The sequence below is a fragment of the Dyadobacter sp. 676 genome, assembly GCF_040448675.1.
Lineage (GTDB): Bacteria > Bacteroidota > Bacteroidia > Cytophagales > Spirosomataceae > Dyadobacter.
In genome coordinates this window covers 5,783,504-5,898,846 of the sequence record NZ_CP159289.1, presented here as the reverse complement: position 1 = coordinate 5,898,846, position 115,343 = coordinate 5,783,504, and the positions used below count along the sequence as shown (strand labels likewise).

Here is a 115,343-nt window from a genome sequence, read left to right as displayed (position 1 = left end):
CGGCCTTTGCCGCTGGCGTGCAGGAAATCGGGGTGGACGTAAATCGCCCAGCCTTCCACCTTATTTTCGACATCCGGTGTCAATACCTGGTTTGGCGCGGTAAACATCAATGTTCCTTCCGAAAAGTCATATTGCGTCCGCCCGTATTTGAATGACCCTTCTATTTTTTTGCAAGCAACGGAATACAGGTCCAGGCGGTAAGAGGCACCCGGTTTCCGGTGCGAACGATCGACCTTCGACAGGTCCACGACCGCGATCAACGGGTGTTGCGGTTTTCCGTAGCGGAAAAACGCAAGCAGTTCTGAAACGGATTTGATATCGATATAGTCCATAGCAGTCGGTTGAAATGCCCGAATTTATCAAAAACAATGGGAGCGACGCGACATATATCAGATCATAATGCCTCCGCCAACCTCGATACGCTGCGCATTTACAAACCGGCTGTCCTCGGAAAGCAGCGAAGCCACGAAACCGCCTACGTCGTCGGCTTCGCCAAGACGGCCCAGGGCGGTCATTGAGGCGATCTGTCTGCGGTGGTTTTCATTGCCCTTGCCACCGCCGAATTCGGTGTCGATCGCCCCCGGCGCCACGGTATTGACCCGGATCCTTCTGTCGGCATATTCCTTGGCAAAATAGCGTGTCAATGCCTCCACGGCCGCTTTGAGGGCCCCGTAAACCGCCACGCCCGGAAACGCGAAGCGCGCAAGTCCGGAGGAGATATTGATAACCTGTCCGCCGTCGACAATCATAGGCATTAATTTCTGTGTGAGGAAAAACACGCCCTTGAAGTTGACGTCGACAAGCTCGTCGAACATTTCCTCTCTCGTTTCGCAGATCAGCGCACGCTGGGCGATCCCGGCATTATTGACCAGGTAGTCGAAGTTTCCTCTGTCCCATTCGCTGCGCAATAGCTGCGCGACTTGTTCGGCGAAGCTGTCGAAGGAACCGGTTTGGGAGGTGTCCAGGTGCAATGCAACGGCCTTTCCCCCGCCGTTACCGATCGTATTTGCCACCGCATTCGCGCGGTCTGCATTCTTGTTGTAGGTCAGGATAACGTCAATACCGCGTTTTGCTGCATTCAGGGCGATGCTTTCGCCAATTCCCCGGCTGCCTCCGGTCACCAGGAGAATTTTCGCCGGCTCTTTTCTTGTGTCCATAATCGTTAAAATTTGATCTACACAAAATTGCATCATCTCGCGGAACACCAGTTTGATAAAAAAGGGAGATATTTATACATTCCACTGATATACGATGTGGCGCCTGTCGAATCCTGATTGTGCAAATGCAACAGGTCAACTATCCTCATGGCCCTGTTACCGGGTATACAATGACGGCCCCGTCAAAGTTTGCCATGTAAAGAGCTACCGGAAAATCGTTCGATTCCGAACAGGCGACTACATTCAAACCCTTGATTTTCAGCCTCCCGCAAAGTGGCATACATTTATTACGGTATCCGAACGGTGTATCCATCCTCCCGCCAGGAAGCGGGGCTAAATGCAAACCTATGTTCAAGAACTATCTCAAAATCGCGCTCCGGAACCTGACAAAGCACAAAGCGTTCAGTTTCATTAATATCGCGGGCGTATCGCTCGGGCTCACCTGCTTCCTGCTGCTCGCGCTGTACGTGAAAGACGAACTGGCTTACGACCGTTTTCATGAGCACGCCGACCGTATTTACAGACTCAACCGCACGTTTCTGGCCAACGACGGCACCGAATCGCTGCGCCTCGGACATGCGGCACCGCCTTTCGGGCCGCTGATCAGGCAGGATTTTCCGCAGATAGAACAGGTGGTGCGCATGCTGGAAACCGGGGCGCTCGTGAGATATGGCGATAAGCGGTTCGCGGAAGAACAGATGTTTGCGGCCGAAGCGAATATTTTTAAAGTGTTCAGTTTCAAAATCGACCGTGGAAACCCGGACAAGGCCCTGGAAAACCCGTTTTCGATCATGTTCTCGAAGCCTATGGCGGAGAAATATTTCGGGAAGGAAGACCCCGTCGGAAAAGTGGTTCGGCTGGACAACCAACTCGATTACACAGTAACGGGCGTTTTCGAACCGCTGCCCTCCCAATCGCATTTCCACCCCAATTTCCTCGTTTCGTTCTCGACGCTGAACGACGACCGCGTTTATGGGGCGGAGGGCCTTCGTACCAATTGGGGCAATAATTCTTTCTCGACATTCCTGCTCTTGCCCGAACACTACGATCCACAAAAACTTACCGCGGCATTTCCGGCATTCCAGAACAAACACATCGAGCAGAACGCTTCCAAATACTCGGTGCTGACGCTGACCAAACTTACCGACATTCACCTCCGTTCTCACCTCGACTCCGAAATAGAAGCAAACGGCGACATTCAATATGTTTACCTGTTTTCCGCGATAGCGGTTTTCATCCTCCTGATCGCCTGTATCAATTATATGAATCTGGCGACGGCCAGGTCGGCGACCCGCGCCAAAGAAGTGGGAATGCGCAAGGTAATCGGGGCTGTTCGTACGCAGCTCGTCAACCAGTTTCTGAGCGAATCGATACTACTGGTGCTGATTTCGGTTACAATCGCATTTGTGGCCGTCCTCTTATGCCTTCCGTTGTTCAACAACTTCACCCGGAAACAACTTTCCGTTTCGGCGCTGCTGGATCCGTCGTTCCTGGCAATCCTCCTGGGCATAACCGTCTTTACAGGACTGGTAGCGGGCAGCTACCCCGCCTTCTTCATGACCGGCTTTCAACCGATCGCGGTCCTGAAAGGGAAGATCGCTTCGGCGCTGAAAAACGGCAAGCTGCGCCAGGCGCTGGTTGTCGCGCAGTTCGCGATTGCGGTGGTGCTGATCATCAGCACGACGGTCGTCTACAACCAGATGCATTACATTCAGGATTACAAACTGGGATTTGCCAAAGACCAGGTCATCACATTCAGTATGCCCGACGATTCCACGATCGACATCGAAGCGATCCGTCAGCGTTTCAAGGAATACGCCGGCGTGCGGGAGGTTGGCCGTTCGTCGCGCATTCCGTCCGGCAGGTTGCTCGATTCGTGGGAAGCCTACGTCATGAAAGGCGACTCGATGGCGCCTACCGAAATCAATATCAAGTCGCTGTCCGTGGACGAGGACTTTATTCCCACGTACCAGATCTCGATGGCCGCAGGACGTAACTTTTCGCGCCAATACCCCACCGACCGCACCAGCGGCTTTATACTCAATCAAACCGCCGCGCGACTGCTCGGCTGGAAAAACCCGGCCGATGCCGTCGGGAACCGTTTCGGCTATGGTAATATCCGGGGGCAAATCATTGGTGTAACAAAAGATTACCATTTCGAATCGCTTCATCAGAAAGTAGCGCCTATTGTCATGTTCTACCAGCCGGGGCGCCTGGGGCGGGTATCGGTGCAAATAGCGGGCGGAAGCATTCAGCATGCCATCGGCCATATCGAATCGGTGTGGAAAGAGCGGTTTCCGGAGGTACCTTTCCAATACGAATTTCTCGATCAGCGCTTTGGAAAGCTCTACGCGCGTGAGCAGACGCAGCAGTTGCTGTTCGGGGTATTCGCCGGCATTGCCATCCTCATTTCCTGCATGGGCCTCCTGGGACTCTCCATGTTCATGGCCGAGCTGCGTACCAAGGAAATCGGCGTGAGAAAGGTCCTCGGTGCTTCGGTAACCAGCATTGTGCGCCTGCTTTCGACGGATTTCCTCAAACCGGTCCTGGTCGCCATCGTCATTGCCTCGCCTATTGCCTGGTATGGTATGAAAAACTGGTTGCAGGACTTTGCCTATCACACCGAAATCAAATGGTGGGTATTCCTGCTGGCCGGGGTATTGTCGGTCACGATCGCACTGTGTACGGTGAGTTTCCAAAGTATCCGTGCGGCGCTGACCAACCCGGTGAAAAGTTTAAGAAGCGAATAACTCAACGGACTATTTAAAACCGGCAAACATGAGCTACGTGATTTTGCATAAAAAGGTAATGGTAAACGGCGTGGAAATCTTCTACCGCGTGGCCGGAGAAAGCGACAGACCGGCGGTTGTGCTGTTGCACGGGTTTCCGAGTTCGTCGGTAATGTTCAGAAAGCTGATGACGGAGCTGGCCGGCAAGTACTACCTGATAGCGCCCGATTTTCCGGGGTTCGGTTTCAGCGGCTTTCCCGACGCCAGGCATTTCGATTATACGTTCGACCACATAGCGGCGTGTATGAAGGCCCTTCTCGACGAAATCGGGATCGGGAAATTTTTCATTTACCTCCACGATTACGGCTCGGCCGTAGGTCTTCGCCTGTGCGTGGCTGTCCCCGGGCGCGTTCTTGGCATCATTGTGCAGAACGGGAATGCATACCGGGAGGGATTAGGCCCTCAATGGGACGAAACCATCGATTACTGGCATCACCCTACGGAAGAAAAGAAACGGAAAATAATGTCGTTTCTGAGCGAAGAAGGCACCCGGATGCAGTATACGGCGGGGTTGCCCGACGAACTACTGGCAGGTCTCGGTCCCGAGCTCTGGACGCTGGACTGGGCTTTGATGAGCAGGCCCGGCAACATCGATATGCAGTTTATCCTCAACTGCGATTATCAGAGTAATTTGCAGAAATTTGAAACATTCCAGCACTATTTCAGACAGTACCAGCCTCCCGCATTGATTCTCTGGGGAAAATACGATGTGTTTTTCAGCATCGAAGAGGCTTTCTGCTACCAACGGGACTTGCCCAATGCCGAGCTGCATATCCTGGAAGGAGGACACATGGCGCTGGAAACCAACTTCGACGAGATAGTTTGCCGGATGGGCGATTTTCTCGGCCGCTATTGCTGAGGTTCCGCCATAAACGTGCCGATATCCACCTTCTGAAAATACACGTGCTCTTTTTCTTCGGCGGTTTTGCTGGCCGAATAGGCAATCAGCAATTTGTTACCGACCTGTTTGATCACCGGGAACGACGCAAACCCCTGGCTCGAAGCCAGGTGTGCGGTTTTGAGCCTTTCGCCTGCGGGCGACCGCATTTCCAGGCCGATTACGCTGCCCGTTTCGGTGTGCTCGTCCCACACGATCGCCTGATTGCCGTTTTTCAGAAGCTGGATTTGCGGATGCTTTCCGGCTGTGCTGTTGCCTACTGCGTTTTTTGCGGAAAAAGTCTTTCCGTTATCCTTCGACGAAGTGAAAAACACGCCCTTTCCACTGCCCATGGTATACCATACGAACGACAACGCGGAGTCGGTTTGCGCTATGGCCGGGCCGGTATGCGGACATGCCCGGATCACCCAGTTGTCGGGGCTGATACGCACAGGGGTTGAAAAGCTCCTGCCACTGTCGGCCGAAACGATGTGGACCATGTCCCTGATCGAATCGTTCAGGATTTTGCGGTACGCGACGTGCAAGCCACCTGCTTTGTCGACAAACAGGTCGGTCCGGCAGCATTGGCAAACCGTCCGGTCGATCGGCTTTTCGCCTTCGAATGCATTGTTTTTGCCGAACGTCGCGAAGTAGAGCGACGACCCCTCCACGGGCGTATCTTTCCGGCTGTCGAGCCACACGGCACCGACCGTTCCGCCGGGAAGTATTTCCAGGTCGAAGTAACGCTGGTCTATACTCTTTTCATCGGGGCTTAGCGGCGCGGGGTCCGTCCAGGTTTGACCGTCGTCGGCCGACGAACTGTAAAAAACCAATCCTGAATACTTGTTTTCCGGGTTCGGGTTGGCCACGCCCCATGCCGCAATGATGCGCCCGTCCGGTGCGAGGATTACCTTCGACAGGTTTTCACCATGCGGCCTTACATTACCGCTGCCCGGTACGGTCAGCGTTTTCCCGAAACCATTACCATCGGAAATTTTAAAACACAATACCGCCTCCGAATCGGAAACGGTACGCACCCAGCTGAAAACCGTCGTATCGCCGATGGCAAAAAGGAACGGGCATGTGCCCGCGTAGGAACTGTCGACCCGGCTTTCCGCCGTGCCGCCCGAGTCCTGCACCGGTTTTCTTTCCGCTGCACACGACACCATCAGAAGCAAGCCGGCGCCATATATCAAATGCTTCATCGGGTATTTTTTCGGTTTCCAGGCAATGCATCAGCGAACATCAGATATCGGCGGATTCTACGATGACCCCTTCCGGCGATTTTCTCAGCCCTTTATCTTTCAGCATCCGCCCTATCCGGCAAGCCATATCGATCGAAGCCTCGATTTCGGCCTTGCGAATGGCGACACTTTCGATATTGAAGCCAAACGGAATCGAGCGTTCCACACAAAATTCGATCAGCCCGGAGGCGATTTCCAGACAAATGTTCACCGATCTGCCCAGCATATCGTCTGCGGCTTTCAGGTCTTCTTTCAGCTGGTCGGGAATATGAATGCCCAGCCATTCCATAAAGTCCAGCGTTTTAGCCGACCCGCAGGCGGTAACCGTAAATATGATGGTCGGAGGGGCGATCTGCCTGCTTTTACAGCTGGCCGCCAGGTCCTCGATCACCTGCTTCGCATATTCCAGATTAAAGACGCATTGCGAGATAAAGTAAGACACACCGCTGCTCATCTTGTCGAGCATCCGCACGTCTTCATCCTGCAACACTTTGTGCCTCTCGGGGATGGTCACCGCTCCGACGACCGACGTATCCCGATGCTTTTCCCATAGCCTGTAAGCCTCGGGAAGGCTGGTTTTAACCGGGAAATCGGGGGCAGGTACGCCTACGAAAACGGGGTAGCATTTGTGCCTGTGCAGTTCGTCAAGCCAGTCGGAGAGCTCCTCCGCCGAAAATTTGCCGGCCGGGCGGTAGATAATCTTGGGGATATCCAGCTTGCCCAGATGTTCCGAAGAAAACGCAAAAGGGTCCAGCGCGTTTATGAACGGAAAGGGCCTTTCTTCCGTCGTACGGGCCGATTCGTCCTGCACGTCGTACACTACCAGGGCATCTATATCCAGGGAAGACAGTCGTTCGATTGTTTTTTCTGCGATTTCAGCGACCCTTTCAGGGGTTGTACCTGTTTTGGGCGGAGTGATCCCATAAAGCATCACACCTGATTCTCCGGATTTGATCTTTTTTAGAAACATGATAATATCTGAATTACGGCTTCGGACTCCTGGCGGTATTCCTTTTCAATTGCGAAATATACGTCAAAATGTTTTTAGTAAGCATTCCGCGTAATGTGATCAGAGAGAATATCAGGCTCCGCCGATGTTTAATTAAGGTTCAAACCCACCGTCAGGCCGATGTACGGCTTACCCTGATAGATCCAGTACTGCCTGTCGCTGCCAAACAGGTGGTCGACGCCCAATGCCAGGCCAAAATTGAGCTTTTCGACCGCCATCAACGCGCATATTGCCTTCGACCAGACGAAACCGTCGTATTCGACATTAATGTTGTTGCCTGTCACCCAGGGATTAACGGGTGTTACACCGATGCCGGTTGCCAGGCCCGCCGAGAAGCCGAGATGCGTAACCCTCTGGCTGACTTTACCGATCGGGTTGCTTTTGTAGGACAATTCGTAGGTATCGTTCCGGTACCCTACATACAACGCGCCGTTGAGATGGTTGCTCAGCTGGGGCTGGAACGAACTTGTCGACGGCCGGTATTTGAACGGGATTGTGAGCACGTCCAGGTCAAATGTATTTTTCCAATACCTGCTTTCAGTAATTTCGCTGCCTGCGCCGCTGCGCGGGTATATCTCCGGCTTTACCGGCCTGCCACCCGGTTTCAGCGCCTTCCAACCGGGCCTCAATGCGTATACCAGCACCGAGTCTTCCTTATTTTCGACATAAACCACCGTTTTACGTCCATCGGAAACGGTCTTGTAAACGCCGTCGGTGAGCTTGTACTTGGGACTGTCTTTGAGGGCGTGGCACGAAGCCAGCGCCAGGGAAACGAATGTGTACAGTATCGTTTTGTTCATATAGTTATCCGAATGCATGCATCACAAGGTAGCTGCGCGATAGTAATCAAGCCGTTAACAGTTTTCAAACTTTCCTTCCTGTTTCTGGCAACGGGGACTTCCGATCCGTCGGACAGCAAAAGGAAATCGCCGTATTCCCTTTTCCAGCTTTTTACAAATGCTTTGTTGACCAGATAAGACTGATGGCAACGTATAAAACCGTCAGGTCCGAGCAAATCGTCGTACAAGTAAATCGGCTTGCAAACAACCAGCGCTTCCCCATCCACGAAGTGGAAAGTCATGTAATTGTTGGCCGACTGGCACCAGATTATTTCGTCGGTCCTTACAAAACGGGTCTCCATCGCGGTTGGCAGCGCTATTTGCCGTCCGGTACGGCCGGGGCTTTCTTTCCAGTTTTCGATCAGATTCTTCCATAACCGGTCCTGCTCCCTTTGCCCGATCAGGCGGCCGGCCCTTTCGACCGCAATTTGCAATTCGTCGATAGAAATGGGTTTTAAAAGGTAATCGATCGCCGCAAGCCGCAATGCGCGGATCGCATATTGATCGAAAGCCGTCACAAAAATTACCCCGAACGAAATATCCGGCAAACTTTGCAACCATTCAAATCCGTTCTGGCCGGGCATTTGGATATCCAGAAAAACCAGATCGGGCCGGCAGCTATAAAGCAAGCCGGTTGCTTCCCGCGAATCCAGGGCAGTGCCACAGATTCTGACCCCGGGGCAGTACTTCCCGATCAGGATTTCGAGGTTATCGAGATTGTATCGCTCGTCGTCTACCAGGATTGCTTTCATCCGAACCATTGATTAAAAACAAGTTCAATTTGCGTGCCATTCGGAACGGCGCTACCGATAGTCATCGCGATATGCGATTCGGGATGGAGCTCATTTAACAGGCTGATACGATCCCTGGTGAGCTTCAAGCCGAGCCCCGACGCGGTGAATGGGCAATCAGGAACGTCAGAATCAGAAGAGTTGCTGTTTTCATATTGTTAATGTTATGAAAACAAAAGAATGGGGTTTCGGGAAAACGCTTTACCGGGAATGTGAATCGGAAAGGATTCGTTGTGAATTCGGACTGACCGGAATGTAAAAAAGCGGACTGTTCCGTAGCGTACGAAACAGCCCGGGAGAATTCAATGCACGCGATTACGCGGATGGAATGCAGTTCTACACATCCATCGCGTCGTAGACGATCACTTTATCCCACAAATGGCTGCAATCCTTGATGAACTGCTGGTGAATCGGGTGGGTCTGATAGCTGGCCTGCCCGGCGAGGTCCTCGAAGAACATCAGCTCGGATACTGCCCAACTGTTGTCGACCACATCGCGTTTTTCGGTGCTTGCTACCACACCGATGCGGAGCTCTTTAATGGCCTCGATTTTCCGGAGCGTTTTCAGGCCTTCGATGATCCGGTCACGGTCAGCGACCGAACCCGGGTTTTTGAGCCAGAAAAAGACATGATGAACTAGTGGGTATTTAACCTTTCCGGCATCGGCCGGAGCAGCCACCCCTGTGGCCGCGCTTGCCGCCAATGCCGCCGAGCCGGCGATGAATTTACGACGCGTATGATCCATGAGTTTAAGTATTTATTTCAAAAGGAATGGTACCATGCAGGTTGGCTGTCCGAAGGCATCGCTTTCACCAGCCGGCCGAAGTTAAGATTCTTTCGGCCCCGACACAAACCGGCGATGCCCCGGCAGCCGGGCCTCCCGTATCGGTACAAGGCCCACTGCATTCTCTAACAAGGAGTTATTATTTTACAAAGCTGAAAATATTCGCTGTCTTTCCGACAGGTACCGTTAAAAGACATTCCCCGGGGAAGCGTACGTGCATCAGACCAGCGGATTTCGTCCCGCATATTTGGTGCGGTATTCCAGCGGCGACAGTCCGGCGAGTTTCTTAAAAACCTCCCGGAACGCCTTATCGTCGGAGTAACCTACTTCGCTCATCACCTCGGCAATGGTTTTACGCCCTTTTTCCAGCATGTTTTTGGCGAGTTCTACCTTGATACGCTGAAGGTACTCGACCGGCGTGTTGCCCGTAGCTTTATAGAACCGCCGGTCGAAATTACGGCGGCTTACTGCCAGGTCGTAAGCCAGTTTTTCGAAGGAGATTTTCCCGGTGAGGTTTTCTTCCAGGTATGTCTGGGCGCGGCGGACGAGCTCGTCGCCATGGTTTTTCTGGCTCTGAAAAATCAGGAACGCGGATTGGGACGACCGTTCGATGTCGATCTGGAACACTTTCGCGCAAAGAACGGCCGTTTCGCGGTCAAAATACTTTTCGACCAGAAACAGAATGAGGTTCAAAAATGAATATGCGCCTCCATTGGTATAAATACCCGGCTCGACTGCGATCAGCTTGTCTACCCGCAAGTTGACATCCGGAAATAGCCGCCTGAAATCGTTGGCGGCATTCCAGTGCGTAGAGCACACGCGGTGTTCCAGCAGGCCGGTTGCCGCCAGCAGAAATGCACCGGTACAAATGCTGGCCACTTCGGCCCCGCCTTTGTATTGCGCGCGTATCCAGGCGATAAGCTCCCCGTTGTCCCGCAAAACCTGGTCGAAATCATAGGAAAGCGAAGGAATGATCACAAGGTCGGTCTTACCTAATTGACGGATGTCGGCCGGGGCGACGGAAAAATAGCCCGTGCCGAGTTTCAGATCGTCGACAAACCCGGCGATACGCACCTGCATAAACGGCCGGTGCCCTTTTCGTTGCCAGTACTGATCGGCGCGGGTGAGGATTTCGAAACTTCCGGTAATGCTGCTGAGATTGATATTTCCCTTCGGGACGACGATTGTAACTTGTTTCATAAGATCCGGCTTTTCACAAAGCTAGCGGTATTATTTGTCCATATCAACCCGCCGGAATGTCCATTTTACACCAGCTGGCAGGAGCCCCGGGACAGTATTTTTGCATTGTTTCAATCATTCACTAAAAACTAGGAAATTATGGGCACAGCATCGGATTTCACAATCACTTTTGCCGTAAACAGCACACCGGCGGAGGCATTCAAGGCGATTAACCAGGTAAACGGCTGGTGGTCGGAGGAAGTAAAGGGAAAAACGGACGAGGCCGGCAGCGTCTGGTACTACCATTTCCAGGACGTTCACCGCTGCACCATCGAGGTCGCCGAACTGATCCCCGGCAAAAAGGTCGTCTGGAACGTGCTCGACAATCATTTCAAATTTACCAACGACACAAACGAATGGATCGGTAACACGATCGTGTTTGACATTGCCGAACGGGACGGAAAAACCGAGATCACCTTCACGCAAAAAGGTCTGACGCCGGCTTACGAATGCTACGAGATTTGCGAAGGCGCCTGGACAAACTACCTCGCTGACAGCCTGAAAAAGTTTATCGAAACAGGCAAAGGCAGGCCCAACGCAGCGGGCAAACCCAGGACCGAATACGAGGAACAGGTAATGGCCAGGTAGCGGCCCCGAGATTCGTGAAACGCATTCCCGGATGCGGGAACCAGGCCACCGGTTACGGAAGAATATAGCGGGCCAGTATGTCGAAGGCCTGCTTGGCCCGCCTGCTTCCGTAATTGCCCTGGGTAAAAGCGATGACTTCGTTCAGGCCGGGAAGCAGAATAATATATTGTCCCCCGTTTCCGGAAGCGAAAATTGCGGGACCTGTCGTCCAGCGGTAGTTTTCAATACCCAGCGGCGTGAAAAGATACTGTTTCGCAAACTGCATTACCGGCATGCGGGCGGCCCGCCCGATAATCCCTCCGACGATCATCGGAGCGCAGAAGATGTAGGCCCATTCCGTGCAGGGAATCCGGCCCGTAGCCATTGAAATATCGTTCATAAACCACCTTGCCGTTCCGCGAAATGAGCACGCTGTGCACATTGGGATAGTCGCCGGCATTAATTGCCTTCTCCATCGTCGCCAGCCTGTCCTGTGCAGGCAGACCGAGCGGCAGCAGCACCAGCAATGCCTGACCGAGTACTTTCCCCGGGATACCGGTCCGGCCGGCCACCGAATTACCGGAGTATTTCTTCCGAATACCAAAACCAAACTTCGCGGGCATATTTCACATAGCGGTTACGACCGGTTGCATGCACCTGATATCGAGCGTCCTGAAAAAACCGGGCGTCGGTTGCCGGTGCATTTTAATTCTAATTTAAGGCCATTTTAACCGCATTTAAATCTGCACGGGCCTTTTTTGGACTATATTTTTTAAAAATATTAAAATCCCCCTCACCCTGCAAAAGTCTCATCCGACGCCTGCTTCACAGCACGGGCGATGGCGTCGTCGTGGCTGGACTCTGTGAAAAACCGGAATTATTACCAAACCTTTTTTTAATCATGAATAAAATCCGCTCTCCCGTCTGTCATACGGACATGCTCCATTGGACTCATTGAAGAAATGCTTAACAAATACTAACTAATCCCTTTATGAAAAGTAATGTACAACGACCCGTCGTCCGGTCGGGAAGGATTATGAGAATAGTCCTGCTTAACCTGTTGCTCCTGGTTTCCCTAAGCTCGAACGCCGAAGGCCCGTTCTTCGCCGCGGACAAGAAAATTACCGGTAAAGTACTGGATTCCAAAGACTCCTCCCCCCTTCCGGGCGTAAATGTACTCATCAAAGGATCGGGCGTGGGCACCTCTACGGACGCCTCCGGAAATTACGAAATTACCGTACCCGACGAATCCAGTGTGCTGGTATTCAGCTTTGTAGGATTTACAAGCCAGGAAATCACAGTCGGTAGCCGGTCGGTGATCGACGTAGGCCTCGTATCCGACACAAAAGCGCTCAACGAAGTTGTTGTGATCGGCTACGGCACCGTCCGCAAATCGGACCTTACCGGCGCTGTCGCGACCATTAAAGGCGAGCAACTTGTCGACAAGCCGGTGCCCAACGTATCGCAGGCATTGCAGGGAAAGATCGCGGGTGTGGAGGTAAGTGTAAACAGCAATGCGCCTGGCGCGGCGGCCAAAGTACGCGTGCGGGGGATCGGCTCCATCAATTCCAATATCGATCCGCTTTATGTAGTCGACGGCGTGATCGGCGTGGACGGCAACTCCATTAACCCGAACGACATTGCTTCGCTGGAAGTGCTCAAAGATGCTTCTTCCACGGCCATTTACGGTGCCAGGGGAGCAAACGGCGTGATTATGATCACCACCAAGCGCGGGCGCGCGGGCGGCATGAAAGTTTCCTATGACGGCAATGTGAACGTGAGCGAGCTTTACCGCCATGTCAGAACACTCAATTCGGAGGAATTTATCAAGGTCTACAACGAAGCCTATGCCAACGGTACCAAGTTCGACCCGGCCGGCGGTGTCTGGACACCCCCGGCGCCTCTTAACCACGCCAACTTCCCGTTGCTGTTCGACGCCAACGACAAACCCCTATACAATACGAATTGGGAGAAGGAAGTTTACAAACCCGCTTTTTCCACTAACCACCAGCTCAATTTCCAGGGCGGGAACGACAAGACCCTGTTCAGTTTGTCGCTAGGTTATCTGGACCAGAACGGTTTGATGACCACCTCGGCTTTCAAGCGTTATAATGCCCGGTTTACGGTGGATACCGATGTGAACCGGTGGCTGAAAGTAGGCGGGAGCATGTCGCTCATCAACAGCCGGCAGCGACTGGTATCCGACGGCAACGGCGGCCTGAACGTCCCGCGTATGGTTTCGGAGGAAGTGCCGATCCTTCCGGTAAAATACCCCGACGGCACCTGGGCCGGCAACAACGATATCGCCGGACTGGAGGGAGGGCCGAACCCCGTGAACATCGCCAACAACCGGTATACCATTAACAACACGCTCCAGTCGCTGGGCAATACCTATTTGCTTTTCCATATTGCCAAAGACCTCGACTTCAAGACCGATTTCGGATTTAATCTTCAATCGCAGAAGAACAACTACTTTTCTTCCCAAAACCTGGCGCATATGTCGGCCGATCAGGGCGGGGTGGCCAACATTCGCGGTTATCTGAATACCTATTGGCAGTCGGAAAACTACCTTACCTGGAACAAGACGATCAACCAGCGCCACCGGTTCACGGCGTTGCTGGGGGCGTCGTGGCAGCAGTACAACCAGGAAACCGATTTCGTCGAAACCCAGAACTTCATCGACGATATTTTCCAGTGGCACACGCTCGGTTCGGGATCGGTGAGAAGCTCCTCTACTTCTGCTGACTACAAATGGGCGATGAATTCCTATTTTGCGCGGGCTACTTACAACCTGGACGAAAAGTATCTGTTCACGGCAACCGGTCGCTACGACGGTTCGTCCAAATTCGGCGCCAATAACAAATACGCATTCTTCCCTTCGGTAGGTGCTGCCTGGCGGGTATCGGAGGAAGGCTTCCTGAAAGGCAACAAAACGATTACGAACCTGAAACTACGCGCCAGCTACGGGCTTTCCGGTAACCAGGAGATCGGTCAGTACCAATCCATTGCGCAGATCCAGCCAGGCACGACCAATGCCACCAGCACCGTGCTGAACGGCGCCTTGCAGTCGACGCTGCTGCCCAGCTACCTCGGCAACCCCAATCTGAAATGGGAGAAATCGCTGCAATTCGACGCCGGGGTCGAATTGGGTATCCGTGAGAATATCGATCTGACAGTCGACTATTACAATCGCGTCACCAAAGACCTGCTGCTGCAAGCGCCCATTCCGTGGTCGGCCGGGGAGGTGAATGCGAATGTGTATCAAAACGTGGGGTCGGTAAGGAACTCCGGTTTCGAGGTAAGCCTGAATACGACAAACATCGAAACACGCAATTTCACATGGAGCACCAATTTTATCTTCGCCTCCAATGTCAACAAAATCCTGAAACTGAACCGCGGGAATGCCGACATTTTCCCCGGACCGAACTTCCTCGGCCAAACCAACATCCTGCGCGTGGGCGAGCCGATCGGTTCGCTCTACGGAATGACAAGGCTGGGCACTTACAGCACCGACGAAGCTGCCCTGGCGGCCGAACATAATCTGAAACCGGGCGACAGAAAGTACATCTACAATGCCGACGGAAGCAACTATTACAGCATTATCGGCCGCACCACCCCCAAATGGACGGGGAGCTTCAACAGTACGATGAAGTACAAAGGCTGGGACTTATCGTTCAACATCCGCTTCGTGGAAGGCCTGAATACGGCGGCGACATTCAAGCATTCGGTGGAAGACAGGCAGACTATTGCGAATAGCCTGGCCACGGTACTCGACGCGTGGACGCCCGACCATCAGAACACGATGATTTCGCAGGTGCGCAACTACAAATTCGCACAGGATTCGCATTTCGATACCTGGTGGGTGGAGAACGGCTCCTTCATCCGCGGGCAGAACTTCATGCTCGGCTATTCCTTCGATCAGCCGGTTCTGGATAAACTGAAAATGGACCGGTTGCGCATTTATGCAAGTGTTCAAAACCTGTTTGTGATCACCAAATATACCGGCTACGACCCCGAGGTGGATACATTCAATTCAAGCTACGGTTCCAATACCGCGTTCTCGCAGAACCTGGATTTCTTTTCCAATCCCCGGCCGCGCGTCTGGAACCTGGGCCTGACACTTACATTCTAAACCGCAACTACAAGAGATTATGAAAGCGATTAAAAATATATTACTGGCGGCTTCGCTGCTGGCGCTGGGATCCTGTTCCGACTTTCTGGAAGAAAACCCGACGGGATTCCTGACACCCGGATCGGAAGTATCAAGCAGCAAAGTGGCCCGGGCCTACGCGAATGCGGCCTACGTCAATTTGCAGGGGCTTCTGGCCGGCCAGCCGTCGTCGTATGGCGGAAACACCTACAATCTGCTCGAATTCATGACAGGGAAAGCGAACAGCGACCTCGGCCAGACCGGCTTCATAAATTACGCCAACCTCAGTTACACCAATACTTCCTTTTACTTCGATACCTGGTGGCAACAGATGTATCTCGGCGTCGGGGCCTGTAACCTTGCCCTTCAGAGCATTCCGGGCATCAATGCGGCAGGACTTACCGACGAGCAGAAGAACAATATGCTCGCCGAAGTCCGCACGCTGCGCGCGCTGTACTATTTTTACCTGGTAAGAATGTATGGCGCCGTGCCCGCAGTAACGGCCGTACCAACCAACCTGGACCTGAACCTCCCGCGCACGCCTGCGAAGGAGATTTACGACAAGATCATCATCCCCGACCTGCTTGCGGCCGAGGCATCCACCCTGCCATGGTCGAACACGAACGGAATGGTATCCATGTCGGCTGTGGAATCGATACTGGCGGACGTGTACCTGACCTACGCGGGCGCGGCGATCAACGGCGGCCAGCAGTATTATGCCGAATCGGCGAAACGGTCGTTGAACGTGATCCAGAAGGGCGGTTATTCGCTGTTCAGGAATTACACCGATATGATCAATCCGGCGAACAAAAACCTGAGGGAGTTCATTTTCCAGGTGCAATATGCGGCCAGCGTTCCGTTGACCAACCCGCTTACACCGCTTACTATCCCCAACTATTCGGGCATTTCGAAGTATGCGGACGAATACGGGTCGGTGTACCCTACGCCGGAATTCATCAAATCATTTCCGGCGGGCGACAAACGGGTGGAGGAAAAGCAGTTTTTTTATACCACCGCGCCCAGTATCAAAACGGGCCAGCCTGTGAAATTCAAAAACACGTATATCTATAAGTGGTTCGATGCGAATGCGGTCACGAACTCGATCAAATCCGATTTGAACTACACATTGTACCGGCTCGCGGACGTGTACCTCATGTATGCGGAGGCGTCCAACCGCGCGGAAGGTGCACCGAATGCCAAAGCCGTCGAACTGGTGAACGCCATCCGGGCACGGGCCAACCTGGCGCCCGTTTCGGGTTTAAGCCAAACCGCATTCGAGCATGAAGTGTGGCTGCAACGTTATTTCGAACTTTGTTTCGAGAACAAAATGTGGTTCGACATGGTCAGGACCCGCAAAGTGCATAATGACGTAACGGGCAACTGGGACGATTTCGTGGGCCACAAGACCGTTTTCGGTGCCACTTTCAGCGAAAAACAGCTGCTGTTCCCCGTACCCAGACAGGAATCGGACGTCAACCCGAACCTGCTGCCGAACAATCCCGGATTTTAACCAGGAACAGCTTCACACAGGGCATATTATAATACTCTATTCAGGTAATAAATCGAAACAGCCGGCCGATGGGCCGGCTGTTTTTTGTTGCGCAGCGTGCCGGCCTCGACGGGTGTCTGAAAGGCAGAGTGCGACTTCGCGCAACCGACCGCCTTACGGGAAATAATTATATTTTGTTAAAAAATAGTTATATTTATGTCATAAGTTCCTGCACATCAACCTCTCGCACCCATTACCATGAAAAACATTACCAAGCTCCCACCCGTCGTAGCCTGCTGCGTTGTAATCGCAACTGTGCTATGGCTTCCTGAAAGTGCCAGTTTATACGCCCAGCAGTCCACTGCCGCCGCCTGTTTAACAACCAGCCGACACCAGCTTTCGAAATCCGGGAAACAGATTTTCGATATCGCTCAAAAAAGATTGAATGCTTATCTGGCCTCCACCAAAACCAACCGTACCAATGCGCCCGACGAGCCGGTTCATACCATCCCCGTCGTGGTGCACATTCTGGAACCCGAGGGGCGTTCCCTTCTGACTGACTTTCAGGTCCATGAGGGAATTGCCGAACTGAACAAGGCCTTCCGCAATCAGCTCCCCGAATCGGACGGAGTAGACACCGGCATTCAGTTTCAGCTGGCAGTCAGGACGCCCGACTGTTCAGCCACTACCGGGATCAACCGCGTTTACCCAAACAATCCCAACTACACGTTGTACGGCGTGACATCGGCCGGCGGCCCGGGATTACCATACGACCAGGTTTACCCGATGAGCTATTGGAATAACCTCGAATATTACAACATATGGGTAGTGAACTTTATGGACCAGGGCGCGGCACTCGCGGCTTACCCGACAGGTGCCTATTCACCCTTTGACGGCACTATGATTACGGCTTCCTACTTTACCACGAAGATCCTTCCCCACGAGCTGGGACATGCCCTGTTTCTGGGGCACACATTCGCCAGAGCGATTGGCGGAGGCGATCTCGACCTGATAGAATGTCCTCAGAACAGCAATTGTGCCGAACAAGGCGACTATATCTGCGATACGGAGCCGGTCAATCAAAGTTCAAATTACATCTGCTTTTCAAATGCGAATCCGCCGAATCCCTGCAACAACAACGCGCCTTACGGCACCGTCCTCAAAAATTACATGGGTTATAACACTTTCGGCTGCCAGACGCAGTTCACAAATGACCAGCGCACCCGGATGCGGGGAGCATTGGAATCGCTGAGGACCGGACTGATCAACAGCAAAGGGCTCGACCCGGTGGTTACCGGGCAGACGATTCCGCAAGGGATCAGCGCAACGCTTACGGCTACCGGATGCAGCGGGCAGATACAATGGTACGACGCTCCGGCCGACGGCAATCATCTGGGAAGCGGCAACAGCCTCACTACCCCCGTTTTATATGAGTCGACCACCTATTATGCCTCGTGCCTCCGCGCCGATTGCCCCAGCGACGCCCGGGTAGCGGGGCTTGTGACGGTGGGTCCCGGGTTGCCGGTGCATCTGGTCCGGTTTGGGGCGCAGGTTACCGAACCCAACACGGTCACATTAAACTGGGCCACCTCGTTTGAAACCATGCATGATTACTTCGACGTGGAATCGGCGCGCGACGCCAAAACGTTTGGGAAAGCGGGGCGGGTTTCCGCGCCGTTCCGGGTAACCTCCGGGATTTCGGAATACCGGTTTGCGGACACGCCTGAGCCTCCCGCGGACATCATCTACTACCGTCTCAAACAGGTCGATACCGACGGCAGCTATTCGTATTCCAAAATGGTGTCCGTCCGCATGCAGGAAATGCAGAAAATCACGATAGGCCCCAACCCGGCCGGCAACAGCATCAGCATCGCGGGCGTATCCCGAAACTGGGATATCGAGGTGATCGACGCACGAGGTATGATCGTACAACGGCTGAAAAACCGGTTTCAAATCGATTCGGAACGTCTTCCTGCCGGGCTGTACGTGATCCGGGTCAATATGGAAAACGGTCATACGGTAGCCCGGAAGATTATCAAAAGCCAGTAAGGCCTTCGGTGGTCCCTGTGATTAATATGCAAGGGGTGGCAACCTTCGCCGGGAATGCCTACCCCTTCTTCAGTATACCTTTGTCGACACTTTCGTCGATCAGTTGCCGGGCGTAATCCCAGAGCGTCTCCGAGCCGTGTTTTATTGCGGACTTTTTCTCGTAGACCTTTTCATAACCCACACCGAACTCGCTCCATGTGCCTCCTTCGTTCGACGTGTTCTGAAGTAGTGGTTCGAGGCGGTCCATGGCACGGGCGAATTTGGCCTCGCTGGAAACGCCCGCTTCGAATTCTTCCCAAACGGCGATCAGCTCGTCGGCCTGGGACTCGGGCAGGAGCCCGAAGATCCGCCGGGCCGCCATTCGTTCCTCGTCGGTATTGGAATGGTTTTTCTGCGAATCATAAATAAATGTGTCCCCGGCGTCGATCTCCACGATGTCGTGGATCAAAACCATTTTTATCACTTTTAGAATATCGATCGGTGCATTCGAATGTTCTGCCAGCACGAGGGCCATCAACGCGAGATGCCAGCTGTGTTCGGCGTCGTTCTCATGCCGCTGACTGTTAAACAGCCTCGTTTTTCTCTGAATATACTTGACCTTGTCGATCTCTTTGATGAATTCGATCTGCTTTAAAAGATTCATGGATGGTGTCCGATGTTGGTATTCGGACGGCAAGTTACCGGATATCGCCGAACAAATAATATTGCGAACGCCAATCGCCGGGCCAGGCGCATAGTTTTAAAACGAAACCCTGGACGCCGAAGGTTAGAGCCTATCCCTCGTCCGATGGTCCGACAGACGCAGCATGCCAGCCGATGTCGGTAAAATGTCAAAAAACACATTCTTTTAACGAAAAGAATAGAAATATTACTACAATTGCACTTTATTTTGCGGTAAGCCATCTTTTCATTTCGTTTAATGAATATACTGATCATCGAAGACCATTTCCTTGTTCGGATGAGCATGAGGATTCTGCTGCAAGATCTTTACAGCGAGGCGTATGTAGACGAAGTCGAGGGCTTCGATCACGCTATGGAACGCATTCAAAGCCTCCCTTATGATCTGATCCTGCTCGACATAGATATACCAGGCGGGCTGGGAACTGCGATGGTGGGGCGTATCCGGAAACAGCAGAGCGATGTACCTATTCTCGTTTGCTCGGCAGCCGACGAACAACTCAATGCGCTGGATTTCATTTCGGCGGGCGCGAACGGGTTTCTTCCCAAAAGCGCTGAAAAAGCGGAAACAATCAGGGCTATCTCGACCGTGGTCAAAAGAAACCGGTATATAAGCCAGGCCGTGCAAGACAGGCTGCTCAGTTCGGTAGTATACAACAAGCAAAGCCGCAAGCGCCCGACCGGCGCAAAAAGCCTTTCGGGCCGGGAGAGGGAGATCTCCGAGCTTCTGATTGCCGGCAAGTGGGTCAAGGAAATTGCGGCTTACCTGGATATTCAATCCAACACGGTAAGCACTTACAAAGCCAGGATATTCGAAAAACTGGGAGTTAGCAATGTCGTCGATCTCGCACGGAAAATCAGGGAGCCTGAGCGCTCGTGAACGCTTCGCTGCCCGCCGTGACCCACCGCCTCCGGAAAACAATCACGACACGTGTTCCGGGGACCAGGCGTTCTATCCGGATGCTCTCGGCAATCGCCGGCGCCAGCTCCTTCACCATCACCAAACCGATGCCCCCGTGTGTGCCCGGCTTTCCGAAAGAGCCTTTCTTTTCAAACCAGGCGATGAGTTCTTCGGGAATTCCACAGCCCGAATCCTCGATAATCAGTTCGAGCGTGTCGCTTGCAACCGAAATGTAAGCCTTTATTTCTCCGTTGCTGGTAAACTTATTGGCATTGTCGATCAGGTTATGGACGACAATCTTCATCAGCGGCGGGTGCGTCATCACGCGGGTGTCCGCGGGCACCAGGTTTAGAAAGGTATTGGCGTTGATCCGGGTATTTTTCCCGTAGAGCTGCATATTCTCTTCGACCAGCTTGTGCAGATCGACCATTTCATTTTTAGGCTCATGCTTGTAAACCTGAACTTTCACGTAGGCGAGCATGTCTTCCAAAGAGCCTTTTACCCTGCGCATCGAATCCTCGATGTTCCTGCCTACCAGCGAAGCCATGTCATACTCCCCCCTTTCGATCATTTTTTGCAATTCCGCAGCTACGATGATGGCCGCCCCCAAAGGCGACCGTACGTCGTGGGCAATCGAAGCCATCAGCCTCGACTGCAAATGCATTTGGCTAAGTACTTCCTGCTGCGAATTTTCGAGGTCGCGCAATGCGGACCGCAACTGGCCTGTCCGTTCGTTGATCTGCCGCTCGAGCATCAGGTTGGCCCTGCGCACCCTGAGGGTCCTGTATTTTACATACTGGGCCACGGCGATGCCCAGTGAAATCGCCAGCAATGCATAGAACCACCAGGTCTGGTACCAGAAGGGAGGTACGTCGATCCCGATCGTTTTATAGGCGAAGTTATCTATCCCAAAACCGTTTTTCTTCCTGATGAACAGCGTGTACCGTCCGTCGCTCAGGGTGGATATATTGATAGTCGCTTTGTTTACCGCCACGGCGTCCGCACTGAGCCAATCGGATTCGGCGGGAATGGAGCCTTTTTCTTGCAGCGCATACGAGAATCCTACATTCTGATGGTTACCGAAAAACGGGGTCACCAGCTCGAATGTCAGCACTTTTTGGGTCTGGGAAAATGTCACCGCATCCTGCCCTACCGGCATCGCTTTGCGGTCGATTTCGATGCGGTTGACGATTATTTTGCGGTCGGGAAGCTCAGGCGCTATGCTTTCCGGTTCAAACCAGACCAAACCATTCATGGAAGGCAGCGAAACCTCCCCCGACGACATCCGTACCGCACAAGGCTGGCAGCCTCCGTTGAATTCATTGCTTTTGAAACCGTCCGCTTTAGAATACTGATGGTAATATATTTCACCCGGCTGCTCCGCATAACGTAAAAGGTCCTCTTTCAGCACCTGGAACAGGCCATGGTTGGTCGGTATCCAGAAGTAGCCTTTGCGGTCTTCGATAATGCAATGGGTGTTGGCGAGGTATCCCTTCCGGTCGGGCGGAAATCGGGTTAGCTTGCCGTCTTTTAAAAGGAAAAAGCCGTCTTTATACGTCGCTATCCAGGTTTCCGGGCCATTGATATGAAGACTTCGTATATAAATGTCCCTCAAACCCGGAACTTCTGTTACCCTTTGCGTCGTGCGGTCGATCCGGAAAAGCCCGCGCCGGGTACCTACCCAGATAAAGCCTTCTGATTCGTCGATCCAGGAGATATAGATTAAAGGCGCTTTTCGGTACAATGCGGGAACTGCCCGGTCCGTAAAAGGTTTCTTCAGGTAAAAAAGCCCTTCTTTGTGGGTCCCGATCCAGATCGTATTGTCGGCCCCGCGGTAAAGCTGGGTGATTTCGGACGGCAACGTCCACGACCGCCTGATTTTCGATGCGTCCGGCTCGATACACATCAGCTTCGCCTGTTTTTTGCACCAGATATATCCTTCCGGATCAACGAGAATGCTGGATTTGTCCCAATCGACGCTTTTCGTGATCAGGGGTAACTGTGCCGCATGTGTCCCTCCGCCGAAAGTGTCATGATGATAGGCGATGCCCTGGCCCGTGAGCACGCCATCCGGCATTAGTCCGGCTTGCCCGTAATAAACCTGATCCGTACCGGGAAAACTGCTTGCCTGCACTGTGAATTTATCCCTGGTCAACACAAACAATCCGTTCAGGTGGCTCCCCAGGAAAATCCGCCAGGCTTTCTGATCGAAATACATCCCTTTGATTTTCTCTCGTGGGAAATCGAAACCTTGCAGGATCAGCCTTGAATCCAGATTCCCCTGCGCGTCGGCGGTAACGAAGTACAGGGATTTGTCGAGTATGATGAACACCTGGCGGGTCGCATTGTTCCAGAAGACGATGCCAGGCTTCCCTTGCCTGAACGCGGGATCGTGCGGCAGTTCGCCCTTAAAGTCTGCGGGCCCGCTTACGAGTGACGCCGGACCGGCCGTAAACCTCGCCAGACGGCCGTTTTCGAGGTGGTAAAGATTGTTACCCAGACAAAAAAAATCCCACCTTCTCTTCGACGGAAACGCCACTTCGGCTACTTTTTTCTTCCGCTCGTAATAGGTTAATGCCCGGGTATCGTATACGAAAAAGCAATCGTTTCCCGTGGGCAATACGAACGAGTCGGGGTACGGGTTCCCGTCGAACAAGCCGGGCGTCCGCACCAGCAGATGCGTATGGTCCCCGACCGGGTACGGAAACGGTTGTTTTTTCAGCTCGTTGCGCAGAATCGTATCGATTGCCGCCGCTCCTCCGCGAATATGGATAAAGCCATTTTCGATATTCACCGCAAAGAAACCTTCCGGGCGAACGCGCGGGTCGATATGGACCGAACCGATGCTGCCCGATGAATAGGTTTTGCCAAAATTATCGAAAACCCTGAAATCCTTTCCGTCGAAACGCACCAGGCCCCGCTCCGTTACAAGCCAGACGAAGCCCAGCTCGTCGGATACGATCGAATAGATGCTGTTTTGCGGAAGCCCGTTTTCGTCGGTAAAATGCTCGGCATGGAAACGCGATATATCGTTCCGGTTAATGGATTGGGAACTGACGTACAACGGCTTTGCACAACCTATTAGCAGCAGTATCAGTATGCAAAAGGTATTTTTAGCCACAAACAACGAGCATATGCTATTCGACGGAACGTGAATTTAGAAATTATTCTATAAAAAACCGACTGAAAGTCTGTCAGACTATTCGCATCGGGGATAACGGGCCGGAATATTTCCGGGTCGAAACCAGATTTTGGTGAATCCCGCGGGGAAGGCCGGTACAGCGGCCAAACGCATTCGTCCGGCGATCATTTGCCGCAACTATTTGGCGTTACGGCTTTTTTGTCTGAATTTAACCAGAAATAAAACACACAGCCAATGGACTCAACCACTTTACTTTTTTTGATCGTCAGCCTCGCCGTCGGTGGATTCGCGGGTGCCTCCGTCCGCTCGTTTTTCGATAAACGGACTTCGGCCAAAGCGGTGTCCGGTCACGAAGCGTCCGTATTACTGGAGCGCATCGAAAAGGTCTTTAAAGTTGTAATGGCGGAAGGGTATTTTACGGAAATTTATAACTACGAAAACGACCGGAAAGTCTGGCATATGATCAACGATAAGAAAAAGGCGCTGATCATCGCGAAGGCGAAAGTACTGGTGGGATACGATTTCACGAAAATGAAGTTCCATTACGACAACCAGGACCGGCGGCTCGTAATCGATTTTTTCCCATCCCCCGAAATCCTTTCTATCGACACCGATTATAAGTTCTATGATATCGAGCAAGGATGGTTGAACAGGTTTCAGACCGAAGATTACACCTCTATCCTCAACCAGGCCAAGCAAATCATGAATGAGAAAGCAATGCAGAGCGATCTTCCCCGGATTGCGGGAAACCAGGTACAGCTCATGATTTTTCAGCTTGCGAATTCGATGAACTGGAAAGTGGAGCTCAGGTTACCGGACGGAAATCTGGCCACGCTCGGGGAGTATAATCGCTACCACGGGGTAGCGGCGGAAATTAAAACACTGAATTGACGCCGCATTCCCGGCTAACGCTAACTTCCCGCCTTCTTGTATTTGAATTTCAAGACCAGCATGGCCACATTCAGGCCTATCGTAAAAAGGTTGGTAGCGATAATGGGAATGTCGCTTTTATTGAAGCCATAAAACACCCACAAGGCGTTGCCCGTCAGCAATACGATGAACATCGCCATGGAAACATCGCTGGCCTTCTTTTTCCGGATCGTCGTTACCAGCTGCGGTATCACAGCGGAAGACGTGCAAATGCCGGCAACCAGGCCGACGACTTCGATTATGTCCACTTTGTTATCGATTCGATTAGATTCTATAGAAATTTGCGTGAATATCCTTATGGATATCATCTGGTCCGGCCTCCTTTCAATAAAACCATACCTGCGCTAGCTTCCCCGGTCATTTTCACGGCTTCGTTGTTCAGCGACTGCTTCGTGCGGGCGCGCGTCCGTCGTGCTGCCGGCGAAAATCCGGGCGGTTTAATGCGGGTGTTCGTTAACTTTGTATCAAACCGGGCCGCCCGATGTTCTCCCTTTCGGACCCCGGCCGGAAATCGGTCATAACTTGCAATCGAATCTATGGAAAGAAGAAACTTCGTTAAAAATCTGGCTTGTCTGGGCGTCGCGTCCGCGGTGCCCTTTCACAGAATACTCGGCCGGACCGTCTTTTCGTCGGCGCAATACGAAATCGAGCAGTTCGAGGTGAAAGGGCTTGCGCACTTTTCCTACGCCGTCAGGGCCGGTGCCAGGGTCATCGTCATCGATCCGCAGCGAAATCCGGCTGTTTACTATGACTATGCCAGAAAGAAATACGCCGAAATTACCGGCATTATCGAAACACACCCGCACGCCGACTTTGTGAGCGCCCACCAGGAAATGCAAAAGAAACTGAACGTGCCGGTATACGCCAGCAGTCTCACACAGGCAAAGTACCGCAAGACGGCCTTCGACGACGGGAATGCCATCAAGTTGTCGGACAACGTCACGCTGCGGTCGTTGTACACGCCCGGGCATGCACCCGACCATATTTCCGTGGTACTCGCCGAAGACGGTCGGGACAAAGTGGTTTTCTCCGGCGACGCGCTTTTTATCGGTGATGTCGGCCGCCCCGACCTGCGCGAATTTTCGAAAAAAACGGAAGCCCAGCGCCAGCGGCTCGCCGAGATGATGTATGATACCGTCCACAACAAATTTGCCAAACTGGCCGATGACGTGGTCGTGTACCCGGCGCACGGAGCGGGATCGCTTTGCGGTAAGTCCATTCGGAAGGCGCTTAGCTCGACGATCGGCGAAGAAAAACAAAGCAATTATGCATTCGAAACGCGGCCTAAGGAGGAGTTTGTCAAACTGCTGCTGAGCGACCAGCCATTCATACCGGCCTATTTCAAATATGACGTCGAACTGAACATGGCCGGTGCGCCCGAGTTGAAATCGGGTCTGGCGGCAGTGAGGCGATTGGCCCGGAACTATCGCCCGGAAGCGAACGCCACGGTGATCGACGCCCGGCCGGCGAATCTGTTCAAGGCTTCCTACATTCCCGACGCTGTAAATATCCAGGGCGACGGCGCGGGGTTTGTGACCTGGCTCGGTACCATCGTTCATCCCGACACCACGTTTTACCTCGTTGCCCAGGATGAACAAGCGCTGCAAACCGCCCTCGAAAAGACGGCCCTGATCGGATATGAATCGAAAGTGAAAGGGGCTTTTACATATGACGCCAAAGACGGCGAACAATTCGCGGCCTTCGACCGGGCCGGATTCGACCCGAAAGCCAATCGGTATACGTATGTGGATGTGCGGACAACCAGAGAAGCGCAGCAAACACCGCTTTTCGAAAATGCGCTCAATATCCCCCTTCAGGACCTCGAAAAACGGTTGTCTGAAATTCCCACAGACAAGCCCATTCTCGTAAGCTGTGCTTCGGGATATCGTTCGGCAACCGCCAGCAGCCTGCTCAGGAAGCGCCTGCCCGATGCGAAAGTTTACGACCTGGGTCCGGACGTGGCCGAGTATTTGAAATAATAACTTCTGTCGATAATCCCACGGTCCGGTCGGCCGATGACGGCTATACGTTCATCGGCTGACCGGGCAGCGGTGGTTTTGAGGCGCGACTCAAACACTCATCGGATCGAATCCCGCAACATTTGCGACATTTCCAGATGGTGCTGCAAAGCGGGTATCTTGTCGGCCGCCCACGATTTCAACTCGCCGTCGTTCCCGCTCGCCGCCTGCGTCTGGAAGAGCTGTACCGTTTCCTGGTGCGAGGAAACCATCATCTTCGCGTACATGGCATTGAATGCCGCTCCATTCGCCGCCGACAGGCTATCCAGCTTCTGTTGTTTGGCGGCACTGAGCGAACCCGGTACCGAAGCGCCTTTTCGCTCAGCCAGATTTTTGAGCTCCTCGTTCACTTTCGAATGATCGGTAACCATCATTCTTCCGAACGACTTCACACTGAGCGAATCGCCGTGCATAAAGCCCATGGAGGTAGAATCGCCCTTTGCAACGGCCAGTTCCCCGGCCTTCACTTCGAACATCCCGCCATCGGCAGCATTGGTCACGAATATTTTGTCGGCGTTCGACAGGCTGTTGCCCGGATCGTTCTGATCGTCGTCATCGTCGCATGCAACGGCTATCAACATGGCTGCGAAAAGCAGCAAACGCATTTTTTTCATAACAGAAAGATTTGATGAACAGATAAAGATTTGATGAACAGATTTTTAGTCGCGCGCCGTTTTAAAGAATCGTGCCAGAAGCGAGGCAGCCCGACGGCTATCGATCGGCCAGCGTGGCCGATCGATAGCCGTCGGGCTGAACGTGCTGGTTTCCCCACAGGATTTTATTGTAAAGCACCTTCCAGCGGGCCTACCCACTTGTGTGGAACCGATCGGGCGCCGCAGTTTCACTTCCACACAAGTGTCGCTACCGCATTGGGGTCGATCGTGTAGCTAAATTGATTTTCGCCGAATGAAACGGTGAACTTTCTGTTGTCGGCGCTCTGGTTTAGTATTACCAGTACTTTGGAACCGTCCGTGTTGAGGAACGCCACATGTTCGAGGCCAGTCGACGCGCCCAGCCTGTCCGACTGCACATGGAATGCGCCCGGGCGAACGAATTTCGACATATGGGCAATCGCATAATATTCCACGTTTTTCGTCACGCTGCCGTTGGAGGCGATAGTCACCACGCCACGGCAGTTATCGCAGCCCTTATTTTTCGGGCCATCGTTTTCATCCAGCGCCAGGTTCCACAAGAGCGCATTCTTCGACCAGTTGTTGGCAGTTCCGATGAAAATATTCGACATATTCCATTTCAGGTTGTCGGCAAAATTGGTGGCCCAGCGGCCGCCGGATATTTCAGTGAAATACAACCCTTTGTCGGGAAACCGGTCATGGACCTGACTCATCGCCGACACGTTCCCGCCATACGCATGAAACGCCGAACCGGCGACATATTGGTTGGCCTTCGGATCACCCAAAATCGACAGCGGATAACCGGGCCTGTCCCAGTTGTGGTCGTACAACAGGATCTTCGTGCCGATCGCTTTCGTCCGGAAAAGCGGCCCTAAGTGGTTTTTGATAAAATTGCACTGCGCTACCGAATCCATGCCCATCGACGGGTACGCAGCCTCATGCAAAGGCTCGTTCTGCACCGAAATCGCGTCGATAGCGATGCCTTCTTTTCGGTAGGCATCGAGGTATTTCACAAAATAGTTGGAATAAGTCTCGTACCACTCCGGTTTAAGGCTCCCTCCGGCCAGTTTGCCATTCGTTTTCATCCACGCGGGCGCCGACCACGGGGTGGCCATAATTTTGATCGCCGGCTGCAACACGACTACGGATTTCAGAACGGGCAACAGGTCCGCCTGATCTTTCGAAATGGAAAATTGTTTTAACCCGGGATCCGTTTGCCCTGCGGGCAGATCGTTATAGGTGAAATCTTCCAGCGAGAAATCCGATGCGCCCATTGTAACGCGCAGGTAGCTTATACCGATTCCCGTCTGCGGATCAAAAAGGTCTTTAAGCAGGGCCTCACGCTGCGATACGTTGAGTTTCCGGTTGATCAGGTAGGCCGAAGAACCCGTAAGCGCGGCCCCAAAGCCATCCATTTCTTGCAGTTTGGTCGAAAAGTCGATCCCGATCAGGTGGGCCGATGGTGCGACTGCGCCCACCTTGCCGATCGTGACAGGGTTTTCGTTTTTTAGTAATTTGCTTTGCTGGCCGTTGGTAACCCACACGGCTACTTTGCCGGAAGAAGTGGTATCAACCGGGCCGGGACTGTCAGTCGCCGGCGTTCCGGCCGAACAACCGTTCAGCGCAACGGCCAGACTCACGGCCGTCGCTATCAGATTTGCTTTCATGGATTTGATAAAAAAAGAAAGCCATGCCGGAACAGGTGCCCCGAAAGCATCCGTCGCCCGGCATGACTCAGCTAATTCCTAATAGCCCTTGTTCTGGGTCAGATTGGCATTCTTGTCGATCTCGCCCTGCGGAATCGGCCACAGGAGTTTCGTATCGGTAAGTTTGTAGTTCAAACTGTTGCCCGAGCCGTCCTTCACCGCCTCCATTACCGGCACCACCCTGCCCGTCCGTACCAGATCGTACCAGCGCTGCCCCTCGAACGCGAGCTCCAGCCGGCGCTCCTTCTCGATCGCAAGGCGCATTGTCGCCTGGTCCGCCGCCTGTGTTGCCGGCAGCTTCGCGCGCGTCCGCACCTGGTTAACCAGCGCGCGGGCGCCTGCCAGATCGCCGGTTTCGTTCAATGCCTCCGCCTTTAGAAGCAGTACATCGGCCAGGCGGTACATGATGATATTTTGCGAGGCGTCGGTGTTGCGCATTTTATAGGCAAACGGGAACTTTGTCAACGGCCAGTATTTGTCCGACCATTTGCCTGTCACATTGGCCGTATAAATCGTCGATGCTTTGCGTACCACGTCCTTCTCGTCGTCATAAGCCTTTACAAGGTCATTGGAAGGGGTATTGAATTTTTTCCAGTCGGTGCCGAAAAACATGGAAGAACCCCAGTTTCCACCGGTCGACCAGTCTTCGAAATTCAGCTCAAAAATGGCTTCTGCGCTGTTTTCGTGCTTGCCATCCCACAAATCCTCGAAATTGGGCAGCAGCGTATAACCCAATGCAATCACCTTGTCGGCATGCTCTTTCACTTTCGCCCAGTCCTTGCGAGTTGCGTACACCTTTGCCAGCAACGTATGCACCGCTCCCGGTGTCACCGTCATTTTGTTCGGTCCCGATTTCGGCACAGTAGTGGCAGCCTCGTCCAGATCCTTAACAATTTGGGCATATACCTCCTCTGCCGTACTTCTGGCAGGATAAAGCTGGCCGTAAATTTCGTCCACATTTTCGGAAGTAATGGTCGGCAACTCGTCCACCACCAACGGCACATCCCCATAGATCCTCACCAGATCAAAATAGGCCCTTGCCCTGATAAATTTCGCTTCCCCGACTATCTGCGCCTTACGATCGGCCGGCAGCGAGGCGTCGGTTACCTTGGGTACATTGGCGATAATAGAGTTGGCGCTCGCCACGTGATTGTACAAATATTGCCAATCCCTGGCTGCAACCGCATTGGTCGAGAGCATCCTGAATTCATCCACTTCAAACCAGGCTGCATTGTCGGCGCCCGCATAGGAGTTATCCGATTGCCCGTCGCCCAGAATGAAGTAATCCATCACATAATATTCCGCGGAGCTGTTCTTGAAAATCGCGTAGCACCCTGCCAGGGCGGCCTCGGCGCTCGCGACGTCCCTGATGGCCGAGCCGGCGGTGCCGCTACCGCTTTCGCCCACCACGGTTTGGGAAACAGGCTGTAAATCGAGTTGGTCCTGGCACGACGGAAGCAGTATGGATAATCCCAGGACAATCGCTATATAATTGATCTTTTTCATAAAATTCCTGAATTAAAACTGAACATTGAGACCCGCCACAAATGCCCGCGATACCGGGTAGGTTCCGTAGTCGATACCCAGGGTGGCTCCGCTCGACGTGAACGCATTCACCTCGGGGTCGAACCCTTTGTATTTGGTGATCGTGAAAAGGTTTTGGGCAGTCAGGTAAACAGTCGCCCGGCCCAGTTTAAGTTTGTCGGCGAACTCTTTACCGAGCGCATACGAGATCGTGGCGCTTTTCATCCGCAGGAAGGAGGCGTTTTCGACAAAGCGCGACGAAATCAGCGAGTTGTTGACGTTGCCGTCGGTTGCCCTCGGAATATCGGTAATGTCCCCCGCCTTTTGCCAGCGCCGCAGCACCTCGGTCGACTGGTTTTTGCTGTCATACATTCCCTCCGTTTCCAGCCTCGACGCATTGAACGCCTTGTTTCCCTGCGAGCCCTGGAAAAGGAACGACAGGCTGAAATTCTTGTAGGTCAGGTTGTTGTTCATCCCGTAAGTAAATTTCGGCTGTGCCGAGCCCAGGACCGTCCGGTCGGAAGGAGAGAAAACGCCGTCGCCGTTAATATCGCGGTAGATCATGTCGCCGGTTTCCGGATTTACGCCATCGGCGATGTAACCGTAAAACGTTCCCAGGGAAGCCCCTTCCTGCAAAATGATGATCTGGTCGCTCCGGCCTTCCACCTCGGCGTAGCGATAAATTTTGCTCAGTTGCAGTTCGGTGATTTTGTTGCGGTTGAATGCAATGTTGAAATCGGTCGTCCACTGGAAATCCGACTTATCAAAATTGACGCTCGACAAAACGAATTCCAGCCCCTTGTTTTCCAGCTTACCGGAATTTCGGGGTATGTAGGTGTAGCCGCTTGTGTTTGGCAACGGCACATTCAGCAGCAGGTCGTGAGTCTTTTTCAAATAGGCGTCGGCAGTGAAAGTGAGGCGGCCCTGCAACATACTCAGGTCGATACCGAAGTTGGTCTGCGTGGTCGTCTCCCATCGCAGGTCGGGGTTAGGCGCGTACGTGGGAGGCGTAACGGCCGGGCCCGAAGGCGGCGTGGTAGGCGTGCGGCGCGTGTAGCTGTTCAAACCATAGGATGCGTAATTGGCCAGCCCTTCCTGGTTACCGTTTTGTCCCCAGCCGCCACGCAGCTTCCAGGTCGGTGATGAACTTGACATCCTCCATGAACGGCTCCGCCGAAATGCGCCAGCCGGCCGACACCGACGGGAAAAAGCCCCACTGGTTTCCCTTGGCGAGCTTGGATGACCCGTCCGCCCGGAAGTTGGCCGTAATCAGGTATTTGCTGTCGAAGTTGTACATCAACCGCCCCAGATAGGAATTCAGAAACCATTCCGATTGCTCGGTGTAGGCTTCGGTGATCTCATTGGCCGCGTTCATCGTTTTCACAACGCCGTCCGAAGGGAAGTCCCGGCCCGCGATATAGGAATTGTTCCAGTTGTTTTTCTGAACGGTCGTACCCGCCAGCGCCGAGAATTCATGCTTCTCCCATTTCTTTTCGTAGTTAAGCGTATTTTCCCAGAGGTAGGTAAAGGAGTTGGAACGCGTCGCATTGCCGAGTCCGTGCGTGCTGCCGTTGGCTCCCCAGCCCTCGGTTGTGCGGTATGGGTCCAGGTAATAGTCATTGGCATGGTTCATAAAGTCGATCCCGAAATTGGAACGGAACACCAGCCCCTTGGCCAGCGTGAAATCACCGGCCACATTGCCGAAAATCCGGTTGTCCCTGGCCGACTGGTCAGGCCCGAACATGGCCGCCAGCGGATTGTCCCAGCCTGCTTTAAGGGGATTTGTCGAGAAAATCGTTCCCCTTACCGAATCCTGGGAATATACGCCCATGGTCGGCGGAGCACCCAGCGCACCCAATACCACCGCATTGCGGCCCGCGTTGTTGTTGTCCTTCACATCGCGGATCCTGGCATTGGAATAGCTGACGTTCGTCGTCAGTTTGAACCAGTTTTTGATCTGATTATCGAGGTTCATGCGGAACGAATACCGCCGGTAGCTGGCCGGCTTGATAATCCCCTGATCCTTGGTGATCGCGCCCGATACAAAATACCTGTTCTTGTCGTTACCGCCCGAAAATGAAAGCTGGTAGTTCTGGTTATGTCCGGTGGTGAAAACTTCCTTGTTCCAGTCGGTCGTTTCGCTGCCCACCGTGATGTTATGCCCCATTTCATTCATCAGGTCGGCATATTGCTGCGGATTCAGCACGTCGATCTTTTTGGCAATGTTCGAAAAGCCGTAATAGGCCGAGAAATTAACCTGCGACTGGTTGGCCTTACCCCTTTTGGTAGTGACGATCACTACGCCATTCGAGGCCCTCGCGCCGTAAATAGCCGCCGAAGATGCATCCTTCAATACCTGGATACTTTCGATATCGTTCACGTTCAGGTCGCGGGTGTCCATGGTTGGCACTCCGTCGACCACGTACAGGGGTTCGTTACCCGCCTGTACGGACGTCGCCCCGCGTACACGGATAGACAACGCGCTGCCCGGTTTTCCGGAAGGCTGCGTGACCTGTACGCCCGCTGCTTTTCCCTGTAAGGCTTGCGCCGCCTGTAAAATCGGCCGTTCTTCGATGTCTTTCGTGTCGACCGACGCTATTGAAGTCGTCACATCGCCTCGTTTCTGCGTACCATAACCGATCACTACCACCTCGTTCAGCGTTTTCAGGTCCGCTCCGAGCGTTACGTCGATCTTCGTTTGGGAACCTACCGTCACTTCCTGTGTTTCGTAACCGATAAATGAGACCACCAGCACCGCCTGTTCATTGGGCACGGTGATCGAATAATTTCCGTCTACGTCTGTTACAGTACCTGATTGCGTTCCCTTCACCAGCACACTTGCGCCGGGCAATGACTGATTTTGCTGATCCCTGACCACCCCCTTCACGACGATCTCCTGCGCGTTCGCGAGGCTTACCGCCGCCAGAATCATGGCAATGAACACCGTAATTCTCTTTCCCATAGATTGTTAAATGAATTATTGGTAATTAATCGGATAATTTCTTGGACAATTCCATGGGGCAAATTTAGGCATAGTTTGAGAAAATCAATAGCAGAAAATATTTATAAACACCTGTATAATAGATACTTACATCAATATTGATACGGTTCGGAACCGTTGGCCACGACGGTCGATTTGCCTGATTTACAGCCGGTGACAGCGGCCTGGACGCACACGCGGCCCCGAACGTTGATACGGCTGCAAACCGTCGATTTTTGCCAAAAAAAGTGCGTAAATTTCCACCAAGCGGAAAAGCGGGTTATCCGGCGGGGTACGTTTTGGGAGCGGGTATCTCAGGCTGTTTCGAAAGAATGGTCGAGCACGAGCAGGCTCCATCCCTCGCCCGATCTGGAAGCGGCAATCTCCTTGCGCCGGTCCTGCATTACTTTTTTGATCCTGCTGGCATATGCCCAGCAGGTGCCTTGCCGGATGGAAAGGATTTCCGACAACTTGTGAGAAGAAATTTTCCCCTTTGTGGTATACATCAAAAAGACCATATAAAATGCCTTGTTGATCGGAATACGGGTATTCTGGAAAATCGTATGGGCGATCACCGATTCGTCGTAATCGCATTTGGCGCACCGGCGGCTGTGGGGCGAATGCCCGTGAAAATAATGGTTGTGGCCGCATTTCCGGCATTCGTAATGGTCGCCGGCTGCATCGCTTCCCCATTTCATCGCCGCCAGAAACCTGAAACAGCTGTCGTTGTCCGGGTAAATCCTGCTGAACTCCTCGAAATCCACCTCCGCCGACATCACCCGTGCCTGGGTCACTTTCACCACATTGGTATGCAGCACTTCGTTATCCTTTTCCAGCAGCCGGTTCATTTGCAGGATTTCCTCTTTCTGTTTCTGTAAAAGCGCATTGACTTCCGTCAGCTCCTGGTTCTGCGCTTCGATAATCGCCGACTTTTCCAGCACTTCCCTCGTCCGCTCTTCTACCTGCGCTTCCAGCCTGCTGTTCAGTGAGTCCTTCAACTTTTCATTCAGCCTCATCTGGTGAATGATTTGTTTTTGCGCCTTATCCTTTTTGGTTTTCAGCACCCGCACCTTGTCGCCGATCGCGAACGAGAGAAAAATCATTTCCAGCACAAAACAGATGCTCAGGCTGTAATAGGTGACGACGCCAAAATTCAGGCCGTCGACGTGCAACATTAGCAACAACTTGTGTATGAAGCCGATAGAAAGAAAGGTGTATCCCAAAACAAAGAAACGTGCGGGATGGTAACCTTTCCGGTAAATGTATATGCCTGTGTAAAACGCTACCGCGAGCGGGACCAGCTCCACGAACTTGTAACTGAACCAGTCGGTGTCGATGAAGAGGCAAACGGCAAAAAACAGGGTCCGCAAAACCATTATCCCCAGAATGATACGGTCCAGTACAGGGGCTTTTTTATGCGTGTAGAGCAATGTCCTCGTAAACTGCAGTGCGAAAATACTGATACCGTACAGGGCTATGCCATAGGCGTACTGGTTCCAGTGCGGCGCATCGGGCCATAGATACTGATAGGCTATGCCGTCGATACACATCTCAAAAAGGCCCACACTGAGGTTATACAGAACGTAATACAGATATTGCACCTGCCGCACCGCGAGGTACATCATCAGGTTGTAGAAGCTGAAAACCAGCACCATTCCGTAAAATATGCCGAAGATGAAATATTCATCCAGTGCGTACTGAATGAAACGGTTCACCGAGCGCAGCACGATAATGGCGTCCGCCGTCTGGTGGGATTTCACCCGGAAATAATAGGCGCCGTCGTACGCGGTTGTGTTCGGAATATTAAGTTCGAAATTTTTGTGGGCGTATTCCCGGTTTCGGAATGGCAGCTGGTCACCCATCCGGCGCATCACGTATCCGCCGTGCCCGTCCGGCGAATAGGCCGTAATATCGTCGATCGTTTGATCGAAAAATTCCAGCACCCAATTCTTGCCGCTTTCCGGGTTATGCCGGATCCTGATCCTGTACCAATAGGTGGATTTCAGGTTGTAATTCTGGGGCGTGTTGGTCCGGCTGTTCACAAAACGGCCGTTCAATGCGGGCGACAAAATTTCCGCAAGTGTGTATCCGCCGGTGGTATCTTCCAGATATTGAATTTCATCCCCGATGAACATGTGCTGATCCTGCGAATCGGCTATCTCCACGGTGCGTTGGGGAAATGCGTGCCCGAACACGCCGATCACAAATAATGCGATTAGCAAAATGGGCTTGCGGCAACCGGGAATGGAAAAGTATGGCATGCGATGCATAACGCTCGGATGGATGTCTCACACATAACCGGTTTCCGGCGGCGCCGGGTTCCTCCGGTGTGCCGCCGTTTATCAGGCGGCCGGTCGGGAAAGAAAACCCGCGCGACCGGTCGCTGGCGTCCGGGCTGCCGCGAATAGCCGGAAACCCGCAAAACAGCCCCGCTTCGACCGTACGCTAAGAAGAACACAACATACTCATTCACAGTCAGATATTCCGTTATATTTACTGTTACCGTATAGGCATGCACGGCATTCTGTAAACACGATCTCTCACCTAACTTCCAGGTTTATGAAACCCGTCCAGCGTTACCTCCCATTGATCCTTCTTGTACTTTCGGCCTGTTTCAAGAAGCAGGAAAAAAAGGAAGGAAACCAGCCCTCCGATAGCACATCGCGCATTGCAGTGTGTTACAATCCCAAAACCACCGATATCGATTGGTATGGTTCGCAAAAGAAAGCGCCCCGGCTGAATGGGCTACAAGGCGTCGATTTCAAAATTTCGACTTCCAACCCGGAAGCACAGGCATATTTCAACCAGGGACTGATGCTGGCGTACGGCTTCAACCACGCCGAGGCCGCCCGTTCGTTCTTCGAAGCCATCCGGCTCGATTCGACCTGTGCGATGGCTTACTGGGGCTTCGCGTATGTGCTGGGGCCCAATTACAATGGGGGAATGGAGCCCGACAATCTGCGGCGCGCCTGGGAAGCGGTTACCAAGGCGCAAAAGCTGGCGGCAGGCTGCACCCCGAAGGAAAATGCGCTGATAGGAGCACTGGCCACCCGTTATACCAAAGAGTCGCCCGCTGACCGGGCGCCCCTGGACGTCGCTTATGCCGGCGCGATGGAGAAAGTATACAACCAATACCCCTCTGATCCCGACATCGGGGCCTTATATGCCGAGGCGCGGATGGACCTGCATCCCTGGGACCTGTATGAAAAGAAAACAAAGGTGCCCAAACCGTGGACGCCGGCACTGCTGACCACGCTGGAAAATCTGTTGAAAAAGAACCCGAAACACCCGGGCGCACACCACTTCTATATCCACGCGCTGGAATCCTCGGCAACGCCGGAAAAAGCCATGGCATCGGCCGTGCTGCTCGATTCCCTGGTTCCGGGCGCCGGCCACCTCCTGCACATGCCGTCACATATTTACATCAACACGGGCGACTATCATCTGGGCTCACTTTCCAATATCCGCGCCGTGAAGGCCGACAGCAGCTACACCACCACCTGCCACGCCCAGGGCGCTTACCCGCTTGCCTACTTTCCGCATAATTACCATTTCCTGGCCGCCACTGCAACGCTGGAAGGGAACTGGGAGCTGGCCTGGATGGCTGCACGGAAAGTTCAGGAGCATACCGCGCGTGAAGTAATGCGTATGCCGGGATGGGGCACGCTTCAACATTATTATACGATACCTTATTATATCGCCGCAAAGTTTTCGATGTGGGATTCCATTCTCTCCCTCCCCCGCCCAGCCGACGACCTGGTCTACCCGCGTGCGATCTGGCATTACGCGAGGGGTATGGCCTTTTTGGGTAAACACGACCTTGCCCGCGCGCAGGAAGAAATGAACTCGCTCGCCCCACTCGCAGCCGATACCAGCCTGGTTCACCTGACCGTGTGGAATATCAACACTACCAGCGAACTGGCCCGGATAGCTTCCAAAGTGCTGGCGGCAGGGCTGGCTGCGCAGCACAAACAGCTGGATAAATCCGCAGCCCTGCTCAGAGAGGCCGTTGCCCTTGAAGATAACCTCAATTATAACGAACCGCCGGACTGGTTCTTTTCGATCCGGCATCACCTGGGTGCGGTATTGCTCAAAGCGGGAAAAAACGCAGAAGCGGAAAGCATTTACCGGCAGGATTTGCAGACCTGGAAGAAAAACGGATGGGCGTTGGCAGGTCTTTACAATTCCCTGATGGGACAAAAAAACACCCGCGAAGCGCAGGCAGTCAAATCCGCATTCGATCAGTCGTGGCGGTATGCGGACGTGAAAATCACCAAATCGTCCGGGATAGCGGATTAACATGGCCCCTTCCGTTTTCGCGAAGGGGCCCGACTGGTAACATTCCTGAAAAACCTTGAAACAAATCTGAAAACCGCGCGTCAGTGCGAGATCACAAATAACTAATAATCAGCATTATAATATTAAAAAAAGGGAGTTTAGAATTTAAAAACTTTTGGTACGGAATCTAAAATAGTTTGCCCGGAGAGCCGGTAGCTTCGTCAGAAATCAATTACAAAATCATGACAAGCAAAAAGGTAATCTTCTGGGCATTCACAGTGGCACTGGGCGGTTTTTTATTCGGATTTGACACAGCCGTAATATCGGGCGCCGAAAAATCGATCCAGCAACTGTGGGGCCTTACCACGGTACAACACGGTTTCACGGTTTCCATCGCGTTGATAGGCACAGTCCTCGGATCCCTCACGGGCGCGATTCCTTCCGAGCGCTATGGCCGCAAATACACGCTTTTTGCCATCGCGGTCCTGTATTTGCTTTCTTCGATCGGTTCCGCGCTGGCGTCCGACTGGGTTTCTTTTCTCATTTTCCGCTTTCTCGGCGGAATCGGCGTCGGAATTTCATCCGTTACCGCGCCGCTTTACATATCCGAAATATCCCCCGCCAACGCACGGGGGCGGCTGGTGGCAATGTTCCAGTTCAATGTGGTGCTGGGCATTCTGGTTGCCTACCTTTCCAATTATCTGCTCGTTGGCATGGGCGACAACGACTGGCGATGGATGCTCGGCGTGCAGGCTTTTCCGTCGCTGCTCTTCCTGGTCGCGGTACTGTTTGTCCCTGAAAGCCCCCGCTGGCTGATTGTAAAACGCGGCAAAATCGAGGAGGCACGGCGGATACTCACCGTCGCCAATAGCGGGATCGACGTCAGCGGGATCGTTGCCGATATCAGGAATTCCGCCCATGCAGGCAAGCAGGACGGTGCTGCCGTTTCCATTTTTTCTTCCCAATACAAACTGCCCGTATTGCTGGCTTTGCTCTTTGCCTTTTTCAACCAGGTTTCGGGCATCAATGCCATCATTTACTACGCGCCGCGCATTTTCGAGATGGCCGGCCTGGGCAAAAGTTCGGCATTGCTCTCGTCGGCGGGTGTAGGGCTGGTCAACTTTTGCTTCACCTTCATCGCCATCAACCTCATCGACCGCTTCGGCCGCCGCACGCTGATGTTCATAGGCTCTTTCGGGTTAATAGCAACGCTCGGGCTTGTGGCGCAGGCATTTTACAGCGGCAATCTCGGCGGCTACGCGGTGCCGGTTTACCTTTTCATTTACATAGCCTTCTTCGCACTATCGCAGGGCGCGGTGATCTGGGTTTTCATTTCCGAGATATTTCCCAACCAGGTCCGGGCGGCCGGTCAGTCTATGGGCAGCTTCATGCACTGGCTGCTGGCGGCGGTGATCGCCTTTACATTTCCCTACATCGCCGAAACCCTGGGTGGCGGCAACACTTTCATGATCTTCTGCGGGATGATGGTACTCCAGCTCATCTTCGTGTGGAAACTCATGCCCGAAACCAAAGGCACTTCGCTGGAACAGATCGAAAAGACATTGATACTCCACTAATCACCCGTTAACGCATACGACATGACACCAAAACTGACCGTTTTTGGGGAAGTACTCTGGGACGTACTTCCCGACGCCCGGCTCGCCGGCGGCGCACCGATGAACGTCGCGGTACATTTGCAGCGCTATGGCATGGACGTTTCCTTTATCAGCCGCGTCGGCCGTGACGAACTGGGCGCTGAGCTGCTCGCATTTATGGCTGAGCAAGGCCTTTCGACCAGGTGGGTACAAACAGGGGAAACCCACCTTACCGGCATTGCCAAGGCCAACGTGTCGGACAGCACCGAGGTTACCTACAAAATCCTGCACCCGGTAGCCTGGGACTACATCCGGTTCGACCATGCAGCCGCCCAATGCGTCGCTGCCAGCGATTTCTTCGTTTACGGCACCCTCGCCTCCCGCGACCGCACTTCGCGCGATACATTGCTGCGCTACCTCGCCAGCACGCGTGTGCCTCACGGATGCGTGCCGATATTCGATGTGAACCTTCGGCCTCCGCATTATACCCGCGAACAGGTGACAGAACTCCTCGCCTTCGCACGCATCGTGAAGATGAATGAGCACGAGCTCCGGGAAGTAAGCGGCTGGCTCGCACCGTTTGAAAACGAACGGCAAGCCATGGCCGTGCTCGTAGACCGGTTCGGGCTCGACATGCTTGTGCTCACCTGCGGGGCGGAAGGTGCCATGGTGCTCACCGCCGGGGGCGAATACCACCGGCACAGCGGATTCACCGTAGACGTTTCCGACACGATCGGCAGCGGCGACGCGTTCCTCGGCGCATTCCTTTACCGGTTCGCTACCGGACATCCGCTGCCCGCCTCGCTCGAATTTGCCTGTGCGGCAGGGGCATCGGTTGCCAGCAAAAAAGGCGCATTGCCCGCATTTACCGAAACCGACATCCACGCCCTGATCCATATGCGGCAACAAGTCGTTGCCCACTGATTTTTCATCTTACCCTAATTTTAATCAATACCCTTATGCGAAAAATTTTACTGCTGGTGGCCTTTGCGGTCGCCTGTGTGGTGAACATGCCCGCCCACGCGCAAAACAGGGCACAAGTGAAGGGCGTCGTCAGGAGTGCCGACGGCGAGCCGCTTCCCGGTGTAAATGTTCTTGAAAAAGGGACTTCGAACGGTGCCGTTACCGACGTTTCGGGAGCATATGCCATTACGCCCGTCGCAGGGGCCACATTGGTGTTTTCCTACATCGGCATGCAGACGAAAGAAGTGGCGATAGGCGACCGGACCGCTATCGACATTACGCTGGATTACGACCAGAAAAGCCTCAACGAGGTCGTGGTGGTCGGGTATACCTCTTCCAAAAAGGAAGATCTTACCGGTGCCATCGCCGTGGTGGACATGGCTCCTTTGAAAAATATCAGCTCGGGGAATCCCATGCAGGCATTGCAGGGCCGCGTGCCGGGATTGTACATCGAGAAAACCGGCTCGCCGAACGGCACCAACTCCCGGATCCTGATCCGCGGCGCCAACACCCTCGGCAACACCGACCCGCTTTACATTATTGACGGCGTGCCTACCAAGCGCCCGGAGGTTTTTCAGGGACTCAATCCCAACTCCATCGAATCGATACAGGTTCTGAAAGACGCGTCGGCCTCGTCGATCTACGGCTCGCGGGCCTCCAACGGGGTGATCATCGTCACGACAAAAAACGGCTCGAACGCCAACGGAAAGATCAATATCGATTTCAATACGAGCATTTCGGCCCAATCCGAGAAATACGCGCGGTTCAAAATGCTGAATGCCGTCGACAGGGGCCGTGCATTGTGGCAGGCTTCTGTGAACGATAAGGTGAATCCGGAAGACGGCTACGGGGCCCTGTACCAGTTCGACTGGAACAGGGATTTCAGCAACCCGGTCCTGAATAGCGTGAAAGTACAGCCTTTCGTGGGCGGTAACCCCAGTATGCCCGCCGGCGATACCGACTGGCAGAAGGTGATGTACAAAACCGGCATCGTCACGAACAATGAGCTCACCATTTCAGGCGGAAACGGCGCCTCATCGCTTCAAATTAATTTGGGATATTACAAAAACACCGGCATGCTCCGTTACACCGATTACGACAAACTCAGCGGCCGCATCAACGGGCTGACCAGCGCATTCGACGGCAAACTTAAAATCGGGGCCAACATGCAGCTCGCTTCCTCAAACGAAACCCTGGCCTCGACCGACATCGGCGGGGCGGCCACGCCGGGCCTGGCGGTTACGCTGGCGCCTACCATTCCGGTATATGCCAAAGACGGTTCGTGGGGCGGCGCTATCGGTTCGGGCTATTCCGACCGTAACAATCCGCTGCACATGCAGGAGATCAACAAATGGGACAACGCGCACCGGCTGACGCTGTTCGGAAATGTGTTCGTGGAAATCCAGCCTTTTAAAAATTTCTTTCTCAAAACCAGCCTCGGAGCCGACAATGCGGCCTACCGTTTCAAAAACATCGAACAGTCTTTCGAAGAAGGCTCGTTCGGCCGCGCGAACAACAGCCTGACGATCGACCAGAACCGTTTTCTCAGCATTACCTGGTCGAACACCGCCCGCTACAACCTCGACCTCGGCAACAATCATTTCAAGTTCCTGGCGGGTATCGAGGCTATTAAAAACGACTCCGATTTTGAAATAGCGAGGAAAGAAGGTTTCGCGGTGCAAACGAAGGAATATTTTGTGCTCAACGCGGGTACGGGCAATACCAATGTGACCGGTTCCGGCTCGGGCAGCAGGCTGTTGTCGCAGTTCGCCCGGATCGATTACGGCTTTTCGGACCGCTACCTGGCCGCGATCACCATCCGTCGCGACGGCTCCTCCCGCTTCGGGTCCGAGAATGCCTATGGTATTTTCCCCGCGGCCTCTGTGGGCTGGCGCATCGATAAAGAGAGTTTTTTCAAAGGCATTACCAGGATCAGCAATCTGAAACTGCGGGCCGGGGTCGGCAGGGTTGGAAACCAGGAGATCGGGGACCTCGCCCGCTTCGGATTGTATGATACGCGGTACGGCGCCCGCCAGTCGCAATTTCCGAACGGCCATAACAGCTTTTTCGACCAGTTCTATAATATCGGCACGGCCTATGACCTCAATGGGGCCAACACAGGCAACCTGCCCTCGGGCTTCGTGTCGATCCAGGGCGCTAATCCCAACCTGAAATGGGAAACCACCGACGAGGCCAATTTCGGGCTCGACTTCGGGCTTTTCGACGGGATGATCCAGGGGTCGTTCGACTACTTTACGCGCAAAACCAGCGATATCCTTATCACCCCGCCGGTGGCTTCCGCGGTAGGCGAAGGGCAATTGCGCGTGCTGAACGGCGCGGCGAAGTCCAACAGGGGCTTCGAGTTCTCGGCGGGATACTACGCGCGGCCAAAGGGCGATTTTACCTACAATATCATGGCGGGCGTGAGCCGTTTCCGCGATAAAATCACATCCCTGCCCGAAGAAGTGCGCGCCGCCTACCCCGGTAACGCGATCCAGACGATCCTCGGCCATTCGCAGTTCGATTTGTTTGGTTACAAAACCAATGGCCTCTTCCAGAACCAGGCCGAAGTGGACGCCGCTCCCGCGCAGGTGGGCGCAGGCCCGGGCCGCATCCGTTACGTGGATACCAATGGCGATAACCGTATCGACGACCTCGACCGGGTGTTTTTCGGCACAACCCTGCCTGCCTTTGAGTACAATCTGAAAGTGGAGGCATTCTATAAGTCGTTCGATCTCGCCGTTTTCGGCTCGGGCATCGCAGGCCGGAAGGGATTCGATATTTATACCTTCTACAACAACTTCATCCGCGGCCGCGAGAATGTAGGCCCGGGCGTGTTCGATGCCTGGTCGCCAACCAATACCGGTTCCAAAATCCCCGCATTGTCGTTGTCGGATGCCAATAACGAGACGCGTTCTTCAGATTATTTCAATGTCAATACTTCCTATTTCAAACTGCGCAACATTCAGCTGGGTTACGCGCTGAACCAGGAGTTGGTGCAGAAGATCAGGCTGCAACGCGTGCGGATGTACCTGATGGCCGAAAACCTCTTCCTGATCAAATCGAAGCAGTTCAGCGGCCCGGACCCCGAGCGGACGGACATCAACGCCATCCCGATCCCAAGGACATTCACATTTGGTTTGAACATTTCTTTCTAACTCCCGGAAAAGCACATTGTATGAAAAGCAAATACATATTCGGCCTGATTGTCAGTGGGACAATGCTGGTCAATACCTCCTGCAACGACTTCCTAGATTACCAGCCGGAAGGGCTGCTGTCGTCGGAAAACCTCAAATCCGCGTCCGCGGCCGAATCGCTTTGCACCGCGGCTTACGCGGGCATCGGCAACGACGATATGATCGGCCCCATGACCAGCATGTGGGTTTACGGCAGCGTCCGCTCCGACGACGCCTACAAGGGCGGAGGCGGCGTATCGGACGTGGCGGAAGTCGACTTTTACGAGCACTACAATCTTACTCGCCCCGATTTCGGGATGATGCATCCATTCACCTGGGAAAATTTTTACAAAGCGATTTCGAGGGCCAACGCCGCCCTCAACAGCCTCGACGCGTTAACCGAGGCGGAATTCCCGCTGCGCACTACCCGCATTGCCGAAATGCGTTTCCTGCGCGGACATTCACACTTTATGCTTAAAATGCTGTTCAAGAATATTCCCTACATCGATGAAAAGCTGTCGAGCGACGATATTCTGAAAGAGTCCAACGTGCGGTATTCCAACGACGAGCTCTGGAACAAGATCGGCGAGGACTTCCGGTTCGCGGTCGACAACCTGCCGCAGAAGCAAAGCCAGATCGGCCGGGCCAATAAGCTGTCGGCAGCCGCATACCTCGCCAAACTGCGGCTTTTCCAGGCATATGAGCAGGACGCAAACCACAAGGTGACGGCGATCAACAAAAACCGTTTGCAGGAAGTCGTAACGCTCACCCAGCAGGTGATCGGCTCCGGCCAGTACAGTCTGCAACCCGATTTCGCCGAAAACTTCATTGCCGAGACTGAAAACGGCCCCGAATCCATTTTCGCGATCCAGTATTCCATCAACGACGGCACAGCGGTAGGTCGCCTCAGCTATGTAACCGGCCTCAATTATCCGCACGGCGCGCCGCAATACGGCTGCTGCGGCTTCCACCAGCCCAGCCAGAACCTCGCCAATGCTTACCGGACCGACGCCGACGGCTTGCCGCTCTTCGAGACGTTCAATGATAAAAACGTCGATTTTGCTACCGAGACGGTCGACCCGCGCGTGGACCATACCATCGGCATCGATGGCCATCCTTACAAATACGATGCAACCAAGCCGTTCAGCAACAGCTGGGTGCGCGACCCGGGGGTATATGGGTTTTTCCATACGATGAAAGAACAGCAGTTGGCCACGAGCCCGTCGTACCACAAGGAAGGGCCGTTCATCGGCAGCTCCAAAAACATCGACATTATCCGTTACGACGACGTGCTGCTCATGCAGGCCGAGGCGTACATCGAGCTCGGACAGCACGCATTGGCATTGCCGCTCATCAACCAGATCCGCAGACGTGCCGCCGCGAGTACCGCGCGGCTGAAAAAGACGGATGGCAGTTCCCCTTCGAAGTATCATATCAGGGAATATCCCGCTTCGGGCTGGACGCAGGATTACGCCAGAAAGGCGCTGCGCTGGGAAAGAAGGCTCGAATTCGCGACGGAAAGCCCGCGTTTCTTCGATCTGGTGCGCTGGGGTATCGCGGAGCAGACGTTGAATGCGTATCTTGAAAAGGAAAAAGTAAGAAGGCCTTTCCTGGCGACTGCCAAATTCACTGCGGGGCGGGATGAATATCTGCCTATCCCGCAGCGGGAGATCAGCTTTACGAAGGGGCTATATGTTCAGAATCCTGGATACTAAGTTTAATTTGCCACGAAGACACGAATTAAACACGAATACGTTTCGTGAATTTTCGTGCCTTCGTGGCACAAAAAATAAAACATGAGAAAAACGATCACTTCGATACTCGTCGCCGCGCTACTTGCGTCATCCGCAAACGCCCAGGACACCCCTGAAAAATACCGTCCCCAGTTCCACTTCTCGCCGAAAGCCCACTGGATGAACGATCCGAACGGGATGGTGTTCCACAATGGCACTTACCATTTGTTTTACCAATACTACCCGGAGGCCAAAGTGTGGGGCCCCATGCACTGGGGCCATGCCACGAGCAAGGATATGCTGTACTGGAAAGAACAGCCCATTGCCCTTTATCCTGACAGCCTGGGTTACATTTTCTCGGGCAGTGCCGTGGTGGATGTGAACAATACTTCCGGCTTCGGAAAGGACGGCAAAGTGCCTCTGGTAGCCATTTTCACGCATCATAACCCTGTTTTGGAAAAGCAGAAAACCGGCCGCCACGAATACCAGAGCATCGCATACAGCCTCGACGAAGGTAAAACCTGGACCAAGTACAGCGGCAACCCGGTGTTACCTAACCCCGGCATTTCCGATTTCCGCGACCCGAAAGTGCGGTGGTACGAACCGCAAAAAAAGTGGATAATGACCCTCGCCACGAAGGACCGTATTACTTTTTATTCCTCCCCGGATCTCAAAAAATGGTCGAAGGAAAGCGAGTTCGGTGCCGATGCGGGCGCGCATGGCGGGGTGTGGGAATGCCCGGACCTGTTCCCGCTCACGCACGAAGGCAGGCAGGTGTGGGTATTGATCGTGAATATCAACCCCGGCGGTCCGAACAAGGGCTCGGCAGGCCAGTACTTCGTCGGCGATTTCGATGGCAGGACATTTACCCCTTATTCCAAAGAAATCAAATGGCTCGACTGGGGCGCCGACAACTATGCTGCCGTCACTTTCTCGAACACCGGCAACCGCACGCTGCTGATGGGCTGGATGAGCAATTGGCAATATGCCAACCAGGTACCGACCGACCCATGGCGCAGCGCCAACACGATTTCCCGCGAGCTGGGCCTGAAAGCGGCGGGCAAGGAATTGTACCTCACGTCTATCCCGGCGAAGGAACTGGAAGCCATTGAAGGTGAGGTCGTTTCGAAAAGCGAAATTGCCGTGAAAGCACCCGTACAGCTGTCGCCGAAAGGCGGAAATGCTTCCGGCCTGTTCCGCATGGATTTCAAAACCGCCACTGCCGACGATTTCGAACTGGTACTTTCCAATAAATCGGGCAACGAGCTGTTGATCGGGTACGACAAGGCCTCCAACCAATATTACATCGACCGTTCCAGATCGGGCAAGACGGACTTCGAAGCGGGTTTCGGGCAAAAGCACACCGCCCCGAGACTATCGAAGGACTCGGGGATTGCATTGACGCTCGTGGCAGATGTGGCCTCGGTGGAGCTTTTTGCGGACGGCGGCCTTACCGTCATGACGGATATCTTCTTCCCGGATACCCCGATGTCGGACTTGACGATCAAATCGTCAAAGGGCATACGGCTAAGGGATTTGCGGTACACGGCGCTTAAACCCTCGATGGAATAGCCGGGGATGCGCCTTTATTTTGTATTTTCATGCCCATGAGATTCGTGCTGATCGCTTTCCTGCTGCTGACGTTGTTTGCGGGCTGTGCCGAAAAACAGCGGGAAAACTACGTCATCGGCTTTTCGCAATGCACCGGCGACGACGAATGGAGGCGTGCCATGCTCGACGGCATGGAGCGCGAACTGGCATTTCACAACAATACGAAACTGATTTTCAAGGACGCCCACGCCAACAGCGCCGTTCAGGTGAAGCAGATCGAGGAATTGTTGCAAAGCGGCATTCACCTGCTGATCGTGTCGCCCAACGAATCGGACCCGCTCACGCCTGTGATCGAAAAGGTGTTCAGGAAAGGGATTCCGGTGGTGGTGGTCGACAGGCGCACTTCCTCTCCCTATTACACCGCATATGTGGGCGGAGATAATTACCAGGTAGGCAAAACCGTGGGCGAGTACATCGTCACGCTGCTGCGGGGCGAGGGCAAGATCATCGAAATCACCGGGCTGCCACGCTCCTCGCCCGCCTCCGACCGCCACCGCGGCCTCGTGGATGCCCTCGCGGGCCAGCCGGGTATCCGGCGCATGGCTACGCTGAATGGTCAGTGGGAGAAGGAGATCGCCAAAAAACAACTGCGCGAGACATTACCGCGCTTCCCGGACCTCGACCTGATCTTCGCCCAGAACGAGGTCATGGCGATGGGCGCCCGGGAGGTTTGTAATGAAGTTTTTCCCGACCGCAAGATCCGTGTGATCGGCGTCGACGGCCTGCCGGGGCAATTCGGGGATATTCAGATGGTGTACGATGGCCACATTACCGCCACGGCCCTATATCCGACAGGCGGCGAAGAAGCGGCACGGATAGCGATGAACATCCTGCAAAAGCAGCCTTATCAGAAAGAAAACCTGCTGCAAACCGCCATCATCGACTCGTCGAATGTGCGGATGATCAAAATGCAGACCGACAAGATGATCTCGCAGCAAAACGATATCGAACGCCAGCAAGCCCGGATCGACGAGCAGCTGGAAATTTACCAGACCCAGCGCGGGCTGCTGTACGTGATGACGGGGCTTTTTATCGTATCCATCATCCTGGGCTCCGTCGCCTTGTATTCGCTGATCGAAAATAAGAAGATCAACCGGGAGCTGAACTCGAAAAACCAGGAAATCCTGGTTCAGCGCAACCGCATTCAGGACATTGCCGAAAAAGCACAGGAAGCGACCGAGTCCAAATTCAGGTTCTTTACCAATATTTCCCATGAATTCAGGACGCCGCTGACACTCATCCTCGGGCCGGTGGAAGAGCTTTTAAAACAAAAAAATGAAAACCCGGCCGCGAGAAAGAATCTTTCACTGGTGCAAAAGAATGCGAAGCGGCTGCTATGGCTCGTGAACCAACTGATGGATTTCCGCAAGATCGAAAGCGGGAAGATCCGCGTGCAGGCTTCGGGCAGCGATATCGTCGCTTTCATTCGCGAACTTATGCTGCCGTTCGATCAGGTGGCCCGGAAACGCCGGATCGATTTTCGCCTCATTACCACATTGCCCAGCCTGGAAGTGTGGTTCGACCGCGATATGATGGACAAGGTGTTTTTCAACCTGCTTTCCAATGCATTCAAGTTCACCTCCGACTGGGGACGCATTCATATCCACCTGTCCAGGATCAGCGACCATGTGGTTATCAAGGTGCAGGACAATGGCTCCGGGCTGAGCGAAACGGACATTGCCGGCGCATTCGAGATGTTTTACCAGGGGAAAAACTCGATCAAGGGTACGGGACTCGGGTTACCGTTATCGCGCGAGTTCGTGGAGCTGCACCAGGGAACGATCATAGCCGACGGGAAAAAGGACGAAGGCGCTACTTTTACCGTTACTTTGCCGCTGGGTACGGCACATTTGCGGCCCGAAGACATAGCCGACCCGGTTGCAGACCCCGTCGACCGCTCCGTTGACTGGACGATCGCCGAAACGGAAGAACGGCCCGCTACGGCTGTACAAAAGGACCAGCCCGCGGTATTGCTCATCGAAGACAACGAGGATCTGCTCGGGTTCATGGCAGGACTTTTGCAAAATCACTATCAGGTCTCGACCGCCACCGACGGCCTTGCCGGCCTGGACCAATGCTTCGAAACCGTACCCGACCTGATCGTTTGCGACGTAATGCTACCGGGAATGGACGGCCTGCAAATAACTTCCACATTGAAAGCGGATTTGCGCACGTCGCACATTCCGGTGATCCTGCTTACCGCCAGAAACACCCCCGAACAACAGGTGGAGGGCATGCAGGCGCGGGCGGACATGTACCTTACGAAACCATTCAGCCCGCAATTCCTGCAAGAAAGCATCCGGAGCCTGCTGGCCAACCGGCAATTGCTGCGCAGCGCACAAATCGGCCGGGGTATGCCCGACGCCGAAGCCGGGCTCTCGCGGCTCGATAAAAAATTCCTGAACGAACTCCGCGCGCTGATCGTCTCCCGGCTGGACGACCCGGGCCTGACGGTAGAATCCCTGGGCAAAGAGTTGGGCCTGTCGCGCGTGCAGCTTTTCCGAAAAACGAAAGCGCTCCTGGGTGGTGGTGCCAACGACCTCATTCTGAATCTCCGCCTGGAAAAAGCATGCTCGTTGCTTCTGAACCCGGACCTGACCATGGCCGAGATCGCCGATCAAACCGGGTTTACCTCGCAAAGCTATTTTTCGACTGTTTTCAAAAACCGCTTCGGGGTATCGCCCAAGGATTGGCGGTTTGTGAAAAGCTGAGTCGGATCGGTGTTTATCTGCCGCGAACCGCATCACCTGGTTTTAATGCCGGTAAACAACCGGTAGGACGCGCGTTTTAACGCAAGTTACGGGCCGATGGAATGCCGGCACGTACGAATGGAATGAGAAGTCAGACCGACGCTTTTAACCCGTGCCGTAGATTATCCCCTCGCGGCCCTTTTGGGTAGGTTAGGAAATTTATTTTATAACCAAAGAACGATGGCTGACTACCAAAACCCCGGCGACCGCGCCTACACCGAGACACTGATTAACGCCGCCAAAAAGGAAGCGGCAGCTTTTTTTGAACCTGAAATATACCGCGGAACGTGCCGACGGCGTAATCCCGGTCAAATACCGCGAACTGATGTCGGTAGCGGTGGCCCTGACGACCCAATGCGCCTATTGCATCGAATCTCATATCGAAAATGCGGTTAAAGCCGGAGCCAGCCGGGAGGAAATCGCCGAAACGGTATTTATCGCCGCGGCTCTCCGGGCAGGAGGCGCGGTCGGAAACGGGCTGTTCGCGATGCGTCTTTTCGAGCAGAAAAGTGAAACCGGCCAATAGCTCTTCCCGCCGGGAATCGCTTCCCCATTATGTTCCCCGCATTCCCCGCCGCGCCGCTCAAACGGAGCAGCCGCGGCGGAAACGTGCGGGGTACGCTTATTGACAACGACGCCGGCTATCAGGTGTATTTGTTTCAACATTTAAACTGAAAGTGCCATGTCGGTTGTAATGGCCAGTTCCACAGAGAGCTGGGAGGATGCCGCGCAGACAGCCGGTTCCGGCATCACTATCACTATTCCTGGCTAAATATTATGAGACGCATGTTTTCCAAGCCCTTGTTGTGGGGGTTACTATTGCTGGCCGGTTGCGGCGGACGGAACACCGAATCCAATGTGGATGTCCCCGGCGATCAAAAGCCTGTTAAAGATCGCCTGCTGACCACCGGGGCCGATTTATTGCAAAGCAAAGGGCCGCTCCGCTACTTCGACGCGTATCTGGATGGTTTTCACTTTTACAACGGGAACATCCGGGCACAAATGGAAGCCCACCATTATGTTCAGCAGCTCAACCAGGATGTTTACCAGGCGGTTATCTTCGATGGAAACGAGCGCGATGCCAAGCTGATGGGCGTGGAATATATCATTACCGAAAAACTGTTCAGGACGCTTTCCGAGGAAGAACGGAAGCTTTGGCATTCCCACGCCTATGAGGTTAAATCGGGTACGCTTATAGCGCCCGGAATCCCTCTTATTGCCGAGCACGAGCTGATGAAAAAACTCGTTTCAACCTATGGCAAAACCATCCATACCTGGCACACCGACCAGCAAAGGGACCTGCCGTTGGGCTCGCCTATGCTGATGATGGGTTTCACCCGCGACGGGCAACTCCGGAAAGAGCTCGTTGAAGCGCGCGATAAGCGTTTCAATGTGTCCACCGCGAAAACGCGGATGAACCGGCAGGACATCCGGCAACCAACGCCGGTGGCGGGGGCAAATGCGTGGGAACAGGGCGCTGTGCGGCAATTCGTAATCAGCAGCAGTGCCGACAGCGCCATTCACAAACACCAGGGAGCCCCGCAAAATAAAGCCGAAGACTGAATATGAATGCTTGGGCATAGCCTTGATCCGCATATCAGCGAAATAGAAAGCTATGTTCCCTGACAAACTGTTTGAAAGTGACCGCATTCTGCCCCGTAACGCGCTGCACGGTGTCGTACACCGGCTGCGCCTCGCCCCGCGCATAATGTGCGTAGTCTTCGATCAGCCCTCCTACCTGCCATTCGGGAAAACCTGCGGCCTGTAAAGCCGCTTCCATTTGTGCAGGCGTTACGTCTACAAACGTAACGGGTTTGCCCAGCACCGTGGAAAATGTCCCGGCCATTTCGTAATGGCTGAGCGATTGCGGCCCCGTGATGTCGTAAACCTTGTTTCGGTGCCCGTCCTGCGTCAGGGCAGCTGCCGCAACCGCCGCGATGTCCCTCACATCGACAGCGCTTACCCTCGCCTTGCCGATAGCCGCAAAAAAACGGCCGCTATCCCTTATGTGTGTTTTAAACGCCAGCAGGCCCTGCATGTACAGGTTGGGACGAAGGAAAGTGTAGGCGAACCCCAGGTCTCTGATCCTCTTTTCCACCCTCGCGTGATACCGTAGAAACCGGACAGGCGAAGACTCGTCTGCGGCGAACTGGGAAAGCTTGACAATGTGCTTAACCCCCGCCTCATACGCGGCCTGAACGAAATTCATTTGCAAAGACTCGGCTTTTTCCGATGAATTCGTTAAAAGAAAAGCCGTTTCGACGCCCCTGAGCGCATGCTCAAAACTGGCGGGATTATCGAGATTCCCTTCCGTGACCTCGGCGAGGGGTAAATTTTTTAAAACTCCGGCATTGGAACCGCTGCGCACCAATGCTTTGAAAGGTACCTGCATGGAGGCCAGCCGTTGAACCAATTGCGCTCCCACGGTACCGGTAGCGCCTGTCAGAAAGATGTTTGCCTGTTTCATAATTTCCGTTTTTTAATGAACAGCACAAAATTCGTCCGCCGGGAGCAGCAAAAATTGTAAGAAAACGAAACGTCCCGTACGCTAGGAGGCTGTCTGGCAGATCCCGGCCTGAAATTTCAGGTATTGTCCGGGACTAACGTTCATAAAATGCCGGAAGTCGTGGATCAGCTGGCTTTGGTCGTAATATCCGCTCGCTTCGGCGATCTGGTGCCAATCCGCCTTGCCGCTAATCCCTTGCGACATGCGCAGGGCATTCAGAAACTTTTGATACCGGCTTCTTTCCTTCGCTGTGTAACCCAGGTATTTTTTGTGGTTTAGCTGCACGTTGCGTTCGCTTTGTCCCGTCTCCTGTGCAATGGTCCTGATTGCGTTCATCCGGACATAGTCGGGCCGGGCTTCCGTTATGCATTCGAACGCGGCGTCCCTCGGGCGAAGGTACGGCCTGCAAAAATCCAGGATCAGCCCTGGCCGCCTGTGAGGGGATTCGTTTTTAAGCCGCAGCCAAAGCTCCGAAAAGCAGCTTTTTTCCAGGAGTTCGTCGGGATGCCGGGCAATCATTTCCGAAAACATAACCGGTCCGAAAAAACGATAAAAGGCGTCGTCCCTGAAATTAACGACCAGCAAATGGGTATCCGGCGGCAAAATATATTCAATGGGCCGTTTGAGCGGCCCCAGGACAATGCACTGCTCTACCCAAAGCGCATTATCCCCGAACCGTACCCTGGCGGGCGATCCGAAGTTGAACGCGATGATGGTCTGAAAACTGGGTATCAGTGTTTTGTGAACAGGGTGTGCGCTGTCGTTCCGGGCTGTGTAGAAATAGGAAAAAACGTTGGCAAACTCATCTGGAACAGCGATCCGCTCCTCCGCATAAATTCCTTTACTATCCTCCATTCGGGTTATCGGCCTGTTGTTCAATTCATCCATTTAAAACCGCTACCGGCCCTCCATCGAAACGTTTATAAATTTGCCTTCTCGGGAGGCGATTTCATTACCCCATCCAAGGATGGCATCCAGTACAGGCCGGCACGACTTGCCAAAATCCGTCAGGCTGTAAACCACCCTGACAGGCGGCTTTTCCCCATAGACCTGCCTGGCGACAAGGCCATCTTCCTCCAACTGCTTTAATTGCAGGCTTAATGTCCTTTCGGTTACCCCCGGCATTTCTTTTCTAAGTTCGCTGTACCGTTTGGGGGCATCCTTCAAATGATACAGGATAACCACCTTCCACTTCCCCCCTACCAGGTCCATAGCCAGGCTTACCGTACACGGGTACAACTTGCTGTTGACTTCTACAAAATCACCCCGACATTCTATTTCCATAACGATCCGTTTGAGCACCTATCCAAATGGATAGTTATTGCAAAGCTATTAAGCTATAAATAGTTTTGCAACTATATTTTTTATAGTATAAATTTTTGAAACAATAGAGCATGAGATCTGAATCGAAAGTACACGGTATCGCGGATAGCGAATACAAACCACTTATCACCATCACAGGCATTTCGGGCAAGCAGGGGCGCAGTGTTGCCCATACCTTGCTGGCAAGCGGGCGGTATCGCGTCCGCGGCATTACCCGGCGGACCGATTCTCCCGAGGCGCTCCGTTTGGCGGCGCAGGGAGCCCAATTGATCGGTCTTCCCCTTGCTCCCGGATACGAAAAGGAATATCAAGAAGCATTCCTCGGCTCGGACGGTGTTTTCCTGCTAACCCCAAACATCGTACCGCCGGCAAGTTACGAGCTGGAACTGGGCAAGCAGCTGGCCGATGCGGCTGTTCGTGCCGGCGTGCGGCATATCGTTTTCAGCAGCCTGGAAGACGTCGACAAAATCAGTGGAGGGAAAATATTTGCGCCCCACTTTACGGACAAAGCCAGGATCGAGGCGTACATCAGGACGTTACCGGTCGTAAGCTCTTTCATTTACATGGCTTTCTTTTATACGAACCTGATGGAATTTTATACGCCCGTTATGAAAGGGGATACGCTCATATTCCCGATATACCTGCCCGAAAACTTCCCCGCCCCGTTCGTCGACCCTCTTACCGCCACCGGCCCTGCCGTTCTGGAAATTTTCTCGAATCCCGACCAGTATGCCGGTAAATCGTTGCCGGTCATCGGCGACATCATTTCACCCCGTGAAATGGTCGATACCTTTGCGCGGGTCACCGGCAAAAAGGCTGAGTACAGTTCCGCGTTCTCGCAGGAAGAACTACTCCGTCACTTCCCCGAATTCGGTTCCAACGAGACGCTGGTCCGCGAGATTTCGGGAATGGTAACCTATGCCGTCGAATACGGCTATTTCGGAAAAGATCGTGACCTGCTTTGGTACAAACAAATCAACCCGGACGTGCTCGATTGGGAACAGTTCCTGCGAACCACGAGCTGGAAGGGACAAATAATTTCCTGTTGAAATCCGCTTCGGAGCCATTTCCGGCACAACCGCGGTGCGGTTCCGTAATTTTAGCCCGCGGGCAGGGTTAGGGAATGATCCAACAGGCATAAAGCGGCAAATACCCGTGACGGCAGGGACGCTGCCACCGGGGCTCGTCATTAGTATTTGCCGGCTTTTTCCTTTTGAGAAACGGGTTGCAAAAAAGATATCCGCGCTCCGTTGACCTTCCGGCTGAAAATCGGGTCACGGTCTTGAAGAGTATTCGCGCAATTCCGCTTTATTGCACCTTCAACGTTATATTAGGCAGCCAAAATGCATCCATTTTACAAGGCCCCTTTTCTATTGGTTCTTTGCTTATTTACCCTCCCTCATATTTCAGCCGGCCAAAAAGCGCCGAACCAGCAAGCCTCCGTTCCGGGTTACGATGTCAGGCATTTCACGGACGAAAATGGCCTGCCGCAAAACAGCGTCAAATCGATTGCCCGGGACGAGCGCGGGAACGTCTGGCTGGCTACGGAAAGGGGCCTGGTGCGTTTCGACGGAAACCGTTTTGTCAGTTTCGACAAGCTGGGCGACTCTTATGCCGCCCGAAGTATCTCCGGTTTCTACCTCGATCCGGAAAACGGTCGGGACGATCTGCTTGCGATGACCAACAACGAGGTCTGGGTCCGGGTGGTCGGAGGCAAAGCGGCTATCGACACTTCCCTGAAAGGTTATCCCCTGCGCAGGTCGGCCAATATTCCAAAAATCCGCAAGCTGCATCTGATCGAAGCACTGCCGGACCTTAACGAGGATGCGTTGACGCACTATCGCCACGAAATTGCGGCGTTATACCCGGCGCCCGGAGCAAGGCATTTCGCGTATGACGAGCAAGACGTCGGCTACTATGTGAACAATAAAATGACGAAGCTCTTTCATTTTCCCGGCATGAGCTTTTTCCGCTTTTTCCGTTTGGGCGACGACCTGTATTACCTGCACGAAAATTTAAGCCTGACCCGTTTTCCGGGTCCGGGAGGCGGCTCGCGTCCGCGGGAATCAATACTTTCCGGTGCCATTTCGGAAGATTTGAAATTAACATCCGGACATCGGATTTTCTGGAATAACTGCTCCAACCAGGCCTTCGTATCCGCAGGCAGGCGTCTGTACGAGCTGCAACCCGCCGGGGACGGATCGCTTCGGAGCACCCTGATCCTCGACGGATTCGACTTTCAGGCCGCAGGCATTAAAACCATTCACCTGAACAGGGAGACCGGCCGGTTGTTCCTCGGAAGCCAGCTCCATGGTCTCTATGTTCTCAGCAAAAAGCAGTTTCGAACGATAAGTGCCCCGCGTGCAAGTCTGGACAACGTGTATTATGGTCAGGCGCTTCTCGACAATAACAAAATTATCACCGTTAACGGCACCGTTTTCTCACTCGATGAAAACGGTTCGGTGACTTCGCATTTGAAATTAATGGAAAAATCCGTCGACTGGGACAAGTACAGCATCCTGAAAGACCGTGCGGGAACGATATGGTGTAAACGACGGGAAACGTTGTTCAGGTTCGACGGCGATGGGGAACATATCATTTCCACCTGGAAGATCCCCGACGAGATAAAGCAACTCTACGAAGGACGGGACGGCAGGATCTGGATCGGCACCAATGCGACCGGCCTCTACTACATCGATCCTTCGCAACCCGGCGTGCAACCGCGCTACTTTGCGGGAAAGCACCTGTCCAACATTTCCTGGATTCAACATCAAACCGCAGAAATCCTGTGGATCGGAACCGGGAAGGGGCTTTATAAAATCCATTTGCGTACGAAACGGATAACCTGCATTACCGGCCTTGCCAGTTTTTATATCCGGAGCCTCTATATTCCCGACGGTCGGGACGAAATATGGATTACCACCTACGCCAATGGCCTATTTCTTTTGAAGGGCAATAAACTGACGCAGTTCCCGGTGGACAAGGAGCAGTACCTCGCCAGCGCCCACTGCATGACAGAGGATAAGAACGGTTTCTTTTGGATAACGACCAATAAAGGGTTGTTCCAAATCAAAAGGAGTGACCTCCTGGCCTACGCACGTAAGCCCTTCGACTTGTATTATCACTATTACTCCAAAACCGCGGGCTTCAATACCAATGAATTCAATGGAGGTTGCCAGCCGTGCGCGCTAAGGGCGCCCGGGGGGCATCGTGTCTCTCCCGTCGATCGACGGCCTCGTGTGGTTCGTGCCGGAACAGACGCGACCGGAGCTCCCCGACGAGCAGATTTTCATCGACAGTTCGGGCGGCGACGATAGCACCTTGACATTCGATGGCAATAGGGTGTCGGTCGGGGCCGGGGTGCCGCAAATCGTTTTGAAGGTAACCACCCCCTATTTCGGGGATCCATACAATCTGAGAATGTCGTACCGGATCTTTAAAGGCGACGAACCCCTGACGGAATGGAAAGCCCTGGAAGAAAACAGGGCCATAGCCATTCCCCTGCACGGAGGAGGCAATTATACGCTGCGCGTGCGCAAGGCTAACGGCTTCGGGAAGAACAATTACAGTGAGATGCAGGTAACTATTGCCGTCGGGAGACGGTGGCATGAAACATGGTGGTTCCGGGGCATCGCCGTCGCGGCGGTCCTGCTGCTGTTCTACGGGATATTGAGGCAGCGCATCAAAGCGATCAAAAAACAAAACCTCCTATTGGAAGCCAAGGTCAGGGAGCGGACGGAGCATCTGGAAAAAACACTCGGCGTGCTGAGCGATTCTGAAAAACACCTCGAACAGCAAGTCAGGTTGCATATTCATATGATCGCGTCCATCTCGCACGACATTCGCACTCCGGTGAAGCATATGTCGTATGCACTGGATTACAGTCAGTCCCTGATCGAAGCAAACAACCTCGACAGCGCCATCAGCTTCATGAAACAGTTAAAGCTGGCCGTCGAAAACATGTATCATATGGTTGACAACCTGGTCAATTTCATCAAACCCGAGCTGCGCGGCGGGTACAATACGCTGTCGGAGGTCGGGCTGCGTGACCTGATCGAAGAAAAGGTTTCGCTTTTCAGACCGATCGCCAATGCAAGCAATGGTGCTATCCAGGTGGACGTGGCCCCCGGTGAAACCGTATTGACCGACCCTAAACTTTTGGGCATCATCGTCCATAATCTGATCGATAACGCCATCAAAATCCGGGAGGGAAACAGGGTCAAAATTTACACCAGGCATGAAGAAGCCGGAATGCACCTCATTTTTGAAGATATCGGCCCCGGCATGCCTTCCGAGCTGCTGACCTGGCTCAACGCGGTGGACCCTGACGAACATACCAATCTTCCCGTAGGCTACGAAGGCCTCGGCCTGCTCCTGCTGAAACAGATATCCAAGTTCCTGCGTTTGGAACTGTACGTTAAAAACAATCCGGGCGCATGCATCCACCTGTTTTTCGGGAAAGACAACGCGACCGAAACAACTCATAGATGATCCGCGGTACTTTCTTCCAGGTACCAGAATTTTTTGGCGAGATCTACGATGTTATCGACTTTCAGTTTCTTGAAAATCCGGTTCTTTTGCGTTCCCACCGTAGAAATCTTGACATTCAGCTCGTCGGCGATCGATTTGAGCCATTTGCCCGTGAGCAGCAACCCGAGGACCTCCCGTTCGCGCGGAGTGAGCTGAGCGGCCGGGTCCGACGGCATCGGCTTTCCCTCGATCAGGTTGCTGAGCATAGCCTCTTTTAGCTTCGGACTGATATACTTTTTATTTTCCAGCACCGTTCGGATCGCCCTCGCCGCTTCCGAATCGAAGCTGTTTTTATGCAGGAAACCGTTGGCGCCCCTGTCGAGGTAAACGGGGGCATTCCTCAATTCATCCCTGCCCGAAAATACCAGAATCTTCAAATCCGGCTGCGCATCCCTGTACACGCTGATCATCTCCGGCCCGCGGGTCCCCGGAATGGCAAGGTCCAGGATCATAAGGTCCACATGCTTTCGGGCAAGGGCATCGAGTCCTTCCTGAAACGTGTACCCGAAAGTAATTGTGGAATTCTCGACTACTGTCTTTACGATGGCTTGTATCCCGATGGATACCATGGGATGGTCGTCGATAATGAGGATGTGATACATGTTGGGGTGCTGAGAGAACGATTTACAATTCAAGGTAAAGGTAGCAGACGATTTTCACAAACTGAATAATTCGTAACAGTTAGTAGTAATATTTCGATTTCCGTTGTTGATACTCCCCTATATGTTTACACCGTCCATCTGTCGATGACAGAAATCCGGGACGTGATTTTACCCCATTTTACACATGAATAACCCTACCCGATCATGACGATATCAGTCGTTACAGATAATCCCCTGTTTTCAATCGCAATACGCGCAATTATCGAAAGTCAGTATCCCGAAAGTCCCATCGTCGTAACGGATACCGTCCGAAAAGCCATCGAGTTGTCCGGGACTTCAAAATTTCAGGTAATGATTCTGGATATAGGTGCCTCCGACGCCAAGGATACGATCTTGATAGAGGATTTCAAAACGATAAACCCACAGGCGGCAATCCTGGTCAATCTCGGCGACCAGACCCAGTTTATGTACAAATTTATCCGGGCGGGCGTAACGGCGTTGTTTTCGAACAAGTCCTTGCCCGAAGAGATCAGCGAGGGCCTCCGGCACGCCGAAAATAATACCAGGTACATCAGCTCCGATGTCCAGCAACAGCTGCTGTTTCATATCGTCGATAAGCCCATTAACCGGACGCTGACGAAAAGGGAAGAGTTTATGGCTGATTTACTGCTGGCCAATAAGTCGCATCAACAGGTCGCCAACATTACCGGCACCACCTCCAAAAGTGTGGGATACTACAAACGCAGAATCTTCCGGAAGTTGGAGGTAGACAACTTAGTCGACCTCGCCGTCAAACTCAACAAGGTGCTGGTCAACAAGGAAAGCGGCAACTAACCGATTCAACCACATTATTCACCAAATCCCATGCCTATGAAACAGAAAAAGATCTGAGAACCACCCCGCTATGTTTATTCATTCATTTAACTGTCAGTTATGCAAAAACGATTTCTACTGTTTCTGGCCTTATGGGGCTGGACAACTTATGCGGCGACGGCCCAGGCCCCCGCAGTACCCCCGCCTCCCCAGCGACCCGCTGAACAGGTGAGCAAAGACAAGATGTCGCAATGGCTGAAAGATGCCGCAGGCGCGGGCTTTACCGAAAACAGGGGACAGCTCGTTAACCAGGCAGGTAAGCCCAACAAGGCTGTGAAATACCTGTTGAGCATGCCCGGACTCAAAGTCCAATTGCGTCAGACGGGTTTCAGTTACGACACCTACACGACGAAAAACAAGTTCCACCGTGTCGATATCGAGCTGCTCGGGGCTAACCCGGCGGCGGCGATGACCACCGGTCCGGCCGTTTCCGAGCCGGTGAACGTGGTCAACGGGAACGGAGAATTCTATGGCATCCACAAGTTTCAGACTGTGACCTACCGTGACGTGTATCCCGGCATCGACCTCGAATTCGTCGCGCGCAAAGGCACCGACAAGCCGGTTGAATACAACTTCATTGTACGTCCCGGCGCCGATGCATCGCAAATTAGGCTCAAATACAAGGGCGCCAACCAGACTGTCCTTAAGAATGGCCGCGTCGTGATGGCCCTCAACCATGGAGCACTTAACGAACACATTCCGGCCAGCTGGATTGACCAAACAGGTCAAAAAGTAAGTGTTCGGTACAAAGCCACGGGAGCCGATGTTTATGCCTTCCATGTCCCGTCTTATGACAGAACCAAAACGCTGGTCATCGACCCTACCCCGCAACTGGAATGGGCAACCTATTACGGTGGAACAGCCGTGGACCAGATCGCGGCTGTGGCAACGGATGCCAGCGGCAACATTTACGTAACTGGTAATACGGCCAGTAGTTTCGGTATTGCCACTGCCGGAGCCTACGACGGAAGTTATGGCGGCGGCGTAACGGGAACAACTCCGAACGAAGACGCGTTTCTGGCCAAATTCAACAGCGCGGGGCAGCGTATCTGGGCCACTTATTACGGAGGAGCGGGAAGGGATCTAGCTTCCGCTCTTGCCGTCCATGGCAATGTGCTGTACATCGGTGGTACGACTACCAGCACCGGTATGGCAACCGCCGGCGCGCATCAGACCGCCCAGACTGCGGCGAACCAGAACACCGGCTTTCTGGCCCGGTTCGACGCAACCACGGGCCAGCGCACGTGGGGAAGCTATTTCGGGGGAAGTATGCCGTTTTTTCCTTCCCGGATCGTTGTCGACAACCAGAACAATTTTTATGCGTATGGAAGCATTATTACCGGCACTCAAACGCCAACCGGCGTCGATATCGCCACGCCGGGAACGTTCCGACCTAACCTACCCGCTACCATCGTTATCAACCAGATCCAGTCGGCACTGGTCAAATTCAATGATGCAGGGGTAAGGCAATGGGGTACCTACGTTGATTTCAGTCAAGTTTTTGCAGGACCTCCGCTAACTTCCACCATTTCCTATCTCGGCGCCATGGACCTCGATGCCGATGGCCAGGTATACGTTTCCGGAGCAACGACGAATACCGATCTGGCCGCGAATGCCCCCCCAAGGACAAACCAAGTCCGGATCCACGGATGCTTTTCTTCTGAAAATCGATAAAACGAATGGGCAACGGGTCTGGGGACGTTATTTTGGCGGTTCCAATGCAGATTACATGCATGACATCCACATCGACAGAGCAGGTCAGACTATCTACACGGTTGGTCAGACCAAGAGTGCTTCGGGAATCAGTACTCCCGGTACTTTTATCGAAACTGTGCCTGCTGCTCTTGAGACGTCGGCAATTACAGTGAGGAGCACCTTCTTTGCCAGCTTCGATCTAAGCGGTACCCAAAAAATGGGTACGTACCTGACCACTTCGATTGCAGCGATGACGATTGCTATCAGCGTAACGCAGGACAATGCGGGCAACCTGAATATCATGGGTCAGTCAAACGACGCGGGCGCCGCTCTGGCCACCAATTGTACCTACAAGCCCAGCCCGATGGGAAGCACGGATGTATTTGTGAACCAGTTTACCCCCCCAGGGACAACGCGTTTGGGGGACTTATCTGGGAACGACAGGGGTTGATGGCCCTTATGGGATGGGAAGTATAGCTGATGCGAGAGGTAAAAGTATCTCAATGGATCCCCAAGGCAATATCGTGGTTGTTTATAACACCACAGGTGCCAACGCTGCCACACCGGGCGCCTACCAGGAGACCTACGGCGGGGGGACCAATGACGGCGTCATTGCCAAATTCAACGACGGCTCGCTGCCGGATAACTTCGCAGTTTCAGCCACTACCCTGGCCCCCATGACGCAGACCGCCTGTGTCCTGGGCATTCCGGCGGTAATCGAAGGTAATGCGGTGGGTGTCACCTCGCCGGCAAGCTATACGGGAAAAGTCTTTTACCAATGGCAAAAAGCGGATAGCCCGAGCGGCCCGTGGCAGGACATGCCCGGAGAGGTTTTCAAAGACCTGCAACCGCTGGCCTCCCAGACGACGCTTTATTACCGTCGGCTGATCAAGGTCAATGCCGAACTTTGCTCGCAGGCGACAGTCGATAGCTCGCAGGTAGCCTCCGTGGTAATCAGCAGCAACGTTTCTCCCATTGCCAATGCCGACGGACCGCAATGGTACGTTTGCGGGCCCGGCGCCAACACCGTTACATTGAACGGCAGCGCCAGCGGCGGCTCGGGCTCGTACAGCTCCTACCAATGGTATTCGGGTTCTACAAGCACCGGCACTCCGGTCGCTTCGACGGCCTCGTTCACCACCCCGGCCATCACGCAGGCAACGACCTATACATTGAAAATCACCGATACAGCCGGTTGCGTGGACATCGATCAGGTGACCGTGGTCCCGGCCGTGGCAAATGCCGGTACGAGCCAGTCGATATGCCAGGGCAGCGGAGGAGTACAAATCGGCACGCCTCCTGTCGCGAGCCCTTCGGTAAGCTATGCATGGACGAGTATTTCGGGCGATCCGGTCAGCAGCCTGAGTTGCACCACCTGCGCACAGCCCGTGGCTAATCCGACTTCGGCAACCACCTATCGCCTGACTGTAACGGTCACCCAGAAAAGTGGTGCAACATGCAACACTACCAGCGACGTGACCGTGACCCCGGTGACAGCCCCCAATAACACGCTGGCCTTTGCAGGTGCGGATCAGACGATCTGTAAAAACACCTCCACTACCTTGGGCGGTACTGCCGATAATACTTTTGCGTATACTTGGACACCCGGACAATACCTCTCTTCTTCTCAGGTAGCCAATCCCGTTTTCAATGCAGGAACGGCTGCCGTCACGGGCGGAGCGATCAATTATACGGTTACCGCTACCAAGAATGGCTGTGCGTTCACAGACCAGGTGCAGGTTTCGGTGATCAGCAACCGTATTACCGACCAGGATGAAACCATTTGCGGTCCTGCCTGGGTTTCCCATCTCGATGAGAATAACGCCCCCGGTGCTACTTACACATGGAGCGTGGTGAGCGGGGACGGTGCTGTTCTGCAAACCCGCAATGGCGGTAAAGATGCCTATCTGAAAAGCAATAGCGGTGTTACGCGCTTCCGTCGCACGGTAACTTTGAATGGCGTTACGTGTACGGCCGATGTGCTGATTCAGCCTTGCACCGGACCGGGAGCGACTTGCGACTTCGAAATCCTGACTTTGTCGGAACAGGGATGTCCCAAAGTATTTGGCAGTACGGCATTGCGCCTGGGTAGTTCTCTAGGCAATCCCGCCGACTATAACTTCTCATGGAGCCCTGCCAACCTGGTCGACAATGCAAGTGCGCAGACGGTTAATATCACCTCTACGGCACAGGCTACGATCACTTTAACGGTGACCAACAAATACGATGCTTCGATCGTATGTCAGAAGTCGATTGTGATCAACCCTCCGGGCTGGTCACTGCCTGTATTCCCGACACAGGACAAATATACCTGTCCGAACGTGCCGGTACAGATCGGTAATACGCCGGTAGCCGGTTTCACGTACGCATGGACACCGGCGCTGGGCCTGAGCGATCCGGCCATCGCCAACCCGACAGCGACTGTTGCCAACAGCCAGACTTTCGCGGTGGTCGTTACCGAAACGGCCTCAGGTTGTAAGACCAAAGCAGAAGTTGTCGTGAACTCGTCCGCACCTGTTGCCAATGCGGGCAAGGACCGCGCGGTGTGTAACGGCGCAACGGTAACACTCGGTACTGCTGCACCCGCCGGCACCAACTGGACCTATTCGTGGGAACCGGCCAACACAGCCTGGACCAATGGCACCGATGCCAACGACGCGCAACCTCAGGTACAGTTTGCATTCGCAACACCTCAAAGCTATATCCTTACCGTAACCGACCCGCTTTCGGGCTGTGTGGCTAAGGATACCGTTGTACTCAGCAACACCGTCGCTACCGGCGAATACGCCGGCGCAGCGGTCAGCACCTGCCAGGGTGCCGCCGTGCAACTGGGCCGCGATGCGGAGCCATTTGCGCAATACGAATGGTTTATGGCTGACGGCGTGACACCAGCTACCGGGCTGAGCTGCACCACCTGCGCCACCCCGACCGTCACCAACCCGACCGCCACTACGACTTACACAGTGAAAGTGAGCTATCCGGGCTGTAATACCCCGTTGAGCGATCAGGTGACTGTTACTGTCAATCCGGTCAATGGCCTTGAACTGGTAGACAAGACTGTCTGTCCTGCGGGCCCGATCGCCATCGGTTACGGCGCTGCCGGCAACCCGGCCGCTCCTGCGGGCGCTACCTACGCATGGGCACCCGCAACCGGGCTGAGCGCGACCAACGTCGCCAACCCGACTGCCACCGTCACCAGCGAGATGACCTACACCGTCACAGTGACCCTGTCCAGCGGATGTGTTTTCACCGATCAGGTGAAAGTCAGCCCGTCGGCCAATGCAGGTTCTGATGCCGTGCTTTGCCCTGGTGAATCCACTGTCATCGGTACGCCGGCCGTCGCAGGCGCTACCTACTCGTGGACAGGAGCGGGCATCGTAGGCGCGGCCAACGTCGCCCAGCCGACCGTTAAGCCTACCACAACGACGACCTACACCGTTAGCGTGACCCTGAATGGCTGTACCACCACCGACCAGGTAGTGGTGACTGTCAACACGCCTGCCGATTTTGCGATCACCGGTAACACTGCCATTTGCGAAGGTGGCGTAGCGACGCTCTCACTGGCTGGCACCGCTCCTGCCAATACTACCTGGCAATGGAGCCCGTTGACTGGCGTTTCAGCGCCGAACAGCACCAGTACCACTGTTGCTGCGACGTCCACCCAGACTTACCGGCTGACGCAGACCAACCTGACAACCGGTTGCAGCAATTACAAGGAAGTGGTAGTGGTAGTTAATCCAAATACCATTGCCGCGACTGTGGACAATGTAGCACTTTGCGAAGGTACTTCGGCGGCATTGCCTTTGAATGTGACCTCTTCGGGTAACTACTCCTACGTGTGGAGTCCGTCGGTAGGTCTTTCCAATGCATTCATTGCCAATCCTACTGTAACGACCGGTTCGCCAAGAACCTATACCGTTACGGTAACAGACAATGCAAGCCAGTGCCAGTTGGTTAAACAGGTTAATGTGGCTATCAATGCGCCCGAGGCATGTTTTGCTCCGGTAACTTTGACCGGTAATGTATTCCACGATGCCAACGCATTGAAGGATGTGACTGTTAACAGCACGGCTACCGACCCGTCGATCCCGACCGGCCTTTATGTAACGCTGGTGGATTCGACCGGTGCGGCCGTAAAAACTGTCCCTGTCAATGCAGACGGCACTTACGATTTCGGGGTGACCGCTCCGGGTGATTACAGCATCGTATTGCACCAGACTTCTACCGGTTCTACCACACCGAGCCTTCCGGCGGGATGGGTGAACACCGGCGAGAACCTGGGCGCGGGTGTGGGTAGCGACGCGGGCGTGAATGGCATATTGACCGGCGTAACTGTCGCGGGGGAAAACGTGACCAATGCCAACTTCGGTATCCAGTTGCCTCCGGTAACCACCGGCGGTACAGAACCCACGCAACCGAATCCTGGTGGAAACACTACGGTGGATCTCACCTCGCATTTCGGATTGACTGATAGCGATGGAACAGTGGCGTCGATCACTTTTACGGAATTCCCTGAAAATGTCGAAACCATCACGATCAATGGCACTACCTATGTAGCGCCGGGCACTACACCGGGTGCCGGACAGCAGGTATGGCCGGCAGGAAACCTGACAGTCCCCGCAACGGGCCTGTCGGTGCTGGTTGACCCTGTAGATGGAGATGTTTCTACTTCGATTCCGTTCTTTGTGACCGACAACGGCGGCCTGGAAAGTAACGTCAGCACGGTAACCGCTGATTTCACCACGCCGGTTGTAAGCCTGTCGGGTAACGTCTTCCACGACGCCAATGCATTGACCGACAGCACCGTCAATACGACCGGTTCGGTAACCACCATTCCGTCGGGCTTGTATGTTTCGCTGATCGACAGCACAGGGGCAGTTGTTGCCACTGTTCCGGTCAATGCCGATGGCTCTTACGATTTCGGTAATGTAACACCAGGCACTTACAGCGTCGTGCTGCACCAGACAGCCGCCGGATCGGCGACGCCAAGCCTGCCAACCGGTTGGAATAACACCGGCGAGCACCTGGGCGCCAATGCCGGAAGCGATGGAACGGTGAATGGTATTCTGCCAAACATCGTGGTAACCACTACCGATGTGACCAATGCCAACTTCGGCGTGCAGCAGCCGCCGCTGACGACCGACGAGAACCTACCGTCTTCGCCAAACCCTGGTGGAACAGTGACTGTCGATATTTCAAACGATTTCAACTTCACTGATCCCGATGGCACCGTCGAATCCATCACATTTACCCAGTTCCCTGAGAATGTGACGACTGTAACGATCAACGGCACCACCTACGTCGCCCCGGGCACTACCCCGGGAGCCGGACAACAGGTGTTCCCCGACTCGGGCGTGACCGTGCCGGTAACAGGCTTGCAAGTGCTCGTCGACCCAATCGATGGCAATCCGACCGTAGACGTGCCATTCACTGTAACCGACAACGGCGGTTTGGAAAGTAACGAAAGCTCGGTGACCAAGCCGTTTACTACGCCGGTCGTGAGCTTGTCGGGTAACGTCTTCCATGATGCCAATGCATTGACCGACAGCACCGTCAATACAACCGGTTCGGTAACGACCATTCCGTCGGGCTTGTATGTTTCGCTGATCGACAGCACAGGGGCAGTCGTTGCCACTGTTCCGGTCAATGCCGATGGCTCTTACGATTTCGGTAATGTTCAGCCAGACACGTACAGCGTCGTACTGCACCAGACAGCAGCCGGATCGGCGACACCTAGCCTGCCAACCGGTTGGAATAATACCGGCGAGCATCTGGGCGCCAACGCAGGAAGCGACGGAACCGTCAATGGTATTTTGCCTAACATCGTGGTGACTACTACCGATGTGACCAATGCCAATTTCGGCGTGCAGCAGCCGCCGGTGACGACCGACGAGAACCTGCCTTCCTCGCCAAACCCTGGCGGAACTGTGACCGTGGATATTTCCGGGGATTTCAATTTCTCTGATCCGGACGGTACTGTCGAATCCATCACATTTACCCAGTTCCCTGAGAATGTGACGACTGTAACGATCAACGGGACAACCTACGTCGCCCCGGGCACTACCCCGGGAGCCGGACAGCAGGTGTTCCCCGACTCGGGCGTGACCGTGCCGGTAACAGGCTTGCAAGTGCTCGTCGACCCAATCGATGGCAATCCGACCGTAGACGTGCCATTCACTGTAACCGACAACGGCGGTTTGGAAAGTAACGAAAGCTCGGTGACCAAGCCGTTTACTACGCCGGTCGTGAGCTTGTCGGGTAACGTCTTCCATGATGCCAATGCATTGACCGACAGCACCGTCAATACAACCGGTTCGGTAACGACCATTCCGTCGGGCTTGTATGTTTCGCTGATCGACAGCACAGGGGCAGTCGTTGCCACTGTTCCGGTCAATGCCGATGGCTCTTACGATTTCGGTAATGTTCAGCCAGACACGTACAGCGTCGTGCTGCACCAGACAGCCGCCGGATCGGCGACACCTAGCCTGCCGACCGGTTGGAACAACACCGGCGAGCACCTGGGCGCCAATGCCGGAAGCGACGGAACGGTGAATGGTATTTTGCCAAATATCGTGGTAACCACTACCGATGTGACCAATGCCAACTTCGGCGTGCAGCAGCCGCCGCTGGCAGAGCCAAAGGATTACCTGATCGACCAGCCTACGCCAGACCAGGTCATCACCCTCAACGGTACGCACACGAGCACAGGTGCAGGCACGACTTCACCTGACCAGCTTACCGGCACCGACCCTGAGGATGGTACGCTGAACGGTTCGGGTAAAGACCGCACCGTGGTGATCACAACCCTGCCCGACCATGGCGAGTTGTATTACAATGGCACGCTGGTAACGGCCGGACAAGTAATCCCGAACTACGACCCGGCACTGATGACCATCAAGCTGACCGGCACCGGTTACACCAGCACTACTTTCGAGTACGCGTATTTGGATGAGGCTGGCGAGCAGTCGCCACCTGCCCCTTACACGATCCGCTGGGAGAAACCGCTTCCGGTAACGCTCGTGTCCTTCACGGCCACCGCGCGTGAAAATACAGCGGAATTGAACTGGGTAACCTCGGAAGAAACCAACTCGGATCACTTCGAAATCCAGCGCAGCACCGACGGCAAAGCATGGAAGCAGGTTGGTATCGTGGAAGCGCAAGGTGATAGCAAGGTGAAAAAATCCTACACTTTCGCCGATCGCAAGCCGGAAGCCGGTGAAAACCTGTACCGGTTGAAAATGGTGGACCTCGATGGTACGTTTGCTTTCAGCGCTATCCGGAGCGTCCGCTTCGAGCGCAAACTGGAAAGCAGCATCTATCCGAACCCGGTTAACCGCGAGCTGACGCTCAAAGTGACCAGCTGGAAACAGGTGAAAGCCATCCGGATCGACAACCTGGCAGGTTTGCAGGTTTACAGCTCCGGACCGGTCGACTCCGGTAAACTGGATGTAAGCAAGCTCGACGCCGGGGTGTACATCCTTCGCATCACACACACTGACGGATCTGTTCATACACACAAATTCGTCCACGTTAAATAAATGCCTCGGGCGGCCCGGTTTGCCGGGCCGCCTTTTTTTAATGCTAAATACGACCATCCGGCCGAAACCTGCATTCATTTAAATCCGGATTAACGATGTCTGCCCATGATCCGGCTGCAAGACCTGAAAGCTACGACCAACGGACCGATAGGCGGATTGTGAACCTGGTACCCCGCCCCGGACTGCTTTCGATTTTCAAATTGCCCCCCATCAACTCGCACAGTCCCTTCACTAATAGACAGTCGCCCAGGTGCTGCAGTTCAGCAGCCGGTTCGGTAAGGGCATAATGTCTCGGCCAGCGGTCAAGCCCGCGATTTACTTGCCTGTTTCAGCGTTAGGTGCATCTACGGGCTTGGATTCGGGCGAACCCTTCTGGCGGAGGAAAATTGTCAGTATAACGATGCTGGCCACCGAAAGGAATTCGCTTTGCCAATTCTGAAAGGTTTCGAACCAGAAATTCGCTTCCGTCAGATACTCCCCCGGACTGACCGCCGGCTCGCCATTGAGCGCTTTCTCCTGATTCTGGTCCAGCCAGCTTCCATAAAAATGCAGGGACCAGCATATCAGAAATAGTAAAACAAACGCAATGGAAAGTGAATGCTCATAAATTTTGAGGATCAGGCCGCCTTTCCTGACCGGCCAGGGTGCGTCGGCACTCGGTTTAGGTTCGCGGTCAACTTCTTCGGGCTGATCGAGAGACTTGGACTCCGCCGAGCCCTTTTGCCGGAGACCAACGGTTAGAACCACATACAAGGCCATTTGAAGAAATTCGCTTTCGAAATTTTCAAAGGTGGCGGAGATGAAGTGGCCACTCTGCAGGTACATCGCAAAACCGATGGCCGGGGCATTTTCCTGCCTGAGTTCCTCGTTGTGCTCGTGCCATCCGGTAATCGCCTGGGCAAGTAGTGTGGCAATGAAAAGTGTTATAAAAACAATACTCAGGCTATTTTCATAAAAAAAGCCCTTTTTCGGGGTAGATGCTTTCATACGGGTGATAAAGGTTGAATTAAAAAACCAACTAACGGACGCCCGTCATGCAAAACCCGTGCCCGGCATTTCTTCGTACAAGCCGTTCACCAGACGGCATACGCAAAGAAATTCCCCGCATTTCCGCAATATCCGTTGTTCCCGTATGATTTCCGCTCCTCACTTTGGGTATGAAGCGCCCCTGCCTGCGGGCAGACCAGCGGAAGGTGTAGTTTTAAGGAATTATCACCGATTGAAGAAGCCCCGAAAGGTCATCCACATTTCCCTGTTTCACCAAAATCCTGCTTATCCCGAGCTGCGACTGCTGCTCTGCCGTCAAAAACGGGGCCGATCCGGACAGGATAAAAAATCGGGTGGCGGCCATACCGGGGATTCTGCGTAGTTCGGCGATACATTCTTCGGCCTGCATCGCGGGCATAACCCAATCCATGAAAAGGTAGTCGGGCGGGGGTATCAGGCCGGTCGCCAGCCGCTCGATGGCTTCGAGGCAATTATTGGCAAAATAGCAGGTCGCCGCGGGGAATGTATCTGTAAGGGCAAAGAGAAAAAAGGCTTGGTCATCCGTGTCGTCATCAATCACCAGACAGGCAAAGTTCTTATTCATCGTCGCTCGATTTGTATCACAATATGAGCCACGTCCTGCCAAAAAAATTATGCCTTCCGCGCTGTCGGCGTGCGATTCCGGCCCCTCACGACGTTCGTCGCGACCGCGTCGCGAAGGTCATTACCGGCAAATAATGCCGGCAAGCACAAGCCGGGTTACCGGGCCCGATGTCCTCCCAGCCTTTTGGGGGAAGCGTTTATGATCCAGTTGGTGATTTCGTTGTTGCAATATCTTCGCCCCTTCTGAATCCAGTGGATACAGTCTTTTAATTCCCCGAGATCGGTCTTTTTCAGAAATCCGTGAGCCCCGATTTTCAGGAATGGCAGAATCATGGCCCGCTGATCGTACAGAACGATAATCCGGCTGCCGGGGCGGTTTGCCAGTATCCGGTTCAAAGGCGACAAGTCCGCTTCGTAAACAGTTCCGCTAACGTGGACAATTACGATATCGGCTTTAAGGCCGTCATTATCCACCACGTCGGCGAAGGTCTCCATAGACGCAAAGGTAACGATGTCGATGTCTTCGAAAGACTCATTCAAAACCTGTGTTAATTTTTCCGAGGAGACCGGGTGTGTGTCTATTATTGCTGCATTCATAGCTGCATTGCATACCAGAAGTAGTACATATACAAGAAGGCCGCTTGCAATCAAAATCGCGTACCTGCTCCCCGCAGTTTTACATTTCCCGAGGCTTTGCCGGCAGGCATGGCGATTCCGCCGTAGGTAACAGCTCGTCAGCGGTAACATCGTAAGCCGGGAACCCGGGTGGCAGGCGCCGACCGTCGATTGGGTATGGCTACGCAGTAACGCAATGGCGATTTTTCAGAATGAAGAATTGAAAAGTGAAGCTAAAAACGATTTTTGGAGGTTTTACGGGAGAAAATTTCGGGAGCGGGTGAAAACCCTTTCCTTCCGGAAGAATTTCCACCCTTGTCCCGATATGAATCAATAAACGTTATTTCTGGATCACGGTTTTAAGGCGATGGGTCAAACCACTCTCCTCGGTAACTTCAATCACATACATACCCGACGCCCATTTGCTTACCTGGATACCGGCGGACGGGAAGTTTTTCGATGAGTAAACCACAGTGCCGCCGCTGTTGACAACCGACACCCGGCTGATTTTCCGTCCCGCCAGGCTGGTCAGGAAAAGACGGTCGGAAACCGGGTTGGGAGCGACGGTCAGCATACTGTTGCCTTCCGCTTCCACGTTCCGGATGCTGCTGTACTGATAAGTCAGGTCCTTATCCACCATTTTAAGGCGGTAATAGTTCATTCCCGCCACCATCGTTTTGTGGACGAAGGTATAACGCCGGAGCGTGTTGCTCTCGCCGTAAGATTCCACTTTACCGATCGGTGACCAGTGTCTGGCGTCCTGGCTGTGCTGTACCTCGAAATAGTCGCTGTTGGTTTCCCAGCTGGTCGACCACGACAGCAGTGCCTGGTTGCCTTCCCGCACGGCCCGGAATTCCTCCAATGTTACCGGTAATGCGCCCGGCGCTACCGAAATATACAACGTCGCATTCGCGGTTGCTCCCTGCGAGTCTGTCGTTGTGTATGCGAACATGGTGGAACCCGAGATGGTCGGTTCAGGCATAAACGTGTAGCTTCCATCACTTTGCAGTGTCAAGGTACCTTTGCCTGGAACGGAGGTGGTTTGGGTTGTTACTGTCTGCGCATCTCCCTGTGGGTCCGTGTCATTGGCTTTCACACCGCGGGCCGCGTCGACGGTCAGCTCCGAAATGGCTGTCAGCAGCACATAGTCGTCAGCCGCCTGAGTGCTGTTGCCTGTACCTTGCAACATTACGGTAACGATCTGGTAAGCCGATGCGCTCAATGGTATCGCCTGATTGTCGGTAACGGTATAGCGGATGGTGTCCTTGCCCGCAAATCCGGCAGGAGGCGTATAGGTAATAGCCCCTATGGCCGAATTGACTACCGCATTTCCTCCTCTGGCAGTGTTACCGGGGTTGCCACCGTTCAAATCCGTCACGACTACCGATGCGGGTACCAGCTGGACGTCTTTGTTGCCCGGCGAGTCGTTGGCCAGGGTATTGATCGTCACCGGCGTTCCCGCCAGCGTGGAAGCTACATCCAGGTTAGCCACCGGCGGGTTGGAAGTCGGGCCGTTAACCGTAATCACCAGCAACTCGACGGGACAGTTACCCGGAGAACTGGCAGGACACACGGGAACCAGGAACTGGTATACTCCAGCGGCACTAGCCGTAAAGGTATAGCTTCCGTCCGCACCGATTGCCGGAGAGTCGCCGCTGGGATTGTTGTACCCTGGCACAGGGGCTGCCGCACCGTAGGTAGTTCCGGCAAGCACTTTGTCGTTGGTCGATACGTTTCCGTCGATAGCCACATCGATAACCGCCACATTCACATCGGGGTTGGTTTGGTTACAGGCCAGCCCGATAGCCGTCCGTGTATCGACGATCGCACCATATATGTCCACATACTGATCTACCGCTTGCACGAGCGAACCGATGGAAATCTTGATTTCGTCAAACGGTACGGTCGTGTAGAAGCCGGGGTTGTAAAAATCTGCCGGAGTACCAAACCATTGCGTCAGGACCGACAGGTCGAACAATGCCGCGTCGGCTTTCGATTCCTGCTCAACCCCGTTCAGGTAAGTGGTGATCGTAATGCCGGTGAACAAACCCGCCGAAAGCAGGAACGGGTTCTTTTTGATGGTGAACCCGGCGAAAGTACCGGCAGGGAACGAGGTAGCGGGAACTGCTACGGCCAGGGAGTTGGTTTGCACACCGCTGGCCAGGTTGTGAATCCGGGCGAAGTCGGTGGTGGAAGCGGAAACCGCATTCCACGGGGCCTGTACTTCGCAACCCGCGCAGGCAATGCCCCTGGTTCCGGTTTGTTCCCCGTCGATCACCGCTCCGTGGTTCTGATCGCTCAGCGTTACATTAAAGTTACAGTCGACGGTGATCGCGCAGCTCCTTTGCATATAGGCGCGGTATATCTGAATGGTGCCCAGATCCACGCCCAGCAGGTTTGTGATTTCCAGCTGTACTTCGTCGAAGGGAACTTTGCTGATGATACCGACAATTTGCCTGTTGCTGCCGCCTGTCACAAGCGAAGTGCTTACCCCGGCCATCAGCGAATTTCCGGTGCCGCTTTGCACCAGCGTACCATCGTTATACAAATGGATCGTCATACCGCCCAGCGCGTTTGCTGAAAGCAGGGCCCCGGATTCGATGTCAAAACCGGCGAAGGATTCGGCGGGATAAGTCTCGATCGCATTCGCCACCGCAACCGTGGCCGAAGAGCCTGCACTGGCACCCATTACGAGCGTCGCCGGAACGGTTACCGAGCCGTTGACGATGTTTTCCGAATTGTTCAGCTGACAAGCCGCGCAGCCGACCGCGTCGATCGAAGTCCGGACGCCGTTTACATATACCGGGTGGGTCGGGTTGGAAACCGCCGTCAGCGTATTACAAGCCAGCTCATTGGCACAGAATGATTTGAATACCGCATTGTAAATGCGCGTCGTACCGATATTGGCATTAACAACCGAGCTGACGGTGATTTTTACACCGCTGAAAGGCTGGGTTGCCAGAAAGCCGATGGTTTGCCTGCCCGCGCCGTTGAGCACCGAGCTTTTTGCGGATATCAACCCGCTGTTACCCGAAAACGACTCGATGACGAGGCCGTACTGATCCGTGGTAGAGATGGTAATCCCCGAAAGCGCGCTGGCACCGATCAGGTTCGGGTTGTCGATGTCGAAACCGGCGAAGGTATTGGCCGGATAAATTTTCGCCCCGTCGGTGACACCGTATGCGGCGGTTGTACCAATGTTGGCGGGGATCACGAGTTCGGTATAGTTATCGGGGTCCGCGTCAATCGCATTACCTGATTCAACGATGTTACACTGAATACACGCAACGGCGTCGATCCCTGTATTACGACTGTCGACAATGACGGGATAATTGGGTTTCACCAGTTTGGTATTGGTATTACATGCCAACGCCGGGCCTTCGCAAAAGCGTTCGATCACCGCCCCGTACACCCGCGTAGGCGCGGCCTGTACAGATCCCAGGTTGCTGACACTGAACTGGATTTCATCAAATGCGAATTTGGTTTTAAAACCTGTAATTACGCGTCCGGAAGAGGTGAAAACACCCGCGCTGCCCAATGCGCCCCCGTCCGATACCTGCTCCTGCTGTACGCCGTTGAGGTAGGTTGTTACGGTATGGCCGGCCGCAAACGCAATTCCGATCGTCCGCTGGTCGGCTATCTCAAATCCTGCGAAGGTACCTGCCGGGTAGATAGTCCTGGTGTTTTTGATCGAAACGGATCCGGTTGCACCGAGCGAGGCCACGAGGTCGATCTCCGCGTAATCCGTCGTATCCTGGTTAATCAGATTTACGGTATTTCGCACCGCGCAGTTCGCGCAGGCCAGATCGCTGATACCGGTCCGGTCGGTGTTCACATATACCGGGAAGGTCGGGTTATGCCAGTGTTCGACGACGTTACATGCGCGAGGCGTCGATTCGGCACAGAATTTGGTCGCCACGGCGTTGAAAATCTGCGTCGTACCCAGGTTAACACTCAGAGACAAAGCCTGATCGATCTGTATCCTGTTGAAGTTCTTCGTCGTCACGAAGCCGACCGTCGTTCTGCCGCTGCTGCTGACGATATTCGCCGCGAGCAAGCCGCTGGCACCGGTGAATTCCTCCTGCATCGTACCGTTCAGAAAGGTACGGACCGTGAGCGAGCCCAGCAATGTGGCCCCGATAATGCCCGTGTTCTGGATCTCGAAGCCGGCGAAAAAGCCCGCCGGATAATAACCGTTGTCGCTTTGAACGGTCAACCGCATGCCTCCGCTGGCCGAAAGCACCGCAAGGAAGGTGGCTGCATCGCTCGTACTCGCGCTGATCGCATTGGCGGAGTTGCTCACCACCGCGCCCGCCAGGCCGTAAGTACCCGTCCACACTGTTCCCAACGGCACACTGGGGACGATACTCATGTGATAGATCGGCAGATTCAGTGCGGTTGGTGTGTTACAGGGCAATAAACTCGTGTCTGGTGAAACAACCTGCCCGCTGGACAAGAAAGGTATCAAAGCAAATACCCAGAAAAGAACAGTTTTTCTTGATGCGTAAACCGAGCCGATTTGTCGAACAGCTCTAAGCAGAGGCCGACTAGGTAGTAATTTTTCCATACGTTGATATTGATGAATGTTGACCTGCGCGGGACGAAACCTTGTCTTGTGCGCTTTTCGCCTGTTTCAGGCAGTTAAATCCTACACGTTGGATCCGTTTGCCAATTAGTAACGGATATACATAAACGTCATGAGCATACCACTCCCGTGACCTCAAAAGAGCCGCTTTCCGGGTACGCCGAATTTGTCGGATACCATGGTGCAGCGCCTTTGCGATTGAAGGCGGGCAACGAAGCACCGGTCCCCGTTGGTATAGGCACCGGGTAAGCTAAATGGAAAGCATCTGGATACCGTTTCTACGATGCTCCGTTGAAACGTGAAACATCATTTCGGGGGCGACCTTTCGCCCTCGTAACTGGTAAGACTGTAACAACAGTCATGCGGAAGTTGCGTAGAAATCGTCATAGTGTCAGTTCGAATAGTTTAACAATTTCAAAAACCGGCCCCGGCCGTGGGCACTCGCACGCGTTACGATATTTTGTAGAGATTTTTTGTGGTGCAGGTTTTCTATCCACAACTGATGATAGAAAATTTTTCAACGGAAAGCTACAACCGACGATTCAATTATACAATAAAATAAATTCTACAAAAAATATTTTTTATAGAACAAATACTACATTTTAGTGTCCTAATTTCTACGTTTTTAAAATCTTCGTCCAATTTTTGTAACCCTATTGCGTCAAAACGCATATTTTTCTATTTTCCTGAAAACCTGCCGGGTATTATTTGTAGCGAATTTACTACAAAAAAAATTGAGATTTTTTGCATTTTAACTGCACAGCCCCTCGCCCCGGCTATGATCAATTTCGCGTTGGCGTAAGATCCGACCGGTTGCCCATATAGTGACCGAACGGAAAGCGGCCGGCCTTTGACCAGGATAAAGGCCTGGTATGAGCGGAGGTCCGTTTCGCGGGCATAATCACAGGTTCCGACAAATTGCGAATCATCTGTTTGGGTATTTCGGGGGGCCTTCTTGTAGGCAGAGAACGACCACACAACCGCGAAAGCGGCCAGATAGGCAAACTTCATGGCAAATAGCTGTTTAAGAGTTTCGACGGTACAAATTTGCGCGGTCGGATTTTTGAAATATTTGGTAAAAACCAACATTTTAAAATTGAAGCTCCGGCTCTCTTTCGTCCATCGTTTTACCGATGTAAACCGCCATCCGGAAATACGCCGACGCCCACAGGCCGTTAGCCAGGAACTGAACGATTACGCCGGGGACCGGAATCAGGGCAAAGCCTAGGAAAGCCAGCCAACCGGTCCACCATGGCAATTTTCCGCTCTTTTGAACGGCTATTGCCATGCAGAACAACCCCGCCAGGGTACTCAACAGGGAAACCCCGAAAAAGCCCGCCAGCGGCCCTTGCATGGTCACATACGACATCACATCCGGCACCCCCGCCCGGAACAGGTGCCCCGCGGCGGGAAACATAAAATAAGCTATCGCAAAAACACCCATTCCCATCATTTGATGCGTAAGCGTAAGCAAGAGCCCCGCAAATGCCCATCGTTCCGCCACTGTCTTTTGCAGATAGAGGTACAACTCGACGGTCCCGACCATTTCGAGGAATACTCCCAGAAATCCCCGCCCCGCCCACCACAGATAGGAGGTGGAAGTGGTCAGTTCCGCAAAATTCACAGGCTCCCGCGCGGCTTTAAAAATCACATTCTCCTGGTCTATCAAAAGATCCCCGAAGGCAAAAACAAGTCCTGCTATCCCCAGGCAATGCAGGGATACTACTATTCTTCTTTTCATTTACGTATGGGTTGATTAATGTATGGGCAAATACCAGTTGATTAATAAATTGTCGGGATTCGTGTGGTCGGGCATGGCGCCGAACCTGAAATACGACACGCGTAACGGTGCTGTATATTCGTCTGCTGCGCCAGTGTGTGGTTCACTTCCGCGCTGACCGCCTCATAGTCCCTCACCTGGCAGCAGAAGTCGTACCTGATGTACCTGCCATCGAAGACAGCGGTTTGGCAGAAAGGATCTTCGGGAAGCTCAAATCCTATCGGCACGATAGCGGCGTCGTAACGGCAGTCCCTGCTGCCGGTAAGATGCGGGCATTCGTGCAGGATCGCATAATGATTGAAATCTTCGGGCGTTTTGCCGATGGACCTGATATAAGCCGCGACCTCCTTCCATATTCCGTAAATGCCCTCGGAGAAATAATCGCCCCTTGACGCAAAAACGCGCGCGGTTCTGGGCGCCTCGTTGTAAATCATGCCTTTTGCGGAAATGTACCGGAATGTCCGCAGCGGGAAAGCTTGCCGGTGCTTTTTCGATTTGCGGTATTGCAGCGGCGGCACACCGTACAGCTTTTTAAATGCCCTTCCGAAAGAACTGTCGTCTTCAAAACCGACCAGGTATTTTATTTCATTGACCGGCACGCGCGTCAAAGCCAGAAAATAGGCCGCGGTATGCAAGCGCTGCTCCTGGATATACCTGCCGAGACTTTTACCCAATTCGGCGCTCAGCTTCTTCTGAAGATGAAAGGGTGAGTAGCCGGTCAGGCCGGACAAGGTGTCCAGGGTAATTTTGCTGTCCAGATGGCTATTGATATATAACAGAACTTCACTGGCCATGTTTTTCAATGTTTACGATGCAAATGTACGCCGTCGGGTTTACAAAAAATGTGCAGTTCTTGCGCCGGGAAGGGGCAAAATGCCGCGACGCATCTTACCCGGTTTGTCAAATTAAGTGCGACGTGGTTTGGAAATTGGTATTCCGGCTGTAAATTTACAATTGTAAAAACAGTTGCTATGACTTATTTGAGCGCGATACCGCAAACAGCCACATCCTGGGAGGAGATTTGCTATCCGGTCGACTCCGTTTTGCTGGCCGATATGCTGCCCGAATACGACATCATCGCCACCGACCGGCAGCAACTGATCGTAGGTAAGCCGTACGGGCACAGGAAAACGGTTTTCGGCATACAAAGCGCGGGATACACCGTGATACCGAATGCCATGATCCGGCAGGCGGTGGATAACCTGTTTGAACGTTACGAACTTCAGATCAAGCATACGATCACCGGCGAGTTCAGCATCAGCATTATCCTTCCCGAAGAACTGGCCATCGGTGGCGAGCACCTCAAACGCAGCGTTATCGTAACAAACGGCTATAACGGCAAAACGCCTTTCAGTGTGCAGGGACGGACGCTCGCGGACGGCGGCCTGTTTACAGGCAGCATGTACAGGGCTATATGCCAGAACGGACTGATGGGCTGGGCCGACTCTTTCTCGGAACTTGCCCACTACCAGGACTGGCTGCGGGGCCATCCGGCTTCCAAAAGTCACCGGCGGGCGGGCAGCTCCTCCGGCGAACCGCTGCCGCAATTGCGTAAGCAGAAGGGAAACCGCAAGATAGACCTCGGAATGCTTCCAGAAGCAATTAACCGACCTGCTGAGCGCGGTTACCCGACAGGAACCGACGCTGACAACCCGGGTGTATGAGTATTTCCAGGAAAAATCCATGACACGAAAAGACGAAAACCTGCTTCGACACCTGCCGATTCCGGTCCAGCTGGCCAGGCAGGCCCTTGAACGGCTACGGATCGAGCAGCGGCTGCTGGGGGCGGCGCCCTCCTACTGGCTTATGTATAATGCGGTTAATTACGCCCTTTTCAACGCCCGTAGCAGCCTTACCCTAAACGATCGCTATAAGTTGGACGAAAAGGTCTTCCATCAATTCGCAGCGCTTGCCCTCAATTGATCGCACGGGCACAGCGCAGGCAATCAGTTAGTATCAATCGAATTTGGACTGTATGGATAAAATGAGAATATCACCGGCTCTGGAAAAAGTGCAGCAACTTTTCAGAACGCACGGGCAGCTCCGCCCGCAGGAAACCGGGGCGGCCGGTCAAAAGCCCGACATGTCGGTCATTACCCATTTCATTTGTGAGAATGCCGTTATACTGGACGAGACAGGCACCGGGCAGGCCCAGGCGAAGAATTGGACCGCAAACTCCTACGAGACGGCAACAAACCGGTTTCTCAGGATTCTGGCCCGCCTTGCGAGAGCAAATGAGGGACTGTCGCGGCAGGAAAGAATTTTCGTTTACCAGTACTGGTCGAACCTCCAAAACACTTTTCAAGCAGAATAGCGGCATCGGCTATTCCTAAACCCAATGATCCCAAGGCAACGTTGCCGACGATCAACAAACCCAAAAAATACCATGAGCAATAACACGAGCCCCGTCATACTCGGAAAAAATGATTTCCGGCTACTCAGGCAATTTGCCAACAATTTCCCCGGAAGCCCCGGCGCAAACGAAATGTCGCTTGCCTACGAGTTAAACCGCGCCATTGTGGTCGAGGAAGACGAACTTCCTGAAGGCAGCATCCGGCTGAATTCACGCGTAAAAGTTTTGGAACTGACCACCGGCAAGGAAATGGAATTCAGCATCGTCATGCCCAATCTGGCGGATATCACCCGACAAAAAATATCCATACTCACGCCTATGGGCGCGGCCATGATCGGCCTCTGCCAAGGCGAAACGGTCGAATGGAAAATGCCCGCCGGAATCAGAAAATTCAAAATCCTGGAAGTGCATTACGATCAGGTGTGAGCTTGACGTACCGTTTACGGATCGTCCGCGGTTCGGAACAATAGCGCGGCATTCAATTCTCACTAGGACGCTTGTTACAATTGTCCTCGTGAGAATTTTTCGTATTACAGGCCTCCTCCGGCAGACAGGGTAACCCTGTTCTTCACTAACATTCGTCAAATTCTCCCCGGCGAAAGGTTTACGCCCGGCAATGTCGGGCGTGGTGACCGCGTATCGGCGCTTCGACTGGCGTCCTCGGCCAGCTTGTAGTAAAAATTCAATGATGTAGGGCATTATCTACGACTTCAAATTACCAATATCTACAAAAATAATTCGTCAGGCATCCTATGTTTGTTCATGCCGAGACAAGGGACGCCTTGTCGAGGCCTGATCAAATATCCAAACTTCGAAGCCCGGATCATTTGTCGCGTGTCGCGATAAATCATTTCATTCAATCAATTAACTGAATTAATAATCACATGAACACAATTCGACTTATCCCAGCACTGACGTTTGGCTTTTTGCTGACAGCAGCGACTATCTCGTCCGCACAAGTGAAAATCGGGTCCAATCCCACGACCATTGATCCGAACAACAACCTGGAAGTGGAAAGCACGAATCCCGCCAACAAAATCAGTATTAACAAAAACACGGGCAAGCTGACCATCGCGGACGGCTCGCAGGGAACGGGCTATGTGCTGACCTCCGATGCGAACGGCACAGCGACCTGGCAGCCGCTGGCTACGGCGAAAATTCCACAAACGGTCTTCAACGGGGCGATTACCAGCCCGGCGGTTGTCCCGACCTTCGCTTTCCATGACGATCCTGCGCAGCGGCTTCCGCTGGTTCCGACAATCGGCGCCGAAAATTGGGTGACGGGACAAAACAGGTATTACATTCCTGCGGACGGATCTTATTCAGTGCAGGTGGGCTTGTCGTGTAATAGTACCACAGGGGCCGGAGTGGTCCTTTGGACGCGGATCTGGGTGGTGTCTGAAAATGGCGGCCCGCTGTTTAAGGGGACTTCGCCGCTGGGAGGTACTGCTGGAGACTGGCAATCTGTCGTATACACAGGAAAATTATCTACCGGAGATGCTATTTCGCTGGAAGGCTACACCATGCAAACCGACGGTAACCCGCCTGTCAACCCTATATGGACCGGTACATGCGGGCGCGCTTACATGACGATTACCAAAATCGAATAGACGGTTTCGCTGAAAACGAGGACTGAAACACGGTCTGATTACCAACTAGCAAGCAAATCACATGAAGAAAATATATTTGAATTTATCGTTGGCAAATACCTTCAAAGGGGTGCTGGCCGCATTGCTTGCGGTTAACATCAGCGCCTACGGGCAGGAGGGCAGCCAGGGCAACACCACGATATTCGGTGGTGCCCAGATGACCTTTTTCGCCAACCACGACTTTGTCGCGGGAGGTTCGGGTGCGCAGCCGGGCGTAATCCTCACCGAGCGTGCTGCGGGGAACTTCGGTATTCTGAATTTCGCCGGCGACAACCTTACATCCACAGGCGCATCCGATGCGGGCTATGTGGACGGGTACGTGCGTAAGTATGGTGCCGGCCAGTTTATTTTCCCGGTAGGCGACAATGGCTCGCTGGGGCCGTTCGCCGCTTCGGGTGACGGGACGATGGGTGCATACTTCCGTGCGGATCCCAATACAGCCGTTACCAGCAACGTTTTCACCGGCGGTAATTATGCGGCCCTCCCTAATGGCGGGCCCTTCGCAACGAGCAGTATGGGCGCGGGCGTAACCGCCGTTAGTACGGTCGAGTACTGGGATATTGACGGCAGCGCGGCGACACCTTTGACATTGACCTGGGATGCGACGAGCGGTATTTCGTCGCTCACCGCCAGCCAGTTGGCCAGCCTGACCATCGCCGGCTGGGACGGGACCAAATGGGTCGCTATCCCATCGGCAGTTGACCCGACTTCGGTACTGGGCGGCGCCAGCGACCTGAATGCCGGCTCCATTACCACAACGGCTCCCCTTTCGCCGGATGCATTCACTGCGTATACGTTCGCGTCGCGCGAGCTTGCCCCGCTTTCCACGATTGTGATCGCTAAGAAAGCACAATCCGAGGTTTCTCCGGGGATTGATTTCAGTTTCACCTCCAACCTGCCATCCGGCAGCTCGTTCACCCTGAACGACGATCCCGCTTTTATTTCGATGCAGGATGTGGGTATGGGTGGAGACAATACTGTCTGGGCCGTAGCGGCAACGACCAACACGCCCGATAACGGCCTGGTGTACTACCGGCCTGCCGGCGCTACCAACTGGATTGCCGCGCCGGGTGCAGGTACGAGGGTCGATGTTTACAACAACGGCACCCCGATCCTGGTGAATGCGCAAGGCGCTGTTTTTGGATGGGATGGTAGCAACTTCTTTCCGCTAAGCACTTCCATCAATGCGGTGGATGTGGGAATTTCGGCCGGAACAGTTCAGTCTGCCTATATTCTGGCCGGCGCAGGGCCTTGCTACACGTTACACCGGTGGGACGGCGGTTCTACATTCACGCCCTTCCCCAATGTTTGCGGAACACGCCTGGACGTAGCGCCCGATGGCTCGGTGTATGTGCTCGACGAGAGTACGGGGGTCGTAAGCAGAGTGACAACATCCGGCGGCACGGCAACGGTGACCGATGTATTTCCCGGCGGAGGGTTTCTAGATGTGACGGTCGCAGCCGACGGGTCGGTTTGGGCAGTCAACAGCGGACAAAGCTATCGCTTATCCGGCACCACATGGGTTCTTGACCCGAACTCTTCGGGATTGGGAGTGGGCCCCAGCAACGGCGGTATATCGGCAGGCGCGGATGGCGACACGCCTATCCTGACAAACTATGCGAAATTTACAGGAAGTCTCGCCCGACGCGGACGCCTCATTCAGCGCAGGGAAGACGGTGGCTGGCTGAACGACCACACGGTACATCCCTCAGGAACTGCCAATACCGTTATTTACAATGTACCCCCAGGCACGTATACAATCTCGGAAAATGCTACACCGGCATCCTGGGAGCTGATCAAGATCAACACGGCCGGCGGCTCGGTGGCTACCGATATCCCGACGCGCACCGCGACGGTGACAGTAACAGCCGGGGAAACCGTGCACCTGGAATTTGTAAATTACAACATTCAATCGTCAGTTATTTCCAATTCCTGCGGAACACCATACGTAGAAACTTTTGGTGCCTCCGGCTCCGACACGCCATCGGTTACGTCCACCATTTACAGCCCCTACCACTATGATGAGCTCGGCGCGGAAACTTACAGTCTGGTCAACAACTTTTCCCTCATGTACAACGGTACGCCAGGCCTCGACCACACACCGGGCGATGTAGGAGGCTATTTCATGCATGTGAATGGCGGTTACGGCCAGGACGAAGTTTTCCGCAGAAGGTTTAGCGGTTTGCTTCCCGGAGCCACCTATTCATTGTCGCTCTGGGCTACAAACCTGACCACCGCGCCCGGCTATGTAGTGCCGAACCTGGTACTGGAATCTCGCAATCTGTCAGGCGCCCTGATATCGTCCGCGTCCACGGGCGACATTCCCTACACCTTCGACAGCGACTGGCGTCAATACAGCTTTACATTTACAGCTGACGCGTCCGGTACCGTCGATTTTATTATTCGCAACAATCAGCAAACACCCGGTGTTTACGGAAACGATTTCGCGATCGACGACATCACCATCGGTATAGGCTGCGATTACGGCGATGCACCGGATTCGTACAGCACCCTGGCGGCCAGCAATGGACCATCCCACAAAGTAACCAGCTTCCTTTCGCTGGGCAGCCTCATCGACAGCGAGCTCGACGGGGTTCCATCCACTAACGCCGTCGGCGATAATAATGCCGGCGACCAGGACGAAGACGGAGTAGCGTTGTTCCCCGAGATCCAGGGCGGTGCTACCAAGTCAGTGACCAATTACACTGTCGACCTGTCGGTAGTAAATACCACCGGAAGCACCGCGAATTTGTGCGGCTGGATCGATTGGAACAACAACGGCGTATTCGATGCGGCGGAAGGCGTGTGTACGACCGTCGCGTCCGGCAGCAGTACAGCAGCGTTGACATGGCCGTCCGCAACACTGGGCGGTGCAACCGGAACGACCGGTGTTTATGCCAGGTTCAGGATCACGACCGATCCGCTGACTACCGGAAGCGTTAACGGAGCAGCGGAAAACGGGGAAGTCGAAGACTATTTCATCGCCTTCGAAAACCCGCTACCGGTTACATTGGCGCGGTTTACTGCGGTCGCTGAGAGCGGTACAGTGCTGCTTTCCTGGTCAACCACCGAGGAAATCAACAGCGACAGGTTTGAAATCCAGCGGAGCCAGGGCGGCAAGACCTGGACGAACATCGGCTCGGTAGCGTCACGCGGGGAAAGTAAAGTTGTCGTCAACTACACATTCACGGACGGTAATCCTGCCATCGGCACCAACCTGTACCGGTTGAAAATGATCGACCGTGCCGCAGACCATACCGAGGGCGGCCATGCGTTCAGCAGCATCCGCGAAGTGAAAATAAAAGGCGCCCTTGCGACCGCATACCCGAATCCCGTGGCCGACAAGCTGCTGGTCCGGGGCAGTGACCAGGTCAAGCAGGCCGTTTTGACGAACGTGTCGGGCATACAAGTGCTCAAAAGCAATGGCGTCCCTGCCGAAGGTCTGGATGTCCGTAGTCTGTCACCCGGCATTTATACACTTTCATTGACCCTGTTTGACGGCACTATCAGCACACAAAAGGTAGCCGTTTCGAGGTAAAAACCAGGTAAAGGGTTTTGAAGCGGTCGTTCGGGATTGCTTCGAAACCCTTCCTGCTTTACACGAAACGCATATTTATTAACTCCTGAATATTAATAACCCACGTCATCAAATGGCGATTTTGATCGTTACAGATAACCCCCCTATTGAATATTGGCCTCCGTTCGATTATCGTGAGCGAATTTCCCGATTCCCGAATCCTGGAAGCGGACACCATTCAAAACAGCCTTTTACTGAGCAACAATTTCAGGATCGGCACGGTCATTCTCGATGCCGGCGTTTCGGACGGAAAAGACGCCTCATTACTGGATTCATTCAGGGAGTCTAATCCCGACACGGCCATCATCGTACACCTGGGCGATGATTTCGAGTACATTTATGCATTCATCCGGACGGGCATCCATTCGCTGATCTCCAAAAAATCCGATCCGGTAGAAATTATCGAAGCGATCCGGGTGGCTCAGAGCAAAGCAAAATTTATCGGGTTCGATATCCAGCAGATATTGCTTTCACACATCGCCGCCGATCCCCTTAACCGCCAGCTTACCAGAAAGGAAAGGCTGATAGCCGACCTGCTGGCCGCCAACGCGTCCTACAAGCAGATCGCCGAAGCCGCGAAGGTGAAACGCGACTCGGTGGCCGAATACAAACACCGGATTTTCGAAAAATTACGTGTCGACAACATCGATGCGCTGGCCCTGAAACTGACCGAGCAATTTGTTATGTCCAAACCGATGAATGGCTGAACGCCGTTCAATTGCGCTTTGGCAAAATGTATGTTGCTCCATTCGGCTACCAGGGGAGCCGTTTTAAAATCGTCGCATAGTCTCCGTCGGCGGGGAGTTTAAAAGCAATATCCGGGACCAGTTTATTCACGGTACCCCGCCCGGCCGGTCTGATCCACTCCTTCACACCAAAACGCAACTCCAGTCGGGTATTGGGAAGAACGACCGAATACATTTCGCCGAAATGGGTCGGGTGACCGTTTGCCGGCGACTCACCCGCTAACAGGGCCATCTTGTTATCCTGCACGAGCGTAGCGAAGATAATCGCGCTGGAAAAGGTACCCGGCCCGATAATCACGATCACTTTTCCCTTGAAAGGCCCGGACGTCTTTTCGGGCGTGACGGTGCGGGAAGGATAACGCAATATCTCCCCAGGGGCAGCCTTCCGGTAGGTTTCGTCGGTGAATCCCCAGGAAGTCAGCCGGGCAAGGTACTCGTCGCTCCGCTTCCAGTTCATCGAATAGGTCCGGTAAGGCTTCGGGTGAAAATGGCTGATGAGCATATTACCAACGGCCGACGCCCCGCCATCGTTGCTGCTCACGTCGATCGCCAGGCGCATTATGCCATCCCGCCAGACCATGGCGAAAATACTGTCGATACAACGTTGATACACAGCCAGGTCCGCGTTTCCTCTTGTTGCGAACGACCGGGCGAAAATGTAGCCGGTATTGCCCTGCCGGCGGTAGCTGATATTGGTCGCCACGCTGTCGGCCCAGGCGGGAGCTTTGTGCCCCGCTGCTGCCTTGCCCGAGGAAACGGCCGCATGCTCGTCGCCCAGAGGGAGCAGGGCCAGGGTTGCTTTTTCGCGGAAATCCGCAACCGGCAGCGGCGCGGTCAGCCCGGCTTCCAGGGAGTCCAGGTAAGCCTCGTATCTTTCCCTGGATAATCGGGAAAAGGGATTGGCGTGGGCCTGAAACAACTGACGGCGGATAAACTGAAAATCTTCCCGCATTGCGGACGGAGAAACCGGGCCGTCCTGTGCGACAGACGGGCTACCACCGAAAAAAAGCAGGCCGAGACAGGCCAGGGTTTTGTACATGGGCATGAAACTTCGGTAAAATAATGAACCTGTTATGCGATTTTCGACAAAGAGAGAAAGGGCAATGCAATAGTTGCTTACAGGTGACAAAAGAAGATCAGCGGTCGCACCACCGCTTGAATGCGGGCGCCTTCTCGCGGCTGATGTCCATTTCAAAAAGCAAGGGCGCTTTGAGCCGCACGGTCAGTTTCTGGTTTTCATGCGGCGTAATACTCTGGATGGCGTCGATATGGATAATATACTGCCGGTTGGCACGGTAAAAATAGCGCGGGTCCAGCACTGCCTCGATTTCATCCATGGAATTGTAATCGAGCAGGTATTTTTCGGCCCTGAATGTGTGCATATAGTTGAAATTATCCCTGCAAAAACAGGCGATATCGCGGGTGTCGACCGGCACCCAGTGCTGACGAACGTTGACCAGAAATTTCTCCTTGTAACCCGGATACCCGCTTTCGGGCCTGGTGAGCATTTGCATGAGCTGACTCATTTGAGCCGAGAGGCCTGTTACCATGCCCGCTTTTTCCCTGAATTTGTCGAGGGCTCGTTTCAGGTCGCGTTCGAGAACCGGTTTGAGCAGGTAGTCGATCCCGTTCACTTTGAAAGCACGGATCGCATAGTCGCTGTATGCGGTGGTAAAAATGACGGGGCATTTAAGATCGTAAAAATCGAAAACATCCAGACTGATACCATCGCTGAGCTGGATGTCCATAAACATCAGGTCGGGTTCGGCGTTTTCGAGGAACCACTTGCGGGCCGTTTTCAGGCTGGGTAAAATGGCCGTCACCTCGATATCGGGCGCCAGTTGGCCAATCTTTCTTTCGAGCTGGCGGGCTACGAGCGTCTCGTCTTCAATGATGATTGCTTTCATGGGAAATGTCGGTTTCGATGTGGCATGCCTTTCCGTTACCGGCAATGAGCGGCACTTTGACCGTAAAAAAGCCATCGGCCTCCAAGCGCTGTACCGGCAGCGGCGTGAGATATGAATAAAGCGAGTAAAGATTTTTGAGTCCCTGCCTGTTGCTGGTTTCGACAAACCGCTTTTTTTGAAGATTGTTCCGTACAACGATGTAGCCGTTTTCCGGGTAAATCCTCACTTGCATCGGCAAATCCTGAGACATTACATTATGTTTGATCGCGTTCTCGACCAGGTTCCGGATCGTCACCGGCGCGATCAGCATGTTTTCGCAGGAAGCGTCAACGGAAAACTGTACATCGAGGCCTTCGCGGAAACGGGTTTGCTGTATCCTGACATATTCAGCGGCAAATTCCAGCTCCTCGCACAGCGGCACAAGCTCGTTATTCTGGTTTTTAAGGATATACCTGTAAGTAGAACTGAGCCCTTCGAGGAAGCGGCTGGCTTTCCCGGCGTCGTCCCAGATCAGGCTTTCCAGGGAGGCAAGCGAATTGAACAGGAAATGAGGATTGAGCTGTTGCTTGAGGCTTTCGAACATGACCAGCGTTTTCTCTTTTTCGAGCTTGTTCGCCTTGTCCTGCAATGCATAAATCCTTGCCTGCCGCTGCTTAATGGCCTCGATCCGCTTTCTGTGGAGGTAGTAGATCAGCCCGGTTACCAATGCCAACGAAACGGTTACGAACCAGGGCCGTTCCCACAGGGGCGGAGTGATGACGAATGTGAACTTCTCGCCGCTTTCCTGCCAGCTTATGCCATCGAGGCTCGCTGCCGCTTTGAATGTGTACGATCCGGGGGCAAGCGATGAAAACCGCACGACATTATTGTGCCCGTTCCGTACCCAGCCGGTGTGCAATCCATCGAGCTGGTAACGGTAATGCACCTTCTGCGGGTTTTGGTAATAGGCTGCGGTAAAATGTATTTCGACCGAATTTTCGTTCCAGTCGAGCCGCAGCCCGCCGGGCGTCGCCATGAATGCCGCATCGAACTGCCTCGGCTTGAAAAGCGTGTCCTCGTGGTTGACCGTCACGCTCATAATGTACACGTGCAGCTTCTGCTGCGACAGCGAAATTTTCAGGGGATCGAAATAATTGAGGCCATTGTGCCCTCCCCAGTACACGCGCCCGCGGGCGTCTTCGTAAATACTGCCCGGGTTCAGTTGCTTGTTCTGAACATTATCCCAGACGTCGAACCATTCCAGCTTCCGGTCCTTTTCAGAAAACCGGTATAAACCTTCGTCCGCCGCGATCCACACCCGCCCGTGGCGGTCGGCATAAAGGTTGGTGATCTGCGAAGTTTTCAGTTCCGGTATAATGCGTTTCTTTCTGAGGCCGGTACGTGTGCGCGTCACTTCGAAAAGCCCCACGCTGCCTGCCCAGACAGTCGAGTCGTTCCGTGGCAGTATGGACGTGACGAGCTTGCCGGGGTAGAATGTACTATCGGCATAAATTGTCCGAAAATGCCCGTCGAGATATAATAACCCTTTGAAAGTACCCACCCATATATTGCCTGTGCGGTCGGTACGGGCGGTTTGAAGGATATAATCCGAACCGGCGAAGCGGAGCTCCGTCAGCAGGTGGGTATTGCGGTCGAGCAGGTAGCACGAAGCGTCGGCGAGGATTAGCTGGTTACCGCCGCCCACGGTTTGAATGCCATAGATGTAATCGTGTTCCACTTGCCCGCGGAGCGCATTACCCTCCTTTCCCGGCGGATAACGCGGCTTTTCGAAGCTTCCGGTACGGGGGTCCATCAGGAGCGGGCCGCCGGAGCCGGGGCCGAGAATGAGGCGCTCCCCGTCGAAATTCAGGGCATGGATGGTCGGAAAACGAAAATCGGGGTCACCGGCAACCGACGGCATAAATGTATCGAAGCGCCCCGTCGACGGATCGAGGCAAGAGAGCCCCTCCGTCGTAGCCATCCATATCCGCCCCGCTCCGTCGCCGGTTATGGCCCGGATGTCGTTGTTTTCTTCGTTCAGCAGGTTACGAAAATTGCGGAGCCAGGTAATGGTATGCCGGTCGGGGTTAAAAAACAGGATACCCTGCTTGGAAACGAGCCAGATCGTGCCGTCATCGTCGCGGTAGCCCGTAATGATCTCATTATTGCTCAGTTCGCGTCCCTGGTAATAAAACACGGCCCGTTTGAACCTGCCGTTGCCCCGTTCGTAAAGGTAGCACCCCTTGCTTGTCGTAACCAGCGCCCTGGCTCCGCCAAGCGGCATTACCGAATTAATGGTCAGGTAAGTTGCGGCCGGAGTGAAGCGCGCCGGGGCGATCTTCGACGCAGTCTCGGAGCGGAAGTCCAGCTCGAACATTTCCAGGTCCGCATTGGTTGCCCACAGGATGTCTTCCGAAAACGGAGCAATCGCCCTGACGGCATGGAAATCGGTCTTGCGCACACGCCCCGTTCTGTAATTGTATGCAAACAACGCGTGCGTGTCGCCTATAAAAAACTCCTCGCCCGCCCGCCTGAATATCCGCCGGTAGAAAACCATGCCGCCCAACCCGGGAATGGGATGGGGCTGAAATACGCGCCGCCGCCGGTCGTACCGGTACAAACCGCTACCGCTCAGCGCCCACACCTGGTTGTCGGGCGTAATATCCAGCAAATTGAACTTCGGTTTCCGCCCGCCCGCGATCGGCACCGCCCGGAACCCCTCCCGATCGTCGACGTAGGTCCTGAGCTCGTTGTGGCTGCTTAGCCAGATCTGCCCGTTCAGGTCGACCGCGATATCCAGCCAATCTTCGCCTTCGGCATCGAACCGCACGGTATTGCGGCCGTCGAACCGCTGCACAACCCGCCTGGACAGTATCCAGAGAAAGCCTTTCTTGTCCTTCACCAGCTTGTGAACATTCGACATACTGATGCCGCTCCCCTCCCCCAGCATTTGCACATTGTAATCGGGTAGCTGCCCGAGCAACCGTTCCGGCAATAACAGGAACAGAAAAAAGGACAAAAACAGCTTTGCAGATGCGGCCATGCCTGATAGTTTCTATTGAAGATCAAAAATCCCGAATTCAATTGCGCTGATACAGGCCATCCAGGCCAGCTCCGATTCCAGAGGCCATTCGTAGCCAAAGGCCTTTTTCAATGTCCAGATCAAACTTTCGGCAAATCGCCTGAAAATCACCTTGTTAAACCCGTTGGTCTTCAATGCCGACGCCAATCGTTGCAGGTGTGCAGCCAGTTCATCCGGGCGGTCCAGTTTGCTGATAATCCCTCCCAGCAGATTTTTCAGGCCCTCGTTCGGGTCGTCCGTCAGCCCGTCGGAAAGAATGCGGTCGAGGGACTTCCGGGTCTGGGGATAGTCGAAAAGGAGTTTTCCAAAAAAAACGTCGCCGATAATCTGGGCACGGATGTTTTTTAAAAACGACCATTCTCTTTTAACTAACCTGATTTGCTCATAGGTGGGTCCGACGTGTTCCATGTATGCATTTTTGGAGCAAAAATTTAATAAAAGTGGCGGGGAGGCGAACTAATTTTTGAGCAGTCGGGGCAAACGCTGAGTGAGATGTAGCAAATCGTCAATTAACCGTTTTCAGGCCAGGACGCCGGATTATCTTCCATCCCCTTTTAGCTTCATTGCCGTTTCCCGCGTTTCCTTCCGGTTTTGGCACTTATCAAGCGTAAAACACTACGCTTCGACGAATAAAAATTCCCCGCCCGGCGCCTTGGGAACTAGTTTTGAACCATCAAAACAAAAAAACAGCAAGTCATGAAAACAATGAAAAGCTCCCTGTACACAGCAAAAATGTTTGTCCTCGCCGCAGCTATGCTGCTTTCCTGCAAGGACGACGAGCAAAAAGCGGCACCCGAACCGATGGGATCGCTCATTTCCTACACGACGATCAGCTCCACAAAATTCGATCGTATAGATATTACCGTAAATGGGGAAGTCAAAGCGGTATTGAACGGGCCGTCGTTTCTGAAACCCGCTTGCGGCACGCCGGCATCCAAATCGGTCAGCAACGTAGCGCTGCCCGCAGGTACGCACATGATCGGCGCGAAGCAATACAAGGACGGCAAAGTGGTAGGAAGCTGGTCGGAAGCACCGACGAAAATTCCAGCCGGCGACTGTAAAAAAATCGCCTGGGGCGAATAGCCGGTCATGTTTCGTGACCGGAACATCATTTGGTTTCTGCTCGTGGAAATATGCCTGGCCATGCATCGTGCACGGCCAGGCGCCGCGGTTTTTTCGCGACAAGGCATAACGTGCCGGAAATGCGCTCACAAATACCACTACCGGTATCCGGCGCTACGCCTGTACGTCATCTGGCAACGACGAATTTGAAAGTTTCACCGCTTTCAACCGATAAGAAATAGAAGCCCGGCAACAAATCGTCGATCGGAATTTGTTGCCTGCCGCCGGTAAGACGCAGCTCTTTGCGCACTTTTCCGGAACTATCGATCACCTTAGCTCCATTTGGCAAGGGCCTCCTGTTGCCCAAATCGACCGTCAAATAGTTCCTGGCGGGATTGGGAAAAGCAACGACCGGTGCCGGCTGATTCCAGCCGATTTTAATCATACGGCTGTAAGTCGAAGAGCCGTCCTGATCTACCATATGCAAACGGTAAAAATTCACCGGACCGGGGGCTCCGTCGGTGTATGCATAATTATGGTTACCTGATCCCGATGCCGGTACGACACCGATTTTCTCGAACCCGCGTCCGTCACGGCTCCTGAGCACTTCGAAATAGGCCGTATTTTCTTCCTCGGCGGTAGTCCAGCGCAACGAGGCGGCGCCATTGTCCTGCATATTGCCTGCGAAACCGATTAGCCGGAGCGGCAGGTTGGTGTCGTCGTCGGCAATATCCACGCCGACGGTATTTTGCGCCGGAGCGGCGGTATATTGAAAAAGGTTTGAATCGGAAGCGCCCAGAAGTGTGCAAACGGCCGTTTCGGTATTCTCGTAGAGGGTGTCGTCCACGACATTCAGGTAAATATCGCCGAAAATGTGATAAGCGGGTAGCACCGCCGGGGACGCGATATAGTCCGTTCCGCCGGGCGTAGCGCTGCCGCTGAACTGGATATTGGCCGAAACGACTGATGCCGCCACGTAGTCGCCGGGCAAGCTTATTCTGATAATCCCCGGAGCGGCCGGTTCGGCGGCATCCGAGATTTTCACAAGGTTTACTACCGCGTTGGCCGGGACATAATCGTCATCGGCAAGCGATACGTTGATATTGTCGTTGGCCGGATCGGGAGGAAAAATAAAAGCATTGCCCCCACCGTCCGTAGCGCTTCCTGACAGCAATCTAAACGAGATCGTCTCCTGCCCCTCGATAATATGATCGTCGGTTGCGTTCAAAAAAATCGAGACCGCGTTGGTATTCGGGGGAATAACAATTTCTCCGAATGCCTGAAAATCAACACCCGGCCTAGCATTGCCGTCCAACCGGTAACCGATAACGACCGGCCATGCGGAAGTGGCGACGCCGGCCAGCTTGACGGTAAATGTGGTTTGCCCGGCTGGTTCCGAGAAATCGGTCCCTTTCAGTACCTGAATGGGCGTCGTAGAGGCCGCATTGGCGTCGATAATGCCGACGCGGGCGCTCCGGTTGCCGGCATCTACAGGTATGTTCTGGCCAGCCGAAATAGCGGCTAAGAGTTGAAGATCAACGCTTTCAGGCCCTTCGATTATTCCGTCATTTCCGGCATCGACTTCAACAAATACTTCCGTCGCCCCAGCCGGAATAACGATATTGCCCGCATTTAATCCCACTAAATTAAAATCGGTACCGGGCCCGGGCGTTGCCTGAGCCGTGCCGGAAAGTGCAAATTGCACAACAATGTCGTTGCCGACCGGGACCGGGTAGTGCAGGCCGACTTTGTACAGGCCATTCATACCGCCTTCAATTGCATCGGATACCTTTTGAAGATAAACGTACCGCACGGGCGGCTGACTAAAACCATCCGTTAAGATACTGCAAAGAAGCGTCATCGCCACCAACGACGATGTAAGAGTATGCCGGAGCATCGTCAAGGTAAAAGTTTTCATAAAGGTTTAAAAAGGGATGTTTTGAAATTCAAACACGGTTAAGAGCCGGTAATTTATTCGGCATTAGCTAACAAATCGTACCAATTAACACTTAATTAATGTAAAATTTTAGCTACAATATCTTCCAAACAGGACGGCTACCTTCTCCGGACCTTCCATTGTACGTCCATGTCGTTTTGCCATCAGGGCCGATTGTCAAAATAATTTGTCATTGATAGTATTATTTCACAAAAATATATAACTTTTGTTCACTTTCGACGTCGACGCAATTCCTGGCCCGGCACCTACTAGTCAACTAAAACCATTTATGTATGTCAAAGAATTCTACGTTCTGGTGGATCGCCCTGGCCGTTTGGATGGCGGGGGCCACCTGGTGGCATGTATGCAAGATTAAGCAGTTATGCGACGCGTCGCTCGTCCCTGCCGACGCGCCTTCGGTTGAAGCCGTCGAAATTGTTCCTTTGCGCATTACCGACGGAGCCGGCCTGTCGTTGGTTTCCCCGGGGAATTTCGGTTTTGCGAAATCAGGCGCAGCCGCCAACCTTACCGCCGTGAAAAAGGAGCTCGATTCCCTCGCGGCTTACCTGCGCGCCAATCCGAAGAAAAAGCTGACCATTACCGGCTACTACCACTCCTCGGAGGTCAATGATTCGAAATGGTCCGACCTGGGCATTGCACGGGCGGAGGGGATCAGGCAGTACTACGTCGACATGGGCCTGCCAGCCGCCTCGCTGGTGACCGCCAGCGAGTTACAGGAGACAATTCGTTTCAGCCCCGATTCGCTGAACGGCGGTATCGGCTTCGCATTCGGGACGCAGGAACCGACCACCGAGGATGCGCTTGCGGGGGCCCAGAAATACCAGGGCCTGTTCAAGCCGCTGGACCTTTACTTCAATACGGGCAGCACCGATTATATACATACCGCCGATAACCAGAAATTTGTCGAAGAAGCGCAAAAATACCTCGCCGCCAATAAGGACAAAAAACTCTTGCTGACGGGCCACACCGACAACACCGGAAATCAGGCAGGCAACGTGCAACTGTCCAGAAAGCGGGCGGATGAAGTGAAGCGGCAGCTGGTTTCGGCAGGGTTACCGGAGGATCAGCTGGTGACGGCGGCCAAAGGACAAGCCAGCCCCAAGGAATCCAATAGTACCGCCGAAGGAAGGGCCGCCAACCGTCGTGTAGAGATTATCGTTCAATGATACGGCAGATGTTCAACTTAATAATTGACAAGATATGTTCCAATTAAATCCGCTTGATCTTACGAATGCCTGGTGGCAACATCTGCTGATGTTAATAATTCCGGGTGTGATAGGTTACATAATCGGCTACCGCAGGGGTAACGGCACGATCGCCGGCTTGCAGGCCCGGCTGGCGCAACTGGACACGGAAGTCGAACAGTGCCATCAAAGTGTCGCGTTGCTTGCGGTTCAAAAGCCCGCTGCGGCAACATTCGACGACCTGAAAGTGGTGGAAGGGATCGGCCCCGCCATCGAGAAACTTTTGAACGAATCGGGTATCCGGACTTACGTACAGCTAAGTAATACTTCTCCCGAAACCATCAGGGAAATCCTCGGCCAGGGCGGGCCGCGTTTTCAGGTACACGACCCGGAAAGCTGGCCAAAACAGGCCGAAATGGCGGCTTCGGGCAAATGGGCGGAACTGAAAGAGTGGCAGAATGTGCTGAGCGGCGGCAAAGCATAGGCACAGATCCTCAAAAATGACAAGGTTTAATTAAGCAAAGATATTTAACTATGGTACTATTAGATATTACGCCATTGAGCAAACCCGTGGCGATTTCCGAGATATTGATCCTGATGATCGCCACGACGCTGATCGGATGGCTGATCGCCCGGTGGATCACCAACGGCAGGGCGCAGGGGCTGCGCGAACAGATCGCCGCACGTGAAACCGAGCTGGACGATTGCCGCAGCAAGCGCCGGCGAGACAGTTTTGCCGACATTTCAAACGTAGCCGCACCAACCCGCGACAACCTGAAAGTGATAGAAGGGATCGGCCCAAAAATAGAAGAGCTTCTGAACAAGGCGGGCATCCTGACATTCGGGCAGCTCGCCCAATCGGACCCCGTCCGGATCGAGGACATATTGAGAAAGAACGGCTCGCGCTATCAGATCCATGATCCCGCCAGCTGGGCACAACAGTCGGCTCTCGCGCGGGACGGCAAATGGGAAGAGCTTAAAGAACTTCAGGACAAGCTGGACGGGGGAAGGACTGTTTGAGACCGTGCCGTTCGGGCAAAACCTGGCAGCCCGCAACAAGCCAGGATAAAAAACACGCAGGGGCGTTCTGTCTTTTCCAGAACGCCCCTGCGTGTTTTTTGTGCCGCGTACAGGTTTATTTCAGGCCGGTTCCGTTTTAAGGACCGGCACCGTTGCACAACCGGACCGGAGCGCGGCGCCATCCCGATTCACGTGTGCTGCCCCCGTCGTCATCGGCTCTTTGCCAGGCATTACATACTGCATTTCATTTGAAAATAGAACTAATACTACAAATATAGATTTATTTCTCTGCCATTGTTGTAGACATCGACAGCGTGTTTTGACACACTATATCTATGTTTGTCGCCGTACGCAATATCCACATATCCGCGGCGGATATTGCCCCGGCATCGAATTGAACCGAGCTGCGAAGGCCTCGCGGTATAACGGTCGCGCCACGACCGTCACGCACACGACAAAACTGATTACAGGTTCTCAAACATAATGGTTTCAAACGTAAATTTCTTATGAAAACAAATCAACTGTTATCCACCATCTCCCTTGCAGCGTTTACTGCCTTGTCGACGGCCTCCATGGCCCAGGTGAAAATTGGTTCAAACCCCACGACGATAACCCCGGGGGCCAACCTGGACGTCGAAGGGCAAAACAGTAGCCACACGGTAGTGATGCAATCCGGTAATGTGGGGATCAACCATCCGAATCCGCCGACTACCTTACACGTCCAGGCGGTCTCAAACCTGGACCTTCCTTCCGCCGCTAATGTCGTGGCGCGTTTCGATCCGGTGGGTGGGTCCAATATCGATTCGGCTGCGTCCATTGCGATTAATGCCGGACGTGCCGTAGTAGGGTTTGCCATCGATGCCGAACAGAGTAAATACGCGTTTCTGCGGGGAAACTCGACTACCGATCTCCGCCTGCAGGTGATCGATGCGAACCAGGTTCTTCAGGAAGACGCGTTCGTGATCTCGACGCTGGGTAGCAGCACGGGCTTTATCGGTATTAATAACGAAGCTCCGCAATCCCGCCTGGACGTTCGGGGAGACATAAAAGCGGTCGCAAACCCCGGTGCGCAAACCGGCAACATCTGGAACGGCACTTCCAATGTGAGCGGTTTTGAAGTGCGTACTACTGCGGCGGGCGACGCATGGGTGGGCATCCAGCGTGCGGGATCGGTATCTCCGTTGCACGTTTCCAAGCCGGCCGGAACGACATCCGGGGAGATGATCAACTTCGCCGTGGGCGGCAACGGAGTTGGCGCGATCACGCACACTACTACCAATGTGCAATATAACACCACGTCGGATCAACGCCTCAAAGAAAACATCCGGGCCACTAAATTTGGGTTAGAAGCATTGAAAGCCGTGAAAGTATACGATTACAACTATAAGAAAGATCCTGCCAAAACCCTTTCAACGGGCGTACTTGCACAGGAATTGCACGCGGTATATCCGCAGGCTGTGACCGTCGGTGGTGCCGATGCTAAAACCGCCCCGTGGCAGGTCGATTACAGCAAGCTGGTTCCTATGCTCATCCAATCGTTGCAGGAGCTTGACAAGGAAGTGGAATCGTTGAAAAACGAAAAGGCGCAGCTAAGTGCCGAGTTGAAGCGGAAAGAAGCGGCCTATGCCGGATTTAACAATCGCCTTAGCCAACTTGAACGCGCGCTTAACGGCGGAGAGGATGCGAAATCGGTGAGCCGATGAAACGAATAACCAACATTTCCGACATTAAAAAGCCTTTACAATGAAACAGAACTATACCAGTTCATCCGGCACGCGATGGATCAGCACAACAGTCGTAGCGGCCCTGCTCTTGTTCGGCCCCGTGGCTCGCGCCCAGGAAGGCAGCCAGGGTAATACCACGATTTTCGGCGGCGCCCAGATGACCTTCTTCGGCAACCACAACTTTGTGACCGGCGGCGGGGGCGCTCAGCCCGGCGTAATCCTTACCGAACGGGCGTCGGGCAACTTCGGCGTGCTCAACTTCTCCGGCGACAACCTTACTTCCACCGGCGCCTCCGATGCGGGCTATGTGGACGGCTACGTGCGCAAGTACGGGACCGGCACATTCGTTTTTCCCGTCGGTGACAATGGCTTTTTAGGCCAGTTTGCGGCTTCGGCCGACGGAACCATGGGCGCGTATTTCCACGCCGACCCCAATACCGCCATTACCAGCAACCTTTTCACCGGATCGGACTACACCGCCCTTCCCAACGGCGGGCCTTTTGCGACAAGCAGCGTGGGCGCTAACGTCGACGTCGTCAGCACGGTCGAATACTGGGATATCGACGGCGCGAACGCGACCCCGCTGACCCTCACATGGGACGCGGGAAGTGCGATCGCTTCTTTGACCGGAAGCCAGCTTAACAAACTGACGATCGTAGGCTGGAACGGGACAGAATGGGTGGCCATTCCCTCCAGAGTCGACACTATATCCGTATTGGGCGGCAGCAGCGATCTGACAACGGGTTCCATCACGACCGTAGCGCCACTGGCGCCCGACACCTATACGGCGTATACCTTCGCGTCCCTTCTGGTACCGATGCCGGTTACGTTGGTCAAGTTTACGGCTGTTGCCGAAAACGGCACTGTACTGCTCGGCTGGTCGACGACGGAAGAGACCAACAGCGACCGTTTTGAAATCCTTCGCAGCACGGACGGCAAGAAGTGGGCGCACATCGGAACCGTCGCGTCCAGCGGAGAAAGCAAGGTCCTGGTCAATTACCGGTACGTGGACCGCAACCCGGTTGCCGGGGTAAATCTTTACAGATTGAAAATGATCGACCGCGCGACGGATGGCGACAACGCCGCATTCGCGTATAGCGGGATACGTGACGTGAGGGTCGACGGCGGGTTAACGATCGGGCTGTACCCCAACCCGGTGTCCGACAAACTACTGATCAGCAATTCGGACGAGGTCCGCGAATTGAACCTGAGCACCGTTTCGGGAACGAGGATTATTCACCAGCTTCGTCCGCCTAAAGATGGCATCGATGTTACACGGCTTACGCCCGGCATTTATATGCTAAGCCTGACCCTGTTTGACGGCACTATCAGCACACACAAAATAGTCGTTAGCAGGTAACCGAACGGGTAAAGCCGGGTAGCAATCGCTATCCGGCTTTCAATGCGTACGGGGCTGGTTACCGGCGTCATTTTAGGTAAATACCTGCCCCTTCATGACGCCCTTTTGTTCCTCCCCTGCATTGCGGCATTAAAAAAATCGACCCTCCGACCGGCTCATCCGTTTATTTGAACGGGCGTGTTATTACATTGCATTCTTATGCCATCAAAAGTTGAATAATGAAAGTTCTATTGATCGAAGACCATTTTCTAGTCCGCATGAGCCAGAAGATTGTGCTCAACGAACTTTACCGGGGCGCAACAATCTCGGAAGCGGAGAATTTCGAAGATGCATTATCCTACGTCAGGGTATCACCCTTCGATTTGATTTTACTGGACATCGACATTCCCGGCGGGAAAGGCAGGACGATGATCGACCGTATCAGGCAAATACAGCCCGACGTCATTATACTCATGTGCTCGGCCGCCGACGAGCAAACTCACGCTCTGGAATACATTACCGCGGGCGCAAAAGGTTATTTATCCAAATCGGCGGAAAAAAGCGAAGTAATTGCCGCTATCACAACGGTTGTAAAAAATAACCGATATCTCAGCCAGGCCGTCCAGGAGCATTTGTTGGAAGCTGTTTCAACCGGTAAAAGATCAATGAGGCAACTGAAAGCGACTAACAAGCTGTCGGAGAGGGAAAAAGAAGTCATGCACATGCTGATAAAAGGCAAATGGATCAAAGAAATTGCATCCGATTTAAATCTTCGTACCAATACCGTCAGCACCTTTAAGGCCAGGATATTTCAGAAACTGGGTGTTTCCAGCGTTATCGAACTGGCCAAAAAAGTACAGGAATAAATACTTCGTACCCAGCTCGATTCAAGCTCTCATTATCAATTGGTAATTGAAAGTATAAACGAAGGCAAATAGAAACTAAAAATTTCCGGCAACGTCACAGCTACGATATTAAACGGTTAAAACTTCTGCGATTCACAAACCATTTTTATAAATGCCGGCATTTGTCGGGAATTAATATCGATATTCCGAATATCCAGCACTTCATTTATCAGTTTCAAATATTATTCATAAAAAAGGTTTGCTGCCATTTTACCGCCGGCGCGTTTTTTCAATCCCGAATATAGCAACGTCCATCGACCTTAAATTGGCATCGATTTCCAGGCCAATACGCCGTTTAAAGGTCGGGGAACAGGTTCGTTCCTATCTGGCGGAGTCTGAAAATATTTAAGCCCTGAATGAGTTATTTTCAGGGCTTAAATATTCAACCCGACAACTACTCTCCTGCTATTTGCGGGGTCGCGTTATTGATACCCGGTGGTTTGCACAAGATTTGGGTTTTTGATGATTTCGTCGGCCGAAATAGGATAATAATTATGAAACGGCTTGATATTCGCGGCGCCTACCGGGTTGTCGTCCGCCACTGATTTGACGGCTTCCACGAGTTTTCCCCATCTCACCAGATCGGGCCTGCGCTGGTATTCGCCCACAAACTCGATGGCGCGCTCCTTCATGATCGCTTCGCGCAGGCTTCCTTCGGAAAGGCCGGCCAGCTCTTTCAGCCCCGCACGTTTCCTTACCTGATTCAGCCATTTTACGCTTTCTGCCGTGTTTCCCTGCTCGTTGTAGGCTTCCGCGAGCATCAGAAGCACATCGGCATACCTCAGCACGTACAGGTTTTTGCCGCTGGCCTGCGCATTCGCTTCCAGGTCCCAGAACTTGGGCCCGTACCACGGACGATTTTCCTTGGGCCATGTTTTGAACTTCTGCCCGTTATAACCATAACCGAGTACAACCTCCCTGCGCAGGTCGTTCGGTTCGAACATATCGACCAGCCGGGCCGTGGGGATATAAACATGCCAGCCGTCGATCACGTATTTGCCAAAATCGACGCCCGCGTAGGTGCTCGATCCCGCATCCCGCGTAGGCATGTAATAGTTCACGAGCTGGTGTGTCCTCACGTTGTTGGATGTAGCCGCGTTGCGCAGGAACTGTACCGCGAAAATCGATTCCGCATTGTTTTTATAGCGGTTCCAGATATCGAAAACATCGGCATAGCTGGGAAGCAGGGAATATTTGCCGCTTTCGACCACACGCAACGCGGTCTTCTGTGCATTGGCCCAATCCTGGTTGTATAAATATACTTTGGCCAGGAGCGTCAACGCGGCCCCCTGGGTTACCCTGCCCGCGTCGCTGGCGCTCGTGGTCGGCGGGAGCGCTTCGGAGGCTTCGCCCAGGTCCCTGATGATTTGCGCGCGCACATCGGCAAGCGGGGCGCGCGGAAGCTGGCTCACGGCGTCTACGTCCAGCTCGTCGGTCCATAGCGGCACATCGCCAAACGTATTGGTTAATATAAAGTACCACAATGCCCTTAAAAACTTGGTTTCCCCTACAAGCCGCGCCTTGACTTTGTCATCGATAGGCGCTTTGGACACCCTCGCAATGACCATGTTGCTGTTTTTAATGGCGCCGTACAATGTGCCCCACATCCCGCCCGTACCGGTGTTGCCGGAATTGAAGGTGAAGTCATTGGGCACAAGGTTGTTGGCATCCGTGCTGAACGAGAGGTCGGTCCCGAGCTCGGTCATCGACCAGAACACCGTTGCGCCGTAAACGCTGTAAAGGGATGTGTAAACGCCATTTACAGCCTGGGTACACTGGTCGGCGTTGGCAAAAAAATTGTCCGGCGCTATAAACGTCTTCGGTTCTTCGTTCAAAGCGTTATCGCATCCCTGTATAAAAACGCTGCCGGTCAGTACGAGCAGGAATGCATATATTTTCCCGGCTTTCATTTTGATCTTCATCTTGTTAATGAACATTATTTAAAAAGAAACATTTAAACCGAATGTCGCGACGCGGGCATTAGGGTAACTGCCATTGTCGGCCGCAATAATCGTCGAGCTGCCGCCACCATTGTTCACTTCGGGGTCGAAACCATTGTATTTGGTCAGCAAAAACAGGTTGGAGCCGCTTACGTATACCCGCATATCCCTGATGATCTTTTTCAGGAAAAAACCGCCCAGGTTGTAGCTGATCTGCGCCGATTTCAGACGGAGCATCGAGGCATCGTGCAGAAAGCGGCTGGTGGGGATATTGTCGCGCGAGTTGACAGCCGGAATGTCCGAGGTGGGATTACTTTCCGACCACCTGTCAACCATATATCTGAACTGGTTCGTCAGATTGGTGCCGGTCCCCATGAAAAACTCCTGCCCGTTGTACATCTTATGCCCCTGACTAAACTGGAAAAAGAAATCGAGCGACAGCCGTTTATAACTCAGCGTGCTTCCGAAGCCGCCGTAAATTTTCGGGTTCGCCGGCGCTAGGTAGTGATAATCCACGGTGTTCAGCACGCCGTCGTGATTGTAATCCAGATACCGGGGCCCGCCGGGTTTGTAAAAGCTGGCAGCGGATACATACGTACGGTCGCCGGCAGCTTTTTTCAGCTCAGCGTCGATTTCCGCCTGGTTCTTCCAGGTGCCGGCATATTCCACCCCGTAATTGGCCCCGATGGGAATACCTTTTTCCAGATAGCTGGTGATCACGCCATATCCGAAACCCGCATCCAAAGCGACCTTGGTAAGGGGGCCGATATCGGTCACCTCCTGCTGGTTGGTCGAGATATTCACGACGGCATTCCAGGTGAAGTCGTTGCGCCGGATCACATCCCCGCTGATAGAAAAGTCGAAACCTTCGTTCAGCGATTCCCCGAGATTGACCAGGCGGGAAGAATATCCCGTTTGCGAGGGAATCTGCACGGTGAGCAGCAGGTTTTTGCTCAGCATCCGGTAGTAATCGGCCAGGAGGTTGACCCTGCCATTGAGCAATTCGATATCCAGACCGACATCCAGCTGTCCGGTGGTTTCCCAGGTGAGCTTGTCGTTCATCAGGTTCCCCTGCGTATAGCCCAACGCCTGCGTACCGCCGAAAATGTAAGAATTGCTGTTGGCGCTCAGCGATGCCAGGGACTGATAATTGGCAATACCCTGGTTTCCGGAAACACCATAGCTTACCCGGAGGGAAAGGTCCGAGATCAAATGCCTGATCCTCGAAGATTCGTAAAACGGCTCGGCCGACACCCTCCACTTGACGGCGCCCGACGGGAAAAAGCCCCATTTCTTGCCCGCCGCAAAATTGGATGCACCGTCGCGGCGGCCGGTGAGCGTGAAGTAATAGCGTTTCCCGTAGTCGTAATTGATACGTCCCAGGAAAGAAACGATCGTATTTTCGTCCAGGTTGGAAGCAATGCCCCGGTAGGCCTGCACGGTCAGGCCGAGGTTGTTGTATTGGGTGATGTCGTTGGTGAGCTGGCTGCCCGAGGCGTAGAGCCGGTCGACTTTCCTGGACTGGTAGCTGCTTCCGAGCAGGAAATCTAAATGATGCTTGCCAATGCTCTTCGAATAATTCGCCGTATTCTCGTTGATCAGGCTGGTTGTGTTGTAAATATCCGACGAAGCCGAGCCGTACATGGCGTTATTGAGGATTTTGGTCGGCATGTCCGACGGGTTGTAGGTATCGCCGCGTTGGCTGATGAAATTGACTCCCAGCGTCGATTTCAGCCTGAGCCCGGGAACGGGTTCGTATTGCAGATAAAAATTCCCGATGACATTGTTGGCTACCTGGTTGTTTTTCACTTTGTCGACCACCGCTACCGGGTTGTCGATATGCCCGCCCGAATACCAGATCGGGTTGAAAGTTTCATAGGAACCGTCGGGTTTGTAAATCGGCATTGTCGGCGGAAGGTACAGGTACGACGACGACCAACTGCTGTTCGCGCCGAGTGCGGTGCTGGTGATTTCCCTTTTTTCACGGCTGATATTGAGATTAATCCCCAGCTCGACCCTGGACGACAGGTTCTTTGTAAAATTCAACCTTCCCTGATAGCGCTGAAAACCCGTATTTCTGATGATACCTTTCTGGTCGAGTACGTTACCCGACAGAAAATATGTATACCCGCGCTCGCCGCCTGCACCCCCCGGAGGCCGACAAGTCATAGGTCGAAAAGGGCGCCGTCCGGGTTACTGCGTCCATCCAGTCGGTTCCTTTTTCGCCCCTCAGGTTGACAATGGAATCGACATTGGGGTACACAATAGGCATTTTCGCGTCTATCCGCGCTTCGTTGATGAATTCCGCGAATTCCCGGGAATGCATCAGATCGAGTTTTCGGGGTAACTGGGATACTCCATGGCTGGTCGAAAAGCGGAAATCGTTCCTGCCCGCCTTTCCCTTTTTGGTGGTCACGAGCACCACGCCGTTCGCCGCACGGGAACCGTAAATAGCGGTTGTGGAAGCGTCTTTCAGGACATCGATGCTTTCGATGTCGGCCGGATTAATGGAATTGAGGTTCGTTCCGCTGGGATCGACGATACCGTCGATGACGTAAATCGGTTCGTTGGTGGCGCTGATCGACCTGGATCCCCTCACCCGGATCGTGGTGGGGCTGCCGGGTGCGCCATTGGTGGATTTGATGTAAACGCCGGCCATACGCCCCTGCAACATCTGGTCGACACGCGTCGCCGGGACGTTTTTGAGGTCTTTTTCGACATTGATCGAAGATACCGAGCCGGTCAGGTCTTCCCGCCTGCTATCTCCGTAGCCGATCACCACTACCTCGTCGAGCGCCTTGTTATCGACCGACAACCGGACGTCGATCACGGATTGGTTACCCACCACGACTTCACGGCTGGCATATCCCACGAAACTGAAAACCAGCGTGGGGTAATCCTCGGCGGTCACCAGTTGATAATTTCCGTTCTCGTCCGCCGTGGTACCGTGCGTCGTTCCTTTTACAACGATGCTCACACCCGGCAATGCGCCGCCGTCGTCGCCGGTCACCTGTCCTCTGACGGTCCGCTCCACCAGAACCCTCTTTACGGATGGAAGGGCAATGGACGAGGCGTAGACAAGATTTTTTGAGTTAGCAATTCCGAAGAAAGAGGGATCTGCCGATGCGTTTGTTTTCGTATTCTCCCCGGGCGTTTTTTCCAGGATCATATATCCGCCGCCGTCGGTCCGCTTATATACCAAGCCGGACGGTTTCAATACATTGGCGATGTTTTTTTCGAGGGACGCCTTATAGTCGACTTTGTCGGCCCTCACTGTGAGACCGTCGACGCTTTGGTCGAAAAAAACGATGTCGACATTGTAATGGGCCTGCAACTCGCGCAAAACCTCTTTCAAAGCTCTGGTGGCGGGCTGTTTTTTCATTGGTGTTTTCTCGGTCCGTAGCTGGGCCGAGGCCAACACCTGAGCGATGCCGGGGTTGAGAAATCCCAGCCAGACATTTAACAGGAGTGGAACTGGTAGAAATCGCATTAATCGCATAATCGGGAAATAAAGTGACAATAGTTCTTTGCTTTTCCCGGAGACGATTTGCGTCCTCTTCACTACGCGAATGTTAACTAAACTTAATATTGCAGGATAATGGCCGGGACTGGACCGACAAATGATTCAACCGCAAAACGGGCCGGTTTCCTGTCACATTCGTTATCGGAAACCGGCCCGTTTTTAATGGATTACAATGCGGTTGACCGCGATAGCGTGACGGTGTTGCCTTCGCGATGCACCCGCAAATGGGCCGCCTCTTTCAGAAAGCCTAAAAGCATATCGTCCGTGCGGGCCGTGAATGTACCGGTGATGGTCATCCGGGCAACGACGGGGTCGGCGATCCGGAGCTCCACCCCGAAATGGTCCCTGAACAACGGCGCCAGATCGGCCAAGGGTGTTTGATCAAAAATAAACCGGTGCTTTTTCCATGCCGAATAATCCCAGGGATGAGCCGTTTGCCCGATACTCGCATTCCCCTGTTCATCGAATGTAACCAGCTCGCCGGGTTTGAGCGTAAGCGTCCTGCGGTTTTCCTGGCCGCCGTACAACAGGCGGACCTTCCCTTTCGTGAGCACCACCCTGGGCGCCTCCCGGCGCGCATTGACCACAAATTCGGTACCCAGCACCACCACATCGAAGCCGTTTGATGTTTTGACTGTAAACGCCCGGTCATCAGGCACATGCCGGACGGAAAATTCGGCCTCTCCTGTTAAAATCACTTCCCGGCTGAGCCGGTCGAAACCGAAGCGGGGTACCAGCAGGGAGGAATGCGCGTTAAGGGTTACCAGGCTGCCGTCGGAGAGCGTCACCGTCCTGATTTCGCCGAAAGCGGTGCTATACTTCTGATACAAAAGCCGGTTCCTGGACAAGATCAGGCCCGCTCCCAAAACAACCAACGCGATTGCGGCCGCCATCCAGCGTTTACGACGAATGAAGCCTCCCGCTTTGCTGCCGGTTGCGGCCTCCGGCAGCATTGCTGCCCGCTTGTCGCCCGTATTCGTTTCGAGCCGTCTTTCCATGCCTGCGCGGTGTCGTTCCAGGGCCATTTCCAGATTCGCGATGTATTGCGGGTATTTTCCTTCCCATTCATCCAGATAAACAAAGAAAAGCTCTCTGTTCGCGGGGATTTTTGCCCAATCTTCGATCAGCTCATTTTGCAGCGGTGTGGTTTGCCCGGCAAAATAGTTAAAGAGTAATTCGCGTGTCACTTGCAGTTTCATCGACCTCGGTAATTAAACGGTGCCAGCCCTGTTACCGGCCTTGCATCTTTTTCCACGGCTTAAAAAAGTCGATGGAAATAAAACAACAACAACGGGAAAAGCCATTTGTCTTTCAATATCCTCCTGACTTCCTGGGTGGCCTGGTAACTTAGCGTCTCCACCGACCGGACGGGAATGCCCAGTTCTTCGGCGATCTCCATGTATTTCTTGCCTTCAAACCTGTGTTTAAGGTAAATCTGCCTTCTTTTCAAAGGCAGCGATTGCACCGCATTCTCCACGTCATGGTACAGTTCCTCGTACTGTGTAATCGAATCGGGGTCGAATGCGATCGAGGCCGGGATCTCACCCGATTGCTCGTCCAGCGGATTGCTCCGTAACATCTCGCTCCGGAGGTAATCGAACGCCCGGTTGCGAACAGACGTGTAGAGATAAGCTCTGTACGAAGTGGTTACGACCTTGTGCAGGTTATTGAGCTGAAATTCGAGAAAGATATCCGAAACAATATCCTCCGCGATTTCCCTGGACGAAACAAACCGGGCCGCGTGGCTGCACAGTTTGAGGTAATACCCTCTGAACAGCAATATGATGCCCGTATCAGGGTCCTCTTCGAATGCCTTCCGTATGAACAATTCCGAATCGGCAGGGAACTTTTCCGTTCGCCCGCCCGACAGGAACTTACCTCCCGCAAGGCTATTTTCTTTTGAAGAAAAATTATCCCGGGAGTGAAAAGTTTGATCAGATACCATTATCAAGTTAAGAAAAACAGGCCGCCACGGTTGCGCTATTTACCGGAAGACGATTATGTCCGCGCAAACTACGCTGCTTTTTACCGATTTTTTTAGCAACCGGATTTCAAACCGGCCGGCTCCATCGCAAACGCGCATTCCGGGCCGCATCGGCGGCTTGTTGATAACAATTTCATAATCCGGGCGCCAGCGGGAGATTGCCCTTTGCAGGTATTTTTGTGCCCCGGCGGGAGGAGGAAAGGGCTGTCGGGATACTTTTAGGAAAGCGGTCGAAATGGAAATGGGTAATGATTTATCATGTCGCCGGAAACCATGATGTGACAAACGACCCGAAACGGAGCGATATCCTGAGTTACCGGAAAGCGCTTGGAAAGGATTTCTACTTGATCAGGCACCAGGGCATGCGGGGGCTTGTCCTGAATTCGCTGTATTTCAAAAGCCCCGCTAGGGTGGAAAAGGAAGCCGCCGCTCAGGCCAGGTGGCTTAACAGGCAGCTGAAAAAAGCCCGGCGCTCATCGGCGCCCTTGGTCGTATTTCAGCACCACAGCTGGTTTTTAACAGATCCGGGCGAAAAGGACGAGTATTTCAATATTCCGGCCGCGACCCGGAACAAATACCTCGCGCTGTTCGCGAAGTACGGCGTAAGCCACATATTTGCCGGCCACTATCACCGCAATGCCTTCGGCAAGTCGGGGGACATCGAAATGGTAACAACGGGGCCTTTGGGAAAACCGTTGGGAAAAGATCCCTCGGGATTCCGTATCGTGAAGGTATCTTCCGGGAGGGTCAGCCATCAGTATTACGAGCTCGACCAGCTCCCCGAGCGCGTCGTTTTTGAATAGCACCGGACTGGCTAAGCCCGTCCCGGCAAACACTTGCCAGGATATGCCCGTACGGTGTTCGCACTCTTCGAGCCTTTGATAAGGGTCTAATGCAGCGTTGATCTACTAAATATTTAGTAAAATATCTAACCATTTAATTTGCTTACTAATTTTTTAGTAGTAAGTTTACCTGCATAACGTTTGCACCGATCCCGTATATGGAACTTCGTTCGCTTACCCGTGCCGAGGCTGAAATCATGAAGATATTGTGGCAGCTCGAAAGGGCTTTCATTAAGGATATCCTCGCGCAAATGAAGGAGCCTAAGCCGGCCTACACCACCGTCGCGACCTTCATCCGCATACTTGAAAAAAAAGGGGTCGTCGCCCACACTACGTACGGTAACACTCATGAATACTATCCGTTGATAAGTGAACAGGAATACAGGAAGCATGAAGTTCAGCAGCTTGTAGAAAACTACTTTGACAATTCCGTGGGCAACCTCGTGTCGTATTTCCTGACAGACAATACATTGAAGGAGAGTGACCTCGATGATCTGGCAGCGTTCATCGAAAAGAACAAGGGTAAACATTAAACATCTGCGAGTATGGAAGCGCTTCCCTATCTGTTAAAAGTCAACATTTGCTGGGTGGTTTTCTACGGTTGCTACTGGATGCTGTTCCGCAGGCATACTTTCTTTTCGCTCAACCGGTTTTATTTACTTTTTTCCCTGATCATCAGCTTTGCCATTCCGGCAGTCGAGCTGCGGGAAACGGTGACGGTAACCGAAAGCGCCGCATCCGTGGTAACCGCCGGGGGGCAGGTTACGGCCGGTCCGGGCAACACCGGCAGCCATACCAGGGAAATGCTCCTGCTGACCTGCTACTGCGCCGGGGTCGTGGCCATGCTGATTGCCCTCGCGAGGTCTTTGTTTCAGATTCGTAACATCATCCGGGCCGGAATTTCGGTTCCTATGCAGGGATACTATCTCGTGATAAGCCAGCGACGGCATGCCCCGAGCGGATCATTTTCATTCCTGAGATGGCTGGTCATATCGAACGAAGACTATGACCAGAATTTCGAGCCTATATTCGCGCACGAGATGGTGCATATCCGGCAATGGCATTCGCTGGATATCCTGCTGATCGAGCTATTGAAAGCATTGTTCTGGTTTAATCCGTCACTCTGGCTTTATAAACGGGCATTACAGGACACCCACGAATTCCTCGCCGACGAACAGGCCCCCGACAGGGATCATTATGCCACGTTTCTGGTATCATATGCGAAAAATGCGATAGCAACGTCGGTTACCAATCAGTTCTTCAACTCCTCTTTGCTCAGAAAACGGATCCATATGATTTACCGGGACCGCACGCCGACCTGGCTCAGGGGAAAATACCTGCTGCTCTTGCCGGTCCTTGCCGTGGCGGTTGCATTAATGGCTGCCCGAAAGTACGTCTACAAAGAAAGAAACCTGCAACCTGCGAAAGCACAGGCACTTCGTTTGACGACCGTTAAAGGCCTGGTAACGGAAGAGTCGGGCTTGCCGGTCGTAAACGCGGCGGTTACTTTTTCGGGAAGCTTCCAAAGTACGGTCACGACAGCCAGCGGGCGCTTTGAAATCGGCGACATTCCGCAAGGCTCCGTAATGACGATCGATCACAACGATTTTTTACGTCACACGCAAAAAATCGGCAGATCGGCGAACGAGTACGAAATCCGGCTTAAAAGTAACCGGGCACCGGTGCTGGCGACAAACAGCAAACGCCCCGAAAAACGGTTGACCGAGGCGGAGGAAACGGCTCCGTCCATCCGCCTGGATCGCTGGCCACGGTTTCCGGGTAAAACCAAATTCATCGCCAATACATTGAAATATCCGAAACAAGCCCTGCTCGACGGCGCCGAAGGCCAGGTGTCGGTATCGTTCCTGATCGACACGAAGGGGCATGTCAGCGACCCGAAAATCGAAAAGGGAGTGAGAAAAGATCTCGACGACGAAGCCCTACGGGTCGTCAACCTGATGCCCGGATGGATCCCGGCTGAAAAAAATAATGAACCGGTGGCCGTTCGCTACACTATGAATATCACTTTCAACACGGCGGTCAACGGGCTTCCGATGGCCGTCAGGGAGGCCACGCCGGGTTTCTGGGGCAACAGATCGGTTTATTCGCCTGCGAAACTGAAACCGATCGGCAACAAGCATTTGAAAGAACTTTTCGAGCGCAAGACAGTGGATTTTCGGGACAGCACGCCCCCAACGACCACACTACACAGGTTCTGGGCGAGAATATACCGCCCGCTGCCGGAGAAGCAATAAGGTCCAGAAATATAAACAGCAAGAAATGAGACGCATCGCATCCCTGTTGGTGGCGCTTTCTTCGGTCGCATCCGTAAGTGCCGTGTGCCAGAACATTAAAATTGCCACGGTTGATATCGAATACATTTACGCGAACCTGCCTGCGCATAAAAGGTTGATGGCAGAAATCGACAGCTCGTCGACCCGATATCAGGCAGTTCAAAAGGAAAAACTGGCTACCTACCAGCAGAAACTGCAAGCTTACCAGAAGCTGCAAGCTTACCAGAAGCTGGGCAAGGAGACGCCCGGCCCTGTATTAAAGGACAAAGCCACAGAGCTGGAAAGCCTTCAGGCCGCAATGCAGGAATTTCAGCAAAATGCTGAAAAGGACTTGCGGGCAAGGTACGCAGGCAAATTTCCGGAGATAGAAAGAATGGTCGAATCTGCCATTGCGGAATGCGCAAAGGAACGGCAGATAACCGTAGTGGCGCGGAATTACGCGGATTACGTTTCCGGCGAGTCGACCCCTTTCGTGCTGTATTCGGGCGCCGGAGAAAACGATCTTACAGATTACGTCCTGTTAAAATTGGGAATCGCCGCACATCCTGATAAAGGCAAGCCCCGGAAGTACGGGATCATCAGATAGCAGCCGCCCATTTCCGAACCGAAAGACATAACCGGCTTACAGGCCGCCCATCAGGATTGTTCCCGCCTGGCGCGATTATTGCTGCCGCCAGCCAAAAAATGATTGGGCAAATGGAAAACAGCGAACTAGGGAAAATAGCCGAAAACTACATGCAGATATGGAATGCGGGCCAGGACGATCTTCTCGAGAAATGGGCGGACGATGATCTGAAAGTGTCGTATACGCATTTCGAAAAGCCCCTGAACGGCGTCGAAGAATATCGCCGGGTATTAAATCAAACTTTCTGGTCGTTCCCCGATCTGCGGATAACCGTCGAAGAAGTGAATGTATGTGACGGCAGCGCCGTCGTAAAATGGACCTATACCGGTACGCATTTGAATGGCAATCTGTTTGGAGTAGAGCCGAATGGACAAAAAGTAAAGGTAAGCGGACTGTCGATACTGCATATCCGCGAAGGCAAAGTTGTGCGGGAATACGGCATTGTCGACAACCTTTCGCTGGTCATACAGCTGGGTGCGCTTAAAATGTAATCGTAACGGCGTTTTCCAGCGGTCAAAACCGGCGAGGCGTTACCTGCGTACCTTACCGGTTCACACGCCGGCCCGGTCTTCGCCATACCGCAGCAGGTCGCGGTCGGGCACGAGCGCGCCCATAAAAAAAAGCATGATCGCCAGTCCGAGCAGCGCCAAAAGCCCATAGCCCAGGAACAGGATATTGTACGCATAATGATAGCCCATTTCGAGGGCGTTGTGTTTGAGGACGATGCCCGACACGGACTGAAAAACGGCGCCGCCGAGACCGGTACCGACGCAAGCCATACCCCAGACCGAAGCGGCCGAATTTTTAGGGACCACATCGGCGGGAAATGTAAGTGTATTGGCCGTGTAAGCCGTGTAGCCAAAACCTGCCAGCCCGAACACGATCAACGCCGAAATGGGGGTCGTGATTACGAATGGCCCGGCCAGGAGGGGCAATATCATGATCAGGCTCGCCACCGTCACCGCTACTTTCCTGGCCCTCGGGATCGGCATTCCCCTTTTTATGATGTATTGGGTAAAATATCCGCCGGCAATGTTGCCTGCGTCGGCGATTATGAAAGGCATCATAGCCAGCCAGCCGATCTGCTTCATTTCCAGATGATGCACATCCACCAGGTAACGGCCGATCCAGAACGTTACGAAGTACCAGACCGGGTCCATAAAGGTCTTCGACAGGGTAAACATCCGCACAAACCGCGTTTTCAGAAGCGCGGACGCCGGTACTTTGAATACCGCTTTTTCTTCCTCCCGGTTGGCCGCGGGCGTGTAGTAAATAAACCAGAACACGACCAGCCACAGATACCCGCAAAGTGCCAGAATGACGAAAGTCGCCTGCCAGCCGTAGTTCACGCCAAGCAACGCGACCAATGGCGGCACGATCACCGCCCCGAGCGCCGAGCCGCTATTGAATATCCCGGAAGCCGTAGACCTTTCGTGCGGCGGGAACCACTCGGTGGTCAGGCGGATCGCCGCCGGCCAGTTACCAGCCTCGCCGATTCCCAGCATAAATCTGCAAAGTCCGAATTGGAACGGCGTTACCGCAAACGCGTGAACAAGACCTGCGGTAGTCCAGAAGGCCATGCAAAGGGAGTATCCTACCCTCGTACCGAGGCGGTCGATTACGAAACCGGAGAATGCATTCGAGATCATATACGCGGTGAAGAAAGCGGTACCGATATATCCGAATGCGTCATCCGGTATCAGTTTCCGCAGTTCGCCCTCCGCGCTCAGGTAGTTGAACGACAGCCTGTGCACATAGTTGAGCACCGTCGCCAGGAAGGCCATACCGACCATTACCCATCGCATCCCCGACATTTTGGTCGCCGGGGACACGGGTACTTGATTTTCTACCATTCGAATGCAGATTTAGAATGAAAATGGAATGTCAGAGCCGGGATAACGGCGTGAGGACCGGGTTATCGGACGAAACGGAGAGCCGGTTTTGCAGCGCCCTGCCCTGCCCTTCCCAATGCACGGTCATAAGGTCGCCGTGTTCGAGGAGCAGCTTGCTGCCGAAACTGAATGCATCGGCCCCGAAAAAATGCACGTGCGCCTGCAAGGGCAGCCGGTGCCCCGGGTATTTGAAATGGTGGTATTCGAGGTTTTCGAGGCTGTGGGCCATGTTTTGTTCACCGGTGCGGATATCGGCGCTCCATTTCACATGCCCTCCCGCCGAAACCTGAACATGGCCGCTGATATCGCGGAAATCGCCCCCTATGACCAGCTCCGGGCCTATCGCACACTGGCGCAGCTTTGATGGGGCCAGGTAGAGGTAATTCTTTTTCTCCATCACATGGTCGGAAAACTCGTTGCCGGTAGCAAAACCGATGCGATGCGGCGTGCCCTGCCGGTCGACGATGTAGATGCCTGCGATTTCCGGCTCCTCTCCCCCGTCGTCGCCAAATTCCGGCACTTCGAGCGTTTGGCAGTGCGCACGCAGTACCGAGCCGTTGCCTTTGTAAAACCACTCCGGCTGCACGCCGATCTGTCCCGGAGCAGGAAAACCATTCTGCACGCCCCATTCGTACATAGTGATGCTGTCGGTCGGTTTCGAACCTTCGGCCGCGGCGTGCATCGCCTGGCGGTTCAGGGCGCTGTTTTTGTGGGTAAGGCCGGTACCGGCTACCAGACAGCGGAATGGGTCGCCGGGGCAATCAAATGCGGGAAGCAGTTTCCACTCGTGGCTTCCGTCATAGACCTCATCATAATGCAGCTTCGCATCCGAACGCGCGGCCAAAAGCAATTCTGCGAGCGGCTTTTTTCGGTCGATGGCTGCCAATGCGGCCTCATATATCGATTTCACGCCCTTCAAAAGCACCAGCGAAGGTTCTTCCACCGTGGCCAGGGCACGTCCGTGCTGCGGGTGGGAGATCTGTACGACCCTTGTTATGTTTTGCATTGATATCATTTAAAAAATCATACATGCTACTGCGTCACCCACCCGCCGTCTATCGAAAAACAGCCGCCCGTCGAATAGCTGGAAGCCTTGCTGGCCAGGTATAACGCGATGCCGCCTATCTCGTGCAGCTCGCCCCAGCGCCCCATGGGTATCTTGGAAATGAATGCCTTGTATTTTTCGGGGTCGTTAGTAAGGGGGAGGTTCAGGTCCGTAGCGAACGGGCCGGGCAAAATGGCATTCACCGTAATGCCGTCGAGCGCGACTTCCATCGCCAGCGAGCGGGTGAGCTGCAAAATGGCGCCTTTGCTGGTCGCGTAAGGCGTGCGCTCGGGAATGGCCGTGAGTGCGAGCATGGAGCCGATGTTGATAATCCGGCCGTAGCCGTTTTGCTTCATTACCGGCACCACTTCCCGGCAGGCCAACCAGGTACCGGTCACATTCACGCTCTGGACTTTATTGAAATCGTCCAGCGAAAGTGCTTCGATAGGGCCACGAATATTGATCCCCGCGGAGTTGATCAGGATATCTATTTTTCCAAAAGTATCCACCGCCGTTTTCACTGCAGTTGTGATGTGTTGTTCCGAAGTGACGTCGCAGCTCACACTAATGCAGCTCACGTCGTAGGTATCTTTGAGCAGTTGCTCCGATTCCCTGTTCACCGCCTCATCGCGGGCCGCAATCACGATATTGGCCCCCGCTTCGGCCAGGGCTTTGGCCATGGCCAGCCCCAGCCCGCGGTTACCGCCCACGACAAGTGCGGTCTGCCCGTGCAGTTTAAACAGTTCGAGAATGCTTTGTTGCATGCTTAGCGCTTCCATTTTGTTTATTCGGAAATGATGAAATGTTCGGGACCTTCGGTTTTAAGGGTTAACCCTACTCCGGGTAACGTGTCGCTGAGCTGTACCCTTCCGTTGTCGGCGACAGCCTCCCCGTCGAAAATGTACCAGAACATTTCATTGCCTACCTCGATCTCCGTTTGTGGGAAATATTCGGCCATCGGGCACGCGAAGGAGCTCAGTACCACGTGCAGGTTGTGCATTTGTCCGCCATGCGGGATCACCTCCACGCCGTGCACGAGGGCCATATTACAGATCTTTTGCGCCTCGGTGAAGCCGCCCACACGGTTGGTATCGAACTGGAAAATGTCCAGCGCGCCGGTTTGCAACAGGTCGTGGAAGCCGTAGCGGGTATATTCGTGCTCCCCGCCAGAAAGCGGAATGCCGGTGTAGTTGCGGAGTTTGGCAAAATTGTGGATCTCGTCGGGCAAAAGCAGCTCCTCCGCCCATCGGAGATTGTAGGGTTCCAGTGCTTTCAGGAACTGCTTCGCATAGGCCAGGTTGAAACCCATGTAACCTTCGAGCATTACATTGATATCGTCGCCCACTGCTTCCCGCACCACTTTCACCATCTCCACATTCTTACGCATACCGGCCACGCCTTCGGTGAGCGGGTAGCCGCAGCGCAGTTTCATGCCCGAAAAGCCCTGCTCCTTGTAATGCACGGCCTCGGCTTGAAG

The 115,343-nt window shown here is 53.7% G+C and carries 86 protein-coding genes (2 of these 86 running past the window's edge); 44 read left to right on the top strand and 42 right to left on the bottom strand.

Features of this window, described 5'->3' with window-relative positions; all coding sequences use genetic code 11:
• Both ABV298_RS25995 and ABV298_RS25990 read right to left on the bottom strand, forming a co-directional pair.
• A protein-coding gene (locus ABV298_RS25995) for a helix-turn-helix domain-containing protein (RefSeq protein ID WP_353719051.1) crosses the window boundary here: on the bottom strand, window positions 1-332 show its start. The gene continues 562 nt to the left of window position 1, outside the view; only the first 332 of its 894 coding nucleotides appear in the window; it begins with the start codon at window positions 330-332; its stop codon lies off the left edge, out of view.
• 57 nt (window positions 333-389) lie between these two features.
• Window positions 390-1,157: an SDR family oxidoreductase gene (locus ABV298_RS25990; RefSeq protein WP_353719050.1), complete on the bottom strand. Its 768-nt coding sequence runs from the start codon at window positions 1,155-1,157 to the stop codon at window positions 390-392.
• 347 nt (window positions 1,158-1,504) lie between these two features.
• Between ABV298_RS25990 and ABV298_RS25985 the strand changes: the two genes are divergently transcribed.
• Window positions 1,505-3,907 carry an ABC transporter permease gene (locus tag ABV298_RS25985; protein WP_353719049.1) on the top strand — a complete coding sequence of 801 codons (2,403 nt, stop codon included), beginning with the start codon at window positions 1,505-1,507 and terminating at the stop codon, window positions 3,905-3,907.
• Between the two features lie 28 nt (window positions 3,908-3,935).
• Complete coding sequence (locus ABV298_RS25980) at window positions 3,936-4,805, top strand: alpha/beta hydrolase (RefSeq protein ID WP_353719048.1); 870 nt, start codon at window positions 3,936-3,938, stop codon at window positions 4,803-4,805.
• Here the strand turns inward: ABV298_RS25980 and ABV298_RS25975 are convergent.
• The 6 genes from ABV298_RS25975 to ABV298_RS25950 form a co-directional block, all read right to left on the bottom strand.
• Window positions 4,796-6,028, bottom strand: a complete 1,233-nt coding sequence (locus tag ABV298_RS25975) for a sialidase family protein (RefSeq protein WP_353719047.1) — start codon at window positions 6,026-6,028, stop codon at window positions 4,796-4,798. The genes ABV298_RS25980 and ABV298_RS25975 overlap by 10 nt on opposite strands.
• Before the next feature lie 40 nt (window positions 6,029-6,068).
• Entirely contained in the window at window positions 6,069-7,037 is a 969-nt protein-coding gene (locus ABV298_RS25970; RefSeq protein ID WP_353719046.1) for a methylenetetrahydrofolate reductase, read from the bottom strand.
• Window positions 7,038-7,165: 128 nt separating this feature from the next.
• Entirely contained in the window at window positions 7,166-7,876 is a 711-nt protein-coding gene (locus tag ABV298_RS25965; RefSeq protein WP_353719045.1) for a hypothetical protein, read from the bottom strand.
• Window positions 7,873-8,667, bottom strand: coding sequence for a LytTR family DNA-binding domain-containing protein (locus ABV298_RS25960; RefSeq protein WP_353719044.1), 795 nt, complete (start codon window positions 8,665-8,667; stop codon window positions 7,873-7,875). Before ABV298_RS25960 ends, ABV298_RS25965 begins: the two co-directional genes overlap by 4 nt.
• Before the next feature lie 375 nt (window positions 8,668-9,042).
• Complete coding sequence (locus ABV298_RS25955; protein ID WP_353719043.1) at window positions 9,043-9,450, bottom strand: Dabb family protein; 408 nt, start codon at window positions 9,448-9,450, stop codon at window positions 9,043-9,045.
• 258 nt (window positions 9,451-9,708) lie between these two features.
• Window positions 9,709-10,689, bottom strand: a complete 981-nt coding sequence (locus ABV298_RS25950) for a helix-turn-helix domain-containing protein (RefSeq protein WP_353719042.1) — start codon at window positions 10,687-10,689, stop codon at window positions 9,709-9,711.
• A gap of 138 nt (window positions 10,690-10,827) precedes the next feature.
• Between ABV298_RS25950 and ABV298_RS25945 the strand changes: the two genes are divergently transcribed.
• The gene (locus tag ABV298_RS25945) at window positions 10,828-11,316 is read left to right on the top strand and encodes an SRPBCC domain-containing protein (protein ID WP_353719041.1); all 489 of its coding nucleotides are present in this window, start codon (window positions 10,828-10,830) and stop codon (window positions 11,314-11,316) included.
• Between the two features lie 221 nt (window positions 11,317-11,537).
• On the opposite strand, the gene ABV298_RS25940 is transcribed toward ABV298_RS25945, so the two are convergent.
• Window positions 11,538-11,918, bottom strand: a complete 381-nt coding sequence (locus ABV298_RS25940) for a hypothetical protein (protein ID WP_353719040.1) — start codon at window positions 11,916-11,918, stop codon at window positions 11,538-11,540.
• Window positions 11,919-12,286: 368 nt separating this feature from the next.
• Between ABV298_RS25940 and ABV298_RS25935 the strand changes: the two genes are divergently transcribed.
• The 3 genes from ABV298_RS25935 to ABV298_RS25925 all read left to right on the top strand — a co-directional run bounded on the left by ABV298_RS25935 (window position 12,287) and on the right by ABV298_RS25925 (window position 18,983).
• Window positions 12,287-15,427: a TonB-dependent receptor gene (locus tag ABV298_RS25935; protein ID WP_353719039.1), complete on the top strand. Its 3,141-nt coding sequence runs from the start codon at window positions 12,287-12,289 to the stop codon at window positions 15,425-15,427.
• Between the two features lie 19 nt (window positions 15,428-15,446).
• Window positions 15,447-16,955, top strand: a complete 1,509-nt coding sequence (locus ABV298_RS25930) for a RagB/SusD family nutrient uptake outer membrane protein (RefSeq protein WP_353719038.1) — start codon at window positions 15,447-15,449, stop codon at window positions 16,953-16,955.
• Window positions 16,956-17,192: 237 nt separating this feature from the next.
• Window positions 17,193-18,983 (top strand): M43 family zinc metalloprotease, encoded by a 1,791-nt coding sequence (locus ABV298_RS25925; RefSeq protein WP_353719037.1) that lies wholly within the window; start codon window positions 17,193-17,195, stop codon window positions 18,981-18,983.
• Window positions 18,984-19,041: 58 nt separating this feature from the next.
• Here the strand turns inward: ABV298_RS25925 and ABV298_RS25920 are convergent, their stop codons facing one another.
• Entirely contained in the window at window positions 19,042-19,626 is a 585-nt protein-coding gene (locus ABV298_RS25920) for an HD domain-containing protein (RefSeq protein ID WP_353719036.1), read from the bottom strand.
• Window positions 19,627-19,902: 276 nt separating this feature from the next.
• Here ABV298_RS25920 and ABV298_RS25915 point away from each other — a divergent pair, with 276 nt between their 5' ends.
• A complete protein-coding gene (locus ABV298_RS25915; protein WP_353719035.1) occupies window positions 19,903-20,541 on the top strand; it encodes a response regulator transcription factor in 639 nt (212 codons plus the stop codon).
• On the opposite strand, the gene ABV298_RS25910 is transcribed toward ABV298_RS25915, so the two are convergent.
• Window positions 20,519-23,683: an ATP-binding protein gene (locus tag ABV298_RS25910; protein WP_353719034.1), complete on the bottom strand. Its 3,165-nt coding sequence runs from the start codon at window positions 23,681-23,683 to the stop codon at window positions 20,519-20,521. The genes ABV298_RS25915 and ABV298_RS25910 overlap by 23 nt on opposite strands.
• A 255-nt stretch (window positions 23,684-23,938) precedes the next feature.
• Between ABV298_RS25910 and ABV298_RS25905 the strand changes: the two genes are divergently transcribed.
• On the top strand, window positions 23,939-24,595 hold the full coding sequence (locus ABV298_RS25905; RefSeq protein WP_353719033.1) for a DUF4230 domain-containing protein: 657 nt from the start codon (window positions 23,939-23,941) through the stop codon (window positions 24,593-24,595).
• A gap of 20 nt (window positions 24,596-24,615) precedes the next feature.
• On the opposite strand, the gene ABV298_RS25900 is transcribed toward ABV298_RS25905, so the two are convergent.
• The gene (locus ABV298_RS25900) at window positions 24,616-24,882 is read right to left on the bottom strand and encodes a SemiSWEET transporter (protein ID WP_353719032.1); all 267 of its coding nucleotides are present in this window, start codon (window positions 24,880-24,882) and stop codon (window positions 24,616-24,618) included.
• A gap of 288 nt (window positions 24,883-25,170) precedes the next feature.
• On the opposite strand from ABV298_RS25900, the gene ABV298_RS25895 reads away from it, so the two are divergent.
• On the top strand, window positions 25,171-26,613 hold the full coding sequence (locus ABV298_RS25895) for an MBL fold metallo-hydrolase (RefSeq protein WP_353719031.1): 1,443 nt from the start codon (window positions 25,171-25,173) through the stop codon (window positions 26,611-26,613).
• Window positions 26,614-26,711: 98 nt separating this feature from the next.
• Here ABV298_RS25895 and ABV298_RS25890 read toward each other — a convergent pair whose 3' ends face one another.
• From ABV298_RS25890 to ABV298_RS25865, 6 genes are all read right to left on the bottom strand, one after another.
• On the bottom strand, window positions 26,712-27,266 hold the full coding sequence (locus ABV298_RS25890; protein ID WP_353719030.1) for a DUF4142 domain-containing protein: 555 nt from the start codon (window positions 27,264-27,266) through the stop codon (window positions 26,712-26,714).
• Between the two features lie 227 nt (window positions 27,267-27,493).
• Window positions 27,494-28,951: a glycoside hydrolase family 30 beta sandwich domain-containing protein gene (locus ABV298_RS25885; protein ID WP_353719029.1), complete on the bottom strand. Its 1,458-nt coding sequence runs from the start codon at window positions 28,949-28,951 to the stop codon at window positions 27,494-27,496.
• A gap of 78 nt (window positions 28,952-29,029) precedes the next feature.
• The gene (locus ABV298_RS25880) at window positions 29,030-30,496 is read right to left on the bottom strand and encodes a RagB/SusD family nutrient uptake outer membrane protein (RefSeq protein WP_353719028.1); all 1,467 of its coding nucleotides are present in this window, start codon (window positions 30,494-30,496) and stop codon (window positions 29,030-29,032) included.
• 12 nt (window positions 30,497-30,508) lie between these two features.
• A complete protein-coding gene (locus ABV298_RS25875) occupies window positions 30,509-31,669 on the bottom strand; it encodes a TonB-dependent receptor (protein ID WP_353719027.1) in 1,161 nt (386 codons plus the stop codon).
• Window positions 31,614-33,476 carry a SusC/RagA family TonB-linked outer membrane protein gene (locus ABV298_RS25870; protein WP_353719026.1) on the bottom strand — a complete coding sequence of 621 codons (1,863 nt, stop codon included), beginning with the start codon at window positions 33,474-33,476 and terminating at the stop codon, window positions 31,614-31,616. Before ABV298_RS25870 ends, ABV298_RS25875 begins: the two co-directional genes overlap by 56 nt.
• Window positions 33,477-33,808: 332 nt before the next feature.
• Window positions 33,809-35,764 (bottom strand): 7TM diverse intracellular signaling domain-containing protein, encoded by a 1,956-nt coding sequence (locus tag ABV298_RS25865; RefSeq protein WP_353719025.1) that lies wholly within the window; start codon window positions 35,762-35,764, stop codon window positions 33,809-33,811.
• A gap of 289 nt (window positions 35,765-36,053) precedes the next feature.
• On the opposite strand from ABV298_RS25865, the gene ABV298_RS25860 reads away from it, so the two are divergent.
• The 9 genes from ABV298_RS25860 to ABV298_RS25820 all read left to right on the top strand — a co-directional run bounded on the left by ABV298_RS25860 (window position 36,054) and on the right by ABV298_RS25820 (window position 51,163).
• Complete coding sequence (locus ABV298_RS25860) at window positions 36,054-37,793, top strand: hypothetical protein (protein ID WP_353719024.1); 1,740 nt, start codon at window positions 36,054-36,056, stop codon at window positions 37,791-37,793.
• Between the two features lie 218 nt (window positions 37,794-38,011).
• The gene (locus ABV298_RS25855) at window positions 38,012-39,349 is read left to right on the top strand and encodes a sugar porter family MFS transporter (protein WP_353723254.1); all 1,338 of its coding nucleotides are present in this window, start codon (window positions 38,012-38,014) and stop codon (window positions 39,347-39,349) included.
• Between the two features lie 21 nt (window positions 39,350-39,370).
• Window positions 39,371-40,291 carry a carbohydrate kinase gene (locus ABV298_RS25850; protein ID WP_353719023.1) on the top strand — a complete coding sequence of 307 codons (921 nt, stop codon included), beginning with the start codon at window positions 39,371-39,373 and terminating at the stop codon, window positions 40,289-40,291.
• A 35-nt stretch (window positions 40,292-40,326) separates the two neighbouring features.
• Window positions 40,327-43,488: a TonB-dependent receptor gene (locus tag ABV298_RS25845; protein ID WP_353719022.1), complete on the top strand. Its 3,162-nt coding sequence runs from the start codon at window positions 40,327-40,329 to the stop codon at window positions 43,486-43,488.
• Window positions 43,489-43,508: 20 nt separating this feature from the next.
• Window positions 43,509-45,221: a RagB/SusD family nutrient uptake outer membrane protein gene (locus ABV298_RS25840; RefSeq protein ID WP_353719021.1), complete on the top strand. Its 1,713-nt coding sequence runs from the start codon at window positions 43,509-43,511 to the stop codon at window positions 45,219-45,221.
• Between the two features lie 81 nt (window positions 45,222-45,302).
• The gene (locus tag ABV298_RS25835; protein WP_353719020.1) at window positions 45,303-46,811 is read left to right on the top strand and encodes a glycoside hydrolase family 32 protein; all 1,509 of its coding nucleotides are present in this window, start codon (window positions 45,303-45,305) and stop codon (window positions 46,809-46,811) included.
• Window positions 46,812-46,840: 29 nt separating this feature from the next.
• Window positions 46,841-49,561, top strand: coding sequence for a substrate-binding domain-containing protein (locus ABV298_RS25830; protein WP_353719019.1), 2,721 nt, complete (start codon window positions 46,841-46,843; stop codon window positions 49,559-49,561).
• Window positions 49,562-49,862: 301 nt separating this feature from the next.
• Window positions 49,863-50,126, top strand: a complete 264-nt coding sequence (locus tag ABV298_RS25825; protein WP_353719018.1) for a carboxymuconolactone decarboxylase family protein — start codon at window positions 49,863-49,865, stop codon at window positions 50,124-50,126.
• Between the two features lie 260 nt (window positions 50,127-50,386).
• Window positions 50,387-51,163, top strand: a complete 777-nt coding sequence (locus ABV298_RS25820) for an OBAP family protein (protein WP_353719017.1) — start codon at window positions 50,387-50,389, stop codon at window positions 51,161-51,163.
• 34 nt (window positions 51,164-51,197) lie between these two features.
• Here ABV298_RS25820 and ABV298_RS25815 read toward each other — a convergent pair whose 3' ends face one another.
• The 3 genes from ABV298_RS25815 to ABV298_RS25805 all read right to left on the bottom strand — a co-directional run bounded on the left by ABV298_RS25815 (window position 51,198) and on the right by ABV298_RS25805 (window position 53,390).
• Window positions 51,198-52,067 carry an SDR family oxidoreductase gene (locus ABV298_RS25815; RefSeq protein ID WP_353719016.1) on the bottom strand — a complete coding sequence of 290 codons (870 nt, stop codon included), beginning with the start codon at window positions 52,065-52,067 and terminating at the stop codon, window positions 51,198-51,200.
• Window positions 52,068-52,148: 81 nt separating this feature from the next.
• Window positions 52,149-52,961: an AraC family transcriptional regulator gene (locus ABV298_RS25810; RefSeq protein WP_353719015.1), complete on the bottom strand. Its 813-nt coding sequence runs from the start codon at window positions 52,959-52,961 to the stop codon at window positions 52,149-52,151.
• A 42-nt stretch (window positions 52,962-53,003) separates the two neighbouring features.
• Window positions 53,004-53,390: a helix-turn-helix domain-containing protein gene (locus ABV298_RS25805; protein WP_353719014.1), complete on the bottom strand. Its 387-nt coding sequence runs from the start codon at window positions 53,388-53,390 to the stop codon at window positions 53,004-53,006.
• A gap of 110 nt (window positions 53,391-53,500) precedes the next feature.
• On the opposite strand from ABV298_RS25805, the gene ABV298_RS25800 reads away from it, so the two are divergent.
• From ABV298_RS25800 to ABV298_RS25790, 3 genes are all read left to right on the top strand, one after another.
• Window positions 53,501-54,478, top strand: a complete 978-nt coding sequence (locus ABV298_RS25800) for an NmrA/HSCARG family protein (RefSeq protein WP_353719013.1) — start codon at window positions 53,501-53,503, stop codon at window positions 54,476-54,478.
• A 294-nt stretch (window positions 54,479-54,772) separates the two neighbouring features.
• A complete protein-coding gene (locus ABV298_RS25795) occupies window positions 54,773-56,746 on the top strand; it encodes a two-component regulator propeller domain-containing protein (protein WP_353719012.1) in 1,974 nt (657 codons plus the stop codon).
• Window positions 56,640-57,920 (top strand): HAMP domain-containing sensor histidine kinase, encoded by a 1,281-nt coding sequence (locus ABV298_RS25790; RefSeq protein ID WP_353719011.1) that lies wholly within the window; start codon window positions 56,640-56,642, stop codon window positions 57,918-57,920. Before ABV298_RS25795 ends, ABV298_RS25790 begins: the two co-directional genes overlap by 107 nt.
• Here the strand turns inward: ABV298_RS25790 and ABV298_RS25785 are convergent.
• Entirely contained in the window at window positions 57,911-58,561 is a 651-nt protein-coding gene (locus ABV298_RS25785) for a response regulator transcription factor (protein WP_353719010.1), read from the bottom strand. The genes ABV298_RS25790 and ABV298_RS25785 overlap by 10 nt on opposite strands.
• Window positions 58,562-58,765: 204 nt before the next feature.
• Here ABV298_RS25785 and ABV298_RS25780 point away from each other — a divergent pair, with 204 nt between their 5' ends.
• From ABV298_RS25780 to ABV298_RS25765, 4 genes are all read left to right on the top strand, one after another.
• A complete protein-coding gene (locus tag ABV298_RS25780) occupies window positions 58,766-59,395 on the top strand; it encodes a response regulator transcription factor (protein ID WP_353719009.1) in 630 nt (209 codons plus the stop codon).
• Between the two features lie 99 nt (window positions 59,396-59,494).
• The gene (locus ABV298_RS25775; RefSeq protein ID WP_353719008.1) at window positions 59,495-61,108 is read left to right on the top strand and encodes an SBBP repeat-containing protein; all 1,614 of its coding nucleotides are present in this window, start codon (window positions 59,495-59,497) and stop codon (window positions 61,106-61,108) included.
• Window positions 60,990-61,580, top strand: coding sequence for an SBBP repeat-containing protein (locus ABV298_RS25770; protein ID WP_353719007.1), 591 nt, complete (start codon window positions 60,990-60,992; stop codon window positions 61,578-61,580). The genes ABV298_RS25775 and ABV298_RS25770 overlap by 119 nt, the downstream gene beginning before the upstream one ends.
• A 52-nt stretch (window positions 61,581-61,632) precedes the next feature.
• Complete coding sequence (locus ABV298_RS25765; RefSeq protein WP_353719006.1) at window positions 61,633-68,667, top strand: T9SS type A sorting domain-containing protein; 7,035 nt, start codon at window positions 61,633-61,635, stop codon at window positions 68,665-68,667.
• A gap of 315 nt (window positions 68,668-68,982) precedes the next feature.
• On the opposite strand, the gene ABV298_RS25760 is transcribed toward ABV298_RS25765, so the two are convergent.
• The 6 genes from ABV298_RS25760 to ABV298_RS25735 form a co-directional block, all read right to left on the bottom strand.
• Window positions 68,983-69,654: a DUF6766 family protein gene (locus ABV298_RS25760; protein ID WP_353719005.1), complete on the bottom strand. Its 672-nt coding sequence runs from the start codon at window positions 69,652-69,654 to the stop codon at window positions 68,983-68,985.
• A 214-nt stretch (window positions 69,655-69,868) separates the two neighbouring features.
• Window positions 69,869-70,258, bottom strand: coding sequence for a response regulator (locus ABV298_RS25755; protein WP_353719004.1), 390 nt, complete (start codon window positions 70,256-70,258; stop codon window positions 69,869-69,871).
• 155 nt (window positions 70,259-70,413) lie between these two features.
• Complete coding sequence (locus ABV298_RS25750; RefSeq protein ID WP_353719003.1) at window positions 70,414-70,797, bottom strand: hypothetical protein; 384 nt, start codon at window positions 70,795-70,797, stop codon at window positions 70,414-70,416.
• A 415-nt stretch (window positions 70,798-71,212) separates the two neighbouring features.
• Window positions 71,213-75,244 (bottom strand): Ig-like domain-containing protein, encoded by a 4,032-nt coding sequence (locus ABV298_RS25745; RefSeq protein WP_353719002.1) that lies wholly within the window; start codon window positions 75,242-75,244, stop codon window positions 71,213-71,215.
• Window positions 75,245-76,547: 1,303 nt separating this feature from the next.
• Window positions 76,548-77,198, bottom strand: a complete 651-nt coding sequence (locus ABV298_RS25740) for a hypothetical protein (RefSeq protein ID WP_353719001.1) — start codon at window positions 77,196-77,198, stop codon at window positions 76,548-76,550.
• A gap of 41 nt (window positions 77,199-77,239) precedes the next feature.
• Entirely contained in the window at window positions 77,240-78,031 is a 792-nt protein-coding gene (locus ABV298_RS25735; protein WP_353719000.1) for an AraC family transcriptional regulator, read from the bottom strand.
• Window positions 78,032-78,208: 177 nt separating this feature from the next.
• Here ABV298_RS25735 and ABV298_RS25730 point away from each other — a divergent pair, with 177 nt between their 5' ends.
• The 7 genes from ABV298_RS25730 to ABV298_RS25700 all read left to right on the top strand — a co-directional run bounded on the left by ABV298_RS25730 (window position 78,209) and on the right by ABV298_RS25700 (window position 85,523).
• Window positions 78,209-78,901: a hypothetical protein gene (locus tag ABV298_RS25730; protein WP_353718999.1), complete on the top strand. Its 693-nt coding sequence runs from the start codon at window positions 78,209-78,211 to the stop codon at window positions 78,899-78,901.
• Window positions 78,902-78,920: 19 nt separating this feature from the next.
• Entirely contained in the window at window positions 78,921-79,160 is a 240-nt protein-coding gene (locus ABV298_RS25725) for a hypothetical protein (RefSeq protein ID WP_353718998.1), read from the top strand.
• 52 nt (window positions 79,161-79,212) lie between these two features.
• Complete coding sequence (locus tag ABV298_RS25720) at window positions 79,213-79,551, top strand: hypothetical protein (protein ID WP_353718997.1); 339 nt, start codon at window positions 79,213-79,215, stop codon at window positions 79,549-79,551.
• Between the two features lie 72 nt (window positions 79,552-79,623).
• Window positions 79,624-80,016, top strand: a complete 393-nt coding sequence (locus tag ABV298_RS25715) for a GreA/GreB family elongation factor (RefSeq protein WP_353718996.1) — start codon at window positions 79,624-79,626, stop codon at window positions 80,014-80,016.
• Between the two features lie 458 nt (window positions 80,017-80,474).
• On the top strand, window positions 80,475-81,200 hold the full coding sequence (locus tag ABV298_RS25710) for a hypothetical protein (RefSeq protein ID WP_353718995.1): 726 nt from the start codon (window positions 80,475-80,477) through the stop codon (window positions 81,198-81,200).
• 61 nt (window positions 81,201-81,261) lie between these two features.
• Window positions 81,262-84,777: a GEVED domain-containing protein gene (locus ABV298_RS25705; RefSeq protein ID WP_353718994.1), complete on the top strand. Its 3,516-nt coding sequence runs from the start codon at window positions 81,262-81,264 to the stop codon at window positions 84,775-84,777.
• Between the two features lie 146 nt (window positions 84,778-84,923).
• Window positions 84,924-85,523: a LuxR C-terminal-related transcriptional regulator gene (locus tag ABV298_RS25700; protein WP_353718993.1), complete on the top strand. Its 600-nt coding sequence runs from the start codon at window positions 84,924-84,926 to the stop codon at window positions 85,521-85,523.
• A 46-nt stretch (window positions 85,524-85,569) separates the two neighbouring features.
• On the opposite strand, the gene ABV298_RS25695 is transcribed toward ABV298_RS25700, so the two are convergent.
• The 4 genes from ABV298_RS25695 to ABV298_RS25680 form a co-directional block, all read right to left on the bottom strand.
• Entirely contained in the window at window positions 85,570-86,601 is a 1,032-nt protein-coding gene (locus tag ABV298_RS25695) for a S41 family peptidase (protein ID WP_353718992.1), read from the bottom strand.
• 97 nt (window positions 86,602-86,698) lie between these two features.
• Window positions 86,699-87,469 carry a LytTR family DNA-binding domain-containing protein gene (locus ABV298_RS25690; RefSeq protein ID WP_353718991.1) on the bottom strand — a complete coding sequence of 257 codons (771 nt, stop codon included), beginning with the start codon at window positions 87,467-87,469 and terminating at the stop codon, window positions 86,699-86,701.
• A complete protein-coding gene (locus ABV298_RS25685) occupies window positions 87,450-90,491 on the bottom strand; it encodes a histidine kinase (RefSeq protein WP_353718990.1) in 3,042 nt (1,013 codons plus the stop codon). Before ABV298_RS25685 ends, ABV298_RS25690 begins: the two co-directional genes overlap by 20 nt.
• 12 nt (window positions 90,492-90,503) lie before the next feature.
• Window positions 90,504-90,938 (bottom strand): globin, encoded by a 435-nt coding sequence (locus tag ABV298_RS25680; protein WP_353718989.1) that lies wholly within the window; start codon window positions 90,936-90,938, stop codon window positions 90,504-90,506.
• A gap of 288 nt (window positions 90,939-91,226) precedes the next feature.
• Here ABV298_RS25680 and ABV298_RS25675 point away from each other — a divergent pair, with 288 nt between their 5' ends.
• The gene (locus ABV298_RS25675; RefSeq protein ID WP_353718988.1) at window positions 91,227-91,613 is read left to right on the top strand and encodes a hypothetical protein; all 387 of its coding nucleotides are present in this window, start codon (window positions 91,227-91,229) and stop codon (window positions 91,611-91,613) included.
• A 166-nt stretch (window positions 91,614-91,779) separates the two neighbouring features.
• On the opposite strand, the gene ABV298_RS25670 is transcribed toward ABV298_RS25675, so the two are convergent.
• Window positions 91,780-93,510, bottom strand: a complete 1,731-nt coding sequence (locus ABV298_RS25670; protein WP_353718987.1) for a Calx-beta domain-containing protein — start codon at window positions 93,508-93,510, stop codon at window positions 91,780-91,782.
• A 311-nt stretch (window positions 93,511-93,821) separates the two neighbouring features.
• Between ABV298_RS25670 and ABV298_RS25665 the strand changes: the two genes are divergently transcribed.
• The 6 genes from ABV298_RS25665 to ABV298_RS25640 all read left to right on the top strand — a co-directional run bounded on the left by ABV298_RS25665 (window position 93,822) and on the right by ABV298_RS25640 (window position 99,682).
• Window positions 93,822-94,715, top strand: coding sequence for an OmpA family protein (locus ABV298_RS25665; protein ID WP_353718986.1), 894 nt, complete (start codon window positions 93,822-93,824; stop codon window positions 94,713-94,715).
• A 34-nt stretch (window positions 94,716-94,749) separates the two neighbouring features.
• Window positions 94,750-95,217, top strand: coding sequence for a hypothetical protein (locus ABV298_RS25660; protein ID WP_353718985.1), 468 nt, complete (start codon window positions 94,750-94,752; stop codon window positions 95,215-95,217).
• A gap of 50 nt (window positions 95,218-95,267) precedes the next feature.
• A complete protein-coding gene (locus ABV298_RS25655; RefSeq protein WP_353718984.1) occupies window positions 95,268-95,753 on the top strand; it encodes a hypothetical protein in 486 nt (161 codons plus the stop codon).
• Window positions 95,754-96,259: 506 nt separating this feature from the next.
• Window positions 96,260-97,456, top strand: coding sequence for a tail fiber domain-containing protein (locus tag ABV298_RS25650; protein WP_353718983.1), 1,197 nt, complete (start codon window positions 96,260-96,262; stop codon window positions 97,454-97,456).
• A 40-nt stretch (window positions 97,457-97,496) separates the two neighbouring features.
• Window positions 97,497-98,837, top strand: coding sequence for a T9SS type A sorting domain-containing protein (locus tag ABV298_RS25645; protein WP_353718982.1), 1,341 nt, complete (start codon window positions 97,497-97,499; stop codon window positions 98,835-98,837).
• Between the two features lie 218 nt (window positions 98,838-99,055).
• Window positions 99,056-99,682: a response regulator transcription factor gene (locus ABV298_RS25640; protein ID WP_353718981.1), complete on the top strand. Its 627-nt coding sequence runs from the start codon at window positions 99,056-99,058 to the stop codon at window positions 99,680-99,682.
• A gap of 461 nt (window positions 99,683-100,143) precedes the next feature.
• Here ABV298_RS25640 and ABV298_RS25635 read toward each other — a convergent pair whose 3' ends face one another.
• The 5 genes from ABV298_RS25635 to ABV298_RS25615 form a co-directional block, all read right to left on the bottom strand.
• Complete coding sequence (locus ABV298_RS25635) at window positions 100,144-101,658, bottom strand: RagB/SusD family nutrient uptake outer membrane protein (RefSeq protein WP_353718980.1); 1,515 nt, start codon at window positions 101,656-101,658, stop codon at window positions 100,144-100,146.
• A 3-nt stretch (window positions 101,659-101,661) separates the two neighbouring features.
• Window positions 101,662-103,830 carry a SusC/RagA family TonB-linked outer membrane protein gene (locus tag ABV298_RS25630; protein ID WP_353718979.1) on the bottom strand — a complete coding sequence of 723 codons (2,169 nt, stop codon included), beginning with the start codon at window positions 103,828-103,830 and terminating at the stop codon, window positions 101,662-101,664.
• Entirely contained in the window at window positions 103,766-105,043 is a 1,278-nt protein-coding gene (locus ABV298_RS25625) for a TonB-dependent receptor plug domain-containing protein (RefSeq protein ID WP_353718978.1), read from the bottom strand. Before ABV298_RS25625 ends, ABV298_RS25630 begins: the two co-directional genes overlap by 65 nt.
• A 308-nt stretch (window positions 105,044-105,351) precedes the next feature.
• A complete protein-coding gene (locus ABV298_RS25620) occupies window positions 105,352-106,383 on the bottom strand; it encodes a FecR domain-containing protein (protein WP_353718977.1) in 1,032 nt (343 codons plus the stop codon).
• A gap of 59 nt (window positions 106,384-106,442) precedes the next feature.
• Entirely contained in the window at window positions 106,443-107,129 is a 687-nt protein-coding gene (locus ABV298_RS25615) for a sigma-70 family RNA polymerase sigma factor (protein WP_353718976.1), read from the bottom strand.
• A 287-nt stretch (window positions 107,130-107,416) separates the two neighbouring features.
• On the opposite strand from ABV298_RS25615, the gene ABV298_RS25610 reads away from it, so the two are divergent.
• The 5 genes from ABV298_RS25610 (at window position 107,417) to ABV298_RS25590 (ending at window position 111,420) form a co-directional block, all read left to right on the top strand.
• A complete protein-coding gene (locus ABV298_RS25610; protein WP_353718975.1) occupies window positions 107,417-107,971 on the top strand; it encodes a metallophosphoesterase in 555 nt (184 codons plus the stop codon).
• A gap of 197 nt (window positions 107,972-108,168) precedes the next feature.
• Window positions 108,169-108,543, top strand: a complete 375-nt coding sequence (locus ABV298_RS25605) for a BlaI/MecI/CopY family transcriptional regulator (RefSeq protein WP_353718974.1) — start codon at window positions 108,169-108,171, stop codon at window positions 108,541-108,543.
• Between the two features lie 12 nt (window positions 108,544-108,555).
• A complete protein-coding gene (locus tag ABV298_RS25600) occupies window positions 108,556-110,265 on the top strand; it encodes a M56 family metallopeptidase (protein ID WP_353718973.1) in 1,710 nt (569 codons plus the stop codon).
• Between the two features lie 25 nt (window positions 110,266-110,290).
• Window positions 110,291-110,890, top strand: coding sequence for an OmpH family outer membrane protein (locus ABV298_RS25595; protein ID WP_353718972.1), 600 nt, complete (start codon window positions 110,291-110,293; stop codon window positions 110,888-110,890).
• Between the two features lie 110 nt (window positions 110,891-111,000).
• On the top strand, window positions 111,001-111,420 hold the full coding sequence (locus ABV298_RS25590) for an ester cyclase (protein ID WP_353718971.1): 420 nt from the start codon (window positions 111,001-111,003) through the stop codon (window positions 111,418-111,420).
• Window positions 111,421-111,480: 60 nt separating this feature from the next.
• Here ABV298_RS25590 and ABV298_RS25585 read toward each other — a convergent pair whose 3' ends face one another.
• The 4 genes in view from ABV298_RS25585 to ABV298_RS25570 are tightly spaced (at most 31 nt apart) and all read right to left on the bottom strand, a layout consistent with a single transcriptional unit that may run on beyond the window.
• Window positions 111,481-112,782, bottom strand: a complete 1,302-nt coding sequence (locus ABV298_RS25585) for an MFS transporter (protein WP_353718970.1) — start codon at window positions 112,780-112,782, stop codon at window positions 111,481-111,483.
• A gap of 31 nt (window positions 112,783-112,813) precedes the next feature.
• Complete coding sequence (gene araD1, locus ABV298_RS25580; protein WP_353718969.1) at window positions 112,814-113,827, bottom strand: AraD1 family protein; 1,014 nt, start codon at window positions 113,825-113,827, stop codon at window positions 112,814-112,816.
• A 26-nt stretch (window positions 113,828-113,853) separates the two neighbouring features.
• Window positions 113,854-114,645 (bottom strand): SDR family oxidoreductase, encoded by a 792-nt coding sequence (locus tag ABV298_RS25575; protein WP_353718968.1) that lies wholly within the window; start codon window positions 114,643-114,645, stop codon window positions 113,854-113,856.
• A 5-nt stretch (window positions 114,646-114,650) separates the two neighbouring features.
• On the bottom strand, window positions 114,651-115,343 hold the 3' portion of the coding sequence (locus tag ABV298_RS25570; RefSeq protein ID WP_353718967.1) for an enolase C-terminal domain-like protein. 477 nt of this gene lie beyond the right edge of the window; 693 of the gene's 1,170 nt are visible here — the last part of the coding sequence; its start codon lies beyond the right edge, outside the window; its stop codon occupies window positions 114,651-114,653.

Bases quoted from the DNA above. Each gene is read 5' to 3' on its own strand.
- ABV298_RS25720 (WP_353718997.1), top strand. From the start codon at position 79,213: ATGGATAAAATGAGAATATCACCGGCTCTGGAAAAAGTGCAGCAACTT.
- ABV298_RS25925 (WP_353719037.1), top strand. From the start codon at position 17,193: ATGAAAAACATTACCAAGCTCCCACCCGTCGTAGCCTGCTGCGTTGTA.
- ABV298_RS25600 (WP_353718973.1), top strand. From the start codon at position 108,556: ATGGAAGCGCTTCCCTATCTGTTAAAAGTCAACATTTGCTGGGTGGTT.
- ABV298_RS25640 (WP_353718981.1), top strand. From the start codon at position 99,056: ATGAAAGTTCTATTGATCGAAGACCATTTTCTAGTCCGCATGAGCCAG.
- ABV298_RS25965 (WP_353719045.1), bottom strand. From the start codon at position 7,876: ATGAACAAAACGATACTGTACACATTCGTTTCCCTGGCGCTGGCTTCG.
- ABV298_RS25985 (WP_353719049.1), top strand. From the start codon at position 1,505: ATGTTCAAGAACTATCTCAAAATCGCGCTCCGGAACCTGACAAAGCAC.
- ABV298_RS25780 (WP_353719009.1), top strand. From the start codon at position 58,766: ATGACGATATCAGTCGTTACAGATAATCCCCTGTTTTCAATCGCAATA.
- ABV298_RS25800 (WP_353719013.1), top strand. From the start codon at position 53,501: ATGAGATCTGAATCGAAAGTACACGGTATCGCGGATAGCGAATACAAA.
- ABV298_RS25820 (WP_353719017.1), top strand. From the start codon at position 50,387: ATGTTTTCCAAGCCCTTGTTGTGGGGGTTACTATTGCTGGCCGGTTGC.
- ABV298_RS25755 (WP_353719004.1), bottom strand. From the start codon at position 70,258: ATGAATAAGAACTTTGCCTGTCTGGTGATTGATGACGACACGGATGAC.
- ABV298_RS25920 (WP_353719036.1), bottom strand. From the start codon at position 19,626: ATGAATCTTTTAAAGCAGATCGAATTCATCAAAGAGATCGACAAGGTC.
- ABV298_RS25950 (WP_353719042.1), bottom strand. From the start codon at position 10,689: ATGAAACAAGTTACAATCGTCGTCCCGAAGGGAAATATCAATCTCAGC.
- ABV298_RS25815 (WP_353719016.1), bottom strand. From the start codon at position 52,067: ATGAAACAGGCAAACATCTTTCTGACAGGCGCTACCGGTACCGTGGGA.
- ABV298_RS25955 (WP_353719043.1), bottom strand. From the start codon at position 9,450: ATGGATCATACGCGTCGTAAATTCATCGCCGGCTCGGCGGCATTGGCG.
- ABV298_RS25875 (WP_353719027.1), bottom strand. From the start codon at position 31,669: ATGTCAAGTTCATCACCGACCTGGAAGCTGCGTGGCGGCTGGGGACAA.
- ABV298_RS25835 (WP_353719020.1), top strand. From the start codon at position 45,303: ATGAGAAAAACGATCACTTCGATACTCGTCGCCGCGCTACTTGCGTCA.
- ABV298_RS25630 (WP_353718979.1), bottom strand. From the start codon at position 103,830: ATGACTTGTCGGCCTCCGGGGGGTGCAGGCGGCGAGCGCGGGTATACA.
- ABV298_RS25870 (WP_353719026.1), bottom strand. From the start codon at position 33,476: ATGGGAAAGAGAATTACGGTGTTCATTGCCATGATTCTGGCGGCGGTA.
- ABV298_RS25710 (WP_353718995.1), top strand. From the start codon at position 80,475: ATGAACACAATTCGACTTATCCCAGCACTGACGTTTGGCTTTTTGCTG.
- ABV298_RS25810 (WP_353719015.1), bottom strand. From the start codon at position 52,961: ATGGAGGATAGTAAAGGAATTTATGCGGAGGAGCGGATCGCTGTTCCA.
- ABV298_RS25970 (WP_353719046.1), bottom strand. From the start codon at position 7,037: ATGTTTCTAAAAAAGATCAAATCCGGAGAATCAGGTGTGATGCTTTAT.
- ABV298_RS25605 (WP_353718974.1), top strand. From the start codon at position 108,169: ATGGAACTTCGTTCGCTTACCCGTGCCGAGGCTGAAATCATGAAGATA.
- ABV298_RS25840 (WP_353719021.1), top strand. From the start codon at position 43,509: ATGAAAAGCAAATACATATTCGGCCTGATTGTCAGTGGGACAATGCTG.
- ABV298_RS25745 (WP_353719002.1), bottom strand. From the start codon at position 75,244: ATGAGTATCGTCCCCAGTGTGCCGTTGGGAACAGTGTGGACGGGTACT.
- ABV298_RS25845 (WP_353719022.1), top strand. From the start codon at position 40,327: ATGCGAAAAATTTTACTGCTGGTGGCCTTTGCGGTCGCCTGTGTGGTG.
- ABV298_RS25930 (WP_353719038.1), top strand. From the start codon at position 15,447: ATGAAAGCGATTAAAAATATATTACTGGCGGCTTCGCTGCTGGCGCTG.
- ABV298_RS25935 (WP_353719039.1), top strand. From the start codon at position 12,287: ATGAAAAGTAATGTACAACGACCCGTCGTCCGGTCGGGAAGGATTATG.
- ABV298_RS25880 (WP_353719028.1), bottom strand. From the start codon at position 30,496: ATGAAAAAGATCAATTATATAGCGATTGTCCTGGGATTATCCATACTG.
- ABV298_RS25725 (WP_353718998.1), top strand. From the start codon at position 78,921: ATGACACGAAAAGACGAAAACCTGCTTCGACACCTGCCGATTCCGGTC.
- ABV298_RS25760 (WP_353719005.1), bottom strand. From the start codon at position 69,654: ATGAAAGCATCTACCCCGAAAAAGGGCTTTTTTTATGAAAATAGCCTG.
- ABV298_RS25975 (WP_353719047.1), bottom strand. From the start codon at position 6,028: ATGAAGCATTTGATATATGGCGCCGGCTTGCTTCTGATGGTGTCGTGT.
- ABV298_RS25960 (WP_353719044.1), bottom strand. From the start codon at position 8,667: ATGAAAGCAATCCTGGTAGACGACGAGCGATACAATCTCGATAACCTC.
- ABV298_RS25770 (WP_353719007.1), top strand. From the start codon at position 60,990: ATGCCGATGGCCAGGTATACGTTTCCGGAGCAACGACGAATACCGATC.
- ABV298_RS25865 (WP_353719025.1), bottom strand. From the start codon at position 35,764: ATGCATCGCATGCCATACTTTTCCATTCCCGGTTGCCGCAAGCCCATT.
- ABV298_RS25850 (WP_353719023.1), top strand. From the start codon at position 39,371: ATGACACCAAAACTGACCGTTTTTGGGGAAGTACTCTGGGACGTACTT.
- ABV298_RS25715 (WP_353718996.1), top strand. From the start codon at position 79,624: ATGAGCAATAACACGAGCCCCGTCATACTCGGAAAAAATGATTTCCGG.
- ABV298_RS25680 (WP_353718989.1), bottom strand. From the start codon at position 90,938: ATGGAACACGTCGGACCCACCTATGAGCAAATCAGGTTAGTTAAAAGA.
- ABV298_RS25660 (WP_353718985.1), top strand. From the start codon at position 94,750: ATGTTCCAATTAAATCCGCTTGATCTTACGAATGCCTGGTGGCAACAT.
- ABV298_RS25675 (WP_353718988.1), top strand. From the start codon at position 91,227: ATGAAAACAATGAAAAGCTCCCTGTACACAGCAAAAATGTTTGTCCTC.
- ABV298_RS25585 (WP_353718970.1), bottom strand. From the start codon at position 112,782: ATGGTAGAAAATCAAGTACCCGTGTCCCCGGCGACCAAAATGTCGGGG.
- ABV298_RS25890 (WP_353719030.1), bottom strand. From the start codon at position 27,266: ATGAAAAAAATGCGTTTGCTGCTTTTCGCAGCCATGTTGATAGCCGTT.
- ABV298_RS25905 (WP_353719033.1), top strand. From the start codon at position 23,939: ATGGACTCAACCACTTTACTTTTTTTGATCGTCAGCCTCGCCGTCGGT.
- ABV298_RS25735 (WP_353719000.1), bottom strand. From the start codon at position 78,031: ATGGCCAGTGAAGTTCTGTTATATATCAATAGCCATCTGGACAGCAAA.
- ABV298_RS25635 (WP_353718980.1), bottom strand. From the start codon at position 101,658: ATGTTCATTAACAAGATGAAGATCAAAATGAAAGCCGGGAAAATATAT.
- ABV298_RS25645 (WP_353718982.1), top strand. From the start codon at position 97,497: ATGAAACAGAACTATACCAGTTCATCCGGCACGCGATGGATCAGCACA.
- ABV298_RS25695 (WP_353718992.1), bottom strand. From the start codon at position 86,601: ATGTACAAAACCCTGGCCTGTCTCGGCCTGCTTTTTTTCGGTGGTAGC.
- ABV298_RS25685 (WP_353718990.1), bottom strand. From the start codon at position 90,491: ATGGCCGCATCTGCAAAGCTGTTTTTGTCCTTTTTTCTGTTCCTGTTA.
- ABV298_RS25795 (WP_353719012.1), top strand. From the start codon at position 54,773: ATGCATCCATTTTACAAGGCCCCTTTTCTATTGGTTCTTTGCTTATTT.
- ABV298_RS25610 (WP_353718975.1), top strand. From the start codon at position 107,417: ATGATTTATCATGTCGCCGGAAACCATGATGTGACAAACGACCCGAAA.
- ABV298_RS25575 (WP_353718968.1), bottom strand. From the start codon at position 114,645: ATGGAAGCGCTAAGCATGCAACAAAGCATTCTCGAACTGTTTAAACTG.
- ABV298_RS25885 (WP_353719029.1), bottom strand. From the start codon at position 28,951: ATGAAAGCAAATCTGATAGCGACGGCCGTGAGTCTGGCCGTTGCGCTG.
- ABV298_RS25980 (WP_353719048.1), top strand. From the start codon at position 3,936: ATGAGCTACGTGATTTTGCATAAAAAGGTAATGGTAAACGGCGTGGAA.
- ABV298_RS25990 (WP_353719050.1), bottom strand. From the start codon at position 1,157: ATGGACACAAGAAAAGAGCCGGCGAAAATTCTCCTGGTGACCGGAGGC.
- ABV298_RS25740 (WP_353719001.1), bottom strand. From the start codon at position 77,198: ATGAAAAGAAGAATAGTAGTATCCCTGCATTGCCTGGGGATAGCAGGA.
- ABV298_RS25830 (WP_353719019.1), top strand. From the start codon at position 46,841: ATGCCCATGAGATTCGTGCTGATCGCTTTCCTGCTGCTGACGTTGTTT.
- ABV298_RS25765 (WP_353719006.1), top strand. From the start codon at position 61,633: ATGGATCCCCAAGGCAATATCGTGGTTGTTTATAACACCACAGGTGCC.
- ABV298_RS25860 (WP_353719024.1), top strand. From the start codon at position 36,054: ATGAAACCCGTCCAGCGTTACCTCCCATTGATCCTTCTTGTACTTTCG.
- ABV298_RS25655 (WP_353718984.1), top strand. From the start codon at position 95,268: ATGGTACTATTAGATATTACGCCATTGAGCAAACCCGTGGCGATTTCC.
- ABV298_RS25690 (WP_353718991.1), bottom strand. From the start codon at position 87,469: ATGAAAGCAATCATCATTGAAGACGAGACGCTCGTAGCCCGCCAGCTC.
- ABV298_RS25915 (WP_353719035.1), top strand. From the start codon at position 19,903: ATGAATATACTGATCATCGAAGACCATTTCCTTGTTCGGATGAGCATG.
- ABV298_RS25895 (WP_353719031.1), top strand. From the start codon at position 25,171: ATGGAAAGAAGAAACTTCGTTAAAAATCTGGCTTGTCTGGGCGTCGCG.
- ABV298_RS25650 (WP_353718983.1), top strand. From the start codon at position 96,260: ATGAAAACAAATCAACTGTTATCCACCATCTCCCTTGCAGCGTTTACT.
- ABV298_RS25670 (WP_353718987.1), bottom strand. From the start codon at position 93,510: ATGAAAACTTTTACCTTGACGATGCTCCGGCATACTCTTACATCGTCG.
- ABV298_RS25595 (WP_353718972.1), top strand. From the start codon at position 110,291: ATGAGACGCATCGCATCCCTGTTGGTGGCGCTTTCTTCGGTCGCATCC.
- ABV298_RS25665 (WP_353718986.1), top strand. From the start codon at position 93,822: ATGTCAAAGAATTCTACGTTCTGGTGGATCGCCCTGGCCGTTTGGATG.
- ABV298_RS25615 (WP_353718976.1), bottom strand. From the start codon at position 107,129: ATGGTATCTGATCAAACTTTTCACTCCCGGGATAATTTTTCTTCAAAA.
- ABV298_RS25805 (WP_353719014.1), bottom strand. From the start codon at position 53,390: ATGGAAATAGAATGTCGGGGTGATTTTGTAGAAGTCAACAGCAAGTTG.
- ABV298_RS25940 (WP_353719040.1), bottom strand. From the start codon at position 11,918: ATGCCCGCGAAGTTTGGTTTTGGTATTCGGAAGAAATACTCCGGTAAT.
- ABV298_RS25775 (WP_353719008.1), top strand. From the start codon at position 59,495: ATGCAAAAACGATTTCTACTGTTTCTGGCCTTATGGGGCTGGACAACT.
- ABV298_RS25945 (WP_353719041.1), top strand. From the start codon at position 10,828: ATGGGCACAGCATCGGATTTCACAATCACTTTTGCCGTAAACAGCACA.
- ABV298_RS25620 (WP_353718977.1), bottom strand. From the start codon at position 106,383: ATGAAACTGCAAGTGACACGCGAATTACTCTTTAACTATTTTGCCGGG.
- ABV298_RS25705 (WP_353718994.1), top strand. From the start codon at position 81,262: ATGAAGAAAATATATTTGAATTTATCGTTGGCAAATACCTTCAAAGGG.
- ABV298_RS25590 (WP_353718971.1), top strand. From the start codon at position 111,001: ATGGAAAACAGCGAACTAGGGAAAATAGCCGAAAACTACATGCAGATA.
- ABV298_RS25625 (WP_353718978.1), bottom strand. From the start codon at position 105,043: ATGAAAAAACAGCCCGCCACCAGAGCTTTGAAAGAGGTTTTGCGCGAG.
- araD1 (WP_353718969.1), bottom strand. From the start codon at position 113,827: ATGCAAAACATAACAAGGGTCGTACAGATCTCCCACCCGCAGCACGGA.
- ABV298_RS25730 (WP_353718999.1), top strand. From the start codon at position 78,209: ATGACTTATTTGAGCGCGATACCGCAAACAGCCACATCCTGGGAGGAG.
- ABV298_RS25785 (WP_353719010.1), bottom strand. From the start codon at position 58,561: ATGTATCACATCCTCATTATCGACGACCATCCCATGGTATCCATCGGG.